The 115,343-nt window shown below is 50.4% G+C and carries 100 protein-coding genes, 3 tRNA genes, 3 rRNA genes, 2 pseudogenes and 1 other annotated feature (1 of these 109 running past the window's edge); of the genes and pseudogenes, 47 read left to right on the forward strand and 61 right to left on the reverse strand.

Features of this window, described 5'->3' with window-relative positions; translation table 11 throughout:
• The first annotated feature begins 263 nt into the window (after positions 1–263).
• On the forward strand, positions 264–1,064 hold the full coding sequence (locus AT746_RS11985; protein ID WP_335338196.1) for a YecA family protein: 801 nt from the start codon (positions 264–266) through the stop codon (positions 1,062–1,064).
• Between the two features lie 261 nt (positions 1,065–1,325).
• On the opposite strand, the gene AT746_RS11990 is transcribed toward AT746_RS11985, so the two are convergent.
• From AT746_RS11990 to apbC, 6 genes are all read right to left on the reverse strand, one after another.
• Positions 1,326–1,604, reverse strand: a complete 279-nt coding sequence (locus tag AT746_RS11990) for a helix-turn-helix domain-containing protein (protein WP_062480618.1) — start codon at positions 1,602–1,604, stop codon at positions 1,326–1,328.
• Positions 1,601–1,939 (reverse strand): type II toxin-antitoxin system RelE/ParE family toxin, encoded by a 339-nt coding sequence (locus tag AT746_RS11995; RefSeq protein ID WP_231730931.1) that lies wholly within the window; start codon positions 1,937–1,939, stop codon positions 1,601–1,603. The genes AT746_RS11990 and AT746_RS11995 overlap by 4 nt, the downstream gene beginning before the upstream one ends.
• 300 nt (positions 1,940–2,239) lie before the next feature.
• Positions 2,240–2,761 (reverse strand): PEP-CTERM sorting domain-containing protein, encoded by a 522-nt coding sequence (locus AT746_RS12000; protein WP_062480622.1) that lies wholly within the window; start codon positions 2,759–2,761, stop codon positions 2,240–2,242.
• Positions 2,762–3,283: 522 nt separating this feature from the next.
• Positions 3,284–3,360 (reverse strand) — tRNA-Pro (locus AT746_RS12005).
• A 531-nt stretch (positions 3,361–3,891) separates the two neighbouring features.
• Positions 3,892–4,485 carry a dCTP deaminase gene (gene dcd, locus AT746_RS12010; RefSeq protein ID WP_062480624.1) on the reverse strand — a complete coding sequence of 198 codons (594 nt, stop codon included), beginning with the start codon at positions 4,483–4,485 and terminating at the stop codon, positions 3,892–3,894.
• 291 nt (positions 4,486–4,776) lie between these two features.
• Positions 4,777–5,841, reverse strand: coding sequence for an iron-sulfur cluster carrier protein ApbC (gene apbC, locus AT746_RS12015; RefSeq protein ID WP_062480626.1), 1,065 nt, complete (start codon positions 5,839–5,841; stop codon positions 4,777–4,779).
• Between the two features lie 87 nt (positions 5,842–5,928).
• On the opposite strand from apbC, the gene metG reads away from it, so the two are divergent.
• Positions 5,929–7,977: a methionine--tRNA ligase gene (gene metG, locus AT746_RS12020; protein ID WP_062484180.1), complete on the forward strand. Its 2,049-nt coding sequence runs from the start codon at positions 5,929–5,931 to the stop codon at positions 7,975–7,977.
• A gap of 305 nt (positions 7,978–8,282) precedes the next feature.
• Here the strand turns inward: metG and AT746_RS12025 are convergent, their stop codons facing one another.
• Positions 8,283–9,377: a methyl-accepting chemotaxis protein gene (locus AT746_RS12025; RefSeq protein WP_082633251.1), complete on the reverse strand. Its 1,095-nt coding sequence runs from the start codon at positions 9,375–9,377 to the stop codon at positions 8,283–8,285.
• A gap of 81 nt (positions 9,378–9,458) precedes the next feature.
• On the reverse strand, positions 9,459–10,211 hold the full coding sequence (locus tag AT746_RS12030; protein WP_062480630.1) for a class I SAM-dependent methyltransferase: 753 nt from the start codon (positions 10,209–10,211) through the stop codon (positions 9,459–9,461).
• Positions 10,212–10,372: 161 nt separating this feature from the next.
• On the opposite strand from AT746_RS12030, the gene gloB reads away from it, so the two are divergent.
• From gloB to AT746_RS12045, 3 genes are all read left to right on the forward strand, one after another.
• Positions 10,373–11,143 (forward strand): hydroxyacylglutathione hydrolase, encoded by a 771-nt coding sequence (gene gloB / locus AT746_RS12035; protein WP_062480632.1) that lies wholly within the window; start codon positions 10,373–10,375, stop codon positions 11,141–11,143.
• Between the two features lie 158 nt (positions 11,144–11,301).
• Positions 11,302–12,960: a LysM peptidoglycan-binding domain-containing protein gene (locus tag AT746_RS12040; RefSeq protein ID WP_062480634.1), complete on the forward strand. Its 1,659-nt coding sequence runs from the start codon at positions 11,302–11,304 to the stop codon at positions 12,958–12,960.
• A 109-nt stretch (positions 12,961–13,069) separates the two neighbouring features.
• Positions 13,070–14,056: a hypothetical protein gene (locus tag AT746_RS12045; protein ID WP_062480636.1), complete on the forward strand. Its 987-nt coding sequence runs from the start codon at positions 13,070–13,072 to the stop codon at positions 14,054–14,056.
• A 95-nt stretch (positions 14,057–14,151) separates the two neighbouring features.
• On the opposite strand, the gene AT746_RS12050 is transcribed toward AT746_RS12045, so the two are convergent.
• Positions 14,152–15,345 (reverse strand): ABC transporter permease, encoded by a 1,194-nt coding sequence (locus tag AT746_RS12050; RefSeq protein WP_062480638.1) that lies wholly within the window; start codon positions 15,343–15,345, stop codon positions 14,152–14,154.
• 1 nt (position 15,346) lies between these two features.
• Complete coding sequence (locus AT746_RS12055; protein ID WP_062480640.1) at positions 15,347–16,132, reverse strand: ATP-binding cassette domain-containing protein; 786 nt, start codon at positions 16,130–16,132, stop codon at positions 15,347–15,349.
• 105 nt (positions 16,133–16,237) lie between these two features.
• On the opposite strand from AT746_RS12055, the gene AT746_RS12060 reads away from it, so the two are divergent.
• Complete coding sequence (locus tag AT746_RS12060; RefSeq protein ID WP_062480643.1) at positions 16,238–16,942, forward strand: YIP1 family protein; 705 nt, start codon at positions 16,238–16,240, stop codon at positions 16,940–16,942.
• On the opposite strand, the gene AT746_RS12065 is transcribed toward AT746_RS12060, so the two are convergent.
• Positions 16,943–17,794, reverse strand: coding sequence for a DUF3025 domain-containing protein (locus AT746_RS12065; protein ID WP_062480645.1), 852 nt, complete (start codon positions 17,792–17,794; stop codon positions 16,943–16,945).
• A gap of 169 nt (positions 17,795–17,963) precedes the next feature.
• Between AT746_RS12065 and AT746_RS12070 the strand changes: the two genes are divergently transcribed.
• A complete protein-coding gene (locus tag AT746_RS12070) occupies positions 17,964–19,592 on the forward strand; it encodes a M28 family metallopeptidase (RefSeq protein ID WP_082633252.1) in 1,629 nt (542 codons plus the stop codon).
• Positions 19,593–19,951: 359 nt separating this feature from the next.
• Positions 19,952–21,625 carry an asparagine synthase B gene (asnB, locus tag AT746_RS12075; protein ID WP_062480647.1) on the forward strand — a complete coding sequence of 558 codons (1,674 nt, stop codon included), beginning with the start codon at positions 19,952–19,954 and terminating at the stop codon, positions 21,623–21,625.
• A gap of 30 nt (positions 21,626–21,655) precedes the next feature.
• Here the strand turns inward: asnB and AT746_RS12080 are convergent, their stop codons facing one another.
• On the reverse strand, positions 21,656–22,996 hold the full coding sequence (locus tag AT746_RS12080) for an APC family permease (RefSeq protein ID WP_062480649.1): 1,341 nt from the start codon (positions 22,994–22,996) through the stop codon (positions 21,656–21,658).
• 141 nt (positions 22,997–23,137) lie between these two features.
• Here AT746_RS12080 and AT746_RS12085 point away from each other — a divergent pair, with 141 nt between their 5' ends.
• The 10 genes from AT746_RS12085 to AT746_RS12130 all read left to right on the forward strand — a co-directional run bounded on the left by AT746_RS12085 (position 23,138) and on the right by AT746_RS12130 (position 31,551).
• Complete coding sequence (locus AT746_RS12085) at positions 23,138–24,748, forward strand: FMN-binding glutamate synthase family protein (protein WP_062480651.1); 1,611 nt, start codon at positions 23,138–23,140, stop codon at positions 24,746–24,748.
• A gap of 147 nt (positions 24,749–24,895) precedes the next feature.
• The gene (gene ybeD, locus AT746_RS12090) at positions 24,896–25,162 is read left to right on the forward strand and encodes a DUF493 family protein YbeD (protein ID WP_197414376.1); all 267 of its coding nucleotides are present in this window, start codon (positions 24,896–24,898) and stop codon (positions 25,160–25,162) included.
• 66 nt (positions 25,163–25,228) lie between these two features.
• On the forward strand, positions 25,229–25,813 hold the full coding sequence (lipB, locus tag AT746_RS12095) for a lipoyl(octanoyl) transferase LipB (RefSeq protein ID WP_231731078.1): 585 nt from the start codon (positions 25,229–25,231) through the stop codon (positions 25,811–25,813).
• Positions 25,806–26,768 carry a lipoyl synthase gene (gene lipA / locus AT746_RS12100; protein WP_062480658.1) on the forward strand — a complete coding sequence of 321 codons (963 nt, stop codon included), beginning with the start codon at positions 25,806–25,808 and terminating at the stop codon, positions 26,766–26,768. The genes lipB and lipA overlap by 8 nt, the downstream gene beginning before the upstream one ends.
• Positions 26,769–26,992: 224 nt before the next feature.
• A complete protein-coding gene (locus AT746_RS12105; protein WP_062484182.1) occupies positions 26,993–27,652 on the forward strand; it encodes a hypothetical protein in 660 nt (219 codons plus the stop codon).
• A 32-nt stretch (positions 27,653–27,684) separates the two neighbouring features.
• Positions 27,685–28,617 carry a serine hydrolase domain-containing protein gene (locus AT746_RS12110; RefSeq protein ID WP_257721087.1) on the forward strand — a complete coding sequence of 311 codons (933 nt, stop codon included), beginning with the start codon at positions 27,685–27,687 and terminating at the stop codon, positions 28,615–28,617.
• Positions 28,618–28,620: 3 nt separating this feature from the next.
• Positions 28,621–29,655: a sensor histidine kinase gene (locus AT746_RS12115; RefSeq protein WP_062480662.1), complete on the forward strand. Its 1,035-nt coding sequence runs from the start codon at positions 28,621–28,623 to the stop codon at positions 29,653–29,655.
• Positions 29,643–30,365: a LytR/AlgR family response regulator transcription factor gene (locus AT746_RS12120; RefSeq protein ID WP_231730932.1), complete on the forward strand. Its 723-nt coding sequence runs from the start codon at positions 29,643–29,645 to the stop codon at positions 30,363–30,365. Before AT746_RS12115 ends, AT746_RS12120 begins: the two co-directional genes overlap by 13 nt.
• A 69-nt stretch (positions 30,366–30,434) precedes the next feature.
• Positions 30,435–31,052 carry a 1-acyl-sn-glycerol-3-phosphate acyltransferase gene (locus tag AT746_RS12125; protein WP_197414252.1) on the forward strand — a complete coding sequence of 206 codons (618 nt, stop codon included), beginning with the start codon at positions 30,435–30,437 and terminating at the stop codon, positions 31,050–31,052.
• Positions 31,045–31,551: a SprT family zinc-dependent metalloprotease gene (locus tag AT746_RS12130; protein ID WP_082633254.1), complete on the forward strand. Its 507-nt coding sequence runs from the start codon at positions 31,045–31,047 to the stop codon at positions 31,549–31,551. Before AT746_RS12125 ends, AT746_RS12130 begins: the two co-directional genes overlap by 8 nt.
• A 6-nt stretch (positions 31,552–31,557) precedes the next feature.
• Here AT746_RS12130 and AT746_RS12135 read toward each other — a convergent pair whose 3' ends face one another.
• Complete coding sequence (locus AT746_RS12135) at positions 31,558–32,082, reverse strand: cytochrome b (RefSeq protein ID WP_062480669.1); 525 nt, start codon at positions 32,080–32,082, stop codon at positions 31,558–31,560.
• Between the two features lie 57 nt (positions 32,083–32,139).
• Complete coding sequence (locus AT746_RS12140) at positions 32,140–33,300, reverse strand: glycosyltransferase family 4 protein (RefSeq protein ID WP_335338197.1); 1,161 nt, start codon at positions 33,298–33,300, stop codon at positions 32,140–32,142.
• Between the two features lie 151 nt (positions 33,301–33,451).
• Here AT746_RS12140 and AT746_RS12145 point away from each other — a divergent pair, with 151 nt between their 5' ends.
• Entirely contained in the window at positions 33,452–33,982 is a 531-nt protein-coding gene (locus AT746_RS12145) for a DUF5655 domain-containing protein (protein WP_062480673.1), read from the forward strand.
• Here AT746_RS12145 and AT746_RS12150 read toward each other — a convergent pair.
• The 11 genes from AT746_RS12150 to AT746_RS12200 all read right to left on the reverse strand — a co-directional run bounded on the left by AT746_RS12150 (position 33,979) and on the right by AT746_RS12200 (position 46,411).
• On the reverse strand, positions 33,979–35,460 hold the full coding sequence (locus AT746_RS12150; RefSeq protein ID WP_062480675.1) for a sel1 repeat family protein: 1,482 nt from the start codon (positions 35,458–35,460) through the stop codon (positions 33,979–33,981). The two genes, AT746_RS12145 and AT746_RS12150, sit on opposite strands and share 4 nt — an antisense overlap.
• A gap of 12 nt (positions 35,461–35,472) precedes the next feature.
• Positions 35,473–36,372, reverse strand: coding sequence for a lipoprotein NlpI (gene nlpI / locus AT746_RS12155; RefSeq protein ID WP_062480677.1), 900 nt, complete (start codon positions 36,370–36,372; stop codon positions 35,473–35,475).
• A 309-nt stretch (positions 36,373–36,681) separates the two neighbouring features.
• Complete coding sequence (gene pnp, locus AT746_RS12160; protein WP_062480679.1) at positions 36,682–38,796, reverse strand: polyribonucleotide nucleotidyltransferase; 2,115 nt, start codon at positions 38,794–38,796, stop codon at positions 36,682–36,684.
• Between the two features lie 633 nt (positions 38,797–39,429).
• A complete protein-coding gene (locus tag AT746_RS12165) occupies positions 39,430–39,819 on the reverse strand; it encodes an MmcQ/YjbR family DNA-binding protein (protein WP_062480681.1) in 390 nt (129 codons plus the stop codon).
• Positions 39,820–39,824: 5 nt separating this feature from the next.
• A complete protein-coding gene (gene ruvB / locus AT746_RS12170) occupies positions 39,825–40,832 on the reverse strand; it encodes a Holliday junction branch migration DNA helicase RuvB (RefSeq protein ID WP_062480683.1) in 1,008 nt (335 codons plus the stop codon).
• A 148-nt stretch (positions 40,833–40,980) separates the two neighbouring features.
• A complete protein-coding gene (gene ruvA, locus AT746_RS12175) occupies positions 40,981–41,598 on the reverse strand; it encodes a Holliday junction branch migration protein RuvA (protein ID WP_062480684.1) in 618 nt (205 codons plus the stop codon).
• 234 nt (positions 41,599–41,832) lie between these two features.
• Complete coding sequence (gene ruvC / locus AT746_RS12180; protein ID WP_062480686.1) at positions 41,833–42,354, reverse strand: crossover junction endodeoxyribonuclease RuvC; 522 nt, start codon at positions 42,352–42,354, stop codon at positions 41,833–41,835.
• Between the two features lie 9 nt (positions 42,355–42,363).
• Positions 42,364–43,113, reverse strand: coding sequence for a YebC/PmpR family DNA-binding transcriptional regulator (locus AT746_RS12185; protein ID WP_062480687.1), 750 nt, complete (start codon positions 43,111–43,113; stop codon positions 42,364–42,366).
• Between the two features lie 52 nt (positions 43,114–43,165).
• Positions 43,166–43,603: a dihydroneopterin triphosphate diphosphatase gene (nudB, locus tag AT746_RS12190; protein WP_062480689.1), complete on the reverse strand. Its 438-nt coding sequence runs from the start codon at positions 43,601–43,603 to the stop codon at positions 43,166–43,168.
• Positions 43,604–43,605: 2 nt separating this feature from the next.
• Positions 43,606–45,375: an aspartate--tRNA ligase gene (aspS, locus tag AT746_RS12195; RefSeq protein ID WP_062480691.1), complete on the reverse strand. Its 1,770-nt coding sequence runs from the start codon at positions 45,373–45,375 to the stop codon at positions 43,606–43,608.
• A gap of 130 nt (positions 45,376–45,505) precedes the next feature.
• Complete coding sequence (locus tag AT746_RS12200) at positions 45,506–46,411, reverse strand: alpha/beta hydrolase (RefSeq protein WP_082633255.1); 906 nt, start codon at positions 46,409–46,411, stop codon at positions 45,506–45,508.
• Positions 46,412–46,493: 82 nt separating this feature from the next.
• Between AT746_RS12200 and AT746_RS12205 the strand changes: the two genes are divergently transcribed.
• Positions 46,494–47,396, forward strand: coding sequence for a hypothetical protein (locus tag AT746_RS12205; protein WP_062480693.1), 903 nt, complete (start codon positions 46,494–46,496; stop codon positions 47,394–47,396).
• Here AT746_RS12205 and AT746_RS12210 read toward each other — a convergent pair.
• Together AT746_RS12210 and AT746_RS12215 are read right to left on the reverse strand one after the other, a co-directional pair.
• Entirely contained in the window at positions 47,372–50,209 is a 2,838-nt protein-coding gene (locus tag AT746_RS12210; protein ID WP_062480695.1) for an EAL domain-containing protein, read from the reverse strand. The two genes, AT746_RS12205 and AT746_RS12210, sit on opposite strands and share 25 nt — an antisense overlap.
• Position 50,210: 1 nt before the next feature.
• The gene (locus tag AT746_RS12215; RefSeq protein WP_062480697.1) at positions 50,211–51,791 is read right to left on the reverse strand and encodes a PAS domain-containing methyl-accepting chemotaxis protein; all 1,581 of its coding nucleotides are present in this window, start codon (positions 51,789–51,791) and stop codon (positions 50,211–50,213) included.
• A gap of 307 nt (positions 51,792–52,098) precedes the next feature.
• Here AT746_RS12215 and AT746_RS12220 point away from each other — a divergent pair, with 307 nt between their 5' ends.
• Positions 52,099–53,388, forward strand: a complete 1,290-nt coding sequence (locus AT746_RS12220; RefSeq protein ID WP_062480699.1) for an MFS transporter — start codon at positions 52,099–52,101, stop codon at positions 53,386–53,388.
• Positions 53,389–53,446: 58 nt separating this feature from the next.
• Here AT746_RS12220 and AT746_RS12225 read toward each other — a convergent pair whose 3' ends face one another.
• The 9 genes from AT746_RS12225 to AT746_RS12260 all read right to left on the reverse strand — a co-directional run bounded on the left by AT746_RS12225 (position 53,447) and on the right by AT746_RS12260 (position 60,863).
• Entirely contained in the window at positions 53,447–53,902 is a 456-nt protein-coding gene (locus tag AT746_RS12225) for a TerB family tellurite resistance protein (protein ID WP_062480700.1), read from the reverse strand.
• The gene (locus AT746_RS12230) at positions 53,892–54,644 is read right to left on the reverse strand and encodes an EAL domain-containing protein (protein ID WP_062480703.1); all 753 of its coding nucleotides are present in this window, start codon (positions 54,642–54,644) and stop codon (positions 53,892–53,894) included. Before AT746_RS12230 ends, AT746_RS12225 begins: the two co-directional genes overlap by 11 nt.
• A gap of 41 nt (positions 54,645–54,685) precedes the next feature.
• Positions 54,686–55,534, reverse strand: a complete 849-nt coding sequence (locus AT746_RS12235; protein WP_082633256.1) for an NAD(P)/FAD-dependent oxidoreductase — start codon at positions 55,532–55,534, stop codon at positions 54,686–54,688.
• The gene (locus AT746_RS19650) at positions 55,519–55,686 is read right to left on the reverse strand and encodes an FAD-dependent oxidoreductase (protein ID WP_082633257.1); all 168 of its coding nucleotides are present in this window, start codon (positions 55,684–55,686) and stop codon (positions 55,519–55,521) included. The genes AT746_RS12235 and AT746_RS19650 overlap by 16 nt, the downstream gene beginning before the upstream one ends.
• Before the next feature lie 51 nt (positions 55,687–55,737).
• On the reverse strand, positions 55,738–56,526 hold the full coding sequence (locus AT746_RS12240; protein ID WP_062480707.1) for a S1/P1 nuclease: 789 nt from the start codon (positions 56,524–56,526) through the stop codon (positions 55,738–55,740).
• Entirely contained in the window at positions 56,526–57,581 is a 1,056-nt protein-coding gene (locus AT746_RS12245; RefSeq protein WP_062480710.1) for an ABC transporter ATP-binding protein, read from the reverse strand. Before AT746_RS12245 ends, AT746_RS12240 begins: the two co-directional genes overlap by 1 nt.
• On the reverse strand, positions 57,581–59,131 hold the full coding sequence (locus AT746_RS12250) for an ABC transporter permease (RefSeq protein ID WP_082633405.1): 1,551 nt from the start codon (positions 59,129–59,131) through the stop codon (positions 57,581–57,583). Before AT746_RS12250 ends, AT746_RS12245 begins: the two co-directional genes overlap by 1 nt.
• Positions 59,132–59,263: 132 nt before the next feature.
• A complete protein-coding gene (locus AT746_RS12255; RefSeq protein WP_062480712.1) occupies positions 59,264–60,277 on the reverse strand; it encodes a Fe(3+) ABC transporter substrate-binding protein in 1,014 nt (337 codons plus the stop codon).
• A gap of 139 nt (positions 60,278–60,416) precedes the next feature.
• Complete coding sequence (locus AT746_RS12260) at positions 60,417–60,863, reverse strand: GNAT family N-acetyltransferase (protein ID WP_062484189.1); 447 nt, start codon at positions 60,861–60,863, stop codon at positions 60,417–60,419.
• 154 nt (positions 60,864–61,017) lie between these two features.
• Between AT746_RS12260 and yciH the strand changes: the two genes are divergently transcribed.
• The 4 genes and pseudogenes from yciH to pheA all read left to right on the forward strand — a co-directional run bounded on the left by yciH (position 61,018) and on the right by pheA (position 65,974).
• Positions 61,018–61,338: a stress response translation initiation inhibitor YciH gene (gene yciH / locus AT746_RS12265; protein ID WP_062480714.1), complete on the forward strand. Its 321-nt coding sequence runs from the start codon at positions 61,018–61,020 to the stop codon at positions 61,336–61,338.
• Positions 61,339–61,377: 39 nt separating this feature from the next.
• Positions 61,378–62,175: a response regulator gene (locus AT746_RS12270; RefSeq protein WP_062480716.1), complete on the forward strand. Its 798-nt coding sequence runs from the start codon at positions 61,378–61,380 to the stop codon at positions 62,173–62,175.
• Between the two features lie 34 nt (positions 62,176–62,209).
• A complete protein-coding gene (locus AT746_RS12275) occupies positions 62,210–64,621 on the forward strand; it encodes a penicillin acylase family protein (RefSeq protein WP_156413684.1) in 2,412 nt (803 codons plus the stop codon).
• A 163-nt stretch (positions 64,622–64,784) separates the two neighbouring features.
• Positions 64,785–65,974: pseudogene (gene pheA, locus AT746_RS12280) on the forward strand (prephenate dehydratase).
• A gap of 85 nt (positions 65,975–66,059) precedes the next feature.
• On the opposite strand, the gene AT746_RS12285 reads toward pheA, so the two are convergent.
• Positions 66,060–66,410 carry a Grx4 family monothiol glutaredoxin gene (locus AT746_RS12285; RefSeq protein ID WP_062480720.1) on the reverse strand — a complete coding sequence of 117 codons (351 nt, stop codon included), beginning with the start codon at positions 66,408–66,410 and terminating at the stop codon, positions 66,060–66,062.
• A 311-nt stretch (positions 66,411–66,721) separates the two neighbouring features.
• Between AT746_RS12285 and AT746_RS12290 the strand changes: the two genes are divergently transcribed.
• Entirely contained in the window at positions 66,722–67,291 is a 570-nt protein-coding gene (locus AT746_RS12290) for a superoxide dismutase (protein ID WP_062480722.1), read from the forward strand.
• A gap of 139 nt (positions 67,292–67,430) precedes the next feature.
• Here the strand turns inward: AT746_RS12290 and AT746_RS12295 are convergent, their stop codons facing one another.
• Genes AT746_RS12295 through AT746_RS12305 form a run of 3 tightly spaced genes read right to left on the reverse strand, consistent with a single transcriptional unit; the run spans position 67,431 to position 73,249 of the window.
• Positions 67,431–68,813 (reverse strand): efflux transporter outer membrane subunit, encoded by a 1,383-nt coding sequence (locus AT746_RS12295; protein WP_062480724.1) that lies wholly within the window; start codon positions 68,811–68,813, stop codon positions 67,431–67,433.
• Positions 68,806–71,994 carry an efflux RND transporter permease subunit gene (locus AT746_RS12300; protein WP_062480725.1) on the reverse strand — a complete coding sequence of 1,063 codons (3,189 nt, stop codon included), beginning with the start codon at positions 71,992–71,994 and terminating at the stop codon, positions 68,806–68,808. The genes AT746_RS12295 and AT746_RS12300 overlap by 8 nt, the downstream gene beginning before the upstream one ends.
• 10 nt (positions 71,995–72,004) lie before the next feature.
• A complete protein-coding gene (locus AT746_RS12305; protein ID WP_062480727.1) occupies positions 72,005–73,249 on the reverse strand; it encodes an efflux RND transporter periplasmic adaptor subunit in 1,245 nt (414 codons plus the stop codon).
• A 431-nt stretch (positions 73,250–73,680) separates the two neighbouring features.
• Here AT746_RS12305 and AT746_RS12310 point away from each other — a divergent pair, with 431 nt between their 5' ends.
• From AT746_RS12310 to AT746_RS12320, 3 genes are all read left to right on the forward strand, one after another.
• The gene (locus AT746_RS12310; protein ID WP_062480729.1) at positions 73,681–74,292 is read left to right on the forward strand and encodes a TetR/AcrR family transcriptional regulator; all 612 of its coding nucleotides are present in this window, start codon (positions 73,681–73,683) and stop codon (positions 74,290–74,292) included.
• A gap of 92 nt (positions 74,293–74,384) precedes the next feature.
• On the forward strand, positions 74,385–74,801 hold the full coding sequence (locus tag AT746_RS12315; protein WP_156413685.1) for an SgcJ/EcaC family oxidoreductase: 417 nt from the start codon (positions 74,385–74,387) through the stop codon (positions 74,799–74,801).
• Positions 74,802–74,907: 106 nt separating this feature from the next.
• A complete protein-coding gene (locus AT746_RS12320) occupies positions 74,908–75,807 on the forward strand; it encodes an AraC family transcriptional regulator (RefSeq protein ID WP_062480733.1) in 900 nt (299 codons plus the stop codon).
• Between the two features lie 47 nt (positions 75,808–75,854).
• On the opposite strand, the gene fadR is transcribed toward AT746_RS12320, so the two are convergent.
• Positions 75,855–76,565 (reverse strand): fatty acid metabolism transcriptional regulator FadR, encoded by a 711-nt coding sequence (gene fadR, locus AT746_RS12325; RefSeq protein WP_062480735.1) that lies wholly within the window; start codon positions 76,563–76,565, stop codon positions 75,855–75,857.
• A 160-nt stretch (positions 76,566–76,725) separates the two neighbouring features.
• Between fadR and dsbB the strand changes: the two genes are divergently transcribed.
• Positions 76,726–77,250, forward strand: a complete 525-nt coding sequence (gene dsbB, locus AT746_RS12330; RefSeq protein WP_062480736.1) for a disulfide bond formation protein DsbB — start codon at positions 76,726–76,728, stop codon at positions 77,248–77,250.
• Here dsbB and AT746_RS12335 read toward each other — a convergent pair.
• The 7 genes and pseudogenes from AT746_RS12335 to AT746_RS12365 all read right to left on the reverse strand — a co-directional run bounded on the left by AT746_RS12335 (position 77,247) and on the right by AT746_RS12365 (position 83,626).
• Positions 77,247–77,627: a Na+/H+ antiporter subunit G gene (locus tag AT746_RS12335; RefSeq protein ID WP_062480738.1), complete on the reverse strand. Its 381-nt coding sequence runs from the start codon at positions 77,625–77,627 to the stop codon at positions 77,247–77,249. The genes dsbB and AT746_RS12335 overlap by 4 nt on opposite strands.
• Before the next feature lie 8 nt (positions 77,628–77,635).
• Entirely contained in the window at positions 77,636–77,905 is a 270-nt protein-coding gene (locus tag AT746_RS12340; protein ID WP_062480740.1) for a K+/H+ antiporter subunit F, read from the reverse strand.
• Positions 77,899–78,399 (reverse strand): Na+/H+ antiporter subunit E, encoded by a 501-nt coding sequence (locus AT746_RS12345; RefSeq protein ID WP_062480742.1) that lies wholly within the window; start codon positions 78,397–78,399, stop codon positions 77,899–77,901. Before AT746_RS12345 ends, AT746_RS12340 begins: the two co-directional genes overlap by 7 nt.
• On the reverse strand, positions 78,396–79,922 hold the full coding sequence (locus AT746_RS12350) for a monovalent cation/H+ antiporter subunit D (protein ID WP_062480744.1): 1,527 nt from the start codon (positions 79,920–79,922) through the stop codon (positions 78,396–78,398). Before AT746_RS12350 ends, AT746_RS12345 begins: the two co-directional genes overlap by 4 nt.
• Positions 79,919–80,284, reverse strand: a complete 366-nt coding sequence (locus AT746_RS12355) for a Na+/H+ antiporter subunit C (RefSeq protein WP_062480746.1) — start codon at positions 80,282–80,284, stop codon at positions 79,919–79,921. Before AT746_RS12355 ends, AT746_RS12350 begins: the two co-directional genes overlap by 4 nt.
• Positions 80,284–83,072: pseudogene (locus AT746_RS12360) on the reverse strand (monovalent cation/H+ antiporter subunit A). The gene AT746_RS12355 and the pseudogene AT746_RS12360 overlap by 1 nt, the downstream one beginning before the upstream one ends.
• Positions 83,073–83,362: 290 nt before the next feature.
• Positions 83,363–83,626, reverse strand: a complete 264-nt coding sequence (locus AT746_RS12365; RefSeq protein ID WP_062480748.1) for a hypothetical protein — start codon at positions 83,624–83,626, stop codon at positions 83,363–83,365.
• Positions 83,627–83,911: 285 nt separating this feature from the next.
• Positions 83,912–84,032 (forward strand) — a sequence feature (His leader region).
• Positions 84,033–84,059: 27 nt separating this feature from the next.
• Between AT746_RS12365 and hisG the strand changes: the two genes are divergently transcribed.
• From hisG to AT746_RS12415, 10 genes are all read left to right on the forward strand, one after another.
• Positions 84,060–84,959, forward strand: a complete 900-nt coding sequence (hisG, locus tag AT746_RS12370; RefSeq protein ID WP_062480751.1) for an ATP phosphoribosyltransferase — start codon at positions 84,060–84,062, stop codon at positions 84,957–84,959.
• Between the two features lie 2 nt (positions 84,960–84,961).
• On the forward strand, positions 84,962–86,269 hold the full coding sequence (hisD, locus tag AT746_RS12375) for a histidinol dehydrogenase (RefSeq protein ID WP_062480753.1): 1,308 nt from the start codon (positions 84,962–84,964) through the stop codon (positions 86,267–86,269).
• Positions 86,266–87,354: a histidinol-phosphate transaminase gene (gene hisC / locus AT746_RS12380; protein ID WP_062480755.1), complete on the forward strand. Its 1,089-nt coding sequence runs from the start codon at positions 86,266–86,268 to the stop codon at positions 87,352–87,354. The genes hisD and hisC overlap by 4 nt, the downstream gene beginning before the upstream one ends.
• On the forward strand, positions 87,351–88,421 hold the full coding sequence (hisB, locus tag AT746_RS12385; RefSeq protein ID WP_062480757.1) for a bifunctional histidinol-phosphatase/imidazoleglycerol-phosphate dehydratase HisB: 1,071 nt from the start codon (positions 87,351–87,353) through the stop codon (positions 88,419–88,421). The genes hisC and hisB overlap by 4 nt, the downstream gene beginning before the upstream one ends.
• A complete protein-coding gene (hisH, locus tag AT746_RS12390) occupies positions 88,421–89,011 on the forward strand; it encodes an imidazole glycerol phosphate synthase subunit HisH (RefSeq protein WP_062480760.1) in 591 nt (196 codons plus the stop codon). Before hisB ends, hisH begins: the two co-directional genes overlap by 1 nt.
• A gap of 9 nt (positions 89,012–89,020) precedes the next feature.
• The gene (gene hisA, locus AT746_RS12395; protein ID WP_062480762.1) at positions 89,021–89,758 is read left to right on the forward strand and encodes a 1-(5-phosphoribosyl)-5-[(5-phosphoribosylamino)methylideneamino]imidazole-4-carboxamide isomerase; all 738 of its coding nucleotides are present in this window, start codon (positions 89,021–89,023) and stop codon (positions 89,756–89,758) included.
• Positions 89,758–90,531, forward strand: coding sequence for an imidazole glycerol phosphate synthase subunit HisF (hisF, locus tag AT746_RS12400; protein WP_062484190.1), 774 nt, complete (start codon positions 89,758–89,760; stop codon positions 90,529–90,531). The genes hisA and hisF overlap by 1 nt, the downstream gene beginning before the upstream one ends.
• A 15-nt stretch (positions 90,532–90,546) precedes the next feature.
• Entirely contained in the window at positions 90,547–91,173 is a 627-nt protein-coding gene (gene hisIE, locus AT746_RS12405; RefSeq protein ID WP_062480764.1) for a bifunctional phosphoribosyl-AMP cyclohydrolase/phosphoribosyl-ATP diphosphatase HisIE, read from the forward strand.
• A gap of 487 nt (positions 91,174–91,660) precedes the next feature.
• Positions 91,661–92,197 (forward strand): cytochrome b, encoded by a 537-nt coding sequence (locus tag AT746_RS12410; RefSeq protein ID WP_082633258.1) that lies wholly within the window; start codon positions 91,661–91,663, stop codon positions 92,195–92,197.
• A gap of 30 nt (positions 92,198–92,227) precedes the next feature.
• Complete coding sequence (locus tag AT746_RS12415) at positions 92,228–92,797, forward strand: YceI family protein (RefSeq protein WP_062480766.1); 570 nt, start codon at positions 92,228–92,230, stop codon at positions 92,795–92,797.
• Positions 92,798–92,909: 112 nt separating this feature from the next.
• Here the strand turns inward: AT746_RS12415 and yghU are convergent, their stop codons facing one another.
• The gene (gene yghU / locus AT746_RS12420; protein ID WP_062480768.1) at positions 92,910–93,782 is read right to left on the reverse strand and encodes a glutathione-dependent disulfide-bond oxidoreductase; all 873 of its coding nucleotides are present in this window, start codon (positions 93,780–93,782) and stop codon (positions 92,910–92,912) included.
• Between the two features lie 56 nt (positions 93,783–93,838).
• On the opposite strand from yghU, the gene AT746_RS20075 reads away from it, so the two are divergent.
• Entirely contained in the window at positions 93,839–94,090 is a 252-nt protein-coding gene (locus tag AT746_RS20075) for a hypothetical protein (protein WP_062480771.1), read from the forward strand.
• Positions 94,091–94,805: 715 nt separating this feature from the next.
• On the opposite strand, the gene rrf is transcribed toward AT746_RS20075, so the two are convergent.
• From rrf to AT746_RS12450, 5 genes are all read right to left on the reverse strand, one after another.
• Positions 94,806–94,920: ribosomal RNA gene (rrf, locus tag AT746_RS12430) — 5S ribosomal RNA — on the reverse strand.
• Positions 94,921–95,022: 102 nt separating this feature from the next.
• Positions 95,023–98,122: ribosomal RNA gene (locus tag AT746_RS12435) — 23S ribosomal RNA — on the reverse strand.
• A gap of 247 nt (positions 98,123–98,369) precedes the next feature.
• Positions 98,370–98,445 (reverse strand) — tRNA-Ala (locus AT746_RS12440).
• Positions 98,446–98,524: 79 nt separating this feature from the next.
• Positions 98,525–98,601, reverse strand: a tRNA-Ile gene (locus tag AT746_RS12445).
• 218 nt (positions 98,602–98,819) lie between these two features.
• A 16S ribosomal RNA gene (locus tag AT746_RS12450) occupies positions 98,820–100,358 on the reverse strand.
• Together the 16S, 23S and 5S rRNA genes with 2 tRNA genes alongside form the textbook arrangement of a ribosomal RNA operon.
• Positions 100,359–100,864: 506 nt before the next feature.
• On the opposite strand from AT746_RS12450, the gene AT746_RS12460 reads away from it, so the two are divergent.
• Positions 100,865–101,335 carry an RNA recognition motif domain-containing protein gene (locus AT746_RS12460; RefSeq protein WP_062480775.1) on the forward strand — a complete coding sequence of 157 codons (471 nt, stop codon included), beginning with the start codon at positions 100,865–100,867 and terminating at the stop codon, positions 101,333–101,335.
• A 36-nt stretch (positions 101,336–101,371) separates the two neighbouring features.
• On the opposite strand, the gene AT746_RS12465 is transcribed toward AT746_RS12460, so the two are convergent.
• The gene (locus AT746_RS12465; protein WP_062480777.1) at positions 101,372–102,655 is read right to left on the reverse strand and encodes a DUF5610 domain-containing protein; all 1,284 of its coding nucleotides are present in this window, start codon (positions 102,653–102,655) and stop codon (positions 101,372–101,374) included.
• A gap of 135 nt (positions 102,656–102,790) precedes the next feature.
• Between AT746_RS12465 and trmA the strand changes: the two genes are divergently transcribed.
• Positions 102,791–103,891 carry a tRNA (uridine(54)-C5)-methyltransferase TrmA gene (gene trmA / locus AT746_RS12470; RefSeq protein WP_062480779.1) on the forward strand — a complete coding sequence of 367 codons (1,101 nt, stop codon included), beginning with the start codon at positions 102,791–102,793 and terminating at the stop codon, positions 103,889–103,891.
• Positions 103,892–103,896: 5 nt separating this feature from the next.
• On the opposite strand, the gene fabR is transcribed toward trmA, so the two are convergent.
• A complete protein-coding gene (gene fabR / locus AT746_RS12475) occupies positions 103,897–104,514 on the reverse strand; it encodes an HTH-type transcriptional repressor FabR (protein WP_062480781.1) in 618 nt (205 codons plus the stop codon).
• A 158-nt stretch (positions 104,515–104,672) separates the two neighbouring features.
• Here fabR and AT746_RS12480 point away from each other — a divergent pair, with 158 nt between their 5' ends.
• Entirely contained in the window at positions 104,673–105,800 is a 1,128-nt protein-coding gene (locus AT746_RS12480; RefSeq protein ID WP_062480782.1) for a fatty acid desaturase, read from the forward strand.
• A 78-nt stretch (positions 105,801–105,878) separates the two neighbouring features.
• Positions 105,879–107,312: a Si-specific NAD(P)(+) transhydrogenase gene (sthA, locus tag AT746_RS12485; protein WP_062484194.1), complete on the forward strand. Its 1,434-nt coding sequence runs from the start codon at positions 105,879–105,881 to the stop codon at positions 107,310–107,312.
• A gap of 47 nt (positions 107,313–107,359) precedes the next feature.
• On the opposite strand, the gene AT746_RS12490 is transcribed toward sthA, so the two are convergent.
• Entirely contained in the window at positions 107,360–107,662 is a 303-nt protein-coding gene (locus tag AT746_RS12490) for a hypothetical protein (protein WP_062480784.1), read from the reverse strand.
• A gap of 119 nt (positions 107,663–107,781) precedes the next feature.
• Here AT746_RS12490 and AT746_RS12495 point away from each other — a divergent pair, with 119 nt between their 5' ends.
• Positions 107,782–108,360: a uracil-DNA glycosylase family protein gene (locus AT746_RS12495; protein ID WP_197414253.1), complete on the forward strand. Its 579-nt coding sequence runs from the start codon at positions 107,782–107,784 to the stop codon at positions 108,358–108,360.
• On the opposite strand, the gene AT746_RS12500 is transcribed toward AT746_RS12495, so the two are convergent.
• Positions 108,346–110,595, reverse strand: coding sequence for an EAL domain-containing protein (locus tag AT746_RS12500; protein WP_062480788.1), 2,250 nt, complete (start codon positions 110,593–110,595; stop codon positions 108,346–108,348). The two genes, AT746_RS12495 and AT746_RS12500, sit on opposite strands and share 15 nt — an antisense overlap.
• 203 nt (positions 110,596–110,798) lie before the next feature.
• Between AT746_RS12500 and AT746_RS12505 the strand changes: the two genes are divergently transcribed.
• Positions 110,799–111,698 carry a TIGR03899 family protein gene (locus tag AT746_RS12505; RefSeq protein ID WP_082633259.1) on the forward strand — a complete coding sequence of 300 codons (900 nt, stop codon included), beginning with the start codon at positions 110,799–110,801 and terminating at the stop codon, positions 111,696–111,698.
• Here the strand turns inward: AT746_RS12505 and AT746_RS12510 are convergent.
• The 3 genes in view from AT746_RS12510 to AT746_RS12520 are tightly spaced (each overlapping or abutting the next) and all read right to left on the reverse strand, a layout consistent with a single transcriptional unit that may run on beyond the window.
• On the reverse strand, positions 111,695–112,441 hold the full coding sequence (locus AT746_RS12510; protein WP_156413686.1) for a phosphoadenylyl-sulfate reductase: 747 nt from the start codon (positions 112,439–112,441) through the stop codon (positions 111,695–111,697). The genes AT746_RS12505 and AT746_RS12510 overlap by 4 nt on opposite strands.
• Positions 112,434–114,131: an assimilatory sulfite reductase (NADPH) hemoprotein subunit gene (gene cysI, locus AT746_RS12515; protein WP_062480791.1), complete on the reverse strand. Its 1,698-nt coding sequence runs from the start codon at positions 114,129–114,131 to the stop codon at positions 112,434–112,436. The genes AT746_RS12510 and cysI overlap by 8 nt, the downstream gene beginning before the upstream one ends.
• A protein-coding gene (locus AT746_RS12520; protein WP_062484198.1) for an assimilatory sulfite reductase (NADPH) flavoprotein subunit crosses the window boundary here: on the reverse strand, positions 114,131–115,343 show its 3' portion. It continues 599 nt past the right edge of the window; 1,213 of the gene's 1,812 nt are visible here — the last part of the coding sequence; the start codon falls outside the window, past its right edge — the gene reads right to left on this strand; its stop codon occupies positions 114,131–114,133. Before AT746_RS12520 ends, cysI begins: the two co-directional genes overlap by 1 nt.

The raw sequence follows: 115,343 nt of genomic DNA on the forward strand, positions 1-115,343 counted from the left end.
TGTAAATACATGGTTTATATTAGTTAGTGAGTCAGGGCAAGATCGCGAACGTTTTTTAAACAGCGATTGTATCTTTAGTGGTCAAATCTTGTGTGTTAACTAACCAAAATTGCTCAAGCACTATGAGCCTTAGTTGACGGAGTAATCACTTTGGTCAGAAATTGAGCACACGTGCGGTCGCCCTGGTTATTGAGTGACTTACTACGTAGGCATCGCAAGTCGATATTGCGGGTGACTTTTGGAATGAATAAAAGCAAGACTGAATGAAAACAGGACGCAATGATCCCTGCCCTTGTGGCAGTGGCAAAAAATACAAACGCTGCTGTATGGATACCATCTCAAAGCACCACGCTGAAGTGTTTGATGACATCGCACAGACGGTGGGAATGAACCCTGACCTGACCCTTGATGAGTTAAACCAGGTTGCTCAGCATAAAATGGCCGAACGCAATAATCGCCCTGATGAGGATTTTTGTGGCCTGACACCCACGCAAATGGAAAACTGGCTTTATGCGCCGTTTAGCGAATTGGACGGGGTGAACATCAGTGTGCCCGGTGACTTATCAACCAGCCCGGTGATGAGTTATTTAGCTGTGCTCCTTGAGCAAGCCATTTTGCAGGGCGGCTGGATAAAAGCGACAACTAAAGGCAATCTGCCGGCGAAACTTGTGAAACAAGCAGGCGAATTGTTACCTGGGTTTGCCGTCGCTCAGTTTGAAACTGAGCCCAGCATTAGCGAGTTTACCGGTAGTAATGAAGACAAATTTGACGCACTGCATTATGCCCGGGTGTTAGCTGAGCTGGCGGGGATCATTTATCTCAAAGGTGGCCGCTTTTATGTGGAAAAAGTCGCTCAGAAGCAGTATCAACTGCATGGGCTCGGCGCATTTTTTCTGCCCATGTTAGAAACAGCCGTTAAGCAGTATAACTGGGGCTACCTGGATGGCTGGTCAGATGATGTTGATCTTCGGCCATTCTGGCTGTTTATGCTCTGGCGTCTGCAAACACATGGCTCTGTGGATAAGCTCACTGACGAGGTGTGCAGAGCCTTCCCCCTTTGCTGAAGCAGGTACCTGAGGATGAATATCTTTCGCCGCGAGAACACCTGGATGCGTTGATAAGCTCACGTTTTGTGATTCGGTTTTTGCAGTTTTGGGGCTTTGTCACTATCGATCCGAAAAGGTACGCAGATGGCGTTCGGATACCGCGAAAGGTAACACTGCTGCCGTTACTCAAACAGAGCTTCACATTCACTGACTAACTCCCTACTTCAGCATGCTGCAGCTTCGTCGCAACTTAGTTCAGATGAAAATACCTGCAGCTTTTTAGGGTATTTTTTGCATTTTCAGTGACAAATCAAAACCACAAGCATGGGCATATTTGAGCAGGGTCGCCCAACTGGGGTTGGCATTGCCACGCTCCAGACGACTGATATTGCTCTTTTGCGTTTTCATTCGCTCAGCCACCTGCTCTTGCGTCAGCCCTGCAGTGGTGCGCATCGTGAGCAACTTATCAATTAAATTAAATTCAGACTCCAGGTCGTCATATTCAGCCTTAACCTCGGGATTATCGAGTGCACGCTGTTTCAGATTTTGTAAGCTCATGATTTGTTTACCTCTTTCTGGCGTTGACGGGCCAGCTCAAGTTCATGTTTAGGGGTTTTCCGTGATTTTTTCACGAAAGCATGTAATACATAAATGCGTTTGCCTGTTAAGTAGCAAAACAGGCTGCGACCAATCCCTTCCTTAGCTTTTGCTCTTATTTCGAACAGACCATGCCCCATCGATTCAGTATGAGGTGGGCCTAAATTTGCCCCGTGCTTTTCCATCAGTTCCAGTAATTTAATCATTCTTGCCTGGATCTTTGGTGGCATTCGCAAAATGATATCTTCAACGCCATCGTAAAAATCGACTTTCCAAGTCATTAGCTTCTCTTCCATTAGGAGTTATCATTAATGATAACCCTCGATGGCCGTTTTGTCCAAGATCCACTGGTAAGTCTTAATCCAACCTATCAGCAGGTTAAACTTAAGCTCAGTCTATATCCCTCGCACATACGGTGAGGATTTGAAGTGAAGAGTTTTCAGAAAGGAGAAGTGGGTCAAACTAAGAGAAATTGGTCGGCGTATAAGACTTGTCGGCGGAGAACGTTCCCGACACTCCCGGCATACCATCCCTCCCTGGATATAAAAAAAGCACTGAGTGGTGAGCTCAGTGCTTTTTATCAAAATAATTATGGATCAGGCTTTTTTGCGCAAGCGCATCGCCAGCAAACCTAATGCAAGAGTGAACAGCGTGGCTGGCTCTGGTATCGGGTTGCTGACAGCAGCCTGACCACGTACCAGAAACGTCTCAGCGGCACCACCCTGGGAAGTGGCAAGGTTTGCAGCAATTCCCACAGGCGCGCCCCATACGTACCCACTAGTCACATCTGTCGGGTCACAATGGCTGTACCCTGAGCCAAAATAGGCGGACGCACATACCGCGCTATTATAGTTATTCAAATCAAAGGCCGCGACCAGCTCAGAGACATCCGCGAAGCTTGTTGTCCAGTCAAGTTCAGAAGCGAATCTGAAACCATCAATAAGGGTAACATCGCTTCCACAGCCACCAACGCCGGCACAGGGTGAAGCATAAACCCACTCTAATCCGCTATCATCTTCATAATAGGCATAGCTTCCGGCCTGAAAAATCAGACCTGCATTCGCATAGCCACCAACTACCATCAACGCGCCAAAAAGAGCCAACTTCAATGCTTTCATAATACTTCCTACTACTTACTACCAAGACTTAAGGAAACAATGCTAAGCAATTAGTGAGCCATAGTTTTTAATCTATATTTTACAACTAGTTAAGTGTTTTTCAGGGGTTGTTCCAGAAATAGCTTGTAAAGAAAACAGACAGTACCGAACATGTATAATTAGTTGATTAGCTTAGATTTTCTGCGGTCATGCTCTGTCAAATCCACAGCAACTCTTAGCCAATGACTGTTTAGTGTCTTTTTGAATTCTGAGTGACCGCTGAACGCTTATTTCGAAGGTTCGTTTAGAATCCTGCGATTGGAAATATCAGAGATAATTTGGGGAAGAAAGAGAAATTGGTCGGCGTGAGCGTTTTACTCCGGGCATCCTGCCCTCCGCCCTTCGGGCCAGCCTTCGGCTGTTCTAAAACGCTCCCGGCGTTTTAGTGAACTCCGACTGTGACCGCTGCGCGCTCATGTCGAAGGTTCATTGGAACCTGAGTGTTTTGAAAGCGTTGAGACAATCTTTGGAGAAAAGAGAAATTGGTCGGCGTGAGAGGATTTGAACCTCCGACCCCTGACACCCCATGACAGTGCGCTACCAAGCTGCGCTACACGCCGACCGAAGAGGTTGCATAGTGTACTTATTTTACCGGGCTTTGCAATGCTGAGTTGGCATTTACCGGTCTGTTTGCCCATTCCTTAATCAACTGCAGGGAATTTGCCGGTTAATTCATCATTCTGACGGGTAATCGCAAAAGGAAATGGGCTTTGGGGAGTCTGTCTGACCAGTGATTCAGGACTGCGGAGTGCTGCGCAGTCCTGTCTCATCACCGGTTGGGGTGCTTTTATAAGGTGGTTGTACTAAGGCTTTGGGCCAATGGGGGCTCACAACGCTCTGGCGTCGTTCCTCTGGCTGCCTGGGGATGTAATGCAGGGTATTTTTTATCTGACTGGATTGTTTCAATAGATTCTCCGTTAAGGATAGGATGAAGAGGATAACACTTCCCTGGTTATGACTATATGCGTTAGCGCACGAAATAACATATAAAGCTCGGGAACAGGCATTGATAAAAACGCCCGTTACCGCGCATCAACTGGTGATTTAAACTTTGACAATGAACAGGCGTTCTCAGTATTTTTTGAGCTATCTCAGTTACGCCTGTCATCGGCACTGATACGGCTGGCAATAGCGCCATCCTGGCCTTTGTATTTAGCATCAATTCTGGCGTTGTAAGGCTTTTCGGCAAAATCCGACAGTACTTCAAAACTCAGTGCGCCGATTTTCATTTTCGGGCGCAGCGCCAGCGGCAGTTTTCCGCTGTTGAAAAATTCCAGCACAATATTACCGGACCAGCCCGGGTCGATACGATGAGCAGTAACATGCACCATCAACCCCAACCGAGCCAGTGATGAACGACCATCCAGCCAGCCCACCACATTGCCGGGCAGGGTCACCGATTCCAGCGTTACCGCCAGTGCCAGTTCGCCGGGGTGCAGGAAAAAGGCTTTGCCGTCGGGCAGCTCAATTTCGTCACTCATTACCGAATTCATCGCCGCCTGCATCTCTTCCTTGGGGCCGGAAAGATCAATATAAGGTGCGGCATGGTCTTCAAAGACACGGAATTTGTTACCCAGGCGGATATCCACGGTGACGCCGCTGATCATATCTTCCTCAGGAGCGGGGCTGATCTGAATCTTGCCGTCTTTAAGCCAGGTTTTAATATCTTTGTCACATAAACGCATGGATTGGTCCGATTGCATCGCTTTAAGGGGAAGTCCGTAAAGGGTGCTCATTATTCACGCTCAGGCCTGAGTATTCAATATATACCGGCGTAAAGTTATCAGACGTCAGTTATCAGCGTGGTGAAAAGCATTGCACCGCGGAGACGCGAAGAACGCGGAGAAAACAAAGGTTCAAATCTCTGCGACCCAGCGGTAAATAGCTTTTTCGTGTGGTTCGTGGTTAAAGGCCTCTTGCCGATTAGTGCAAAATGCCAGAGGGGAGAAACCTCCTGACTCCTCTCACCTCACTCATCACTCCTCACTCCTCACCGCAACATCAATAGCCTGGGGCTGCTTTAAAGTCGAGACATAGAGCTCTTTAGCCAAGGCTCTGGCAGCGTGGCCGTAGGCCCTGGAAATCGGGCTGTCACCCTGTTCGCTGATAAGAGACTTACCCAGGTCAGTATATTCGCGGATATGAATATCCAGCGGAATTTGCCCCAGCAAACTGACCTGATGCTGTTTGCTGATGCGCTCACCGCCACCTTGTGCAAACAGATGCTCTTTGTAACCACACTGGGAGCATTGGTGATAACTCATATTTTCAATTACGCCCAGCACCGGCACATGCACCTTATTAAACATGGCAATGGCTTTTTGCGCATCGGCCAGCGCGATATTCTGCGGTGTGGTGACCACCACTGTACCGGATACCGGCACCTGCTGGGCCAGGGTCAGCTGAATATCGCCGGTACCCGGTGGCATATCGATCAATAAATAATCCAGTTCCGGCCACAGAGTTTCATTAAGCAGTTGCTGCAGAGCCTTACTGGCCATTGGCCCGCGCCAGATGGCGGCGTCATCGGCCGGTACCAGATAACCGATGGAGTTGGCCACCAGCCCATGAGCCTCGAGTGGCTGCATGTGTTTATTATCTTCAGTGCCCGGTTGCTGATCAGGATTGCCGAGCATAATCGGAATCGAAGGCCCGTAAATATCCGCATCCAGTATCCCTACCCTGGCCCCTTCCTGCTGAAGCGCCAGCGCCAGATTGATGGTGGTGGTGGATTTACCCACTCCGCCCTTGCCCGAGGCAATGGCCACCAGATTACGGATCTGACGCAGGCCACGCCGGGCATCGCCGCTGAAGGCGGTTTTCTGGGTTAAGGTCAGCTTGATATCGGGCCGGGCTTTTAACAGTGCCTCCCGCAGTGGCTCAAGCTGACTTTCACAGGCAAACGGCAGGTTAATCAATACCCCGTCTTTTTGCGCCGCTATCCAGCGTTCAGTCTGCTCAGGTTTAAGTTTGAAAAATTCCGCCAGCACCGGGTTGATATCGGGATGAGCGGGTTTTGTTTTACTGGAACTAAAAAACACCTTGGATTCCTATTAGATATAGTGCATTCAGGCCCAGATTTGGGTACCATCTGCGCCTCTTAAATGATGATAACACTTAAGGCGGATATGGCAGACTCGCAACGCAAAATTCTGGTGACCAGCGCACTTCCCTATGCCAATGGCTCTATTCATCTTGGCCATTTGCTGGAGCATATTCAAACTGATATCTGGACCCGCTTCCAGCGCCTTCGTGGTCATCAGTGCTACAGCGTTTGTGCCGATGACGCCCATGGTACTCCGGTCATGCTCAAAGCCCGGGAACTGGGGATCAGCCCTGAGCAGATGGTGGAGCAAACCCGCCAGGAGCACCATCAGGATCTGCGTGATTTTTTTGTGGATTACGACAACTACTATATCACCCACTCACCGGAAAACCGTGAACTGTCTGAGCTTATTTACAAGCGTCTGGACGATGCCGGCTATATCAGCAAACGGGTGATCAGTCAGCTGTACGACCCGCAAAAAGAGATGTTTTTGCCGGATCGCTTTATTAAAGGCACCTGCCCCAGTTGTGGTGCAGAAGACCAGAACGGCGACAGCTGTGATGTGTGCAGCGCCACCTACAGCCCCACTGAGGTGATTAACCCGCGCTCGGTGGTTTCCGGCGCCACGCCGGTACTGAAAGACTCAGAGCATTACTTTTTCGATCTGCCGCAATTTGAAGAGATGCTCAAAGGCTGGCTCAGAAGCGGCGCCATCCAGGAAGAAATGGCCAATAAGCTTCAGGAATGGTTTGCCGAAGGCCTGCAGCAGTGGGATATCAGCCGTGATGCACCCTATTTCGGCTTTGAGATCCCCGGTGCGCCGGGCAAGTTCTTCTATGTTTGGGTGGATGCACCTGTTGGCTATATGGCCAGCTTTAAAAATTATTGCGATACCCACAATCTGGACTTTGATGAGTACTGGAAGGCCGACTCCGAGGCTGAGCTGTACCATTTTATCGGTAAAGACATCACCTATTTCCATTGCCTGTTCTGGCCCGCCATGCTTGAAGGCGCAGGTTTCAGAAAGCCTACCGGGGTCAATGTACATGGTTTTGTTACCGTCAACGGTGCCAAGATGTCCAAGTCAAAGGGTACCTTTATCAAGGGCCGCACCTATCTGGATCATCTGAATCCGGAATATCTTCGCTATTACTTCGCCAGTAAGTTGTCAGACGGAGTGATGGATATCGACCTTAACTTTGATGATTTTATCTCCAAGGTCAATTCCGATCTGGTCGGCAAGGTGGTGAATATTGCCAGCCGCTGTGCCGGTTTTATCAATAAAAAGTTCGACGGCACCCTGTCGCTGAATGTGGCCGAGCCCAAACTGGTAACTGAATTTCAGCAGGCCGCAGAGGGTATCGCTCAGGCCTTTGAAAAGCGCCAGTACAACCGGGCAATTCGTGAAATTATGGCGCTGGCGGATAAAGCCAACCAGTATATTGATACTCAGGCGCCCTGGGTCACCATCAAGGATGAGAACAAGCAGCAGCATACCCATGACGTGTGTTCATTAGGGATTAATCTGTTCCGTATTCTGATGGTATACCTCAAACCTGTGTTGCCCGAGCTGGCCCAAAAATCCGAAGCCTTCTTAAATGATGAGCTTAACTGGAACAGCAGCCAGCACCTGTTAACCAATCATAAAATCAGCCCCTTTAAAGCACTGATGCAACGGGTAGACAGCGACAAGGTCAATGCCATGATTGAAGCGTCAAAAGAAAACCTGCAGGCCACCACCGACAGCCAGCCTGCCGACAGAGAACCGGCCGCTGAAAGCCCACTGACAAGTGACCCTATCGGTGAAACCATTAGTTTTGATGATTTCGCCAAAATTGATCTGCGCATCGCCCGTATCGCCAAAGCGGAGCATGTGGAAGGTGCCGATAAACTGTTAAAATTGCAACTGGACTTAGGCGGTGAAACCCGCCAGGTGTTTGCCGGTATCAAATCGGCCTATGACCCGGCCAGCCTGGAAGGCAAACTTACGGTCATGGTGGCCAACCTGGCCCCCCGTAAGATGCGCTTCGGTTTATCTGAAGGCATGGTATTGGCTGCAGGCCCCGGTGGTAAAGATTTATGGATTATGGAGCCCCACGAAGGCGCCCAACCGGGTATGCGGGTTAAGTAGGTCGGACTTTAGTCCGACAAAAAAGATGTTCAGTACAGAGCCACGGAGGGCAAAAAGATTTTATTACCTCTGCATTCTTTGCGATCTCTGCGTCTCTGCGAGATCCCGGCTTTTCTGTATTTGATCTCGCAGAGGCGCTGAGAATTGAAGAATCAGCCTCTGTGTCGCTGTGATTATTGTTGTCTTTCTCAAAGGTCACTGGATGCCCGACAACGGCATTCGGGTGAAGTAGGTCGGACTTTAGTCCGACAAAAGCGTACATCTCTGTGAGTTTTCTTGTCGGAATAAATTCCGACCTACAACCTTTAGCCGGCGCTGTTGGCCAGCCTGTCGATCAGCATCATCACTTCTTCGCTGGCCTCTTCCATCTGCCTTAGCTTGTTTAAGGTTGTTTCGCTGACACCGTTGCGGCGCTCATCCAGTGCCGCTTTGCCCGCCTCGTGTACTTTGCGATGCACTGAGTCCAGCGCTTTAAAGTCACTGTTACTGCCATATTTTTTGGCACCCTCACCCTGATACCACTGGCCGAGGTTGCAATGATGATGATCGCTTAAATCGCTGGCATTCACATGGGCATTGCCCAACAACGCATCATAGACACGGGTTTTAAACACCAGGTGGTCAAGTTGTGTGGTCGACAAAAAGGTCTGCTCTGCGGTGCTGTTGATCACTTCGCGCATGGAATGGGACATTTCCAGTACATTGCTGACTTTTTCTCTCACCTGGCCGGTATTTTCCACCAGATTTCTGGATTGTTGAGAAACATCGTTGATATTGGCTTCGATAGTGCGGGTACCCTGTTCGATTTTCTCAACCAGGTTATTAATTTCCTTGGTGGACTCAGAGGCACGCATGGCCAGATTACGCACTTCCTCGGCGACTACTGCAAAACCGCGGCCACTCTCACCGGCACGGGCCGCTTCAATAGCTGCATTCAGGGCCAGCAGATTGGTTTGTTCGGCAATCGAATTGATCACCACCACAAAATTGCTGATGTTGCCTGCCAGGGTAGACAATTCAGTGGCGTGATTAACGCCGCGCTCAGCAATATCATCAATCTGGTTAAGACCAGAAACCGTGTCATCCAGTATTTCGGCAGAGTCGGCGAAAAGCTGTTCATGGCCCGCCAGACGCTCTTTTTCATGGGCCAAAGTATCGGCGGTGGTATGCAGGGCATCGCGGACACCCTGAACGTGGCTTTGCCCGGTAAGCCAGATATCGCTGATCTGTTTACTGCCGTTCAGGTTCTGTTGGTGTTCTGTGGTGGACTGGCGTACTTCGGCCAGTTGCTGTTCCAGTTCGGCGATACGCTGTTGCAGGTGCTGATTATCCTGCCCCAGCGACTTTATCTTTTGTAGATCCTGCTCGCTTGTTTTGTTGCCAAAGAGTCCAAACATCATCCGGTACCAGCGTTAACTTATTGATAGAGATTGCTATTTATCGGCGATTTTTATCTTTTCGGCAATGTTTTTATGCCAGTGTTACGAGTGGCGGGATGACACCCTGCTGGTTGGCAGGCCGGCACCGGCAGGATTAAAGCCAGCTTTGGGCTTCCATTTCATTTTCAGTGGCGACAGGGGTATTTCACGTTTTTTTGCCACCAGAATATATACCGAGCCCAGGCACTCGCAATATTTCGACGCCCAGCGTTGCCATTTGCTCTGAGGGTTGAGCTCGCGTTCAAACAACAATTCACTGTGTGCCAGCCCATGTTCCTGAATAATTTCAAAACCCAACAAATGCAGCCAGTCTTTAATACGCATGGCTGAGAAGCAGCGGGCATCGTGTAACAGGCTGTCTCTGCGCAGCGGCAGGTATTTGGCCAGGCCAGCCAGGCTGAAGGGATTGTAGCCGATCAACACCAGATGGCCGTCGGGCATCATTACCCGATTGGCTTCACGCAGGATCTGGTGTGGATCCTGCGCAAAATCCAGTTCAAAACTTAATATCATTGCATCGATGCTGCGCTTGAGCAGTGGTAACGCTCTTGAGTTAGCCATCACCAGACTATCCTGGGCCTGCTTCAGCGTGATCCCCACCTGATGCTTAATCGGACAGTTTGAAAACTCAAGGGTAGCACTCAATGCACCGAGTTTAACCAGATGGTAACCAAACCAGTGGCGGCTGGGCTCAGCTAAAAGCTGTTCAATCTGTTGGCGAATATGCGGCCCACAGGGAAGTGCCTGCCAGTTGGCGGGGTAGCGTGGCTGACGGGAGATGAGCGCCGGTTTCATAGGGTGAGTAACACCCGGAACTTAGTCATTGTTATCACTGGTGCTGTTGTCATCGTTGCTGCTTTGTATACTATCAGAGGCTCCAGCTTGCCGGTAATCCGTTAAAAGTACCAGTAGCTGGCAGCAAAATCTGCCTGTAGTGCATTGTTTGGGGGAAAGCCATGATTGAAGTATTGCCTGTTTCAGCCTTTAAAGATAATTATATCTGGTGTCTGATTGAAGAAAATCGTTGCACTGTGGTGGATCCGGGTGATGCGGCGCCGGTGATGGATTTTCTGAACCAGCGCAGTCTGACACTTACAGATATTCTGATCACCCATCACCACTGGGACCATACCGACGGACTGGATGGCCTGCTAAAACACCACCGGGATATCAATGTGTTCGGCCCGGTATCTGACAACATCCCGCAGATTACTCATTCTCTGCGTGAAGGCGATAGTTGCAGCCCGCAGGGTCTGGCAGAGAGCTTTGAGGTGCTCGAAGTGCCCGGTCACACCCTGGATCATATTGCATTTTATAATCAGCACGTTGGGCTGTTTTGCGGCGATACACTGTTCAGCGCAGGCTGCGGCCGTTTGTTCGAAGGTACGGCGCAGCAGATGTATGATTCATTGCAAAAACTCGCGCAACTGCCGGATGATACCGCCGTGTATTGTGCCCATGAATACACTCTGGCCAACCTTGAGTTTGCTGCAGCGGTTGAGCCTGACAACAGCGCACGGCAACAACACCAGCAATGGGCGCAGCAGCAACGACAGCAGCATCGCCCGACCCTGCCTGGCAATCTGGGCCTGGAAAAGCGCATCAATCCTTTTTTGCGATCACAGGTTGACGGGATTGCCAGAAACGTGTCACAACATAGCGATAAAACACTAAGCAATGCACAGCAGGTTTTTGCTGAAATAAGACGCTGGAAAGACAACTTCTAGCCGATACAATACTCATGAGGTTTGTCAGCGACAACAGGCATAAAGTGATAAACTGCTTAGCAAATCACCTTGTGTGGGATGCCCTGTTTGCCTCAATTGCAGTACAAGGTTTACCAACATATAACGATAAAACAAAAAGTTAAAGTAGCCGGGCGCATATGAAAAAACTGTTTTTATTCCTTCCTGTTCTGGGCCTGTCGGCCTGTATGGCAACGCAGGAAATGAGCACCACAGAACAACAACTGGACAATGAGCTGGAAGTGGCCGCCAGTGTCATTAAAGGCTGTGATGCAAAAGAGCATGATGCCGACACCTGTGCCAATGCCCAGGACGGTACGATTCCGATTACCCATCCGGTAGAAGACATTGCCACCCCCATAGAGCCTAAGCCGGAGATCAGCGAGCAGCCGGAAGAGGTGCAGGAAGTTACCAATCTGTGGATGCGCATTCGCCAGCAGTTTAATTTTGAGGTACCCGATGACAGACGCATCACCGCGCAGCAGAACTGGTATCTCAAACACCCCGAATATATGGACAGGGTCAGTAAACGGGCCGCTCCCTTTTTATATCTGATTGTGGAAGAGATCGAAAAACAGCAGATGCCTATGGAGCTGGTCTTATTGCCCATAGTGGAAAGTGCGTTTGACCCCTTTGCTTATTCACATGGCCGTGCTGCGGGCATGTGGCAGTTTATTCCGGAAACCGGCAAACGCTTTGGCCTGCGCCAGAACTGGTGGTATGACGGTCGCCGCGATGTGATGGCTTCAACCCGGGCGGCAATGGCCTACCTGCAATATCTGCACAGATTTTTTGATGGTGACTGGTTGCATGCGCTGGCCGCCTATAACAGTGGTGAGGGACGAGTACGCTCTGCCATTCGCAAGAACAAGAGGCTGAATAAACCCACCGACTTCTGGTCACTGGAGCTGCCTCGCGAAACCCGTGCCTATGTACCTAAACTGCTGGCACTGGCCAATATTCTGAAAAATGCCGAGCAGTTCAATGCCAAGTGGCTGCCAATTGAGAACCAGCCGGTTACCACACTGGTTAATGTCGGCTCACAGATCGATTTAGCGCTGGCTGCAGAGCTGGCCGGACTCAGCCTGAAAGAACTGCACGCCCTGAATCCCGGTTATAACCGCTGGGCTACCGATCCCAAAGGTGATCACGAATTGCTGTTGCCAATAGAAAAAGCAGAAGAATTTGTGCTTGCACTGAAAGAAATTGATGATTCCAAGCGCCTGAATTGGGTAAGACATAAAGTAAAATCCGGTGACAGCCTGTTAAAGCTGGCCAAGCAGTACCATACCGAAGTGGACGTAATACGTCAGGTCAATGAGCTTAGTGGCAATATGATCCGCGCGGGCGATCATCTGTTAGTGCCGGTGGCACTGAAATCCCTGGAAAGTTACAGTCTGTCTGAGGGACAACGCCTGGCACAAACTCAGTCGCAACAGCGCGCCTCTCATAAACTCAGTCATACGGTGATCTCAGGTGACAACCTGTGGGACATCAGCCGCAAATATAAGGTTAATCTGCGCAGTCTGGCCAAGTGGAATGGCATGGCGCCCACCGACCCGCTGATGCCGGGTCAGAACCTGGTAATCTGGGTGAATAAAGTCTCACCCGAGCAATCAGATTCCGCCGTGATGCGCTCATTGACCTATACCGTCCGTAACGGCGACTCCCTGGCCCGTATTGCCGGTAAATTCAATGTGCGCATCAATGATATTGAGCGCTGGAATCAGCTAAAGCGCAGTAAATACCTGCAACCCGGCCAGAAACTGAAAATCTATGTGGATGTGACAAGAATATAATAGTGTAGGTCGGTCTTCAGACCGACTGTCTGTGCTGGATTATTTTCAGTTGAGATAGGATGCGCAAAATGGATACAACAATGTCGGGCTAAAGCCCGACCTACAATACATGCTTAACTTCAGCCTTAAACATTTAAAAGACAGTCATCAGGGCCCCTGGATCGTGCTGGACTTTTTTATGCTGGGGTTGCTGGTTCTTAACCTCACATTGCTCCTGTTCGATTCATTGTATGCCACGGATCTGATTCGCCAGAATCTTAACCAGCTGTCACCGGCATTACTGGAATGGTACAAGCCCGTTCACGCCAATTTTATCCTTATCGACCTGGTGTTTGTGGCCATCTTTCTGAGCGAGTTTTTTCTGCGCTGGGCAATAGCCGTTAAGAACAAAGATTATCTGCGTTGGTACTTCTACCCTTTTATTCACTGGTACGATTTGGTCGGCTGCATTCCCGTTGGCGGCGCCCGCTTTTTGCGTTTCCTGCGCGTTTTCTCAATTATTTACCGGCTGCAGAAATATAAAATCATCGATATCAGGCAAAGCGCCCCCTATCGTTTTGTGGCCTTTTACTATGATGTGTTTGTGGAGGAGCTCAGCGACCGTATCGTGGCCAAAGTGCTCACCGATGCCCAGGAAGATCTCAGACGGGGCTCGCCGCTGCTGGAAGAAATCACCACCCAGGTACTGGCGGCACGTAAACCCGTTGTCTGCAACTGGCTGGCTTCGCTGGCGGTGCATTCCGGACACAGTATTGAAGATATGCAGGCAGGCAGTACCTTGCGCGAACATGTTAAACAAAGTGTTGGCCGGGCGGTAAGAAACAACCCACAGGTCTCGACCCTGAAAATGGTGCCGGTGGTAGGCAGTGGTATCGAGAAAATGCTCGAAAATGCCGTTACCAACATTGTCATCCAGTCTGTGATCAATCTGCTGCTGGATGTGACCCCGGAAAAAATCGATCACCTGATCAGCCACGGCATCGCCAGCACCAGTGAGGAAGATATGCTGGATCAGGAAATGCTCAATGTCGTGGATGAGTGCATTGAGTTACTCAAAAGCCATGTTTCCCACCAGAGATGGAAAACCAGGCTTTAGTTTAATGATGAGTGATGAATTATGAATGCTGAATGACAGACCTGGTCTGGGTGCATACCACTTCACAAACTCATCACTCATCATTCGTCCCCTCCTCACCGGAACAGCACTTTCTCGCGGTTAAACCAGAAAATACTGAAAGCGATAAAGGCCCCGGCGATGACCACTGTTGAGGCAAAAATGGCAATCAGGGCATAGTAGTCCATGGTGCCCTTAATCAGCTCTTTAATCGCCAGCGCCACATTGGTAATCGGCACCCAGGCCCAGCCACCATCAAGGTCCACACCGGGCAAGGTAGCCAGAATAATCGGCATAATCACCACAAACACCACCGCCCCCATATAACTTTGTGCTTCTTTAAAGCTGCGCGCATAGACCGACAGGCTCAGCAACAAAGAGGCAAAAATCGCCGCGATGGGGATCAACATCAGGAACATCAGTACAAAATCAATCGCACCAATAGACGCCATAAAGTCGCTGACAAAAGTAATGGCCATGCCCTGCCCCAGCACCAGCCCCCAGATAGCCATACTGGCAACGGTGATCAGCGCTGAGGTCACACCGGCCAGAGCAATGGTAAAGAACTTGCCCAGCACCAGATGGTGGCGCTCAATGGGTGAAATCAGTAAAGTCTCCAGCGTGCCACGCTCTTTTTCACCAGCACCCATATCAGTGGCCGGATACATGGCCCCCTGCAGGCACAGAATAAACAACAGGTAAGGCACCAGGCCACCGACTTTCTCGCCCCAGTTTTCCCTTTTATCGGCCACATCCTGTTTGTCGACCACTACAGGTTCAAGCAAGGCACTTTGTTGATCTTCACTCAGTGTAAGCTCTGAGAAGGCCTGCTTGCGTTTACGTTCTGTTTCCTGATCGATAATCTTATTCAGCCGCTGCTGAATCATATTCAGTCCGGCATCATTAAGGGTTAACTGAATCCTGGCCTGGCCACCTTCAAGCAACGGCTGGGAATAGTTGTCAGGAATATTCAGCGCAAAATCCAGGGTCTCTGCACGGATTGCCCCGGCCAGTTCATCTTCTGCGATGGAATCGACCAGAGTAAATTCATCACTCTGGCGCAAGGCGTCGGCAATTTGCGGCGCATACTGACCACCAACAATACTGTATTTCAGGACTTTGGTCTGGGCCTCATCCATGGCTTTACTGGTAAAAAATCCCACCACGCCGATAATCAGCGGGAACAGTAAAATAGGCATGGCAATCATAAAAAACAGGGTCTTACGATCCCGCAGCAACTCCATCAACTCTTTTCGAAATACCAGCCACATATCACTGCGCTCCCTGTTCTGTCAGTGTTGCCATAAAGGATTCGTGCATTGATCCGCTCGAAAGCGCTTTGAATTGCTCCAGGCTGCCATTAAAGCGGGTATGGCCTTTATCAATCACTGTCACCCTGTCACACAGCTCATCCACTTCATCCAGGTGATGAGTAGAGAAAATGACCGGTATGCCCTGTTGCTTAAGACCACGAATAAAATTCAGTACTGTCTGAGTGGCCATAATATCCAGACCTGTGGTGGGCTCATCCAGGATCACCGCTTGCGGTTGATGGATCACGGCTCTGGCGATGGAGACTTTCTGTTTCATGCCGGTGGAGTAACCTTCACATCTGCGGTCGAGGAAACTGTGCATGTCCAGCAAATTGGCCAGGTCATCGATACGCTGGCGAATGGTCTCTTCGCTGACCCCATGCAGACGACCGAAATAGCTAATATTTTCACGCCCGCTGAGACGACCATATAATCCGGTTGAGCCGGATAAGAAACCCAGTTTACGGCGAGCCTGAATGGGGTTTGCCAGTACGTCCACACCTTTGATCATCAGCGTACCCGCACTTGGCTTTATTGCCGTGGAGAGCATTCTTAAGGTAGTGGTTTTACCGGCACCATTGGGGCCCAACAAGCCCAGTACCTGACCGGCATCACAACTGAAACTCACATCTTCCACTGAGTGAAAGAAACGGCCCTTGAGTCTGGGATCCTGCTTTTCCTGCTCGCTGAGCTTTTTCGGATTCGCCACGGCAAATTTCTTCGCCAGTCCGTGTATTTCTATCATTATTATTGTTTCCCTTGGTTTCTCACGCTCAAACTACCTTCTTAATGCGGGTTTTTTCAAACAAAATTTGTAACAATGTGCCAATTACATGAACAAGGAGTTTAAATGCGCGAGATTACGAATCCATTGCAGGCTTGTCTGGACGTACTCATTCGTCCTAATCCGGTATTTGCCCGTCTGGCAACAGCCAATAACTGGTCCTGGGTACCCTTTGTGCTGCTGGTGGTCATCAGCATATTGCCCGCCTATGCGTATTTTTCCAGCGTGGATATGGATTGGTATCAGGAGCTGATTATCAACCAGACCATGGCTAATGTCAGTCCGGCAGAACAGGACGCGGCCAGAAGCGGCATGACCAGAGAAAACATGATTGCCCTGACCCTGATGTTTGCAGCGCTCGGCATGATCATCGTCAATGCCGTGCTGGCACTATACCTGAACCTGATCACCCGGATGGATCCGGAGCAGGTACACAGCTTTGGTGACTGGTACGGCATGACCTGGTGGGTCAACATGCCGAATATCATTGGCGCGGCTCTGAGTCTGTTGGTGATTTCACTGAGTTCGACCAATCAGTTGCCGCCCGAATCGCTGAATGTCACCTCACTGGCCTACTGGCTGGATGTTCCCATGAGTTCTGACTGGTTCAGTTTACTGCAAAGTGTCAGAGTCGAAAGTTTCTGGACCATTTACCTGCTGGCTGCCGGTATCAGCCAGTGGACGCAAATCAAGTCCAATACCACCTGGTTAATTGCTGCACTGCCCTATGGGATAGTATGGGGCATATGGACGCTGGCCGCGGCGATATAATTATCGCTGCCCCCGCTTTGGCATAAAATAGTCCGTATTAAGATAAAATTCAGGCTGCTGGTTTTGCTCCCACCAGCCGGGTATGCCCAGTAATGGCAATGGATGCAAATGACCTTTTTGTGCCAGGCAATCCTGATTAATCAACCTGTTGTGCAGGGCGGTATCCAGCGCCTGTAATCGTGCTGGCAATGAGGTTGTTGACTCAAAGAACGCTGCAGTCACTTCGATACCCAGCCATTTTCCGGTCAACCCGATATAAGGATGCAGTAACATCTCATAATTGGCATGACCAAAAATAAACGCCTGTATGCTTTGCCCCCAGCAATCCCGGTTGTCATACAGAGCCTGCTGCCACCGATGATTACGGAGCATTTGCGCAATATCGCTGTTGCTGTAGGCCAGTATCACACCGCATTCATCGAAATGAGTGATCCTGTCCCGCCTCGGCGTGCGACTTTTGGCGCCAAAGCGTTCAATATCCTGCATATGGAGCTGGTTCAGCGCTGTCTTTGCCTGAGGAAACTGCCTCCAGATCAGCGCATTAAACAGATCATGCCAGTTTTGTGTGCGAGTCGGGATTTGTCGGTAACGGTGAATAAATTCTTCATAACCTGTCTCCCCCATATCCAGTTCATCCTGAGCCACAAACTGATATTCCAGTCCGGAATCTCTGTTCAGCCAGTCACAATCAGGCCATTGCTGCAGCTCTGAAATTGAGAAAAGCTGATCGAGTTGCGCCAAAGGCTGATGTGCAAATACCCGGCTCTGCCATTGTTGTGGCAAATGGGCACTGAAGCGCCGCTGGGCAGAACGGTCACTGGTCTTATTGCTCGGTTTATCTGACGGTTGCATGGTCTGGCTTATCTGGTCTTTATGACTTAATTTTCCTATACTGGCCGGGAGTTTATAACAATAAAAACCGCTATAACCAAGTAACCTTGTTAAAGGGTTATATCAACAGGCGCTGATTGTTGTTGCAGTTGGTATCAACAAACAATAATCATCACAACGAGAGACAAGCATGAAAATCAAACTGCTAGGAGCAGCACTTATCCCGCTGCTGACGACGCTGGGCTGCAGTAATACCCAGGCCCCGACCAATAACTTTCAACAGGTCTATGATCAGATTAAGGCCAAAGAGCTGGCTAAGCACACCAGAGTGCTGTCCTCTGATGAATTTGAAGGCCGCCTGCCCACCACTGAAGGGGAACAGAAAACCCTGGATTATCTGGTCACGGAATTTAAACGTCTGGGTCTTGAGCCCGGCAATGGCGACAGCTTCTTTCAGCCGGTTAAACTGCTTGAAATCACCGCCGATCCCGACATGACCATGCAGCTTGGCAGCCAGAGCCTAAAGTACAAAGAGGGCATGGTCGCCGGTACCCGTCGTGAGCAGGAAAAGGTTGCCCTGAACGACTCTGATCTGGTGTTTGTAGGCTATGGTGTGAATGCCCCTGAGTATGACTGGAATGACTACGAAGGCCTGGATGTGAAAGGAAAAACCGTGGTGATACTGGTTAATGATCCCGGTTTTGAAAACCCGGACAGCGGCAAGTTTCAGGGTACAACCATGACTTACTATGGCCGCTGGTCATATAAATATGAAGAAGCCAGCCGCCAGGGCGCGGAAGGTGCCATTATCGTGCATGAAACCGCACCGGCATCTTATGGCTGGTCTGTGGTCGCCAATAGCTGGAGCGGCCCGCAGTATGGGCTGGTAACCGACAACGGCAATGCCGATCGGGTTGCCGTTGAAGGCTGGATTACGGTGGACGCGGCGCAACAACTTTTTGCCGAAGCGGGTAAAGATTTTGCGGCAATGAAGGCCAAAGCATTGCAGGGCCCGATGGCTGAACCACTGGGTCTGACTGTATCTGTTGAAGTTAACAGCAGCCTGGAACGTTCCGAAAGCCAGAACGTAATAGCGACGCTGCCAGGCAGCGAACGCCCTGATGAGCATATCATCTACACCGCTCACTGGGATCACCTGGGTAAAGACGACAGCCTGGACGGCGATCATATTTACAATGGCGCCCATGACAATGCCACCGGCACCGCCGCCCTGCTGACCATGGCCAAAGCCTTTAGCAATCTGAATCAACGCCCGGAACGTTCAATCACCTTTTTGGCGGTCACCGCAGAAGAACAGGGCCTGCTGGGTTCTGCTTTCTATGCAGAGCATCCCGTTATACCGCTGGAAAAAACCGTGGCCAACCTGAATATGGATGCCATGAATATTCTTGGTCGTACCAAAAATGTGGCCGTCGTCGGCCAGGGCAAATCTGAACTGGAAGACTATCTGCAAAAAGCCGTTAAGCGTCAGGGGCGTTTTCTGACGGGTGAAGACAGACCCGAAGCCGGTTATTACTACCGTTCGGATCACTTCAGCCTGGCCAAAAAAGGCGTACCGGCCCTGTATGCCAAAGGTGGCACTGAAGCCTGGGATGAAGACACCGCCAGATACCGTAAGCGTGCACAGGTGATTACCCGCGGCTGTTACCATCAGGTCTGTGATCAGTTCCGTGAAAACTGGGACTTCCGTGGCGTACAGCAGGATACCCGCATGTTCTTCGAGGTGGGTTACGACATCGCCAACAGCGAAGACTGGCCGGATTGGTACCCCACCAGCGAGTTTCAGCGCACCAAATAGATAGTAAGGTGTGAGGAGTAAGGAGTGAGGTGTATGGAGCCTCACTACCTTTCTCCTCACTTTTCCTCCTCTCTCCTATCCCCTCACTCCTCACTATCTTATTCCTTAATTGGTAACTTTATTACACAATCATCTTGCATTTTCTGCCAGTGCTGGCAGAGTCTGGGGAGGAAGGAATGTTTCGCAAAAACGCCTTTCGCGGAATTATTTTGCTAAGAAGCTGTTTTTTCACAATTTAGCAACTCATTCCGGGGGCTTATACACTCAGACCTAAAACAGATATCCTCCGATATCCGGCTGCGCGAAAGCGCTTATAAGCCAACACAACTATTTTAATCAGCCAGGAGAGACCCTTATTTATGTGCGGTATATTCGGTATTCTTGACATCAAAACGGATGTCACCGAGCTACGCTCCAAAGCCTTGGAGCTGTCCAAGTTATTGCGCCATCGCGGCCCGGACTGGTCAGGGATCTGGAATAATAATAATACTATTCTGTGTCACGAACGTCTGGCCATTGTGGATCTGGATAATGGTGCGCAACCGCTGATAAGTAATGATAATAATCAAATCCTGGCCGTAAACGGTGAAATTTACAATCACAAGCAGCTTGAGCAAGGCCTGCAAACACCTTACGAGTTTAAAACCCATTCAGACTGTGAAGTGATTCTGCCTTTGTATCAGCAAAAAGGCGTGAATTTTATTGATGATCTCAAGGGCATGTTTGCCTTTGTGCTTTATGATCAGGCCGAAGATGCTTACCTTATTGCCCGTGATCATATCGGTATTATCCCGTTGTACACAGGCTATGACGAACATGGCAACTTCTATGTCGCCTCTGAGCTCAAGGCCTTGTCGCCGGTATGTAAAACCATCAAGGAATTCCCTCCCGGGCATTATCTGTGGAGCAAGACCGGCGAGCTGAAGAAATACTATGAACGGGACTGGATGAGCTATGACGCCGTCAAAGACAATCCTACTAACCTCGACGATCTGAAAACCGCCTTTGAAAAAGCGGTCAAATCGCACCTGATGTCAGATGTGCCCTATGCGGTATTGCTATCTGGCGGACTGGATTCGTCGCTGGTGTCTGCCATTGCCGCCAAATACGCCGCCAAACGGGTAGAAGATGAAGATCAATCTGAAGCCTGGTGGCCGCGGCTGCACTCATTTGCAGTAGGCCTGGAAGGTGCGCCGGACCTGCTTGCGGCGCGCAAAGTAGCAGATATGATCGGCACGGTGCATCACGAGATTCACTTCACTATTCAGGAAGGCCTGGATGCCATCAAGGATGTGATCTACAACCTTGAAACCTATGATGTGACCACTATCCGTGCCGCCACGCCCATGTATCTGATGTCACGCAAGATCAAAGCCATGGGTATCAAGATGGTCCTTTCCGGTGAGGGCTCTGATGAGATTTTCGGCGGATACCTGTACTTCCATAAAGCCCCCAACGCCAGAGAACTGCACGAAGAAACCGTGCGTAAACTCGATCGGCTGCATATGTTTGATTGCCTGAGGGCGAACAAATCAACTTGTGCCTGGGGTGTGGAAGCCCGTGTACCCTTCCTCGATAAAGACTTTATGGATGTGGCCATGCGCCTTAATCCACAGGACAAAATGTGTATTGACGGGCGCATGGAAAAATGGGTGCTGCGCAAGGCCTTTGATAACGGTGAATATCTGCCGGCCGAGGTGCTGTGGCGTCAGAAAGAACAGTTTGGTGACGGCGTTGGCTATTCCTGGATTGATTCGATTAAGGATTACGCCAACGAGCAGATTAGCGACCAACAATTACAGACAGCGGGATTCCGTTTTCCGGTGAACACGCCGGATACCAAAGAAGGCTATTTGTTCCGCACCCTGTTCGAACAGCATTTTCCACAGGAAAGTGCCATCAATTGCGTGCCTGGCGGAAAGTCTATTGCCTGTAGCACTGTTGAAGCACTGGCCTGGGATGAAAGCTTTGCCAGCATGGCAGACCCTTCAGGCCGTTCAATGAAAGGCGTGCATTCCAGCAGCGCCGGATAATATTAGAAACCCCATCAGCCATAACTGTGATTATGGCTGATGCTTCCCCGTCTGCTTCGCGGCCCACCAATACAGAACTGAACCGAGCACAAAAAAGCTGGATGTCATCAGTACTGAATTAAGACTCACCTGCCAACCCAGCCACAGGCATGCCCCTATACCAAGAATCGGAAACAGGTACCCACCGGGCAATCTGAATCCCTGATTAGCCTCTGCCGAGCGCCGCAATCGGGGAATTGCCAGACAGGTGAGAATGAATACCAGCAGGCGTGACAACACTGTGGTGGCCGCCAGCCACACGAAGCTGCCACCCAATGCCAGCAACAGAGTAAATAAACCAAAAAACAATACCGAGTTAGCAGGACTTTGCCAGCGTTGACTGATCCCGGCAAACCAGACAGGCAACATGCCCTGCTGACTCAGCGCAAAGGTGATCCTTGGAGTTGAGTACATCGCCCCCATCAGGTTGCCACCCACCGAAGCCAGCACTCCTGCCATCAGCAACCCTGCCCCGGTTGTCCCCATCAGCACTTCAGCAGTATCCAGCAGCGGACTGGTGGAGTCAGCCAGATCAGGCAGGGCCATTAGTGCGACCCATTGGATCAGCATATACAGCACCGTAACCATAATCAGCCCCGTGATCAGTGCCAGCGGAATGTGACGCCCGGGCTTTTTCGATTCACCCGCTGGCACCACCGCCGACTCAAACCCCACAAAGGCGTAGATTAGCAACAAGGTAGCACCACCAAAATCCACCTGTTGTTGCGGGCCTTGCCATTGCAAACTGAACTCGCTTAGCGCCGGCCCATATTGCAGTGTACCCGCTACCACAATCAGCAATAGCACAGCGAATTTGGCCAGGGTAAAAAGCGCCAGGGAACGCATTGAGCCCAGTGTGCCAAGTAGATTGATGGCAACCAATAAAGCGCAGATCAGTATCAGCAGCAGCGAACGCCACAATCCCTCAGTGGCACCTGACCAGAAAAAACCGATACTGTCGGTTAACAGTACCGTATTGGCAGCGAATGAAATCACCCGCGCCATATAATACAACCAGCCGGCCTGAAACCCGGCAAAACGGCCAAAGGCCTGTTCTGCATAACGCGCAGGGCCGCCACTTTGCTTAAAGTAACTTGCTGCTTCAGCAAAACACAATATCACCGGTAACATCAGCAGCGCACACAAGGGATAAATAATCAGACTATAGTCACCGGCCAGCCTGGCCGCGCCGCCGGGCAACCCGAATATCCCGGCGCCAATAAAACCATTTACCGCCAGCATCCATAACCCCGCCAGACCGAGGGTGCGGGGTAAAGCACCAGAATGGCCCGATGCAGAACGCTGTGAACAGAGGTTTTCTGGTGGCGCCATATAAATTCCCGGTTAGTCAGGCAGATAGTGCAGTATACAAAGCTCTGCTGCGCCGACAAGTGCCGACTCTGGCACTCTGTTATCTGCTTGGCTCAAAACCTGATCCCTATTAAGCTGGTGAAAACTTCAGGAGTCTGATCTATGTATAGTCTTTTTTTTGCAGTTCACCTTTGCGTTTTCGCCCTACTGGGGCTGGCGGGGATGCAATGGCCCTGGGTTTGGTGGTTGCTGGTAATACCGGCACTGACCCTGGCAGTTGGCCTGCATGATATGTTTCAGACCCGGCATACTATTCTGCGTAACTTTCCCTTTATAGGCCGGGCCCGATGGATAATGGAGTCATTACGCCCGTTTATTCGTCAGTATCTGGTTGAATCTGACCTTGACGGCACACCTGTCAGCCGTATGTTTCGCTCGATCGTGTATCAGCGCGCCAAAGGTGTTATGGATTCACTGCCCTATGGCACCCGTCTGGACACTTATGCCGAAGGTTATGAATGGATCAGTCACTCCATTGCTGCACTGAATATCAATACGCTAAACCCTCATCCCCGTGTCCGGATTGGCTCTGAAGACTGCAGACAACCTTACATTTCCAGCTTACTGAATATATCAGCTATGAGCTTCGGTGCGCTCAGCAATCATGCCATCCTGGCGCTCAATAAAGGAGCAAAGTTGGGCCAGTTCAGTCACAATACCGGAGAAGGAGCAATTTCTGAATATCACCTGCACTATGGCGGCGATCTTGTCTGGCAGATAGGCACTGGCTATTTTGGCTGCAGAAACGCCGATGGCACCTTTAATGCCAACTCTTTCAGTGAAAAGGCCTCCCTTGAGCAGGTCAAAATGATAGAAGTTAAGCTCTCTCAGGGGGCCAAGCCCGGTCATGGCGGCATTTTGCCCGCAGACAAGAACTCAGAGGAAATCGCCCGCATCAGGCTAGTTGAACCCCACCAGGATGTGATTTCACCTTCGGCACACAGCGCCTTCTCCACTCCCATTGAGATGCTGGAATTTATTCAACAACTGCGGGAACTCAGCGGCGGCAAACCCATTGGCATAAAACTCTGTATTGGTCGCCAGAGTGAATTTATTGCCATCTGCAAGGCCATGATAAAAACCGGCATAAAAGCAGATTTTATTACGGTAGATGGTGGTGAAGGCGGTACCGGCGCCGCACCGCTGGAGTACAGTAATTCACTGGGCATGCCCCTGCGCGATGGAGTTGCGTTTGTGCATGATTGTCTGATTGGTTTCGGACTGCGCGAGGAAATCCGGATTATCGCCTCAGGTAAGATCTTTTCAGCCTTTCACATGATGCGCTCACTGGCACTTGGTGCCGATCTTTGTAACAGCGCACGGGGCATGATGCTGGCATTAGGTTGCGTGCATTCATTAATCTGCAATACCAACCGTTGCCCCACAGGAGTCGCCACTCAGGACAAACGCTTGACCCGGGGCTTGGATGTCAGCGACAAAGGCCAGAGGGTTGCCCGCTATCATAAAGAAACCCTGCATGCGGCCGTTGATATGGCGTCATCCTGTGGCCTTAATAATCCGGGCCAGATCACCCGCAGCCATGTGTTTCGCCGGGTCGATCACCAGAGTGCACTGCGTTTCGATCAGCTGTATCCGACTCCGGCGCCGGGCAGCTTTCTTAACAAACCCTATCCACCCTCGTTTGAGTCTTACCTGGAAGAGTCCAGCGCCGATAGTTTTATGCCCAGAAAGTATCTGTGTCACAGTTGCTAAATCTGTACAGCCAGAATAACTCCCCTGCACACAGAAGCTGGGCGTGCTTTTGAGCTTAGGGTATAATTGGGCTACTTGGCTTAACAGGCTTGAAATATCGCCGCCACAGCCCCATTTAGCCCTGGATATTGATCTGTTTTGGAGTTGTTGATGGATACCCGTTTTGATGAATTGCTGGATTTCCCTTGTTACCAGACCTTTAAGGTTCTGGGTGTTGCCCATGAGGAATTACCTGAGCATGTGGTTTCCTGTCTGCAACAACATGCACCCGATGACTACAACCCCAGTATCAGACCCAGCACCAAAGGCAATTACCATTCCGTTTCCGTTGATGTCAAAGTCACCAGCAAAGAGCATATGGAAACCATCTACATTGAGCTTGGCAAACTGGAACTGGTAAGAGTGGTGCTCTGAGTAGTGAATCCGCCTCTGATTATTCGCCAGCTTGGTCGTCAGGATTATCAGCCCATCTGGCAGGCCATGCAGAACTTTACCGACAACCGCAATGCCGATACTGCCGATGAGTTATGGCTGGTTGAGCATAACCCGGTATTTACCCAGGGCCAGGCCGGTAAAGAGGAACACTTGTTGGCACCCGGTGATATTCCGGTAGTCAAGGTAGATCGTGGCGGCCAGGTGACCTACCACGGCCCCGGTCAGCAGATGCTGTATGTGTTGCTGAATCTGAAACGCCGCAAACTTGGGGTACGGGATCTGGTTACTGCGCTGGAGCAGTCCATTGTCGAGTTACTTCAGCCCTTTGCCATCAAGGCCTACCCTAAAGCCGATGCACCCGGGGTGTATGTGGAGGGTAAAAAGATCTGTTCAGTGGGGCTGCGCATACGTAAAGGCTGCTCGTTCCATGGCCTGGCGCTGAATGTAAACATGGATCTGGCGCCATTTCAGCGTATAAATCCATGCGGCTATGCCGGCCTTGAAATGGTACACTGTGCAGCATTAGGCGGCCCTGACAATATGGCCGAAACAAGCCAGCTACTGACAACGGCTTTCTGCCGTCAATTAAGCATTGAACACACAGAATATCGGGAAGGTTTTGATGACTAAAGCACGGGTTCAGGCGGGGGTAAAACTTCGCGATGAAGACAAAGTAAAACATATTCCCATCAGCATTGTACCCACTGAACGGGAAGAAATGCTGCGCAAACCAGAGTGGATCAAGATTAAACTGCCCCGCTCTACTGAGCGTGTGGATCAGATCAAAAAAACCTTGCGTAAAAATGGCCTGTATTCGGTGTGTGAAGAAGCCAGTTGCCCGAATTTGTCGGAGTGTTTTAACCACGGCACCGCCACCTTTATGATCCTCGGTGATATCTGCACCCGGCGCTGCCCCTTCTGCGATGTGGCCCATGGTAAGCCGCTGCCACCGAGTGCCGAAGAGCCGGAAAAGCTGGCCAAAACCATCGCCGAAATGAAGCTTAAATATGTGGTGATCACTTCCGTTGACCGCGATGATCTGCGTGACGGCGGCGCTCAGCATTTTGTGGATTGCATTAACGCCATCCGCGAGCACAGCCCGGCCACCAAAATTGAAGTGCTGGTGCCGGATTTTCGCGGCCGTATGGACAAAGCGCTGGAGATCTTTAAAAACGGCGTGCCTGATGTGTTTAATCACAATCTGGAAACCATTCCCCGGCTTTACCGCGAATGCCGCCCCGGCGCCAACTACAAATGGTCACTGGAACTGCTGAAAAAGTTTAAACAACAGCACCCGGATATTCTCACCAAATCCGGCCTGATGATGGGCATGGGTGAAAACCAGCAGGAAATGGAAGTGGTGCTTAAAGATCTTCGTGATCATGACGTAGATATGCTGACCCTGGGCCAGTATCTGCAGCCCAGCCGTCACCATTTCCCGGTCAAACGTTATGTGCATCCCAGCGAATTTGATGCCCTGCGCGAGCGGGCCTATGAATTAGGCTTTACCCACGCCGCCTGTGGCCCGCTGGTACGCTCCAGCTACCATGCCGACCGCCAGGCCGCCGGTGATGAGGTGAAATAGACGGCTAAAGAAACAACTTACAGCCCGGTCCTTGCCGGGCTTTTATCCTGCAAACCGAAACTGTGCTGCGCCGATAACCGAACATTTTCAAATAATGTTGCTGCTTGCCCAAGCCATTTATCCTGATTTAATACCGCCAATAATCTGCTAAAACCACTTATCATAATTCCCTGCACCCAAGCGGCGATCAGATTAAACTGACAATGTTTTTATGGGAGATGCTTATGAAAATTCTTGTCCTGTTCGTAGTGTTATTGTTCAGTCAGTCCGCACAGTCAGAGAATGATGTCAGTGGACAGTGGCGGGGTTTATTAAAGCTAACGCCTCAAAGTGCCATTGTTTTAGGCATTGGTATCAAGAAAACCGATAGCAATGTTACCGTTGTGGTAAACAGTCCCAATCAGGGAATGCCGGATAGACCCGTCGACGAGTTTACCCTTGAAGACAACCAACTACATTTTAAGGTTGAGGAGCTTGGCGCATCATTTACCGGCACCTTCGAAGACAACACCCTGACGGGTACCTTTACACAACGAAAAGCCTTTGATATTACCCTGCACCGCTTATCCGAGAAGCAGCAAGCCCGGCTGATAAATGAACGTCAATGGTTTGGCAATTTACAGGTATCACCGAATGCAGAGCTGCCGCTGGTGCTGAATATAGCGGTTATCGGTGATCGTTATCATGTCACGCTGGACAGCCCGCAACAACAAAGCTACGGAATCCCTGTAAACGAGTTTTCACTGACTGACAAGCAGCTTACCTTTGCCTCATCCATGATCAACGCAAGTTATAAAGGAAACTGGCAGGATGATAGCTGGCAAGGCACCTTTGTGCAGGGAATGGCTATGCCATTAACCTTTAAAAAAAAGCCTCCCCATTAGTCAATCCTGATATTGCAGATTTAAGGCCATGGATAAAAGAGTATTTTAATCGCCATGGCGTTGCCATCGGCCTGATCAAAAATAACAACATCCGTTATCTGGTACATGGCTATGCCGACATTACCAACAACATAAAGGTAAGCACAGAAACCCTGTTTGAAATCGGTTCCATATCAAAGCCTTTGACTGCATTTCTGTTTGCCTCTGAGGCAGCCTCAGGCGCACTGAGGCTGAATACACCGGTTTCGTCATTACTTCCCGACGCTGCCAATGCTCTGAAGCAGATAACGCTGGCGGAGTTGATCACACATCAATCGGGTTTACCCAGGCTTCCGCCCAACCTTGCGCATATTGGCATCCTTAACCCCTATGCCAGATACGATAAAGAAGCATTACTTGAAGCTGTTCGTGATGTTGTACCGGGTCAGAAGTCGTTTCAGTATTCTAATTTTGGCTACGCTATACTGGCTGCAGCCGCTGAGGCCAGATACGCGGATAACTATGCAATGCTGATGAGAAAGGCTGTTTTCCCGGTTTTTAATATGCAAAATGCGGATGTGGCCTCTGCAGACAAAACCTTCAGCCAGCTCGCCAACGGGCATTTGATCAGCGGAGATAAAACCATTAACTGGCAATTTGACAGCATGGCCGGTGCCGGTGGTGTGATCGCGAGTATTGCTGATATGACGCAGATGATCACCACAATTTTCAGCAAATATGACAGCAGCCCGGCGCTACAAAAATGGTTAGCCCCGCTGCAAGAGGGGGAGCCCGACATGGCAATGGGGTGGATGATGAGCGATGATGGCAGCTATTTCCACGGCGGGCAGACTCTTGGCTTCTGCGCTTACGTTGGCTTTACTCCGGAAACACAGGCGGGTGTTGTGATCCTGACAAATATTGCCAAAAACGTCAGTGTCCCGGGATTTCAGATACTCCGGCAACTCAATAAACAACAAGACTAAGAAATGAAACTCGCTTCATACTGGCCACTGCAACTGATGTCATGGACAGCTGTTTATCTGCTGTTCTGTGTGATGATTCTCAATCGCCCGTTACTGATCTATACCGAGTTCCTGTACGGTGCCATTCTGATTAGCTGCACAGCGACAGGCTCTCATCTAACCAGATTGATGTACAAGAGGTATTTATTACGCAGCCCCGTCTGGTTGCAAGGCATGTGTTTAATTACCGCCAGCGTGTTAGTCGCATCTCTTGCCACCGTGGTACTGATTGTCAGCGTATTTATTGTCTCAGCAACAGATTTCGGTAACCCAATTCCAGCCAGTCAGAGACTGTTCGTCATCAGCAACGTGTTCTGGGGCAACGTCATCAACATGCTGGCCCTTATGCTACTTTGGAGCGCCTTGTACTTTGCTGTTCAAAAAGTCAGACAACTGAAACAAACGCGAGAGCTGTTACAACAGAGTCAATTGGATGTACTTATAAACCAGCTCAAGCCTCACTTTTTATTTAACAGTATTAATAATATCCGCGCATTGATTCTGGAGGATCAGGAAAAAGCCCGTGATATGCTCAGTTCACTGGCAGACATGCTGCGCTATAGTCTGAGCAGCCAGTCAGACATAAAGGTACCAGTGTGTCAGGAAATGCAGTTTGTGCAGGACTATGTCGCTCTGTGTTCTATTCAGTTTGAACAGGCTTTACAATTTTCTGCACATATTGAAGAGGACTGCCAGCAGGCGCTGATTCCAAGAATGTTACTGCAATTCTGTGTTGAAAATGCGTTCAAGCATGGTATCAGCCAGCTACCTGATGGTGGCAAGATTGATCTATTTATTAACAGAAACGGACAACAGTTAGTGATCCGATTATTTAATGACGGACAAATCCGATGCAACAGCGACACGACAGGGATTGGACTGCGCAACATTCAGCAGCGGTTGAAACTCCTTTACGGGGAACAGGCTGACCTGCAACTTTCCCTCCGAGACAAACGGGTATTGACCCATATTCAGTTACCTTTGGAATGCCTTCAGTGAGAGTCCTGATAGTTGATGACAGTCGCCTTGCTCGTTTAGAGCTAAAAGAACAGTTGAAAAAGATCGGCGGTATCGATCTTATTACTGAGGCGGCGAATACCCGCGATGCTCTGCAGATAATAACAGAGCACCAGCCAGACGTACTGCTGCTGGATATCAATATGCCCGGCGGCGACGGGTTCTCATTGCTGGAACAACTCGACAGTCTGCCCTATGTTATTTTTGTTACCGCGTACGAAGAATATGCCCTGAAGTCTTTTGATTTCAATGCCACGGATTACTTATTAAAACCCGTCACAACTGAGCGCCTGTCTCGTGCACTGAACAAAATAACCGGCTTTGAGAAGGAACAACAACTCAGCCTGCAAGCCGACTGTCAGGTCTTTGTAAAAGACGGTGAGCGCTGCTTTCTGGTTCAGGTAGCAGACATTATTGCCTGTGAGGCGATAGGCAATTACTGCAAAGTGATTATCAACGGGCATGAAAGGCACCATGCGCCGCTGATCTATAAAAACCTGTCGCAACTGGAGAAGCGACTGCCTGCAAGATACTTTTTTCGTGCCAATCGAAGCTGGATAATCAACACCAGATTTATAGCGGATATTGAACTGTCGCCCGGTAACGGCCTTATATTTCAGCTCACCAATAATTTGTCTGTTGATGTTTCCAGGCTACAATCGGTGCAGTTCAGGCAACGCTGGGGCCTGTGAATATCCTTTTTCCTGAATATAAATGCTATAGTCTGGGATATCCTGATTCAGCCATCTGATGTCTCAATTTTGACTGAACAAACCAACAACAACTCTGCTGGTTTTGGCCAGCGCACTGCCAATTATTTGCTGCACCTCGCAGGCTGGCAAGTGTCACCTTTTCCGGATCTGAAACAAGCCATAGTGGTTGGCGGCCCTCATACTTCCAACTGGGATGGGGTGCTGGGCATATTAAGTGCTGCAACCCTTGGCGTACACAGCAGAATAATGATCAAGAACAACCTGTTTAAGTGGCCATTGGCGCCGCTGTTACGAAAACTGGGAGGTATTCCCATTGATCGCAGCCGCAGTACCGGTGTGGTAGAGCAGGCCGCAGCCCTGTTTGGCCAATACCACAAGCTGGTATTGATCATGACACCCGAGGGCACAAGAACCCGCGCGCCGCGCTGGAAAACCGGCTTCTATCATATTGCAAATAAGGCCTGTGTCCCCATTGTGCTGGCCACTGCCGACTATGTAAAAAAACAGGTAACCTTTCCTCTGGTGTTGCAGCCCAGCGGTAACCTTGAGGCCGATATGCACAGAATGTATCAGTGTTTCGCCAGTGTAATCCCACGTCACCCGGACAAACTCTCTGCTCCGGTCAAAGTCCTGTGGGATAAGCAGCATGGTATCGGCCATGACTAAGCTGAGCGAAACCATCAGGCAACAGGCGCAACAATGTCTGGAACAGTCGGTTGCAAAAGCCAGCGTGGTACTGCAAAGGGATATTGCTTTGCCTGACTTAAGTTTTAAACAACGCGGACGTATTGCCGGTACTGCCCGTTTACAGGACTATGAAATCCGCCTTAACCCCGTATTGCTGGCGGAAAACCCCGATGAGTTTATGCGCGAGGTAATCCCTCACGAACTCTGCCATTTATTGGTATGGCAGTTATATGGAAGAGACAATAAAAAAGGCCGGATAAAACCCCACGGCCAGGAATGGAAAGCCCTGATGTGGGAGATTTTTGACCTTAAGGGCAGTGCCTGCCACCAGATGGATATACAAAGTGTTCAGGGCCGGCATTTCAGCTACCGCTGCAACTGCGGCCCGGTCAGTTTAAGCATTCGCCGCCACAACAAAATCAGACAGGGGGTAAAATATATTTGCCGCACCTGCAGACAACAGTTGCAGGCGGCTTAGCTGGCTCTACCACATACGTTTAAGTATTTGTTGTTTGCCACTGCGGGAGTGGCGTATGGTCATCAGAATATGGCCCAGGATCATGACAAATAACAACCAGCCCAGCCAGCCATGCAACAAACTACCTGGTGCTATCATCCATTCGATTTTATCCCCTTCAAATCCGCTCATCAGGGGTATTCCAAAGGGTTCAAACGCCCTTCCCGATCCATACTGGCGCAGCAGAGCCAGAAACGGCACCACCGCCACTAACAAATACAACGCGGTATGACCATACTTCGCAAGCAGGTTAATGGATGCCGGACGCCGGCTCAGATTCATCAACGCCCAAATGACCCTGAGTACAATCAGCACCATCAGTAAAAATCCCAGTGGTTTGTGGGTGGCCCATAAAAATTCATCCAGTGGCGAATCTTCAAGCGCCACTCTGGTCACCACAGTGGCGCATTGCCAGAGCAGCGCCAGCGCCATCAGCCAGTGAAAAAGACGACTTACTAATCCGTACCGCTCTTGTGCATCCTGAATGTGCATAAATCACCTTTTTTTAAATAGTTATATTGGTAATACCAAAAAAAACCGACTCTAAGCTCAGCAGAATCGATTTTTAGCCTCAATCCACTGCGCCATATACTGAGTGCTTTTCATACTATGATGACGCAACATGGCACCATAGAAATTATCCAGACGATGTTGCTGCAGGTTTGCTGATAACTGCTGTATCCGCCTGATCAAATTAGCACTGTGCTCAGTGCCATTGAACCGTTTTGCGATCAGTGCACTGGCATTGTGGCTAAGTGGTTGCCACATCTGCGGCTGCTGATACAGCGCTATGGCCTGATGCACAAACGTATCGGCGTTATCTGCTATCAGTAAACCAGAGTCACAATCGCCGTAGATCCCTTCCGCGCCTGTACTGCTGGTAACAGCGGGCGTGCCGGTGCTGGCGGCATCAATCAGTTTGCCCTTTAATCCGGCGCCGAATCTGAGTGGTGCCAGCATCACCCGGCTCTGGCTTATCACCTCAAGGGCATCTTCTGCCCAGCCTTTAACCACAAAGCCCTGCTTCGGGTTATGCAACTGGGTGGCCTTGGGCGGCGGATAGGCGCCATAAATATGCAGCTCCACCTGTGGCAGGGACTTTCTGATCTGCGGCCAGATATCCGATTTAAGATATTGCACCGCATCCCAGTTCGGTGCGTGGCGGAAATTACCTATGCTGATAAAGTGCTGACGCTGTGCAAAAGGTATGACGGGCTTTTGCTGCTCAGCATCGGCCATAAAAGGACAATAATGCAAAATACCGGCGGGCAACTGAAACCACTTTTCCAGCCACGCCATTTCATACTCGGAGATAATCAGACTTAAGTCACAGCGCAATATGGCGGCGATTTCACGGATCGCCAGCTCTGAATAAATCTGCTTTGCTGTTAGCTCAGTGTCGTGTTTCAGGGCCTGATGCCGGGCATGGCGCAGGCAGTGCAAATCTTCTGTATCCAGCACTCTTATAGCCTGTGGACAGTGCTTCTCTACCCGCCAGCCAAACTGCTCTTCCATCATAAAACGGTCGAAGATCACCAGTTCGGGCTGCATCTGGGCCATCAGTTCATCAAAAGAGCTGCAATTGAGGGTCAGCGTCAGCGCCTGCACATCAATACCGTTCAGATCCAGCGCATGGGGGCTGGATTGTGCCGGTGAACCATAGACAACCCGGTAATCAGCATCCTGCAAGCTTCTGATAAGCTGCAACATACGACTTCCAGCCGCTGACGACGCGGGCTCCGGCCACACATAACCGATAATAAATGCTGTTTTCATGGCCGGGGATTATATGTCATGGGGAGTTTCCTGCCAAAATAGACTATCTTTGATTTTTGCAGATTGGCTGACGAGCAAAACGAAAATGGAACAAAACCTCAAACAAAAAACCGGTAAAGACCTTCAACAGTGGAAAACCGCCCTCGGTCCAATGGGGTTTAACAAACATGGTGAAATCATGGCCTACCTCAAAGGCGAGTGTGGTTTGAGCCACGGCTATGCCAATTTTATTGCCCTGAAATTCAGGGAGGCTGACGCAGCATCCCACAATGATGCAGATCTGATAAGCGCGCAATATAAGGGCAAGGAGTCGCTGTTAATCCTGTTTGAGCATCTGAGGCAACAGATTCAGTCGCTGGGCATCGATATTGAAATGGTGCCCAAAAAAGCGGCGGTGAGCTTTCGCCGCAAACGACAGTTCGCACTGATTCAGCCTTCAACAAAAACCCGCATTGACCTGGGTCTGAAACTGGATAACACCGCCTTCGAGGGACGTCTGGAAGCATCGGGACCCTTTGGCAGCATGTGCAGTCACAGGATTCAGATCAGCGAAACCACACTGCCCGATGATGAAGTGTTTGGCTGGATAAAACAGGCCTATGATCAGGCAGGTTAATCAGGTGCAACAGCGCCGTGCTGAAGGCTACTGGCGGGGTTAACCGGATTAATAGTGTAAAAGGCGTCGCGCTTTTGCCACCAGTGCTGAGCCTGTTCATATTTACCTTGCTGCTCAAGGGCCTGAGCAATATTGATATAAGCCGGCAGCAATTGTTGCTTGTCGGCTAATTGCTGCTTCCACAATGTCAGATAAACCTCGGGGATATAGGCCTGATCGTGATACTCCATAAACGTGAGTTTATCGCTGGCTTTGTAAGCCTGCAGTGGATGATTATTGCAGGTCCGGGATTTGGCCAGACGCCAGTCAACATCGGCCTGGCGCCATTTATCGACCTTCAGCGGCAGCTCCTCTTCGGAGAGGGTAAAAATCAGATTGGGTGGTTGCAGATTTGGATGACACATCTGCCCGGCCAGCTCACTGGATAAGGGATACTCATCCACAAAGCCAGCAAAATGCGCCAGTTCATGCACAAACACCGAATAGCTGTCGGTCAGATCCAGATACATAATGCCGTTATGCACATTGGCCTTGCCCTTAGGCGCCAGCACCAGAATATGACTGAGATTGTCATCCAGTGGCAACTCAGCCAGTCTGGCCGCATCACAGCCCAGACGACGCTGGCCTTGCCAGTTGGCATCACAGTTAAGCCGGTTATCCGCAAGCCAGATAGGCTTAAGCAGGCAAATGGGCAGTTCAGACAAACGCTTGTCACGATGAAACTCATCTGCCAGAGCAATAAACTGGCGCATGTTCTCCAGCGACGTCACCACCGGCTGGATCTGCATAGCACAGTGTCGCCCGCTTGTTGCAGCCCTTTCGGGTCCCCAACCTATGGCCTGTTGCGCTGGCCAGTGGTTTTCAATCAACGCAACATATTCCTGCGCGACGTTGCTGCCCAGGCGGCTTGCCAGCTTAAAACCCTCCCGGGCTTTGCCATGCAACCCTTGTTGCCAATGTTGTCTGGCCAGGATCAGGGCGCTGGCAGCATCCTGCAATGCGGCCTGTTCCAGCCAGGGTGTGGCTTTGTCTTTTTCTCCCTGGTGCAGATACCACTGATACAGTGAAATCATTGCCGGCAGATACTGCTGATGGGCTGCCCGCTTTAACAACTGAACCCGCTTCAGGGCAGAATCGGTCAACAATGCCAGTTCATATTGAGCCCTGGAATAACCACCGTTGGCGGATTGGGTCAGCAAGGCTATATGGCGATCTTCGTCCCCTTCATTCAGCGCCAGAATATAATAGGCAGCGGCATCGCCTGCCTCTGCCACCTGCTGCAGCCAATAAGGATCCTGATTATCTCTTGCATAGCCGGATAATGCGTCAAGCGCCTGATCCGAGCCAAGCATGACGCCGAGATACAAGGCGTGGGGTGAGCTCGTCTGCTGAATCAGTAAAGGCAGATAGCGCTGGCCGCTGGAAACCAACAGCAATAGCGCCAGACCTGCAACCACCAGCAGGCGCAGTCTTTTCAATGACTTCACCTGTTACTGACGCCGACTATCGGAAAGCACGTCTTCGCGGATAAGTTCGAGTTCCAGCCTGGCATAGCGATGCTCCACAAACTCGTACACATTGGTGCTGAGTGACAACTTAAAATAGTTGGATGCCACAGCAGTTTCTCCGCGGGCCCCATGATACTTACCCAGATAGAAATAGGCTTCACAGAGTCTGTTGGCCAGTTCACGCTGGTTCTGAATGTTCATCAGCAGCCCGGACAGCAACTGTCGTTCGGTAATTTTGCCCAGATACAAATCCACCAGTTGGGTGGCCCACTCCTGTTCACGCAACTGTGTGCGACTGGCGGCCAGGTTTTTCTGTGCCTGTGCGTAGTCCACTTCTGACTCGGCAATAAAGGTCCACAATGCGCGATAGGGATCCCGTTCATCTTTTTGATAATAACGATGCAAATCCTCTACCGCCAGCTCGGGTCTGCCGCCGTAATAAAGGGCGATACCACGATTCAAAAAGGCGTAGTCATGTTCAGGGTCAATATCCAAAGTGGCATCAAAAGATTCATAGGCCTGAATAAATTCACGATTCTGGGTGTGATGAATGCCCATATAGTTATAGGCTTCGGCCAAATCAGGTTTAAGTTTTAACGCCATAGAAAAATCAAACTGCGCCAGCCCCGACAGACCCACGCTGTCATACAGGGTGCCGCGCTGATACAACAGGTCGGCACGCTGGCTGTCCTCCAGTTCTACCTGCCCCAGAATCTGATTATAGCGGGCCAGCGCCATCTGACTGCGCATATTAGCCGGCAACGGCTCTACCAGCACCAGATTACCCATCTGACCATTACCATACTGGCTGTGATTAACAGAGGTACAGGCTGCAGTTAACAGCAGAAAAAGGAGAATTAAGCCGGGTCTGAAACATTGCATAGTGTATAAATGAGCCTGTTCTGAAGATGAGATTTGAATACCAACTACCTTATACCTGTTATCGGTACCAACATAAAGGCTGTCAGTGTATCAAAATTTAGTACGCTGGCGCACCTGGCATAACGGGTTCGTGCAGCTGGTGAGTCTCTCAGGGTGAGGCGAACACCAAAACTCAGGGAGAGTTTTAGGAGAGCTTCAGCTGGCCTGCGCAGCAGGTGAGCTACAGGGAAGTAGCGAGCAAAAAAAATGGCATCCTCAGGATGCCATTTTTATTCAGTCAGGAATAACGCCGCTAAGAGGCGCGCTACCTTATTCTTCTGATTGTGGTTCCTGCTGTGCAGGTTTTTCAAGCAGTTCTTTCATGCTCAGACGAATGCGGTTCTGACGGTCGATTTCCATCACTTTCACATCCACCATCTGACCTTCAGTAAGGTAATCAGATACCTTGGCCACACGCTCATGGGCGATTTGCGAGATATGTACCAGGCCTTCTTTACCCGGCAGTACTTCAACAAAGGCACCAAAATCGACAACCCGCACCACTTTACCGTGGTAAGTCTTACCCACTTCCACATCGGCGGTAATGGCTTCAATCAGCTCAATAGCAAGCATGGCTTTAGCGCGTTCGGCGGCAAAGATCTTAATAGTGCCGTCATCTTCAATCTCGATATTGGTATCAGATTTCTCGGTAATAGAACGGATATTGGCGCCGCCCTTACCGATAACATCACGAATCTTGTCCTGCTCTACCTTGATGGTATAGATGCGCGGGGCAAATTCAGACATCTCTTCACGAGGCTGATTAATCGCCTGATCCATCACACCGAGAATGTGCAGACGGGCTTCTTTGGCCTGCTTCAGGGCAACCTGCATGATTTCCTGCGTGATACCTTCGATCTTGATATCCATCTGCAGAGCAGTGATACCTTCCTGGGTACCGGCCACTTTAAAGTCCATATCACCGAGATGATCTTCATCACCAAGGATATCGGACAGCACCACAAACTTGTCATCAGACTTAACCAGCCCCATGGCAATACCGGCCACTGAGGCTTTAATCGGTACACCGGCGTCCATCAGTGCCAGCGAGGTACCACAAACCGAGGCCATGGAAGAAGAACCGTTAGACTCGGTGATTTCTGATACCACACGAATGACATAGGGGAATTCTTCGGCGCTTGGCATAACAGCCTGAATACCGCGTTTGGCCAGACGACCATGGCCGATTTCACGGCGCTTGGGCGAGCCAATCATGCCGGTTTCACCCACGCAGTAGGGAGGGAAGTTATAATGCAGCATAAAGCGGCTGTTGGTCATGCCGCCCAGCTCATCGATCATCTGTGCATCACGTTCAGTACCCAGTGTTGCGGCAACAAGAGCCTGGGTCTCACCACGGGTAAACAGGGCTGAACCATGGGTACGGGGCAGAATACCGGTGCCAACACTCAAAGCACGGATCATCTGAGGGTCACGGCCATCGATACGCGGCTCACCGGCCAGAATGCGTGAACGCACCACATCACTTTCCAGTTCATGCAGCAGTTCTTTCACTTCTTTGCTGTCCTGCTCAGGATCCTGCTCTTCAATCTGCGCTACAACGTTGTCACTCAGCGCGGTAATGGCATCTTTACGGGCCATCTTGTCAGAGATTTGATAGGCCTCTGTCATCTGCTCTTCGGCCAGCTCTTTAATTTTGGCTTTCAGGGCAGTGTTTTCAGCAGGCGGCTGCCAGTCCCACTTAGGCGTATTCACCTCAGCGGCAAACTCATTTACTGCCTTGATCACAGTCTGAGACTGTTCATGGCCGTAGACCACCGCACCCAGCATGGTTTCTTCAGACAACATATTGGCTTCGGATTCCACCATCAGCACGGCGCTTTCGGTACCGGCCACCACCAGATCAAGCTGGCTTTCAGGTTGCTCGGAAACCAGGGTGTTGAGCATATACTGGCCATCTTTATAACCGACGCGGGCGGCGCCGATAGGGCCATTAAAAGGAATACCCGAAATCGCCAGGGCCGCAGAGGTACCGATCATGGAAATCACATCGGTAGGAATATCAGGGTTGGCAGAGACGACAGTGATCACCACCTGAACTTCGTTCATAAAGCCATCCGGGAACAACGGGCGGATCGGGCGGTCGATCAGTCGGGCAGTCAGGGTTTCGTATTCGGAAGGGCGACCTTCACGCTTGAAAAAACCACCGGGGATCTTACCCGCGGCGTAGGTTTTTTCCTGATAATTCACAGTCAGAGGGAAAAAGTTCTGGTCAGGCTTGGCTTCTTTTTTACCAACCACGGTAACCAGTACAGAGGTGTCATCCATGCTTGCCATCACAGCTGCAGTGGCCTGACGGGCGATAACGCCGGTTTCGAGAGTTACGGTATGCTGACCATATTGAAAAGTCTTAGTAATAGGTGTCACTTTTTATATCCTTTCCGGGAGCCTTCTGTTCAACAAAGTGACTGCACTTTTTCCAAGCCTGTTCATTGCTGACTTGCTTTCACGCAGCCTCTTGTCTTTTGCAGAGGCTCTTACATTGATAGTTTCTTTCGCTTTTTAATTGCGGCGCATAGTATAGCGGCTAGAGCGGGCTAAAAACAGAGAAAATTCTGTGACATAGGGGTGCAAGCCTTCAGTTGGCAGACGTCAGCCTTCAGGAACGAACGGCAGACCAATAGACAATCAGCTGCCAGTGAGATTTCTGAATTCACCACAAAGACACAGAGGACACGGAGAAGCGCATTATAATGTAGGGTCCAATTTATTGGACCCCCACGGATATTTGTCGAATAAATTCCATCTCGCAAAGGCCCAATCAGGTAGCCTGCAAGGAGCGAAGCGGATTGCAGGAACAGAACAAGGACGACCCGATGTTGCCCCGGATTCCGCTGCGCTGCATCACGGGCTACCCCTGCGTCTCTGAGATATCAAACAAATAAAAGCTTAAGATCTCGCAGAGCGCGCGGAGACTGATAAGATTAATTGTCCAAACCGCTGTGCCCTTTGTGGCTCTGTGCTGAAAAGCTTTTTGTTCTGGTAACTGAAAGCGGCAAATTATTCTACTTGTTCGCCATATTTGGCAATCAGGCCCTGGCGTTTGGCTTTGGGTAAGCCTTTTACCACCAGAGCATAAGAGTGATCGATCATTCTCTTAAGCTCACCTTGCGGTACCGAACCATCCAGTATCACCGTATTCCAGTGCTGCTTATTCATATGATAGCCGGGGATTACGGCACTGAAAATTTCTCTGAGCATCAGTGCTTGGGTAGGCTCGCATTTCAGATTCATGCGCCCTTCCGGCTTGCCATCTGCACCTTTTTCGGTACCTAAGGTGGCAAACATTTTGCCCGCAATCTTATACACTGCCACCTCAGGACCGAAGGGAAAGTCTTCAATGGCTTCGGGTTTACTCAGTAAATACTCCCTGGCCTGGATGTAATCCATACTTCTTACTCAGGTTTAATATCAAAGCCAAGGTGCAAAAAGGCGCGCTGGGTGGCGATACGGCCACGGGGAGTGCGCTGCAAAAAGCCCTGCTGAATCAGATACGGCTCTATCACATCTTCAATGGTTTCTTTTTCTTCACCTATGGCTGCGGCCAGGTTATCCAGCCCCACTGGCCCGCCGCTGAACTTATCGATAATGGCGTTGAGTAACTTGCGGTCCATATAATCAAAGCCCTGCGTATCCACATCCAGCATATCCAGCGCTTTGCCGGCCACATCCGGGGTAATGTGACCCTGGGCCTTAATTTCCGCATAATCTCTGACCCGGCGCAGCAGACGGTTGGCAATACGGGGGGTACCACGGGAGCGCCGTGCCACTTCGAGGGCCCCTTCAGGCTCCAGCTGCAGATTCAGATAATCAGCAGAACGGGTCACAATGGTGGTCAGATCGGCAATATTATAAAATTCCAGCCGCTGCACTATGCCAAAGCGATCTCTGAGCGGCGAGGTTAACGAGCCCGCCCTGGTGGTGGCACCCACCAGCGTAAAAGGTGGCAGTTCGAGCTTGATAGAGCGGGCCGCGGGCCCCTCGCCGATCATAATATCCAGTTGGTAGTCTTCCATGGCCGGATAGAGAATCTCTTCCACTACCGGGCTTAAACGGTGTATCTCATCGATAAACAGCACATCATGGGCTTCGAGGTTGGTCAGCAGCGCCGCCAGATCGCCGGCTTTTTCCAGCACCGGGCCTGAGGTGGTTTTAATGCTCACCCCCATTTCATTGGCAACGATATTGGCCAGAGTAGTTTTACCTAAACCGGGCGGACCGAAGATCAACAAATGATCGAGGGCGTCTTTACGGTTACGGGCAGCCTGAATAAAGATTTCCATCTGCTCACAGACATGATCCTGACCGGTATAGTCGGCCAGCATCCTTGGGCGTATGGCCCTGTCGATAACCTCATCTTCATTGCTGGCTGCAGGCTCTACCAGACGATCGGCTTCTATCATTTTATTTATATCCCAATTCTGCTTTGCTATGGACTATTTGTCCGGCTGGCAATGCTGCGACGCAGGCCGGACTTTAGTCCGACATCAGCGTCCATTTTTTAACCGTTGTCGGGATAAATCCCGACCTACAGGCTCTTGCATACAGTCCCTACAACATTGACCGCAAGACTTCGCGGATCAGATCTTCACTGGTCATGCCCTGACGATGCAGATTATTAACGGTTTTGCTGATCTGCGCCGGTTTATATCCCAGAGCCACCAGCGCACTGATGGCCTCTTCTTTAGGATCATCAGACACCACAAAGGTATTTTCAATGGTCTGTGGCTGCGCTGCAAGATGATTATCAGTATTCTCTCCCAGCAGGCTGCTGAGTCTGTCCTTAAGCTCCACCAGCAAGCGCTCGGCGGTTTTCTTACCCACCCCCGGCAGCTTCACCAGCGCGTTGACATCCTGTTGCTGTACGCAATGAACAAACTGTGCCGCCGACATGCCGGATAAAATGGTCAGCGCCATCTTCGGGCCCACGCCGTTAGCCTTGATCAGCTCCCGAAACAGCGCCCTTTCCGACTGATTAGCAAAACCAAACAGCAACTGGGCATCTTCACGCACCACAAAATGGGTATAAACAATCACTTCTTCACCGGCATCGGGCAACTGGTAAAAGCTGGTCATGGGCAGCTGAATCTCATAGCCCACCCCGGCCGCTTCGATCAAAATCTGTGGCGGCTGCTTCTCAACCAGTATCCCGCGAATTCTGCCTATCATATTAATCTTCCTGTTTTTTATTATTCACCACAGAGTCACAGAGAACACAGAGGTATAAGGATTGATGATCTATCCCTCTGCGCCTCTGCGAGATCAGATAAATAAAAGCTGAAGGTCACGCAGAGACGTGGAGATCGCAGAGATTTAACGCTCTGTCGTCCTTTACCTTCGCGTTCTTTGCGGCTTTGCGCTAAACCGCCTTTAAACCTCTGTGTTCTCTGTGTCTCTGTAGTTTTATTTCCTCAATCTGCCCCGCACGGTTTTACTGGCCTGGCCGGATAGCTTAATCAGGCTCTGGCGGGTATGACCATGGCATAACGCCACTGCCAGGGCATCGGCGGCATCAGCCTGGGGCTTACCCGGTAATTTCAGCAAAAAACTGACCATATGCTGCACCTGTTCTTTGGCTGCGCCGCCCTTGCCCACCACCGCCTGTTTAATCTGGCGGGCCGAGTACTCCGCCAGCAACAGACCATGATTGGTGCCGGCCACAATCGCCGCGCCCCTGGCCTGCCCCAGCTTCAGCGCCGAATCCGGATTACGGGCCATAAACACCTGTTCTACCGCCATTTCCTCGGGCTGAAACTGGGCAATAATCTCACTGACACCGTTATAAATCTGTTGCAAACGCTCAGGTAACGGGCCATCCGATAAACGAATACAACCGCTGCCTACATACTCGAACTTTTGCCCCTGCTGGCGAACAAGGCCATAGCCGGTAATTCTTGAGCCGGGATCGATGCCCAGAATAATCAAAGGCGGCCCTTACTCATCAAGATTCTCCAGAATATCATCGCTGATATGGGCATTGGTGTAGACTTCCTGTACATCATCCAGATCTTCTAAGGCATCCACCAGTTTAATCAGCGTCGGCGCGCTCTGTTCATCCAGTTCCGCTTTGGTGGCAGGCACCAACGTCACTTCGGCGTGGGCGGCTTTGAGGCCAGCCTCATCCAGGGCATCCTTCACCTTCCCGAAACGCTCAGGGCTGGTATACACCTCAAAGCTCTGATCCTCATTGGTCTGAATATCTTCAGCCCCCGCCTCCAGTGCAATCAGCATCAGCTGTTCTTCGTCCGTCTCACTGGCATAGCTGATCACGCCTTTTTTGCTGAACAGATAGGCCACCGAGCCATTGGTGCCCAGATTGCCGCCGTGTTTGGAAAAAGCATGGCGGATATCGCTGACGGTGCGGTTAATATTATCAGTCATCGCTTCTACCATCACCGCCGTGCCACCGGCGCCATAGCCCTCGTAGACCACGGTTTCCATATTGTCGCCATCGGCATTACCGGCGCCCCGGGCCACGGCATTATCCACCGTATCTTTCTTCATATTATTCGACAGGGCCTTGTCGATAGCAGCCCGCAATCTGGGGTTGGCGTCGGGATCGGCACCGCCCTCGCGGGCAGCGGTCACCAGTTCCCGAATCAGCTTGGTAAAAATCTTGCCCCGTTTGGCATCCTGCGCCGCCTTGCGATGCTTGATATTGGCCCATTTACTGTGTCCGGCCATCCGTCTCCTCCTGTGAAGCGTTGTGAGATTGACGAGAATCTGTTTTAAGAGCTTACCAATTCTGACTCAACTGCAAAATAGCCTGACGATTGGTATCGGACCAGACTTTGGCTACCGCCTGCTCGGCGGGTAACCATAGATATGCACTGTGTTCCGTCAGCCTGATGAGTTGTTCTGATGGTACTTCAAGACTGAAGACATGTTCTTTATTGTGGGTAACCTCAGGGGCATAGCGATAACGCCAGGCTGAGCGGATAGGATAGTGATTTATTTTCAGCTCATCTTTGAGGGTATAACCCTCATGCAGAATATCGATACCGGTTTCTTCTTTCACTTCGCGCAGCGCAGTCTGATACGGTGTTTCCTGCCCCTCCATGGTACCGGTTACCGACTGCCAGAAATCGGCATCATCCAGACGTTGCAACAACAGCACCCGCCGGTGGTGATCATAAATCACCACCAGCGCCGACTCTGGACGTTTAAAGCTCAAGTTCAGTCCTGTGGCTTATCAGCCTTTTTCACTTCAATGGCCAGATCCTGCAACGCCTGAGGATTGGCTGGCGATGGCGCATCGGTAAGCGGACAGGCCGCAGTGGTAGTTTTGGGAAAAGCCATCACATCACGGATAGAGGTGGCGCCTGTCATCAGCATCACCATACGATCCAGACCAAAGGCCAGGCCTGCATGAGGCGGTGCGCCGTATTTCAGCGCTTCGAGTAAAAAGCCAAATTTCAGTTCGGCTTCCTCATCACTGATCCCCAGAATGCGGAACACCTCGGCCTGCATAGTCTGATCATGAATACGCACCGAACCGCCCCCCAGCTCGACACCGTTTAACACCATATCATAGGCGTTGGACAAGGCATTAACCGGGTCCGCCGCCAGTTGCTCAGCACTGAGGTCACGGGGCGCGGTAAAGGGGTGATGCAAGGCATACAGCTCACCATCCACCTCTTCAAACATAGGGAAGTCCACAACCCAAAGCGGCTTCCAGTCACCTTCGAGCAGCTCCAGATCTTCACCGAGTTTAAGACGCAGAGCCCCCAGCGCTTCGGTCACCACAGTGGCCGAGTCGGCACCAAATAACAGAATATCACCACTCTCGGCACCAGTCCGCTCAAGTAATTTATTGGCAACCTCTTCGCCGAGGAATTTAAGAATAGGCGATTGCAGCCCGTCCAGTCCGGCAGCTTTATCATTTACCTTCAGCCAGGCCAGGCCTTTGGCGCCATAGATACCGACAAATTTGGCGTAGTCATCCAGTTGCTTGCGCGACAAACCAGCACCGCCCGGCACCCGGATCACCGCCACCCTGCCTTTGGCATCATTGGCTGGACCGGAGAAGACCTTAAATTCAACCTCTTTGAGCAGGTCGGCCACATCGGTCAGCTCCAGTGGATTGCGTAAATCCGGCTTATCAGAGCCATAGCGGCGCATGGCGTCGGCATAGGTCATACGGGGGAAATCAGCTAACTCCACATCCAGCAGTTCTTTAAAGAGACTGCGGATCATGCCCTCGGTAATGGCCATCACGCCATCGGCATCAAGGAAAGAGGTTTCCAGGTCGATCTGGGTAAACTCAGGCTGACGATCGGCACGCAAGTCTTCGTCGCGGAAACATTTGACGATCTGATAATACTTGTCCATGCCTGACATCATCAGCAATTGCTTAAACAGCTGCGGAGATTGTGGCAGAGCAAAAAACTCACCTTTGTGGGTACGGCTTGGCACCAGATAATCGCGGGCCCCTTCCGGTGTGGCTTTGGTCAGGATCGGCGTTTCGATATCCAGAAAGCCTTCACGCTCCAGATAACGGCGTACCGCCCCGGTGACTTTGGCCCGGAACATCAGACGCTGGGTCATCAGCGGGCGACGCAGATCCAGATAGCGATATTTAAGACGCTGCTCTTCAGAGTTCTCCTGATTGGAGTCCAGCGGTAAGGGTGCCGCTTTACTTAAAATTGTCAGTTCTTTACCGAGAATTTCAATTTCACCGGTAGGCATGTCTTTATTTACCTGCCCTTCGGGACGGGCGCGCACCAGGCCTTTGATCTGCACACAATACTCGTTGCGGACCTTATTGGCCTGTTCGAACACTTCGGCCAGATCCGGGTCATATACCACCTGCACGATACCCTGACGATCGCGCAGGTCGAGGAAAATCACCCCGCCGAGATCCCGGCGCCGGTTTACCCAGCCACATAGCGTTACGTCCTGTCCGGTATAAGATGCATTGATATTGCCGCAATAATCTGTGCGCATGAAACTACCTGTCTGTTGTTTTAATAACGGTCCGCCTGCAACCGTGCACCGGTCAGCGCCGTAAAAATGCTTAAAATAAGGGCCGCATAGTATACCCAAACTGGCCGATTATGCGAGGTCCAACTCCGGGCTAATTTGCATTCCTGGCAGTTACAGAATCGGCGGCAGAAACAAAATTCATCACTTCCTGCCACCATTTTGCATCCGCCTGATTAGGCCAGTTATTGTGGCTGGCGTTATCAAAGCGCCAGATTGATTTAGGCGCCGACAGCGATTCGTATAACGCCAGGCTATGGCGATTGGGAATAATAGTATCCTGCCCTGCCACCAGCATGGCCACTGGCTTGTCAAAGGCAGAAAGGCTTGTGATGCTGTCGTACTTGTCCTTAAGCAACCATTTCACCGGCAGATACCAGTAATGGTGTTGTGCCAGTACCGTTAATGAATCCCAGGGTGCCATTAATATCAGCCCGGCAACCCGAGAATCAGCAGATAGTCTGGCCGCAACAGAAGCCACCACGCCTGCACCTAAGGATTCCCCCCACAGATAAAGCGGGCCTTCAAAGTGCTGCCCGGCCAGCTTCAGGGTTTGCAGGCCATCTTCGGTCAGACTCTGTTGATTCAGTGTACCTGCACGACCCCCGTAGCCGGGATACTCCACCAGCAACACCCGATAGCCCAACCTCGTCAGCGCCCGGGTATAATAACTGCGCTGCCAGGCTGCCCCGGCATTACCGTGAAACACCAGTACCATACCTTTGGACTGCTGCGGCTCAGGGCCCAGATATCCTTTGAAATTCTGTTCAGGCCATGGGGTCAGTTGCAAAGGCTTAAGCTGAGATTCCGGCGCCTGGGAGGGTGACGGAAAATAAAGTAATCGTTGCTGCAGAAAATAGACGGCTACCAATATCAACAGATAGGCCAGTAAAATAAAAATCAGCAGACGCATTAACATCACCAGTCCTTTAAAAAATACAACCCGGTAACCATAGCTCAGAGAAAAGCCTGCAGGTATAAAATAACTACCGGCGCCCAAAGATTATCCTTCCCCTGTTCACTTCAGGTGCGTTCAGTGTCACTATAAATTAAAATCAAGAGCAGCCAGGGAAAAGGAGTCAATGACAAAGGTTTACAGACTTATCGTCATAGTCTTACTGATACTTCCCTGCGCTGGTATCAGCAAACAACTCATCCAGATTCCGGGGCCGAGGTCGGCCTATGATATTTCCCATGATTACCACGTGAAACTGCTGAAACTGGCGCTTGAGGCTGGTGCTAAGGATAAGCCGATACCTGAAATCCGGGCCAGCATGGAGATGGTTGAAGGCAGAGCATTGCGGGAATTAGTCAAAGGGCAATGGCTGGATCTCTACTGGCTGGGCACAGATAAAGAAAAAGAGCGGCAACTGCGGGCGATCCGCATTCCCACTACCCGCGGTTTAATTGGCTTTCGGAAGTTCCAGCTTCACCGTGACACTGTCCCGAGGATGGACAAGGTCACGACATTAGAAGCATTACAACAACTGGTTGCCTGTCAGGGCACCGACTGGCCGGATACTGACATACTGCGCCAGGCGGGATTGAAAGTCACCACCACACCGAATTATGAAAAGCTGTTTGACATGCTCCAGGCCAGACGCTGTGATTATTTCCCCAGAGGCTATCATGATCACAGCAAAGAGCTGATATTACGCGCGCAGCATTATCCTGATCTGGTCAGCTATGACGGCATATTGCTGCACTACCCTTTTGCGGTGTATTTCTTTACCAGCAAAACCAATGAAGAACTGGCCAGGTGGATAGAACGAGGACTGGAGAAACTGATCGATAATGGCGACTTTATACAGTTTATGCAGAGCCACCCCCTCACCAGACACATTTTTCCGTTAACGGACCAACAGAATGTGCGCTACTTTCAGATTGATAACCCTCTGCTTCCCTCTGAAACCAATTACCAGAACCCCCGTTACTGGTTTAAACCCACAGATTTTGGTATTCAGCTATCTGCAGGTGATAACTGATTTGTGTCCCTTTGGCCCGAATGGGCTGCCTGCATAGTTTGTGGATGACCGATATGGTAGCCCTGGACAAAGTCGACCCCTGAGGTTTTCACTCTGTCAAAAATTGCCTTATCACTGACAAATTCGGCAATAACCTTTGCACCGATTTTTCTGGACAGATCGATAATCCCCTGGGTAACCAGAAAACTTTGTTCGCTGGTCATAATCTTACTGATAATAGAACCGTCTATTTTGATGTAGTCCGGTTTTATCTCAACCAGATAACTGAAATTAGAATAGCCACTGCCAAAATCATCGATGGCAACCCTTGCCCCGGCCTTGCGAACCGATTCGATAAATCGCCGCACCGGGATAAAGTCGACTATCGCTTCAGATTCAGTCAACTCGAAAATGATCCTGTTGCCGTCACCGGCATCCAGCAACGCCATAATCTCTTCCATCAGCCCCTGATTTACAATGTCCTTAACTGTGAGGTTAACAGAAACGCTACACTGAAGATGTCTGCTTGCTTCAATCGCCTGCTGCACCATCAATCTGGTGATCTGTGAGTAGAGTCTGGTGCGCTTAACGAAGGGTAAGAAGGCGGCCGGGCTGACAATACTGCCATCTTTGAGTTGCAGCCTGACCAGGGTTTCATATTTACGCTGGGTATGATCTTCCGATACCGGTCGGATAAGCTGAAAATGAGCTAGCACCCGACCTTCGGAGAGTGCATTGCGCACTTCGTTGATCCAGTAAAACGCGTCAACCGAGTGATCCTCTTCCCTGCGCAAAATAAGACTGGCATCACCATCTGTTTCTTTTGCTTCGTTGAGCGCCGATTCCGCCAGGGCCAGCGGATTCTGCTCACCCAGACCAACGCCTACAGAGAGCTGAACGTCAGTATCATATTCACCGACACATAAGGGAACATTTTCAACTTCAGATTTTATCTTGTCCAGCTGTTCACACAAACGGGACTCCGGCATTACCTGCTTGGGCAACAGAGCGAAGATCGCACCACTTAATCGGTAGAGGTGAAAGTTAAATCTGTCGGCCAGGTTGATCAGGCTGCGGCTGAGTAACTGGATAAACAAATCGCCCATCTCAAAGCCCCAGAAATCATTCAGAATTTTGAAGTTTCTGACGTCCATAAGCGCAATTTGACCTATATCCCTCTCAGCGATTTCCTTCAGCAACCTGATCCGGTTAGGAAGACCGGTCAGTGCATCGTGTAGCTGAGCACGAATCTGGGTCTGCGCCTTGATGATTTTGGTGACGTCTGTGCGAATACTGACAAACTCTTTAATCTCTCCAGAGACATTCAGTACCGGCACAATAGTGGTGTTAACAAAATAATAGCTGCCATCTTTACGCCGGTTCTTAATCAACCCGCGCCAGGTGCGGCGCTCAGAAATGGTTTTCCACAAACTTTCAAAAACCTTAGGCTGCATGTCAGGGTGACGCAGAATCCGGTGATTTTTGCCCAACACTTCAGCTGCGCTGTAACCACTGATCTCTTCAAAAAGCTTATTCACATAGGTGATGTTGCCCTGGGGATCGGCAATAGAAACGATAGCGGTTTTATCCAGGGCGGCTTTGTACTGTTCCAGAAACTGCATATTGCGGTGCAACTCCTCCCCGGTAACGCCGGCCAGATGAGACAACAATGACAACTTATCTGGTACCTTGTCGCTGTCACCCGTTTCACTGAGCTGCTTTTTCAACAGCATGCTTTTCTTGCTCCGGGCATTATCAGTAATGGCAACAAACACTGTGCTGATATTAAACAACTCTGCCTGACCGTCCACGCACAAATACTCACCGTAAGTAAAACAACCATGTCCATTACTCCCTCCATCAAGGGAGCCGATTTCCTGAGTGATTTTGTCCCGCAGGAAAGATTTTCTTGCGGCGCAGGAAAAGATAAAGCACGCGCTATTCTCAGAGGAGGTAATAGCAGTACGGTAGCGATCAATTTCTCTTATATCAGCCACACTGAAAAAAACATGATCTCCGGGCAGGAAGGACCCGGCATAGGCGATGGCGTTATCCTTGCGCAGCAAGGCCACCGGGGCGCGGGCTATCTGAAAACCCTGACGTTCGATAATCAGCGGAAACTCAATAACAGTTTCCGGAAATCCATTGACAAATTCACTTCCGAAATACTTTTTGTAGACTTCAGTAACAGGGATGCCATCAAGCTCATAGAGGACATTGTCCTCGACCCTGGTTACCTGCATAGCATGGCCTATGGGTTTCCAGTTCATAAAAAAGTGGATATCCATACCCAACTTTTCACCTGACAACACTGCCCCTACGACCCCTTCTGTGGCGATCAGACGCCCATGGATCACAAAGGTATTCCTGAAAACCTTGTTATCTGCGGCATTACCACCAACCAGGCAAATATCTTCAGCCTCGCAATGAAAACCTCTGATGAACAGCTCCGGGTTGGCATGCAATGAGTTGCCGTACATAAACGCCATTTGCCGTTTATCCTTTTGCAGGCCTCTCGCCAGTTGCTGCCCCGCATCAAAACTCAGGGTGGCAGAGTAGAAGGTGTCAACACTGAGCTTTTCAGTCTGCAGAAATGTCAGAACAATAGCGCCAGAGCAGCATCGACCATGAATAATCTCACCGGCCGTAGAACAGCCGATAACCTTAAAATCCGGTAACAACTCGACCACCAGATCAAGCAAATCAAATAATGCCTGATTGGCTTCATGGCCTACATAGATCTGTACCAGACCACTCTTGTCGAACAGGGCATGCTGTTGTAAAAAGTTTACCAGAGGCGTTTCGCCCGTATATTCCGTAGCAAGCACCTGCATATTAACGTCTCTGTTGATTGATCCAGAACTGCCCGGTCAGCTCATCCAGTTTTCGGGTAATTTGCATCAGCTCAATACTGGTTTTTTCACTGTCTTCGACGCCGCTCAGGTTCTCCTGAGACATCTCCCTGATCACTGTAACACTGCGGTTAATTTCCTCAGCCACTTCACTTTGCTGTGTCACCGCTTCGGTGATCTGAGCACTCATGTCACTGATCTGGCTGATCGATATCAGCATTCTTTCCAGCGCATCGGCGGTAAGGCGGCTTTGCTGTGCACCACTTAGCGCCATTTTTTGTCCGGCTGCCATGCCATCGACGGCGCTTTTCACACCTTGCTGTAATCTGTCGATCACGTTTCGGATCTCCCCGGTAGAGTGTTGTGTGCGATTGGCAAGAGAGCGCACCTCATCGGCCACCACTGAAAAGCCCCGTCCTGACTCTCCGGCTCGGGCCGCCTCAATAGCAGCGTTGAGTGCCAGCAGGTTAGTTTGCTCGGCGATACCAATAATCACATCCAGAATACTGGCGATGTCCTCACTGCTGGCGGCCACTTCAGAAATAACATCAGATACCTCGGACAACTGAGTCTTCAGGGCCTCAATTGATTGCGCATTTTGCTCAACTACCTGCTGACTGCGACTGGCTTCGTCCAGGCTCTTTGCCGCAGAGGCGGCACTTTCAGCCGAATTGGTGGCTACGGATTCAATACTGGCCGACATTTGCTCAATGGCGGTGGCGACCTGCTCAGTTTCTTCAAACTGCCTGAGCGTGCCTTGTTTAGACTGGCTGACCGCCGAACTTAAGGTGCTGGCACCGCTGCTGAGTACACCGGACATGTTATCAATACGACCAATCAGGGCTGCCGCTTCTGACTCCAGCGCCTTAAAAGCCAGTAAAATCTGACCGGCCTCATCGCGCCGGCCGGTATAGACATAGCGGGCAAGATCATCAGATATAATGTTTTTCGCCCGCTCCACACATCCTTTCAGGGGCCGGTAAAAGTACAGTACTCCGGCCACGGCCAATACACCGGCCAGAGCCAATTTGAACAAGATGATCGCCAACGGTGCCTGTAGCAACAATGCTGCAACAGGTAACAGTAAAGGTAAACTGATGGCTAAAGCGAACCTGACTGGCAGGCTCAGCGCGTTCATACTCTCTTTTAGTCTTTTACCGGCAAAGATCTTTTTATAGAGCCCCTCAGCCCTGTGCACAAAATCAGGTGAGGCCTTGCGGCGCACCGACTGATACTCGGCAACGCTGCCATCCTTGCTGATTGGAGACGCAAAGGCATCTACCCAGTAGTGATTCCCATTTTTACAACGGTTTTTGACGATCCCCATCCATGATGAGCCATTTTTAAGGGTATTCCAGAATATTCTGAATACATCTGGCGGCATATCAGGGTGACGAACAATATGATGGTTTTGACCAAGCAACTCCTGCTCATCAAAGCCACTGATACGGATAAAATCATCGTTTACGTAGGTAATTTTTCCATCGGGTTGAGTCGTGGAAAGAATATTGGCGTGCTCCGGAAAAGGCTCTTCTATCTGAGTAACTGGTCCATTGTTTTTCATAGTGCCTCATTATTTTTTTAAATTTATTGAGAGACGAGCGAATTTTAATTCAATATCAAAGGAAAAAACCGAATAAATATTTATTAACCACATATAGCATAGGGTTATTAGCTAGGGATTTACCTCTTTGAATAAATTTTGCACTTCCTTGATCCAGATCAATCAACGATCATTTTATGATCGAATGTAAACTGGCGTTTTCTGGTTTTTAAGACCTCTTTTCTTAAATCCCAGTGAACAATAATGTCCGCACCCTCTTCACTTTGATAAGCTGTTTTTATTGCCAAGCCATCAACAGATTAAATAAATGAAACCAGCCGATATCTATCAGTTGATTGATGCCGAGCACGAGGGCCGTGCCTGCAAGGATCTCGACGATAAAGCCTGTGATCAGGTACCAGGTAATTTTCTGGTCATTACCGCCTGTTTAGTGCTGACCAAACTCGGCGATCTGCTGGCCTCCCCAAAAATTGTGCTGACCTGGTTATTGGGCAGCATAGGCGCGCCGGCCGCGATAATATCTATGCTGGTGCCGATTCGGGAGTCCGGCTCATTGATCCCGCAACTGGCCATCGGTGCCTGGGTGCGCCGACATCCTAAACGCAAGGCATTCTGGCTTATCGGCAGCCTGATTCAGGGTGTGGCAGTAACCTGCATGGCGCTGGCAATCTGGGTACTTGCCCCTGTGCAGGCCGGTATTGCGGTACTGCTATTACTGGTGATATTCAGTCTGGCCAGGGGCATGTGCTCGGTCACCATCAAGGACATTCAGGGTAAGACTATTCCTAAACAGCGCCGTGGTCGTCTTTCAGGGATCGCCACTACGGTATCAGGTTTAATTACGGTGGTGATCAGCCTGGCTTTCTTTGCCGGCAGTGAAGATCCCACTGTCACCTTTTACAACCTGCTGCTGATATTGGCGGGCCTGCTTTGGATCTTCGCCACGGTGATCTTTATGTTAGTGGAGGAACAGCCAGGAGAGACATCCGGAGGAAAAAACGCCATCAAAGAAGGATGGAAAAACCTGTCACTGATGAAGACGGATACAGATTTTCGCCACTTTGTAATATCCCGGGCTCTGCTGATGGGCTCAGCCCTGGCCTCACCCTTTATTTTGTTACTGGCACAGCAAAAAGCCAGCAGCCCGGGGCTGTTTGCCTCCTTTTTACTCGCTTCCAGCCTCGGTGCCAGCCTTTCAGCCAGTATCTGGGGCTTTATGGCCGATACCTCCAGCCGCCAGGTCATGTTCCGTGGCGGTCTGATCGCAGCGCTGTGTTGCCTTGGGCTGTTTGCCGTGGAGATATTGATTCAAGACCCGAACCTGTATCTGTATGCGGTATTTTATTTTGTTCTGAGCGTGGCCCACTCGGGAGTAAGAATTGGCCGGCAGACCTATCTGGTAGATATGGCAGGCGGAGTAAAGCGCACCGACTATGTATCGGTGAGCAACAGTTTAATCGGTGTACTATTGCTGCTGTTTGGTGCACTGACGTCTCTGATCGCCAGCTATTCACTGCCAGCGGTGGTACTGATACTGGGCATATCCGGGCTGTTGGGTGCAATCAGCACCTGGAATATGAAAGAAGTGGAGCGCTAACGCCCGTTCGTAATCAGTTTGATTCCTGACCTGGCGGCAGTTTCAGGTCAGAAATGGGTTAGCTATCCAGATTCTCCTGTACCTTGAGCTTTGCCTGAATAAACTGACTGTGGGGTAAATACAACAGATCGGCTATACGGCGAATAATATGCTCTTCATGGGGATCGAGATGATCATCGGCATAGGCCAGTTGCCAGAGGTTTTCCAGGATCAGATTTTTCTGCTGTGCGTCACAGCGCTCATTCACCAAACGGGTAAAGCTGACCAAATCCGCCGCATGTTTGGCTTCATCACCTGAGCTGTGTATCAGTTCCCGGGCCTGCTGCTCTGATATCTGAAACTGACTGACCAACATGGATTGCATTAAATCCTGCTCCTGCTTATCCAGTTCGTTGTCCGCCCTGATCACTTCACAGTAAAGCACGGCGGTGGCCAGATCCAATTCTAAGGCGTTGTCATTCTCTGGTTGCTGTTTGAGATTATCCTGCAGCCAGCTCTTTAACTTAGTGATCATAAATATTCTTCAGTACGTCTTCTATGGTAGCCAGTTGCATAAACTGGGGGCGGGCCAGAAAGTAGCCCTGCATATAACGAAGTCCCTGATCCTTGAGATAATCAAACTCCTCCCGGGTCTCAACTCCTTCGCCAAGCACAGTTATCTCCAGCAGTTCCGAGGTTAACAATATTCCTTTGAGAATAGCCTGCTTGGCTTTGTCATTGTGAATATTGCGAATCAGTTGCATATCGAGTTTGATAATATCCGGCTGAAACTGGGCCAGCAGGTTCAGACCGGCAAAGCCTTCCCCAAAGTCATCAATCGCAGTAAGAAAGCCCTTATTCTGATAGGTTCTGAAAATATCGACGATCTTTTCGCTGTCCACCCGCTCATGTTCAGTGACTTCGAAGATAATCTTTTCACGGGGAAAGTTATACTTTTTCGCTGCTTTGAGAGTAAATTGCAGGCAGGCTTCCGGTTCATAAACCGCGTTGGGCAGAAAATTGATACTCAGGCGTTGCTGGCACCCTAACTCACTGGCTATTCTGATTGCAGTCGTGCGACAGGTTTGATCAAAGCTGTACCTGTTGTTTTCGTTAACTCTGGATAGAATTTCCCAGGCGCCTTCACCATTTTCGCCACGGACCAGTGCTTCATGGGCAAAAATTGTTTCATTTTCCACGTCTACAATGGGCTGAAAGGCCATGGCGATGGAAAACTCGAGCGGCGCATCACAATCACAACTGTCACAAGGTCGCATAAACAATTCCTGTTTCTGACATATTCTCAGAATCTAGAATATCAGAGAATTTGTGCCAATTGCGAATGCAGTCCGGTGGCGGCTTTGATCGCAGAGGGTATTGACCCACCAAAGCTCCAGTCTCCGGCAGCAGCCAGTTTTAATGCAGGATCGGACAGCATACCGGGCAGCGTCCCCTGATGTGATAAACGTGCATAACGCCAATAATGCTGATAACTGTGTTGTGGCTTTAAGTTCACTTGCCCAAAAACTGCGGCCATCTGCGCGCAGGCGGATTCAGACCAGGAATTATCATCACTGTTTTGATGCTCAGTTGACGCAGCGTGACTGAAATGCGCAACCCAGGTTTGCCCTGACTGTTGTTGCCGGCCTGGTTTAGCACTGTCACAAACCAGCAACTGCAGTGGTGAGTTATGCAAGTACACCAGCTCCGTATCATGACTGACAGGCTGCGCAAATTGCATTGCCACAGCCCGACAGGCCAGCCAGTGCGACTCTGCCTGAGGCGGCAAACCGGCGTAATGCTCAGCCAGCAAAAGCTGGGCCTGTGGCCAGGGTGCGGTAACTATCACCCAGTCAAAAGTACCATATTGGCCCTGCTGCTGATCCCAGAGCAACCAGCCTGCTGTTGTCTGCTGCAAATGGGAAATTCTGGCCGATGTGATTAACTTACTGCCCTGCAGCCAATATCGGCAGGCGGCATTCATCCCCGGAGTGAAGACATAGAAGCTGTCATCTGTGGATTGCACCTGAACATTCGGTGTTGTGCTGTGCGGCTGATAACAATCAGCAGCTGTTACATGCCAGCGCCTTGCGACACCGGCAATATCCAGCTCATCAAGCAAATTGATTGTCTGCTCGTCCTGGGTTCTGATTAAGGGCGCGCCCATATCAAACTGTCCCAATGGGTACGTTTAGTAGTGCAGCGCCCGCCCCGGCCACGGGATTTTTCCAGTACCGTGACGGTGTGGCCGTCCTGGCTCAACTTATGCGCCAGCAGACTACCGGTCACTCCGGCACCGATTACAGCGATTTTTGCCATAGAAATTGGATTCAGATAAAAGGATTGGTTACGCCCGTATTGAACAGAAGATCAAAGTTGATTGTTCAACAGATACGCCAACCGGGCGGCAGCCAGAGTCAGTTGCTCCAGAGCCTGCTTCTGATCCTGCTGATATTGTGACTCTGAGATGGTTTTCGGCTTACGGGCATAGATGCGCCGGGTAATAGCGTGTGATTCATAAAGCCATTGGGATACCGCTGCCACCTGTTGCCGTTTGATCTGAGGCTGAGTAAGCCGGGAGCTTAGATGTCTGGCCAGTTGGCGGGCATTACCGGTGTTTTTGAGCACATACACATCCCAGTAATAATGCAGACTGAAGTCTTCCTTGCCCACTCTGAGTGAATAATCATTACCACCGCGATCATAGCCATAGCCTACATGCAGTGGCTGATGCAAGTCGGCCACAATATGCACGATAAACGCCAGTGCCTCGACGCGCTGTTGCCGGTCGGAACCTTTTAATTGTGCCTGCATCTGTTCTAATGCGCTGACCGCGCAGTTATCAGGACAATCTCTGGAGCGCTCAAAGGTGCTGGCAGACAGGGATAAGTTAACGTAATGCCAGGGTCCCGTATGACTGAATTCAGGCTGCTTGGTATCTCTGACCAAATCGGGCCAGACCGCTGCATCGGCCAGAGAATCAAAGCCTTTTATCGCCAATAAGCTGCCAACCTGCTCTTTAGCTTGTGGCTGCAGCTTTTCATAGGCGGCCAGGGCGACAGCCCTATGGCCTTTCTCGCCCCAGGCACTGACATGGCCGGCCCAGACAATGACGAATAGCTGTATCAGTAAAATGCACTTGTGTAATCCGGGATTCATCAGGCCAGCTCCCCGTTCTGCTGAACCGGAAATAATACAGGCCGGGTCAGGCAGAGCTCAATCCCCACCCATTGCCCCTGTGGATAATTGATCTCTACTGGCGCCGCGCAAAAAAGCTGCTCACCATTTTCCAGTTGCAACTGATAGAGAAAGTCAGCGCCCCTGAACACCCTGTCACAAATCTGTGCCTTGACACCGCTTTGTCCGTTGAAACGGAGCTGGTGTGGACGAATCATCAATTCTGCCAGGGTATCGATCTCTGCCTGCAGCGGATATCCGCAATCCAGTGTTCCCAGTGCCGACTCTACGGTTCGCTCACCGGTCACTCTGGCCGATAAAAAGGTACATTTGCCGATAAAATCCGCCACCACTTTATTATCCGGCAGATGATAAAGCTGATCCGGCGTGCCCCACTGCAACATCCGCCCCTGTGACATCACGCCAAGTTTGTCGGCCATGGCGAAGGCTTCGGCACGATCATGGGTGACCATCAGTGCGGTAATTTTTTCATGTTTGAGTATGGCTCTGACCTGGCTTGCGAGGCTCTCCCGCAGCTCTGAATCGAGACTGGAGAAAGGTTCGTCCAGTAGTAAAATGTCAGGCCTTGGTGCCATAGCCCGGGCCAGCGCCACCCGCTGCTGCTGGCCGCCGGACAGAGCATGGCTGTATCTGTCGGCATAACCGGTCAGTTCCACCAGCTCCAATAGCTCCGTTATCCGCTGCTTGCGCTCAGTGCCTGGCCATTTACCCAGTCCAAAGGCAATATTTTGCTCTACGGTCAGATGGGGAAATAACGCAAAGTCCTGAAACACCATGCCAACCCGGCGTTTCTCAGGAGCCAGACTCTTATTTGGCTTACTGACCATACGCTCATGCAGCAGAATCGCGCCTTCTTTAACCGGTTCAAACCCGGCAATGGCTCTGAGCACCGAGGTTTTACCGCAGCCTGAAGGACCTAACAGGCAGCCTATTTCTCCGGCTTCGAGTTCCAGGTCAAAGGCCTTTACAACCTGTTGTTGCTGGTAGGCTATGGCGATCTTTTGCAGTTCTAACATCAACGGGGGTCCCGGTTCATGGCTCGGGCCAGAATAATAACAGGCAGAATCCCGGCGACAAGTATTGATAACGCAGGCAGCGCGGCGTCACTGAGCCGTTCATCGGAAGCCAGTTCATAAGTACGCACAGCCAGGGTATCGAAATTAAACGGCCTTAAAATCAGGGTTGCCGGCAGTTCTTTTAATACATCCACAAACACCAGCAAGATGGCGCTGAGCAGACTGGCTTTCATCATCGGCAAATGGATCCGTTGCAATGATTTCAATGGCCCGACCCCCAGGCTCAGACCGGCCTGATCCATACTCGGCTTGATCCGCTCCAGTCCCGTTTCAACCTGATGTAAAGACACCGCCAGAAAGCGCACCGCATAAGCTAAAAGCAGTGCAAACACAGTACCGGAAAACAGCAAGCCGGTGCTGACACCAAACCAGGTCTGCATCAGTGCATCCAGACTTTTATCAAACCAGGCCAGCGGTAACATCACGCCCACCGCGATAACCGTACCTGGTATAGCATACCCCATAGAAGCCAGCGTCACCGGCACTTTAACCAGGGCATCAGGGCGTAACCGGCGGCCATAGGCAAACAACAGCGCGAGAATCAGAACCAGACAGGCCGCTGCCAGGGCAAGACCAAAACTGTTCCACATCAGGGTCATAAAGTGTCCGTCGAACTGCCCTGCCCCTGTCATCCAGACCCAGTTAATCAGCATAAACAGCGGGATCAAAAAGCCAGCGGCCAGAACAACCAGACAAAAAAGCAGCAGTAACGCCGATAACAAGGGCGTGGTTGCCAGTCGTTTCTGCGGGTGATGTTTCTGGCCCTGATAGTAATACTTTATTTTGCTGCGCGACCCTCTTTCGAGCAGTAACAGCAACAGCACAAAAGTGGTCAGCAAGGCGGAGAGCTGTGCGGCAGCCTGTGCATTGCCAAGCCCGAACCATGTGCGGAAAATTCCGGTGGTAAAGGTACTGACACCGAAATACTCCACTGTACCAAAGTCGGCGAAGGCTTCCATCATTGCCAGCGCCACCCCGGTAAGAATGGCAGGCCGGGCCATAGGCACGGCCACTTTTATAAAATATCCGGTCGGGCCCAGCCCGGCGGCCCGGCTCACTTCCAGCAGGCTTTGAGCCTGATCACGAAAGGCGTTACGGGCCAGCATAAACACGTAAGGATAGAGCACCAGGGTCAGCATCAACACCGCGCCGCCTAAGGATCTCACCTCAGGGAACCAATACTCACCGTAAGCCCAGCCGAACTGCTCACGCAACGCGCTTTGCAGTGGCCCGGCAAAATCCAGTAACCCGGTATAACAATAAGCGATAATATAGGCGGGCATGGCCATAGGCAGTAACAACAACCATTCAAATGCACTGCGACCGGCAAACTCATAATGATGACAGACCCAGGCCAGGGACGTGCCCAGTATCAGTGTGCCGATCCCCACGCCAAATGCCAGCAACAGGCTGTTACTGATATAATCCCAGAGTACGGTTTCAGAAAGGTGCTGCCAGATAGCCCATTGTGGCTGCAGCAAACTCAGCATCACCACAATAACAGGCAGGGCCAGCAACAAGGCTGGCCCTAAAGACGCCAGACGCCAGAGACTGGCCGATCCGGCATTAAAATTTGATGCTGACTGCAAAAGTAATCCTGTTTAACACATCACGGGATGAAATTATTTCCAACCGGCCTTATCCATGAGCACCAGCGCCTCGCTGTTTAACTCACCCACACGCTGCAGTGGGATGTTCTCGGCTTTAAAATCACCAAACTGTTTCAGCACGGCACTTTGCTCCACGCCGTCTAAGATCGGATATTCACCATTATGCTCCGCATACCAGGCTTGGGCTTCTTCGGTCAGCATAAATTCCAGCAGGGCTTTGGCCTCTTGTTTATTCGGAGCATGACGGGCAACGCCTGCACCGGAGATATTCACATGGGCGCCCCGGTTATCCTGATTAGGCCAGAACACTGCCACTTTTTGTGCCGCTTCCACCTGAGAGTTGTCGCTGTCGGTCAGCATGCCTGCCAGATAGTAGGTGTTGGCAATGGCGATGTCGCATTGGCCTGCTGCAACCGCCTTAATCTGGTCTCTGTCTCCACCTTTAGGCGGGCGGGCAAAATTTTTCACCAGACCCTTTGCCCATTCCAGGGTTTGCTCTTCACCCATCTGCTCGATCAATGCCGCAACCATCGACTGGTTGTAAATGTTGCTGGAAGAGCGGATGCAGATGCGTCCTTTCCACTTGTCCGCGGTCAGGTCTTCTATATCACTGAGTTCATCGGCGCTGACACGGTCTTTCGAGTACATCACAGGTCTGGCCCGCATGGTCAGGGCGAACCATTGGTTATCAGCATCTCTTAACCTTGCAGGCACTTTTTCACCCAGTACATGCGAATCGACGCTTTGCAACAACTGTTGCGACTTGGCCCGTTGCAAACGGCCAACATCGGTAGTGACCAGTACGTCTGCGGGACTGAATTTGCCCTCTGAGTCCATACGGGAAATCAGCGCATCGGCGTTACCGGTGATCAGATTGACCTCAATTCCGGTCTGCGCACTGAATTTATCCAAAACTGGTTTTATCAGGGCCTCTTTGCGGGCTGAATAGACATTCACCTCTGCACTTTGTGCAGGTAAAGCGAGTACAACCAAAGACAAAAGTACGAAACTGGTCACTTTATACATAACATTCCTTACCGACGGTATGCTGTCTGAAGACGCATTTTAATGTTTAAGAGGGTAACAATGCTAACCTACTTGAGAACAATTCTCAATAACAACTAATGGGTAGTTTAAATGTTGACAGTGCCCCTGTTAATCAGATTCAGCGCTTACTCTCATACATATAGTACTGACATTCCTGCATACCCAGCTTCTCATAGGTTTGCTGGGCCGCCTGATTGTCTTTTTCCACATACAGACGGAATCCACAGACATTGCCCTGTTCTTTAGCCATTTGCTGTACGCGGCTGTACAGGCCGGCATAAATTCCCTGACGCCGAGCCGAGGGGCTCACATAGACGCTTTGAATCCACCAGAACAAAGCGTTGCGCCAGTCGCTCCACTCAAAGGTCACTGCCAGACTGCCGAGTATTTGACCGCCCTGCTCTGCCACCAGATAAAAACCGTATTCAGGGTGCATCAATAACCCCTTCACCCCTTGTGTCAGTGTGTCTGCATCCAGCATTTTGCCTTCGGTTTCTTGTGCCATGGCCTGGTTAAAGGACACCAGTGCAGCTAAATCCTCTATTTTTGCCTGACGCAGTGTCATCTCAGTCATTCCGCTTTCCTTCCTCGCCTTTGCCGGGCTCTGAACCACATAAAGACCGGATTCTATCCCATTGAAAGGCTATAAAAAACAGCCTCTGTCGTTTAATATGCAAAGCATGTATTCCATTTGAATCGAGACCAGCAAGGCCAGCTAAATGAAAGATGCCAGATTGGTATATTCCACCGACAGAGGTCGGATCAATGAATCAGAACCCAAACCGCAACCCCCAAAAGGCGACGGCATTGTCCGCCTGCGCAGGGAAACCAAGGGGCGAAAAGGTAAGGGTGTGACCACCATCAGCGGTATGCTGATGGATGACCAACAGATAAAGCAATTGTGCAGTGAACTGAAAAAGATTTGTGGCACCGGCGGTACGGTTAAAGACCAGATAATTGAGATCCAGGGCGATAACCGGGATAAGATCAAAGCGGCGCTGGAGAAAAAAGGGCTGCAGGTTAAACTGGCCGGTGGTTAAAGCGCATCAATTAGCTTATTTCCAACATCAGGAGTTCCAATGGAACATATTTCCCGCTCTGAGCTGAACATATTACTGGTCGAGCCTTCAGACACCCAACGTAAAATTATCAGTGCCATGCTGGCCAAAGAAGAGATCGGTCAGGTGGAAACGGCCGGCACCGTTGCCGCAGCATTGAAAGCCATCAAGGCGCACGGCACCGACCTGGTGGTCAGTGCCATGTATTTTGAAGATGGCACCGGGCTGGATCTGCTTAAACAACTGAAAAATGACCCTCAGACTCAGGCCATTCCCTTTATGCTGGTTTCCAGCGAGTTTCGCCCGGCCAAACTGGAAGAATTCAAACAAGCCGGTGTTGTCGCCATCCTGCCCAAGCCTTTCGAACCCATTCACCTGTCCCGGGCGTTAAACGCCAGTCTGGATATTATTAATACCGAAGAGCTCGAGCTGGAGTTATTCGACGTGCATGAGGTCAGGGTACTGTTGGTTGATGACAGTCGAATGGCCCGCAATCATATTCGCCGGGTACTCGAAGGCATGGGCCTGAAAAAGATTACTGAGGCCGAAAACGGTGCCATGGCACTGACCCTGTTAAAAGATCAGGCCTATGACTTGCTGGTTACCGATTACAATATGCCGGAAATGGATGGCAGGGAGCTATCTGAATTTGTACGCTTTAACCCCGATACGGCCCATATCCCCATTATTATGGTGACCTCAGAAGCCAATAATGCCCATATGAGCAATATCCAGCAAACCGGCGTCAATGCTCTGTGTGACAAGCCGTTCGAATCGGCCGAAGTACGCAAAATGCTGATGTCGCTGTTGGGGCATTAACCTCTCAGCCACTTCAGTTAGCTGAAGTGGGATTGTGCGGACAGGTTTAATCAGTTCAGAGGAAATTCACTATGCCCTCTCCCGGCGTATGTCAGCTATCAGGCTGATTGTTGTAATACTGGCGATATTGATTGGCGCGTCCGCGCTGAGTCTGTATTTGCTGTTACGGGCCAGCTTACCTCAGCTTGAAGGCGAGTATGCCTTAAAGGGACTGCGTCAGGCTGTCAGTCTGGAGCGTGACGACAATGGCATGGCGGTTATCCACGCACAGGATCGCATTGATGTGGCGATGGCAACCGGCTTTGTACATGCTCAGGAGCGGTTCTTCCAGATGGACCTGCTGCGGCGCAACGCCGCCGGCGAATTATCCTATCTGTTTGGCCCTGTGGCCCTCGACAGAGACCGGGAGATTGGCCTGCACCGATTCCGGCAACGGGCCAGACAACGCTTAAATGACGTCCCCGCGAAACACAGGGCTTTGCTTGAAGCCTATACACAGGGAGTTAACCAGGGGATCGAGGGCCTTTCTGTCAGGCCTTTTGAGTATCATCTGCTTCAGGCCGGATTACAGCCATGGCAGGCAGAAGATACTCTGCTGGTGCTCTATAGCATGTATCTGGATCTGCAATATCACGACGGCCGTCGTGATCTGAGCCTGGATATGATGAAACGCCACCTGCCGGGACCCTTATATGATTTTCTGCACCCTGCAGGCAGTCACTGGGATGCCCCAATAGACAACAGCATCCAAAATGCTACGCCGGTTCCGCAAACCCCCTGGCCCAAACCGCAACAACAACCTGAAGTCAGCACAGATGGTGAAGCTGCTGACCTGATGCCCGGCAGCAATAACTGGGCGGTTAGCGGTGAACTGACCCCCTATAACGCGGCAATGCTGGCCAATGATATGCACCTGGGTATTCGTGTACCTAATATCTGGTACCGGTTACAGCTTAACTGGCGCGAGCAGGACAAGCGTCATCAGCTTACCGGCCTGTCGTTACCCGGCACACCACTGGTGGTGGTAGGAACTAATACCAGGCTGGCCTGGGGCTTTACCAACAGCTATGGGGACTGGAGCGACCTGATCAGGCTCAGACTGGATAAAAGCGGTGAGCAGTATCTTACGCCGCAGGGCTACCTGCCGTTCAGCTACCCTGTCCGCTCCATTGAAATTAAAGGCCAGCAGAGCGAGCAACAACAGATAAAAGAAACCATCTGGGGGCCGGTAGTCGGTGAAGATGAAGATGGCACACCGCTGGTGTATCGCTGGGTCGCCCATGATCCACAAGGTGCCAATCTGAATATGCTGGCGCTGGAAACAGCAGACACTGTCGACAAAGGTGTCTCCATCGCTACTACAGCAGGCATGCCGGCACAAAACATCATGCTGGCAGACAGTGATGGCAATATTGCCTGGACCATAGCAGGCCCTATGCCAATTCGTTTTGGCTTTGATGGTCGTTATATCAGCGACTGGAGCGATGGCACACAAGGCTGGGCTGGTTACCGTCAGGCTGGGGATTACCCTGCTGTGATCAATCCGGACAATCAACGTCTGTGGAGTGCCAATGCCAGAGTGATTGGTGGCAAAGAGTATCAAAAAATCGGTGACGGTGGTTATGCGTTAGGCGCCCGCAACCAACAAATCAGGGATCGATTACTGGCAAAAAACACCTTCAGTGAACAGGACTTTCTGGACATACAAATGGATGACAGGGCGCTGTTTCTTAGCCCCTGGCGGGATCTGATGCTGGTGCAGGTGCTGCCGGAGTCTGCCCATCCACAGGCAACTAAGATAACGGAATATCTCCAGAGCTGGTCGGCCAGAGCCGATATCGACAGCCTGGCCTATTTACTGGTGCGTCAGTTCAGGCTGACAGTACGGGATCTTGTCTATCAGGATCTGCTCAGACTGATGCAGGACAAACACCCGGATTTCAGTTTCCGTGCAATCCGTAACCAACTGGAAATCCCGCTGTGGCAGCTTGTCAATGAACAACCCGTGCATCTGCTGCCACAGGGCATTGATAGCTGGGATGCGCTATTTGCTCTGGCACTGGATAAAACCCTGATGGATCTCAATGCAGAATATGGTGACTGGCAGCAACTGAGCTGGGGGCAGTTTAATCAGGTACAGATCAGGCATCCTCTGAGTAATTTTGTGCCCTTGCTTGGGATGCTGACCGATATGCCAGAGCAGCCCCTGGCTGGTGACAGCTTTATGCCGAACGTCTCTCGTAATGCCTTTGGTGCCTCACAGCGAATGGTGGTCGCACCAGGACAGGAGCAACACGCCATATTGCATATGCCATCCAGTCAGAGTGGTCACCCCCTGGCTCCGTATTTTAACAACGGCCATGAAGCGTGGCGCATTGGCGAACCAACACCCTTGTTACCCGGCAAAATCAACTATAAACTGAAATTAACCCCGGATAGTAATTGACAAAAACACAGACAACCAATAAATTCATCAACATGAAAAGATTTATCCTATTTTTTGTGCACTTTTTTAGCTCGTCCACTACGGGAGGCTGATTTTTGCGCAAAATGCGAACAAAACCTCCCGATTGGGAGGTTTTTTTTTATGAACTGAGACCACACAGGCCATGACAGACTATCAACAACAACTGGAACAAATACGACGGGATATCAGCGCCCTCGATGCACAGCTACTCGAATTGCTGGCCAAACGTCAGCACTTTACCAATCAGGTAGCGCGCACCAAAATCGATGCCCACATGCAGGTCAGAGATACCAGCCGCGAAGAGCAACTGTTAATCAAACTGATTAAACAGGGGCAGAATCTGGGCCTCACCCCGCAGTATGTGACACAGCTGTTCCATGTGATTATCGAAGACTCAGTACTGAACCAGCAGATGTTACTGGCGCAAAAAGCCAACCCGGACAACGCCCTGCCCCTTAATCGTGTCGCCTTTTTAGGGGATAAAGGGTCGTATAGTTACCTGGCCACCCAAAAGTATTTTTCCCGTCGCCCCGGTGAACTGGCGGAAATGGGCTGTCAGAGCTTTGACGAGATCATTCATGCGGTAGAAACCAATGAGGCCGATTATGGCGTACTGCCAATTGAAAATACCTCTTCCGGCAGTATTAACGAGGTCTATGACCTGCTTCAGCATACCCACCTGTCAATTATCGGTGAACTGACCCACCCCGTTGAGCATGCGCTTTTAGTGGCAGCAGATACCGAGATAGGCCAGCTTAAAACCCTGTACGCGCATCCGCAGGTATTTTCTCAGTGCAGCCATTTTCTCGCCGAACTGGGCAATATTGAGGTTAAGCCTACCGACAGTACCTCAGCTGCGATGCTGAAGGTCAGTGAACTGGCCGACCCACAAGTTGCCGCCATAGGCAGTGCTGCCGGAGGGGCACTGTATGGACTGAATCCGATAAAATCTAATCTTGCAAATCAGAAAGAGAACCATAGCCGTTTTATCGTGATCGCCAGAAAAGCCGTTAAAGTGCCGCTGCAGATCCCGGCCAAAACTACGCTGGTGATGAGCACCGTACAAAACCCGGCGCTTTGGTAGAAGCGCTTACCGTGCTCAAAGACAATGATATCAACATGACCAAGCTTGAATCCCGGCCGATCAACGGCAATCCCTGGGAAGAGATGTTTTATATCGACGTGGAAGGAAACCTGCAGGACGGTCCGATGCAAAAAGCCATGGAGGCCTTACGTGGTATGACCCGTTATCTTAAAGTGTTGGGATGTTATCCGACCGAAGAAGTCAGTCCGACCCGGGTGGCAGCAGCCAATGCATTAAGGGAAGAGTAATTATCTATGCGGATTAGTATGCCTGAACACCAGAAAAATAGCCGGTATTCAGGCACTAAGCTGTCAATTTTAGCTTTTGATTTCGTTACTCTGCATCAGATTGTTCAGACGCGGGCTTGTGTTTTGCCGCAACCTCTTTAATCAGGGGTTGCAGTTCACCCTGCTGGAACATTTCCAGAATAATGTCGCATCCCCCTACCAGCTCACCTTCAACCCAAAGTTGCGGAAAGGTAGGCCAGTCGGCATAGGCCGGTAATTCAGCGCGAATATCCGGATTCTGCAGAATATCCACATAGGCAAATTGCTCGCCACAGGACATCAGCGCCTGAGTGGCCTGGGCCGAGAAACCACAACTGGGTAACTTCGGTGACCCTTTCATGTAAATCAGAATAGGGTTTTCTGCGATTTGCTGTTTGATCTTTTCCAGTGTTTCCATGGTATTTGCCTCTTGTCAGTCAAAAATCGGATCTGGCGGCTATTGTACCTGTTTTCAATATCTGACCCCAGCATTATGCTCTGTGAAGCATAAAATCGAATACTTTAAAGCGGATGGTTATATTAAGTGCTTAAAAAGTCGGTTGTTTTTAATCTGTTCGCACCCATATAAGGGTGACAGACAAGGACTGGTACACTAGTATCAACAAAAATCGAAAAACGACACCGATATCGCCCCTGTCACAGGACAAGAAGTCAAAGGGTGGTATCACTTTTATCTTAGAAAACATGGAGAATGACTATGGCTTTTGAATTACCCCCCTCCCCTATGAAAAAAATGCCCTTGAGCCGCATATTTCTGCCGAGACCCTTGAGTATCACCACGGCAAACATCACGCCACTTATGTCACCAAGCTCAATGGCCTGATTGAAGGTAAAGACCTGGAAAACAAAAGCCTGGAAGAGATCATCAAATCTTCTGAAGGCGGTGTTTTCAATAACGCAGCACAAATCTGGAACCATACCTTCTACTGGAACAGCCTGAGCCCGAATGGTGGTGGCGAGCCTTCTGGTGCACTGGCCGATGCGATCAATGCCAAATGGGGTTCTTTTGCAGCCTTTAAAGATGCGTTTAATGACAAGGCTGTGAATAATTTTGGTTCAAGCTGGACCTGGCTGGTGAAAAAAGCGGATGGCAGCCTGGATATCGTCAATACCAGCAATGCCGGCACGCCGATTACTGAAGAAGGGGTTACGCCGCTAATCACTGTTGATTTGTGGGAGCATGCCTACTACATCGATTACCGTAACCTGCGTCCGAAGTACCTGGAAGGTTTCTGGGCTCTGGTGAACTGGGATTTTGCCGCCAAAAACTTTGGCTGATTATTTGATAATCAATGTTCAGAAACGACTATAATCCCAATGGGATTTTAGCTGACCCGCCAGGCGGTCAGACCTCATGGATGGGATAAATAAAAAAGCGCCTCATGGCGCTTTTTATTTTTGTGTTTAACAACGGCAATCAAATCAGTTGAATGCCCCCTCCAAAACTACGATAGATATTCACCAGGCGGATAAAACTTTGCTGCTGCGACAAGACTAATTGTTCACGACTGCGCAGAAGCTCGCGCTCGGCGTCGAGCAGATCAAGGAATTCTCCTTTACCGGCGTTATAACGCTGGCGGGCAATCTTGACGGCGTTATGACTGGCCTGCCACTGCTGTTCAACGCTGAGCCGTTGTTCACGGCTGAGGTTATAGCTGCTAAGCGCCAGCTGCATATCGTTGATGGCATTAAACACCTGCTGCTCAAACTGTGCCAGTGCCATTTCAGAGCTGGCCTCGGCTGCACGGATACGTGCTCTTACCGATCCCAGATCAGCACCCTGCCAGCTTAAACTGGGTGCAACCGCCCAACTCTTTGTATCACTGCCGAGGGTCAGACCCGGGCCGGATAAAAAGCCTAAAAAGCCACTTACGGACAGATTTGGATACAAATCTGCCGTGGCAACACCTATTTCAGCAGTGCGCGCGGCCAAAAAGCGTTCAGCACTTGCCACATCGGCGCGGTAACGCAGGTAGTTTTCACCCTCAAGCACTGCAACCGGGTGTTTCAGCTCTGGTAAATCTGACACCGGATCGAGCTTCAGCTGTCCGGGCTTTTTTGCCACCAATGCTGATAAAGTAGCCTCTGCGGTTAACAGAGCTACCCGATGTACCGGAACAGAAGCCTGCACCCGATGCAGCTGTACCTCTATTTGTGCCAGTTCCAGCTCGGACGCCATACCGGCCTCAAGCCTCGCCAGCACTATAGCCCTGCTTTGTCGAAGGTTCTCCAGGTTTTGCTCCGCAACCTTCAAACGCATCTGAGCACCGCGGTATTCGCCGTAGCTGGTGGCAACCTGGCTAATCAACTGTAGCTGCGCATCGTGCCACAGGATATCGGCCTGTTGCGCCTGCGCCTGAGCTGCCTCACTGGCGCGGTGTAGTTTGCCAAACAAGTCCGGGTCCCAGCTTAAACTGGCACCGGTACGGTATCCACGAATAATCACACCATCATCCGCCGGCGCCAGTGTCGCATTTTCACTGGCCTGATAGCCGGCATCCAGAGTGCCATTGGGGAAACGATCATTATCGGCATCCTGAAACAACGCATAGGCACGCTCAACATTGGCCCGCGCTTGCACCAATGTGCGATTTTCCGCCAGTGCAGTGCTGATCAAATGGTTGAGTGTTTCGTCGTCAAAGGCCTGCCACCAGCTTTGTAGTTGCGCAGCCTGCTGATAGGGACGTTCAAGCTTGATATCAGCCACTGTGGCCGGAGTCTGATAATCCGGCCCGACTGCGCAGGCCGTCAGTGACGCTGTCAGTGCAGCAATAACCGATAATTTTAATCTGTTACGCATGCCCGGCCTCCATAGGTTGAGCTGGTGGGAGAGTTTCCGCTGTCTTTTGCAATACTTTCTGCTCGCCGCGTTTAGCCAGCATATAGTAAAACAGCGGCGTCAAAATAAGACCGAAAAGCGTTACACCTATCATTCCGGAGAATACCGCCACCCCCATGGCCTGGCGCATTTCGGCACCGGCACCGCTTGAAAACACCATCGGCACCACGCCCATAATAAAGGCGATAGAGGTCATCAGTATCGGTCGCAAGCGCAGGCGGCCGGCTTCCAGAATGGCATCCAGCGGGCTCATGCCGTGATCCTGTAACTCTTTGGCAAACTCAACGATAAGGATGGCATTCTTGGTCGCCAGCCCCACCAGCACAATTAAACCAATCTGAGTAAAGATATTGTTGTCACCGCCATAGATCAGCACACCACTGAGTGCCGATAGCAGGGTCATCGGAATGATCAGAATAATCGCCAGGGGCAAACGTAAACTCTCGTATTGCGCCGCCAGCACCATAAACACCAGCAGAATCACCAGCGGGTAGATAACCATCCCCGCATTTCCGGCCAGAATTTGCTGGTAGGTCAGCTCAGTCCACTCATACGTCATGCCGTTGGGCAGGGTTTCAGCCAGAATTTTCTCTATCGCAGCCTGCGCCTCACCGGTACTGTAGCCCGCAGCCGGACCACCGTTAATCTCTGCCGTGGTAAAACCGTTGTAGTGCATGACGCGATCCGGCCCGGCCGTATTAGTGACATTAATAAAAGAGCCCAGGGGCACCATATCACCGGCGCTGTTACGCACTTTTAGCTGGCTAATCTGCTCCGGCGTCTGACGAAACTGCTCATCTGCCTGCATATTTACCTGATATGTACGGCCAAACTGGTTGAAGTCATTCACATACACCGACCCCATATAAGCCTGCAGGGTCTGAAAGACTTCATCCAGTGCAACCCCCTGCTGTTTCGCTTTGGTGCGATCGATATCCAGATCCAGCTGCGGCACATTGACCTGATAGCTGGAGAACACTCCGGTCAGTTCCGGTGTCGTCCAGGCTTTTTGCATTACCTGCATAGTGATCCTGTACAGCTCTTCGTAGCCATGGTTAGCACGATCCTGTATTTGCAGACGGAAACCACCAATAGTTCCCAGGCCCTGTACCGGTGGTGGCGGGAAAATGGCAATATAGGCATCTTCAATACCGGCAAACTTCTGGTTCAGCGCAGCAGCGATGGCGCCGGCCGACATTGACGGGTCAGTACGTTCGCTGAAGTCAGTCAGTGGCGTAAACACGATGCCGGAGTTGGGGCTGTTGGTGAAACCGTTAATACTTAAGCCAGGAAAGGCAACAGAGTTAGCCACCCCCGGTTGTTCAAGCGCAATACGGGACATTTCTTTCATCACCGCTTCGGTGCGATCTAACGAGGCTGCATCAGGCAGTTGTGCAAAAGCCACCAGATACTGTTTGTCCTGCCCTGGTACATAGCCGGTAGGCGTCGTGGCAAACTGCAAACCTGTTACGCCCAGCATCGCCACATACAACAGGCCGACAATGGCACCAAAACGAATCACCTTCTGAACCAGATAGCCATAGCCCCGGGATAAACGGGCAAAGAAGCGGTTAAAGGGACCAAATAACCAGCCGCCTAACAGCTTGTCCATACCCCGGGTCAGTGCATCTTTTTTCTCGCCATGGCCTTTCAGCAGCAGTGCCGACAGCGCCGGGCTGAGTGTCAATGAGTTGATGGCCGAGATAAAGGTAGAGATAGTAATGGTTAGCGCAAATTGCTTATAGAACTGCCCGGTTAAGCCGGACATAAAGGCCGTAGGAATAAACACCGCCGCCAGCACCAAAGTGGTCGCAACAATGGGGCCGGTCACTTCTGTCATCGCTTTTTGCGTGGCCGCAATCGGTGACAGACCTTCGCTGATATTACGTTCGACGTTTTCCACTACGACGATAGCGTCATCCACCACGATACCAATGGCCAGCACCAGGCCAAACAGCGACAAGGCGTTGAGTGAGAAGCCCAGCAGTTGCATAAAGGCAAAGGTGCCGACTAATGACACCGGTACTGCAACCAGCGGAATGATAGAGGCGCGCCAGGTTTGTAGAAATAACACCACCACCAGCACGACTAACAGTACGGCTTCGAGCAGGGTTTTTACCACCGCCTCAATTGACCCGCGCACAAAAACCGTTGGGTCATAGACGATATCGTAAGTTAAACCTTCAGGAAAACCCTTTGCCAGTTCAGCCATTTTTGTCCGCACATCGTCGGATATCTGAATCGCGTTAGAGCCTGATGCCTGAAAAATCGGGATGGCGACCGCGTCTTTATTATCCAGCAAAGAGCGCAGCGCATAGGTAGACGCGCCCAGTTCAATCCGGGCCACGTCTTTCAGGCGACTGATTTCACCATTGGCGCCCACCTTAATAATAATATCCTCAAACTCCTCCACCGCTGCCAGGCGGCCCTTAACATTAATCAGTAACTGGAAATCGGCGTCACCGCTCGGCTGGGCACCAAGGCTGCCGGCCGCCGCCTGCTGATTTTGCTCGCGAATCGCAGCGCTGATTTGTGCCGGAGACAGCCCCAGTGCCGAGACTTTATTCGGGTCCAGCCAGACACGCATACTGTAGTCACCGGCCCCAAAAAGCTGGACACTGCCCACACCGTCAATGCGCGCCAGCTCGTCTTTGACATTCAGCGCGGCATAGTTCGACAGGTACAGCATGTCATAGCGCTGATCCGGCGAGGTTAAATGCACCACCATGGTCAGATCCGGTGAGGATTTCTCGGTCACCACGCCCAAACGCTGTACTTCCTGGGGCAGCCGCGGTTTAGCGCGCTCTACCCGGCTTTGCACCTGAGTCTGGGCTAAATCAACATCAGTACCGATAGCAAAGGTAACAGTTAAGGTCATCCGGCCATCAGAGGTGGCCTGGGACGACATATACAACATATCTTCCACACCGTTAATTTCCTGTTCCAGTGGCGAGGCCACCGTTTCAGCGATAACCTTGGGATTGGCCCCCGGGTAATTAGCCGTTACCACTACCGTAGGTGGTACCACCTCAGGATATTCAGTGATAGGTAACTGCCACACTGCTATGGCGCCGGTAACAAAAAACAGCAGTGAGATCACGGCGGCAAAAATCGGTCGCCGGATAAAAAATTGCGACAACATAGAGGTCCCCTTAACCACGATTCGGTGTTAAATCTGCCTTCGCAGCCAGCGTATTGCTGTTTTGATCCAACAACTGTTGTTCACTGCGCAGACTGGCCAGTTGCTCGGCACTGGCCATATCCACCAGCTTCGGTGTGATCTGCATATTCGGCATAACCCGCTGCAGCCCCTTTACTACGATGCGATCATTCGCTGCCAGTCCGGCGGTAATAATGCGCAGATCATTAATCTTCTCGCCCAACTGAACTGCCCGATATTCCAGCTGATTGTTACTGTTTACCAGCAGCACAAACTTGTTGTTGAGGTCGGTACCTATGGCTTTTTCATCAATTAACACCCCCTCATAGGCATCACTGCCGGCCAGTTTGACCCGGGCAAAAAGACCTGGCAGCAAGTTGTTTTCAGAGTTGTCGAAGCTGGCCCGGATGCGGATAGTACCGGTGTGCTCATCAATGCGATTGTCAACAAAGTCGATGGCACCGATATACTGATAACTATTGTCGTCGGCCAGCGCCATATACACGGGATTGGCAGACGCATCGCGGGTATCGGCACGTTTTCCGGCCTCACTCAGACGGGCGTATTTCAGATAACTTTGCTCATCCACATTAAAGTAAGCATACATTTTGTCGGTCGAAACCAGGCTGGTCAGTTGGCTCTGCCCCGCAGTGACATAGTTACCCGCTGTCACCTGCGCATAAGACACCCGTCCGCTGATGGGGGCGGTAATACGGGTGTAGCTCAGGTCCAGTTCCGCGCGTTCCAGAGCAGCAACAACTGAGGCTACGGTAGCGGCCGATTGCTGTTTGCGTGCCAATCGGCTATCCAGTACTTCGGCGGATATTGCTCGCTGGTCACTAAGTTTTTTTGCCCTTTGATATTCGCTGTCAGCCAGTGTTGCAGCACTCTGTGCGCTTTTCAGTTCGGCCTGAAGTCTTGCCACTTCAGCAGCAAAAGGGCGCGGATCTATCTGTACCAGCAAATCGCCTTTTTCAACCAGTGCGCCTTCGTTAAAGTGCACCTGTTCAATATAACCGGATACACGAGGCACCAGATTAACGGTTTGTGGCGCCTGCAAACGACCAGTAAACTGATCCCACTCGGTAATACGCTCGGACACCACTTTTGCCACACTCACCTCCGGAGGTGTAGGCGCTGAATCCGATTCTGTCGCTTCCGGTTGCGAGCAGGCTGCTAATATCAGAGCCGAAACGCCTGCTAATATGAAAGTTTTAACCGTATTTTCTTTGCTCATGACGCTGTTCTCCATGCGGTCGCTGAAAAAGTTACTGTAAATGACTGGTTATTTATGTACCGTTCGGTAAATATATAGAACAACAAGATGCAGTCAATTAATTTTGTACTGATCGGTATAATATTTTTCTTCTACATCAGATGGATTGGTTCTAAGACCTGACAGCACCCTTGTGCGGCCAGAAAGTAACGGAAGCTGATGTCCGCCAGTGATGAAAGTGTAAGGCACAATGCGGACTCACTTAATGCCGGATGCCACCGTATTCTTGCCTGAAACTCCGCTATTCAGGCTAGAAAGCGGGCTACTGAACGATACCGGGTCTGTGACAGTCTTACTCGTATGAGCAAGAGCTTGTCCGTATAGTCCCCTTGCTGGACAGGGGGTATTTTGCTAATTACTATGTAACAGACTTTTAATGCAGGAGTTGAACAATGTCAGTGGTAGGTTGCACTCCGAACGTAGGAAGACCCCGTGCTTTTGATATGGAAACGGCGCTTGAAAAGGCGCTGGAAGTGTTCTGGAAAAAAGGCTATGACGGAACCTCACTAGTAGATTTGACTGAGACCATGGGCATTAACAAACCCAGTCTTTACGCCGCCTTCGGCAACAAAGAGCAATTATTTTTAAAGGCCATCGAGTTATACGAAAGTCGCCCATGTTCATTCTTTTTGCCGGCACTGGAACAACCCACAGCCTACCAGGTGGCCGAACATATGCTGTATGGAGCGGCAATGAATATGGCCGACACCAGCCACCCGCAGGGTTGTGTGGTGGTGCAAGGTGCCCTGTCCTGCAGTGAAGCAGCCGCCTCAGTAAAAGCGGCACTGACCAACCGGCGGGTTGAGGGGGAACAGAAATTGTGTGCACGCTTTGAGCGGGCCAAACAGGAAGGTGATTTACCTGCTACTGCGGATGCTCAGACTCTGGCGCGCTTTTTAGGAACCGTATTGCAGGGTATGGCAATACAGGCCAATAATGGTGCTACCTCTGAGCAATTGCGCCAGGTAGCGGAAATGACCCTGCAAGCATTTCCACGGGTGTAAACGAACTGATAGCTGCTGCATTTTCAGCTTGACCTTAACTTAACCTGAGGTTTTAACCTGACACCAGTTTTGGTAAATCACAGGATACGTTTATGTCTGCTTCAGCTACATCGGCCATCATAACCGCACCAGCGTCTTTCCCCATGAGAGATCACGCAATGCAGTTGCTTTATGACGTAGAGAAGGCAATTAACCAGAGGAGCCTGAGCGCCTTGGCTGATTGCTTCGCAGAGCAGGCCATGCTGGTAAATATTCTGGGTCAGCGACTTTATGGTCGCGAACAGATCTGTGACTACCTGGCCAGCAACTTTTTGCTCCTGCATGACAAATGTTTAAACTACAGGCTGGTACATGGCTTCGGGCTGAATGACGACAATGCGATTCTGAATGTGCAAAAAATGTGCACTGATCGCTCCGATAACACGCAGACCGGCATTACCACTGCGCCACTTTGGGTGATCACACGCACTAAAGAGCGCTGGCGGATTATTGCCTCCAACACAATGTAATTAAACTCCAGAATATTTGCCTGATCCTCCATAGCTGCACAACCGGGATAGGCAAAGCGCAGACTGCTGCCTATACTGGCTTTCTTACAACAATGGAGAGCAGGTAATGACCGATGAACGCGAACAACTGCGCCAGCAAATGCTACAGCCACTACTGACATCGCTGCATAGCACCGGTGTCAGTGAGACAGCAATCCCCGGAGTGCGGTTGTTTCGCAGCGATGCCCCCACCTCGGCCACTCCGACCATTTACGAACCCACACTTTGCCTGTTGCTGCAGGGCAGTAAACAACTGTTACTGGGTGATGAGTTACTGCACTATAAACAACTGCAATATCTGTTGGTTCCGGTGATGCTGCCGGTTAGCGGCAAAATAGTCAAAGCGAGCAGTACAACCCCCTATGTTGGCCTGAGTATCGGTCTGGATCAGCAGGATTTGACCGATTTAGTCATAGATCTGGGTGACAGAGTACCGCACCAATCGACGACGCCACGGGGCATAAGTGTCGGTGATGCTGAACCGGCCCTGCTGTCTGTATTTCAGCGTATTTTACAGTTATTGCAGCAACCACAGGATATCAGTGTCCTGCTCCCCTTGCTCAGACGTGAATTGTTGTATCGGTTATTACTCGGCCCGGTAGGCAGCCATCTTCGCGAATTTACTCTGCTCGACAGCCAGGCTAACCGCATCAGCAAAGTAATAGAATTGCTGCGAGAGCGTTATACCCAGCCTCTGCGCATTAAAGAACTCGCCGACGCCGCGCATATGAGTGAATCAGCATTATTTCAGAGCTTTAAGGCCGTTACATCGATGTCGCCCCTGCAGTTTCAGAAACAACTGCGGCTGAATGAAGCCCGGCGCATCATGCTGTATGAAGGCTTAGAGGCATCCACGGCCAGCTATAGGGTGGGTTATGAGAGTCCGTCACAATTTAGCCGTGAGTACAACCGACTATTTGGCGCACCGCCAAAAGCAGATGTGAGCCGCTTCCGACAGGCGCTATAGACATATCCGATCAACCCGTCTGGTGTTATCCGACCTGTCGCAAGTAATCAGTCAACCAGTCCTGTGGGCATATCGCCGCGAATTTCATTCCAGATTTCGCCACTGTCTACACCGTATTTACGGATCAGCATTGGCACTTTTTCATGGTCGCCATTACGCGCTAACTGCAATAATTGCGCATAATGATCCCGGGCCAGTTGACGGGACTTGGGATTGGAGAAATAGTAACTACCAATACGCGCATACAATCCCCGGAACCCGTTCATCATCAATACAAACACGCGGTTGCCTGATGCCATGGCCAGATCGTGATTAATACGGTAATCAAAGTCGGCATAGGTCTGTCCATCCTCTGCCAGGTTCACGTAACCCTCAAGTAGCTTTGCCGACTCGTCCGGTGCCGTTTTAAACGCTCTGCGGATAAATACGGCGCTGACGCTTGTACGTGCTGCGAGTAGATGATCAACAAGCTCCGGAATGCCGTCCTCATCCAGCCGTGCCAAGGTTTCGAGAATATTCAGGCCACATGTTTCCCAAAAATTATTAACTTTGGTAGGTTTGCCATGCTGTATTGTCAGCCATCCATCCCGTGCCAGTCTCTGCAGCACTTCCCTCAACGTGGTTCGGGTAACGCCTATCAACTCTGACAGCTCACGTTCAGCAGGGAGTATTGTGCCTGGAGGAAATCTGCCACTCCAGATAGATTCGACAATATATTCTTCCGCAAAGCCGGCAGGACTCTGAGCCTTATAGATCATACAAAAACTCACTTAAGGTTATTATTGTTATGGCTGCTGATACCAAGTCAAACAGGTTGGTATCTGTTAACTGATTGTACCAGATGTTGTCACCAATTAAAGTTACTCTTTTACTGTCAATAAATGGCAGAATCAGGCCTAAAACGGAGAACCTAAAATAATGCAAATTCTATCCTCACTGGCACGAGCTTCGCGTTCACGTCGCGCCTGGACCTTATTATTGTTATCAGCACTGATATTGGAGGGCATTGCCCTGTATTTTCAGTATGGGATGGGTCTTGAACCCTGCATCATGTGTATCTATCAGCGTAATGCGGTATTCGGGATCGCCATGGCAGCATTGATTGGCATGAGCGCGCCCGGAAAAATGCCGATAAGACTGCTGGCCATTGCAGGCTGGGGTGTTTCCGCTATTTGGGGTCTATTGATCGCCATAGAACATGTGGATATTCAGACTGCTGCGAATCCCTTTTTCGCACCCTGTGAGATTGTGCCCAACTTCCCGGGCTGGCTTCCCTTGCACGAATGGATTCCTGGCATCTTTGCCGCCACTGGCGACTGTGGAAATATCGACTGGTCCCTGGCAGGGATGAGCATGCCACAGTGGATGATAGTAATTTTCGCCTGTTACAGCCTGGTTTGGCTTCTGGTACTGTTATCCCAGTTAAAAAGAACCAGCTTTTAATCCTTATCCCGGCTTTGCTCTTGTGGAGGGAGCTGGCTGCGTGCGGTATCAACATGATGTTGATTACGGGTGCGCTTCATCATTGCCACTTCATGATGCAGCGCCACCTTGGCAAGAATATGGGCCGTAACAGGGGCCGTGATGACCAGAAATAAGGTGATCAGCAGTTCGTGGATACTAAGGTAACCATGTTGGTGTGACATATACACCATTGACCCCAGGAGTATCCCGCCAAGCCCCAGTGTTGTGGCTTTGGTGGGCGCATGCAAACGAACATAGAGATCTTTGAGCCGGATAAGTCCGATAGACCCCACTAATACAAACACCCCGCCAAGAAGCAGTAAAACGGAAATTAATAGCTCTACCCAGAAATTCATTCTGACTCCTATTCGATAATATCGCCACGCAGCAGATACTTGCCAAAGGCCACACTGCTGACAAACCCCAACATAGCGATTAGCAGCGCTGCTTCAAAATACAGTTGTGTGCCATTATACATTCCATATAGCAGTATCAATGCGATACTATTGATATACATGGTGTCCAGCGCCAGAATTCTGTCTACTACATGGGGGCCAATCAACAGCCGCCACAGATTCAGGACAAGCGCAATACACAGCATGACGCCAACAGCAATCATACTCCAATCTAACATGCGAATATCTCCTTAATGGCCGCTTCATAACGCTGCTTAATATGCTTAACCACCTCTTGCTCATCCCCGGGCATGTCCAGCACATGTACGTACAGCCACTTTCTGTCTTCAGTCACCTCACAGCTCACCGTACCAGGTGTCATGGTCACCGTGCTGGCCAATACGGTAATCGGCAGCGTATCCTGTAAATCCAGTGGCACCGCAACAAAGCCCGGATTAATACGGCGCATGGGTCCCACCACCAGCAGCGCCACCTGGATATTGGCCACCACGATATCGCCGAGCACCATCAATATATAGCGTATAGCCCTGTATGGTCGTGCAATTTTAGGCTGAGGCACCTGTAATGGCGCGCAAATCAGAGGGATGCAGATAGCGAGAATCGAACCGAGAATCAGATGTCCCGGACTCAAGCTGCCATTTAGCATCAACCACACCACCAGCAACAATAAGCTGTGGATTGGCATAGGCAACCAGCGTGAATTCATACTCATTTGGCAGCCTCCTGTAAATTCATAACCTCGAACAATCCCTGCAACTGATGCAATTGCGCGGCAGCGGCGTCTGTATACTGAGTCACTGCTGCACCAAAGATAACCAACAGAGGAGAAGCAACTAACAACAAAACTGCACCGGATACCTGCCAGCGAGACAGCGTTTGTAGCTGGGATTTGTCGCCATCGCCGGTATAACGCCAGAATAATGTGGTGCCCGCCCGCGACAAAGCAATGATAGAGATCAGACCGGCAATCAGAATAACCGGCCAGATCCAAAGCATTTCGGCGGCACTGTGGGCCGATTGCAATATGATCAGTTTACCGATAAAGCCGGAAAAAGGTGGTAATCCGGCCACTGTCATCGCCGCAACAAAGAACAGTATCCCTAAAAGAGCTGGCTGACTGACCTTACGGGCCATCACAAACCAGTCCAGCGCTTTGCCCCGCTGCTGGCCAATCATATCGGCAATCAAGAACAGCGCACCGGTCACCAGGGTACTGTGCACCAGATAATATAACCCGGCTGCAGTCGCCTCTGGCGTTCTCAGCGCAAAGGCGATAAGCAGGGTACCCACCGAAATCACCACCAGATTAGCCGCCAGATGACGCAGATTGGGGCTGGCCAGAGCACCGATAGCTCCGACAATAATGGTTAAAAATGCCAGTGGCCAGATCCACGGCTGCACCATGTCTGCCAGTTCACCGGCCTGCTCGCCGAAGATCACCGTATAGACCCTGAAAATACCGTAAATTCCCACTTTCGTCATAATCGCAAACAGGGCCGCCACCGGCGCACTGGCTGCCGCATAGGTTCTGGGCAACCAAAAGTGTAAAGGCAACATGGCTGCTTTAAGACCAAAAACAATTAATAATAATAAACCACCGGCCTTGGCAATCACTTGTTCACCGGCGGACAGTTGTGAAATCCGCAACGCCATATCGGCGATATTCAGGGTGCCAGTGGTGCCGTAAAGTGTCCCTAAGGCAAACAAAAACAAACTCGAGCCAATCAGGTTCAGGATCACATAATGCACATTGGCCAGTGTTTTCTGCTTACCGCCACCATGGATCAACAGGGCATAGGATGCGATTAACAGGATCTCGAAAAACACGAACAGGTTAAACAAATCCCCGGTAAGGAAGGCACCATTTATACCCATTAACTGGAATTGCAGCAGAGGATGAAAGTACTTGCCCTCCCGGTCAATTCCGGCAAAGGCATAGAGCGTTGCCCCGAGACCAAGAACACCATTGAGCACGACCAATAAAACCGCCAGTCTGTCAGCGAATAACACAATACCAAAAGGTGCCTGCCAGTTGCCCAAAGCGTAGAAAGTCGCGCCCTGTTGAATAACCTCTAGCATTAACGAGACTGAGCAACTAATCTGCAATAACATCAGTACCAATGTGGCAAAACGACGCCACTGGTACTTCTCTGGCCCTGCGAATGGTGGCAACAACATAAACAATGCCCCGAAGAGGGGGATCAGTATGGGTAATACAGGCAAATGGCTGGTCATATTTTACCCCGCGTTGGCTTGATCGCCTGGTCGGCATCAGGTGGTTCTCTGCCATCCACAAAATCATTGCCCAAATCAGCCCGCGCCCGCATGGCCAGAATGACCACGAAAGCAATCATCGCAAAGCCTATAACTATGGCCGTTAAAACAAGGGCCTGCGGCAAAGGGTCGGTGTAAGACTCCGATGTACCCAGAATTGCCGCGCCATCAAGACGAAGACGCCCACTGGAAAACAAAAACAGGTTTACCGCATAAGAAAGCAGGGTCAAACCCAGCACCACAGGAAAGGTGCGTCCCCGAAGACAAAGAAAAATGCCACTAAAGGTCAGCACGCCGACACAAAATACATACAAGGCTTCCATTATTCCTCCACCGTTGGACGATGACGGGTAGTCAGCTTACCCAGATTAGCCAGAATCAGCAGGGTTGCACCCACTACTGTAAGATACACACCCAAATCAAATACTATGGCACTGGCCAGTTCGATCTCACCTATCCAGGGGATATCAAAATAATCGAACCAGGAAGTTAAAAACGGTTTGCCGAAAAACCAGCTGCCTGCACCGGTAAGCGCTGCAATAAGCACACCACTGGCAATCAGGGTTTGATAATCCACCTTGATTCGTGGCTTTATCCAGTCAACACCATGGGCAATATATTGCTGGATCAGGGCCACCGAGGTGATCAGCCCGGCAATAAATCCTCCTCCGGGCATATTGTGACCACGCAGGAAAATATAGGCCGAAACCAGCAGTGCCAGAGGTAACAGGCTTTGGGAGATCATTGCCAGAATCAGCGGGTGACGATCTTCCGACCAGGGTCTGCCTTTCTCATCAGCGGACGGCATCGCCAGACGCATTCTGGCAATCAGTTTAAAGATACCGAGTGCGGCTATACCCAGCACAGTAATCTCACCAAAGGTATCAAAGCCTCTGAAATCCACCAGAATCACATTGACGACATTGGTGCCTCCGCCACCAGTTTTACTGTTGGCCAGGAAAAACTCTGAAATACTGTCAAAAGGCCGGGTAATAATGGCGTAATTAATAGTAGCAATAACACCACCGCAGACCGCAGCAATACCCAGATCTCTTACCACCCGCCTTGGCGAGGATTCATTCTTGGTTTTCTGAGGCAGGAAAAACAGCGCCAGCATCAGCAGAATGACGGTGACCACTTCCACTGCCAACTGAGTCAGGGCCAGATCCGGTGCCGAGAAGCGGGCAAAGGTGATTGATACAATCAGCCCCACCACTGATAACGTGATCAGTGCCACCATTCGCTGGCGATGCAAGATCACGGTGGCCAGTGCACTGATACAAAGCAAAATCGCTGCGGTAATCTCGATACCATTGAGTGCCTGATGCGGCAAATGCCCCGCAGCACTGTTCAGTTCCATCAACGGGCTGGCGGTCATCACCAGAGTCAGCAACAGCAGCAATGCAACATATCGTTGCAATGAGCCATTGGCCATCCATTCATGTATGGCTGTAGCCTGACGCACAAGGGCCTGCACCGCTCCTTCAAACACCAACTTAGCGTCAGTTTCCTTAAATTGTGACTGAAAGCGGTACAAGCGGCTACGATAAGCATACACAAGCAACCCACCGGCCATCGCAATACCACTCATCAGCAGCGGCAGATTAAAGCCATGCCAGATAGACAGGCTGTATTGCGGGAGCTGACCATCCAATACAGCGGAAGAGGCTGACTGCAATAATCCGCCAATCATAAAGCTTGGGAAGATCCCACTAACAGACACAGGGTCACCAGAATTTCAATGGGGATCTTCATATACCGGGGGGGTTCATGGGGCGTTTTAGGAATATCTACCGGCTCGCCATTAAAAAATACGTCATGAATAAAACGTAATGAGTAGGCTACCGAGAAGATACCGCCGAGGGTCGCCAGTACAGGAATCATCCAGGACAAAGAGCCAAGCGCCACCTGATGCAAGGTCTCAGCAAAGAACATTTCCTTGGATAAAAAGCCGTTCAGCAAGGGCACTCCGGCCATGGATGCCGCTGCCACCATCGCCAGCGTGGCGGTGTAGGGCATATAGCGCCACAGCCCATTGAGTTTGCGCATATCTCTTGAGCCGGACTCATGATCGATGATCCCTGCCGCCATAAACAGTGAGGCTTTGAAGATGGCGTGGTTCATTATATGAAACACCGCCGCCACAGCCGCTAATTTGGTATCCATTCCCAACAGCAGCGTAATCAGCCCCAGGTGACTGATGGTTGAATAGGCCAGTAAGCCTTTTAAGTCATGTTTAAACAGCGCCACATAGGCACCCAGCAGCAGGGTTGCCAGCCCGGTCAGACTGACCGTTAAAAACCATAATTCGGTGCCGGACAACACCGGGTACATACGTGCCAGCAAGAAGATTCCGGCCTTCACCATAGTGGCCGAGTGCAAATAGGCACTGACCGGTGTGGGTGCCGCCATCGCATGGGGCAGCCAGAAATGAAACGGAAACTGAGCGGATTTTGTGAACGCCCCCAGAAGTACCAGAATCAGCGCTACCGGGTACATGGCATGTTCGCGTATGACATCGCCGCTGGCCAATACTGTACCTAAGTCATAGCTGCCGACGATATCGGCAATAATCAACAAGCCGGCCAATAGCGCCAGACCACCGGCCCCGGTCACCGTCAGCGCCATTCTTGCCCCTTTACGGGAATCGGTTTTTGACGACCAGTAGCCGATCAACAAAAACGAACTGATACTGGTGACTTCCCAGGCCATCCATAGCTGTAACAGATTGTTCGACAACACGATGGACAACATAGCTGTCATAAACAGGATCAGATAGGCGTAGAAGCGCCCCATCGCATCTTTTTCGGAGAGGTAATAGCGGGCATACAGGATAATAAGCAGGCCAATGCCGAGGATCAGAATGGCAAACATCATCGCCAGGCCATCCAGGCGCATGGACAGTGTCAAACCTGCGGCGGGGATCCAGGCCAGACTTTCGGTGATCACTTCACCGGATAATACCCTTGGAAGTAATCCGGCAATCTGAGTCAATGCCAGTGCCGGAGCCAGCATGGTAAAAAATGCACAGGCAGTGCGCCCAAGCCGCTCGGTTATCAGCGGCACAAACACCCCAATCAATAATAAAACGGGTATCCAGAATAAGCTCATTATGTCGCCGTGCTCCATTTTGTTATTGTATGAACAGCGCCGCTAAGAAAAAGTGATTTATACCCACAGGCCAGACCAAAGTCCAATAAACCCGCCCGTAAGGCTATTGCGGCACTTAAGTCTGGTGTTAAGTTGAAAAAACCACCAAACCAACAACTTAGCTATATTAAGGCTAATCGAAGCGCCTGATGCGGGCAAGAAAAACCGCGCTAAACATGCAAAGGAGTATGCTGAGCAGAGATTAAGTGAATGCTATATGAGCAACGTGGGTGAAGGGATGGCAGGCAAAACTATACGTAAATATCCAGATGCCCGTCTTCATCAGGCCCCTGATTTTCGTCAGTATTCTTCTTTTTGGCTTTTTTCTCAGCCGGCTTTTTTTTCTTTTTTTTCTGTTGCTGCGCATCCCGCTCTTCGGCGGTCATATTCTTTTCATCCTCTTCGAGGGCGCGCAGACGGGCCTCCCTGTCGACTTCCTCGACACGGTGCTTGTCTTCCAGCGGATTAACCTTGCCTTCCTTGGGCAATATGGGGAAAAGCAGATCACTTACCATATCTCAACCTGATTTCAGTACATTTTTTAAACAATATTTCATCATACAGTATCGGAAAAATTTATCACCTCTTGAGACTTTGACTGTTTTTTTTAAAAAATTACTCAAAAGTTCCTGTTTGTTATTCCATTAGGTTGTAATTAATAGCATCTGTATCGATAAATCCCTCTTGCACTGGAGGCCGCTTATCAGTAACTTAGGCGCTGAGTTTTTCCGAGCGTTAAAATACACTTTATCCAGAGTACTGAGATACCGAATTATGATTAACCAGAACCTGAAGACGATTCATCACCATCATCACCCGGCATAACCTTTCAGGTTCGTGCTGGAAGGTCGTGTAAATCGCCTTCCAGTGGAATCCCAGATTAAGAGACCCCCGGAAGGCAACTTCCGGGGGTTTTTCGTTTTCAGACACCAAATTTAAGGTAGCAGCATGATAGACAACAACAGACTCAGAATTGCAGTACAGAAATCCGGCAGGCTTTGTGAAGGCAGCATGGAGCTGCTCAAAGCCATTGGCGTTAAACTCTCCATCCGTGACCGTCTGCTGATTGCCCATTCCACTAACCTGCCTGTGGATCTGTTGCGGGTGCGGGATGATGATATTCCGGGGCTGGTAATGGACGGCGTGGTGGATCTGGGCTTTATCGGTGAAAACGAGCTGGAAGAAAAAATGCTCGAACGCAAAGCCGCAGACAAACAACATCAGTACGATGTGCTGGAAAGGCTGGATTTCGGTGGCTGTCGCCTGTCTATTGCCGTTCCTAATGAGATGCAATACCAGGGCATGGCATCCCTCAATGGCAAGAAAATCGCCACCACTTACCCCTATCTGCTGGAGCGCTATTTCCGCGAACAGAAAATCGACGCCAAAGCAGTAATGCTCAATGGTTCCGTTGAAGTGGCTCCCCGTGCCGGGCTGGCCGATGCCATCTGCGATCTGGTTAGCACCGGAGCAACGCTGGAAGCCAACGGGCTGGAAGAAAAAGAAGTGATCTTTCGCTCCAAAGCGGTATTAATTCAGCGTCGCGGTGAGATGCCACAACCTAAGCAACAACTTATCGACAAGCTGCTTACCCGTATTAATGGCGTGATGCAGGCCAAAGAAAGCAAGTACATCATGCTGCATGCCCCTAAAGATAAACTCGACGAGGTCAAAGCCCTGCTACCCGGGGCCGAAAACCCGACCCTGTTGCCCCTGGCCGGTAACGATAACAGTGTCGCTGTGCATGTAGTGAGCACCGAAACCATGTTCTGGGAGACCATGGAGAAGCTCAAAGCCCTGGGCTGTCGCAGCATTCTGGTGCTGCCGATTGAGAAAATGCTGGGGTAAGTATGCAAAACTGGAATCAATTAGAAAACAACGATCGCCAGGCGTTGCTGCAACGACCGGCGATGGGCGACAGCCAAAACCTTTCGGATACCGTTGCCGGGATCATCGCGGCGGTCCGGCGCGATGGCGATAGGGCCCTTGTGCAACTGACAGAAAAATATGACGGTGTCGCCTTGTCCGGCCTCCGACTGGAAAAAGAGAAAATAGAAAAAGCTGTCGCCGCGCTGAATCCACAAACAAAATCCGCGCTGGAACTGGCCTATGCCAATATCAGGTCTTTTCATCAGGCCCAGTGGCCGCAGGACATTCGGGTTCAGACCAGCCCAGGTGTGATTTGCGAGCTGAAACATCAGCCCATCGCCTCGGTGGGATTATATATTCCCGGCGGTACTGCACCGCTACCTTCGACTGTACTGATGCTTGGCGCTACAGCACAGGTGGCGGGCTGCCCCAGAAAAGTATTAGTCAGTCCGCCAAATAAAGATGGCTCTCTGGCTGCGGAAATTCTTTATGCAGCCCGGCTTTGTGGGATTGACGAAGTTTATCTGTGCGGCGGTGCCCAGGCCATTGCTGCACTGGCTATAGGCACAGAGTCCATTGCCAGGGTGGATAAAATCTTCGGCCCAGGTAACAGCTTTGTCACCGAAGCCAAGCAACAGGTCAGCCGTATTGCCGGTGGCCCGGCCATTGATATGCCGGCAGGACCCTCCGAGGTATTGGTGATTGCCGATAAAGAAGCCAACCCGGTATTTGTGGCTTCGGATTTACTCTCTCAGGCTGAACATGGCGCCGACTCACAGGCGGTGCTGGTCAGTGACAGTGAGGCACTGATCAAGGCGGTGAAACAGCAGGTAGAAGAGCAGTTAGACACCCTGAGCCGCAAAGATATCGCTATCCGGAGTATCGCTCACAGTCGCTATATTCTGGCTGACTCCATGACACAGGCCGTTGAGATCAGTAACGCCTATGGCCCCGAGCACCTGATACTTCAAATGGACAGTCCCCGCCAGTGGATGGAACAGATCAGTAACGCCGGTTCGATATTTGTTGGCCCCTGGTCGCCCGAATCAGCGGGCGATTATGCCAGTGGCACCAACCATGTGCTGCCCACTTATGGCTATGCCCGCAATACCTCGAGCCTGGGGCTGATGGACTTTCTGCGTCGTTACACAGTGCAGGAATTAACTACAGAGGGCTTACAACAAATTGGCCCGGCCATTATGCAACTGGCTGATGCTGAAGGGCTGGATGCCCATCGTCAGGCTGTGGCGCTAAGGTTACAGGCATTAGATGGGGAGAACGTGAAATGAACGATGCCACGCAGTTAGCTGACAAGCTTCAGTGCGCGCACTTAAAAGACCTGCAGCCATACCAGTCGGCCAGACGGCTTTTTTCCGGTGGCCAGGACTGGTTGAATGCCAATGAGTCCCCTTTTAGCAACGATTATGAATTGGACTGTGACAAACTTAACCGTTATCCCGATTGCCAGCCCAAATCGGTGATTTCAGCCTATGCGGACTATGCCGGAGTCAGCAAAGATCAGGTACTGGTAAGCCGCGGCGCCGATGAGGGCATAGAATTGCTGATCCGCGCCTTTTGTGAGCCGGGAAAAGATCGCATTCTGATTTGCCCCCCAACTTATGGCATGTATGCCATCAGTGCCGAAACCTTTCAGGTTGGCGTTGAAAAAGCCCCCCTTAAGGAAGACTTCAGTCTGGATATGGACAGGGTGCTGAGTGTCGAAAAGCAGGTAAAACTGGTGTTTATCTGCTCGCCCAATAACCCCACCGGCACCGAAATCAACGAGCAGCAGCTTAGAACTGTACTACAAGCCTACAAAGACAGTGCCCTGGTGGTGGTGGATGAGGCCTATATCGAGTTTTCAAGCGCTCAGGGCTGTGCCGGTTGGCTGGCGGATCATCCTAATCTGGTGATTCTGCGTACCCTGTCCAAGGCCTTTGCGCTGGCGGGGATCCGCTGCGGCTTTACCCTGGCCGCGCCTGAAATTGTTCAGGTATTGCTCAAAGCTATAGCGCCCTACCCTGTACCCGAACCGGTAGCTCAGATTGCAGCACAGGCAATGTCTGCAGGGGGGCTGAAAAAGCTTAACCAACAGGTCAGTCTGTTAAACCAGTGGCGGCAAAACCTGCTTGAGGAGCTCCGCGCTATCCCTGAGCTTACCCCGATTGGCGATATTCAGGCTAACTTTATTCTGGTGCGGGCCAGGCAGAAGCAAGGGTTGATGGACAACCTGGTGGCCCGGGGGATCCTGATCCGGGATCAGTCCAAACAATTTCATCTTAAGCATTGCCTGCGTATCAGCATCGGCAATAACGAACAAAACCAGCGGCTGCTTGCCGCCATTAAAACCTTTTATCAGCAGGAGGGGCAATGAGCCAACAGGCGATTTTATTTATCGACAGAGACGGTACCCTGGTAGAAGAGCCGCCGGTGGACAAACAACTGGACAGCCTCGAAAAGCTGGTATTTGAGCCTATGGTAGTGCCGGTACTGATACGGCTGCAACAGGCAGGTTTTAAACTGGTGATGGTATCCAATCAGGACGGTCTTGGTACCAACAGCTTCCCTCAGGCCGACTTTGATGCACCTCATAACAAGATGATGGCGCTGTTTTCCTCCCAGGGTGTCCGGTTTGACGACGTTTTAATCTGCCCCCACTTTGAGCAGGACAATTGCAGTTGCCGTAAACCAAAACTCGGCCTGGTCAAAGACTATCTGCAACAGGGAAAAGTGGATTTCAGCCGCTCTTTTGTTATTGGTGACCGCCAAACCGATATGCAACTGGCCGATAACATGGGCATTCGCGGGCTGTTATATGACCGAAAGCAGAATAACTGGCTGGCCATAGAAAAGCATCTTACCAGCAAAGGTCGTCTGGCAGAGGTTATCCGTACCACCTCTGAGACGGATATTCGTGTGAATGTGGATCTGGATCATCAGCGTAAATCAAAAATCAGCACCGGCATCGGCTTTTTCGATCATATGCTCGATCAGATTGCCACCCATGGCGGCATTACGCTGGATGTTGAGGTTAAAGGCGATTTGCATATCGATGATCATCATTCAGTGGAAGATACGGCTCTGGCTATCGGTGAGGCGCTGCGTAAGGCCTTAGGAGACAAACGGGGCATTGGACGCTTCGGCTTTGCCCTGCCAATGGATGAGTGCCGGGCTGAATGTGTGCTGGATATCTCTGCCCGTCCATATCTTAAATTTGATGCCAGCTTCACTCAGGAAAATGTAGGCGAGATGTCCACTCAGATGGTGTCACACTTTTTCCGCTCATTAAGTGACAGCATGGGGATCTCATTACACCTCTCCACTACCGAAGGTAATGCCCACCATCAGGTGGAAAGCCTGTTTAAGGTATTTGGCAGAGCGCTGCGCCAGGCGGTGACCAAGCAGGGTGATGTGTTACCCAGTAGCAAAGGAGCCCTGTAGTGAAACTGGTTATTGTCGATACCGGCTGCGCCAATATCTCTTCAGTCCGCTTCGCTATTGAGCGCCTTGGCTATCAGGTGGAGGTGTCCGATAAGCCACAGCAGATTCAGGCCGCAGATAAGGTGTTTTTACCCGGAGTGGGAGCCGCCGCGGCTGCGATGGAACAGATTCACGACAAAGGTCTGGCAGAGCTGCTGCCCCAACTTACCCAACCGGTGCTGGGAATTTGTCTGGGTATGCAACTGATGACCCGCTGGTCCGAAGAAGGTCCGGCACAATGCCTTGGCATGATCGACACCGATGTCAGGCGCATGCAGGTGGGTGATTTGCGCCTGCCTCATATGGGCTGGAATCAAATCCGTTCACAGCAGAGCTCCGCGCTTTTTAAAGGCATTGAAGATGGCAGCTACTTTTACTTTGTACACAGCTACGCCGTTGCCCTTGGCGCTCATACCCTGAGCAGTTGTGATTATGGCGGGAGCTTCTCCGCCAGCATTGCTCAGGGCAACTTTTACGGGGTGCAATTTCACCCTGAGCGCTCAGGCCCTGTGGGCGCTAAGCTGTTGCGTAACTTTATCGAATTTTGTTAAGAGAAGATTATGATTATTCCGGCAATTGATTTAATCGACGGTCAGGTGGTGCGCCTTTATCAGGGTGATTATCAGCAAAAAACCCAGTACGCTTTATCACCTGTTGATGTGGTGCATCGCTATGCTGATGCCGGTGCTACCTGGCTACATATTGTCGATCTCAGCGGTGCCAAAGATCCCGAAAAACGCCAGCTAACACTTATCTCAGAAATGGTGGCGACAAAACGCATGCAATTTCAGGCCGGTGGCGGCATACGCAGTGAAGCGGATCTAATGCAGTTACTGGATGCCGGTGTAGATCGGGTCGTGATTGGCTCGCTGGCAGTAAAACAACCTGACCTGGTAAAAAGCTGGCTAAAAAAATACGGCGCAGAAAAAATCGTTTTAGCGCTGGATGTGAACATCGATGCCAGTGGGCGTAAGTGCATTGCCACCCATGGCTGGCAACAGGACAGCGGCACAGAACTCGCTCCCCTGTTAAATGAGATGACTGAAGCCGGGGCCAGGCATGTGCTGTGCACCGATATCGCCTGTGACGGCACCTTGCAGGGGCCCAATACCAGCCTCTATCAACAGATGAAGCAGCAATTTCCCGATGTGATCTGGCAGGCCTCTGGTGGTATAGGCGGTTTAGAACACCTTCGCGAGCTAAAACCAAGTGGCGTGAATAGCGTTATCCTTGGCAGAGCACTGCTGGAGGGCAAGTTTGAACTTAGCGAAGCCATAGCAGTATGGGAGAAGAGCTGATGCTGGCAAAGCGGATTATCCCCTGTCTCGATGTCAAAGACGGCAAAGTCGTAAAAGGTGTACAGTTTCGCAATCATGAAATTGTCGGTGATATCGAGCCGCTGGCGGAGGCCTATGCCAAAGCCGGGGCCGATGAGCTGGTGTTTTACGATATCACCGCCTCCAGCGATGCCAGAGTGGTAGATAAAAGCTGGGTCAGCCGGGTCGCCAGGGTCATTGATATTCCCTTTTGTGTGGCGGGCGGTATTAAATCCGTAGCAGATGCCGGGCGCATACTGGAAATGGGGGCAGACAAAATCTCGGTCAATTCCCCGGCCCTGGCTGATCCTGAGTTGATCACCCGGTTACATGACCGTTTTGGCCAGCAATGTGTGGTGATCGGCATTGACAGTTTTTATGATGAGCAAAGCGGCGTATATCAGGTTAAACAGTTTACCGGCGATGAAAAACGCACTCAGACCACCGCCTGGCAAACAGCCGACTGGGTCAATGAAGTACAGGCCAGAGGCGCTGGTGAAATTGTACTTAACTGCATGAATCAGGACGGTGTGCGTCAGGGCTATGACATTAAGCAACTTAAAAGCATTCGTCAGCACTGCAAGGTGCCGCTGATTGCGTCCGGCGGAGCCGGTGAAATGCAGCATTTCAGTGATGTATTCCTGCAGGCCGATGTGGACGGTGCTCTGGCGGCATCGGTATTTCACAAAGGGATTATTGCGCTCCGGGAACTAAAAGATTTTCTGCGTAACCAGCACATTCCTATCAGAACCTGAAAAAGAGACGTATCAATGTTAGTGACTCAAGACAACCTCAACGCCCTGGCCTGGGACAAAATGGATGACCTGATCCCGGTGGTGGTTCAGCACGCAGTATCCGGCAAGATCCTGATGCAGGGTTATATGAACCCGCAGGCGGCAATAAAGACACTGGAAACCTCAACGGTCACCTTTTACAGCCGATCCAAACAGCGACTCTGGACTAAAGGGGAAAGCTCCGGTCACACTCTGGATTTGGTGGAGCTATCCGCTGATTGCGATCAGGATTGCCTGATAGCCCTCGCCCATCCTAACGGCCCCACCTGCCACCTTGGCACACCAAGTTGCTGGCAGCAAGGTGCGACACCCGGGATGACCTTTATCGGGGAACTGGAGCAGGTGCTGGCCGGCCGTAAACAGGCCAGTCCGGACAGCAGCTATACCGCCAGCCTGTATGCCAAAGGCATCAAGCGCATCGCTCAGAAAGTCGGCGAAGAGGGTGTAGAAACTGCACTGGCCGCCACGGTAGCTGATCTGGAAGAACTGAAAAATGAAAGTGCCGATCTGCTCTACCACCTGATTGTGTTACTGCAGGCCAGCGGTTTGCAGTTAGCCGATGTTATTGAGTTGCTAAAACAGCGCCATCAGGGCAAAACCTGACCCTTGACTAAAAGCCTGTTCACCACAGGAACTCAGAGAACACGGAGAACGTCAGGGTTTATGCCTTAAAATCTCGGTGATCTCTGCGCCCCCAACTTGGCGAGTTCCCAAAAGTCGGCAGCAGTTTTCTTCGTGATCTTCGTGCGCTTCGTGGTGCAAAATACTCAATCACGAAGGGCGCGAAGAGGGTAACAACGTACTGCTTTAAAACCTCTGCGTCCCCGCGCCTTTGCGAGATTACCCGCTTTTCTTTGTTTGATCTCGCAGAGACACTGAGAGCGCAGAGACTTAAATCATGCCAACCCGGTCTTCTCCGCTTACTCTGCGACTCCACGGTGAGTGCAAGCTTTTTGTCAACTGAAAAAGGTTTCGCTCACCTTGAGAACATTCTATTAAATCGAACCTTTAAACGGATTTTTCGCCATTTAATTTTTTCTGATAGCCCTATATGCTGTTAACCGTAAATAAATAGCAGCAGTAAAGGACGATGATGAAAAGCAACGGTGATAACTGGGATCTGCCTATAATTATTCTGCACTGGCTCAGTGCTATTACCGTTATTGGCCTGTTTGCACTGGGTTGGTGGATGGTGGATCTGACCTATTACAGCGACTGGTACAAAACCGCCCCTCATACTCATAAAAGCGTCGGTATTTTACTCGCTCTGCTTACCCTGTTCAGATTATATTGGATAGCAACCCACAAACGCCCTGCTCCCCTTGGCAGCAAAGCTGAGCGGCGACTATCCGCTCTGGCCCATAAACTGATCTATCTGCTGCTCATATTGCTATTTACCAGTGGTTACCTTATATCCACTGCCGATGGCCGCGGTATTGAAGTTTTCAACTGGTTCACAGTACCGGGTTTAGGGTCATTGATAGAAAATCAGGAAGATCTGGCCGGTGATATTCATGAGTGGCTGGCCTACATCCTTATTGGGCTGGCAATATTGCATGCTGTAGCAGCATTGAAACACCATCTTATCGACAAAGATAAGACGCTGATCCGTATGCTTAAACCTTAAGCAAGAAACGTTACCAATGGAGAGAAAACGATGAAAAAGATCACTTTAAGTCTGGCCGCACTGGCCTTAACCAGCACCCCTTTACTGGCGGCTGACTATGTAATTGACAGTAAAGGCGCTCATGCGTCCATTAACTTTAAGATTCAACACCTGGGTTACTCCTGGCTGACAGGTCGTTTCAATAACTTTGATGGTGAGTTCAGCTATGACGCCGACAAACCTGAAGCCTCAAGTATCACTGTCAATATCGATCCGGCCAGCATCGATTCCAATCATGCCGAGCGTGATAAGCACCTGCGTAGCGATGACTTCCTGCATGTAGATAAGTTTAAAAGCGCGAAGTTTGTCAGCACCAAAGTACAGGCCGATGATGACGGCAGTCTGAACCTGCATGGCGACCTCACCTTACATGGAGTGACCAAGCCTGTGGTGATTGAAGTGGAAAAAGTCGGTGAAGGTCAGGACCCCTGGGGCGGATACCGTGTCGGCTTTGAAGGTGAAACCACCATTGCACTGAAGGATTTTGGTATCGATTACGATCTTGGCCCCGCCTCAACCCATGTTGAGCTTGAACTGCATATTGAAGGCGTGCGTCAATAGCCGATAGTAATATTCACCACAGAGGCACAGAGGGCACAAAGGTATTAATGGTTTAGCCCTTTTACTTTTCTTTGCCCGCCGTGCTCTGTGGTTGAATGCTTTTTGACACCGGTTAATCGCCAGAAGTGATTTTATCCTGAGTTTTATGGATAAAATCGCTGGCGTCGTGACGTTCATGTAACTGCTCAGATTCCTCACCCCATCGTTTGTTCACCATTTGGCCTCGTTTCACTGCCGGGCGTTGAGCAATACGCTCGGCCCAGTCAAGCACATGGGGATAGCTATGGGCCTCAAGGAACTCCGCCGCCTCATATACCTTATTTCTTACCAGTGCCCCATACCACGGCCAGATAGCCATATCAGCAATGCTGTATTCCTCACCGGCGATATAGGGGTGTTGTGATAACTGTCGATTAAGCACATCAAGCTGGCGCTTCACCTCCATAGTATAACGGTCGATAGGATACTGATATTTCTCTGGCGCGTAGGCATAAAAATGACCAAAGCCACCACCCAATATGGGCCCACTGCTCATTTGCCAGAATAACCAGTTCAGGCACTCAGTACGTTGTCCGGGTTGCTCAGGAATAAAAGCCGAGAACTTCTCTGCCAGGTAGAGCAGAATCGAACCCGACTCGAACACCCTGACAGGCTGACCTGCACTGTAATCCAACAGTGCCGGGATCTTGGAGTTAGGGTTCACAGAGACAAAACCTGAACCAAATTGCTCCCCCTCCATAATGTCGACCAACCAGGCATCATATCCGGCCTCGCTGATGCCTTTTTCTAACAGTTCTTCTAATAACACCGTTACCTTGACACCATTTGGTGTGGCCAGAGAGTAAAGCTGTAAATCATGTTTACCCCTGGGCAATTGTTTATCATGGGTAGGGCCTGCCACAGGACGATTGATATTGGTAAACTTACCACCACTTTGTTTCTCCCACTTCCATACTCTTGGGGGCGTATAGGCTTTATCAGACATCAGGGATCCTTAATATGTTAGGGTTGGTATAAAACACTACACTAGCACAACAGTTAATGGCAAAACCCAGGAAAAAACTCCCCTCAAGAACAGTAGATGTGAATTGCGCAGCTTGTCGTACAGCACTTTACAAGTACAAAAAAGGCGGCAAGGGTAGTCTGGTTAAGTGTTTTGTAGAGCGTATCAGCCAGGACTATACTCACACACCCTGCACCTGCCCTGGTTGTGGGCAGGTTTTCGCCCGTGAAACTATGATCAGAGGCACACCCGCATATAAGATCATCGGAGGGAAAGTGCAGGTTAAGTAGCCTGGAAGCGGGTCGGGCCGACCATTTCCAGCACCTTTAAATTTTGCAAAGTACCATCCGTTAATATCAAGCGCTCAGAGGTGCCGGGCTTGCCCCGGTACCTTTATGGGTCTCGCTGCAAGGGGATAATCAACAGCACGGCCGTTGGTAAGAGGTCCTGATTTTTATCAGGATGACGGTGTAATGTCTATGTTCTCTCCCAAAAGCACTGTGTATTTTGATTCTATTCATATCTCAGCGTCTCTGCGTCTCTGCGAGATCAAAAACAAAAAGCCAGATGATCTCGCAAAGGCGCAGGGACACAGAGGTTTTAAGTGTCTGAAACGAATCAGGGCCACCTGATAACAGGTGGCCTTGATTCTGAATAGGAGCCTGGCGGTGTGAACAGCGTCGGACTGAAGCCCGACCTACTGGGTGCTCTCACATGGGGGTGAGCGAAGACCGTTATGCCTGTGGCATAACGCAGCTGAGTGAACGACGAGCAGGGAGGCGAGGCTGGAGGCTGCCCCAGGGACGGGTGACAGATGACTCCCTCCTGCAATACGCTTATCCCCTAGACAGTCCGATGGGTTGGGTTTGCCTATGAAGTAGGCACGCTAGCCTGATTCAGGAGCAGGCCACCTGTAACATTTGAGGTAAGGGGATACTCAATCTTTTCGCTGCGCACAACGAAAAAAGGCCACCTGATAACAGGTGGCCTTGATTCTGAATAGGAGCCTGGCGGTGTGCTACTCTCACATGGGGAAACCCCACACTACCATCGCCGCTGTTACGTTTCACTGCTGAGTTCGGAATGGATCAGGTGGTTCCGTAACGCTATGGCCGCCAGGCAAAACTGGTTTTAATAATTTGGTACAAGCTTTAAAGAAATCAATTGTAGCGTCATGGTTGAATCAGTTGTGGCTACACATACATCGTAATTTGGGCGTTGTATGGTTAAGCCTCACGGGCAATTAGTACAGGTTAGCTTAACGCCTTACAACGCTTCCACACCCTGCCTATCAACGTCTTAGTCTCAGACAACCCTTCAGGACAGTAAACTGTCAGGGATGACTCATCTTGGGGCTCGCTTCCCGCTTAGATGCTTTCAGCGGTTATCGATTCCGAACGTAGCTACCGGGCAGTGCCATTGGCATGACAACCCGAACACCAGCGGTTCGTCCACTCCGGTCCTCTCGTACTAGGAGCAGCTCCCCTCAATCATCCAGCGCCCACGGCAGATAGGGACCGAACTGTCTCACGACGTTCTAAACCCAGCTCGCGTACCACTTTAAATGGCGAACAGCCATACCCTTGGGACCGACTTCAGCCCCAGGATGTGATGAGCCGACATCGAGGTGCCAAACACCGCCGTCGATATGAACTCTTGGGCGGTATCAGCCTGTTATCCCCGGAGTACCTTTTATCCGTTGAGCGATGGCCCTTCCATTCAGAACCACCGGATCACTATGACCTACTTTCGTACCTGCTCGACGTGTCTGTCTCGCAGTTAAGCTGGCTTATGCCATTACACTAACCTCCTGATGTCCGACCAGGATTAGCCAACCTTCGTGCTCCTCCGTTACGCTTTGGGAGGAGACCGCCCCAGTCAAACTACCCACCAGACACTGTCCGCAATCCCGATAAGGGACCAACGTTAGAACATCAAACATACAAGGGTGGTATTTCAAGGGCAGCTCCACATCATCTGGCGACAATGCTTCATAGCCTCCCACCTATCCTACACATGTAGGGTCAATGTTCAGTGCCAAGCTGTAGTAAAGGTTCACGGGGTCTTTCCGTCTAGCCGCGGGTACACCGCATCTTCACGGCAATTTCAATTTCACTGAGTCTCGGGTGGAGACAGCGTGGCCATGGTTACACCATTCGTGCAGGTCGGAACTTACCCGACAAGGAATTTCGCTACCTTAGGACCGTTATAGTTACGGCCGCCGTTTACCGGGGCTTCGATCAAGAGCTTCGCCTAAGCTAACCCCATCAATTAACCTTCCGGCACCGGGCAGGTGTCACACCGTATACGTCATCTTTCGATTTAGCACAGTGCTGTGTTTTTAATAAACAGTCCCAGCCACCTGGTCACTGCGGCCCCCATTCGCTTACGGCGTAAAGCCTTCACAAACAGGGGCGTACCTTCTCCCGAAGTTACGGTACTATTTTGCCGAGTTCCTTCACCCGAGTTCTCTCAAGCGCCTTGGTATTCTCTACCTGACCACCTGTGTCGGTTTGGGGTACGGTCAGTATTATCATAAGCTTAGAGGCTTTTCCTGGAAGCAGGGCATCTGCAACTTCATCACCGTAGTGACTCGTCTCGTGTCTCAGAATTAATGAACCGGATTTACCTAATTCATCTCCCTACGCACTTTCACATGGACTACCAACGCCATGCCTGCATAGCCTTCTCCGTCCCCCTTCACTGATAATACCGGTACGGGAATATTAACCCGTTTCCCATCGACTACGCCTTTCGGCCTCGCCTTAGGGGCCGACTTACCCTGCCCTGATTAGCATGGGACAGGAAACCTTGGTCTTCCGGCGAGGGGGTTTTTCACCCCCTTTATCGTTACTCATGTCAGCATTCGCACTTGTGATATGTCCAGCAACCCTCTCGAGTCACCTTCAGCCACTTACACAACGCTCCCCTACCCAGCGTGCATCCCACAAACTACTGCATCTCGCTTTCCCATACAGCCTCGACTGTGTTGAGAACGCTTTACCGTCGGGCGCTTCGCGCGTCGACGTTAATCCAATAGCTTCTGGTGATGCACGCTGCCGCAGCTTCGGTATATTGCTTAGCCCCGTTACATCTTCCGCGCAGACCGACTCGACTAGTGAGCTATTACGCTTTCTTTAAAGGGTGGCTGCTTCTAAGCCAACCTCCTAGCTGTCTGGGCCTTTCCACATCGTTTCCCACTTAGCAATATTTTGGGACCTTAGCTGGCGGTCTGGGTTGTTTCCCTCTTCACGACGGACGTTAGCACCCGCCGTGTGTCTCCCGGATAGCACTCTACGGTATTCGGAGTTTGCATGGGGTTGGTAAGTCGGGATGACCCCCTAGCCCAAACAGTGCTCTACCCCCGTAGGTGTTCGTCCGAGGCGCTACCTAAATAGCTTTCGGGGAGAACCAGCTATCTCCCGGTTTGATTGGCCTTTCACCCCCAGCCACAAGTCATCTCCTAATTTTTCAACATTAGTGAGTTCGGTCCTCCAGTTGATGTTACTCAACCTTCAACCTGCCCATGGCTAGATCACCGGGTTTCGGGTCTATACCTAGCAACTGTACGCGCAGTTAACACTCGCTTTCGCTACGGCTCCCCTAATCGGTTAACCTCGCTACTAAATATAAGTCGCTGACCCATTATACAAAAGGTACGCCGTCACCCCATCACTAAGCACCCTATTGCTTGATTGGCGCGGTTGACCAACGGCTGCTTCGCAGGTCGTTGTTAACCACTCAAGCTTGAGCTGTTCAGTGAGTCTCAACACTAAAGGCACTTAGTGATGGGGCTCCGACTGCTTGTACGTATACGGTTTCAGGTTCTATTTCACTCCCCTCACAGGGGTTCTTTTCGCCTTTCCCTCACGGTACTGGTTCACTATCGGTCAGTTAGGAGTATTTAGCCTTGGAGGATGGTCCCCCCATGTTCAGTCAAGATAACACGTGTCCCGACCTACTCGATTTCACTATCAGTGTTCCTTTGTGTACGGGGCTATCACCCACTATGGCGGCACTTTCCAGAGCCTTCCACTAAAACACTGATAACTTAAGGGCTACTCCCCGTTCGCTCGCCGCTACTAGGGGAATCTCGGTTGATTTCTTTTCCTCGGGGTACTTAGATGTTTCAGTTCTCCCGGTTCGCCTCGTTACACTATGTATTCATGTAACGATAATGCATAAATGCACTGGGTTTCCCCATTCGGACATCTGTGGCTCAAATGCGTTTTGTCAGCTCACCACAGCTTTTCGCAGACTTACACGTCCTTCATCGCCTCTAACTGCCTAGGCATCCACCGTATACGCTTTGTTACTTAACCATACAACCCCAAATTACGTCGTAATTCAGTGCTCTACAGCCAAACAACTTCATCAACATTCTCTAATCAAGAATACCAATGACGCTACTTCTAGCTAAATCAATTGCTTAATTTAGCTGGATGATTTCTTTATCAGCTTGTCCAAATTGTTAAAGAACAGGTTTAAGGCTTAAAAAACCTTAATCAATACACACTGCTAAAGTGCTTATTCATTAAGGTTATTCTTCTCGTCTTTCACCACACGAAGTGGTGGAGCTAAGCGGGATCGAACCGCTGACCTCCTGCGTGCAAGGCAGGCGCTCTCCCAGCTGAGCTATAGCCCCTTGATAATGCTGAATGATGAGTGATTAGGACTGAATGCGTTCACTCAGCATTCATAACTTATCACTTAGCATTCATGATTGGTGGGTCTGAGTAGACTTGAACTACCGACCTCACCCTTATCAGGGGTGCGCTCTAACCAGCTGAGCTACAGACCCGTTTCTTGCTTTAAGCCTTTTGCCCCATGCTGCGCCTTGATTCGTCGCTCGGTCAGTTATTTAGTGGACTAAACGCCTTTCCTCGCTCCTCAGTCGGCTTGCCTGGAACAAAATTCATCGCAATAAACCACACTCAACTCATGAGCATGGCTTGCTCGTTCTTTTTTCACAACAAAACAATCTGTGTGGACACTACACTAAAAAAGCGCAGCCTTACGTAAGGAGGTGATCCAACCCCAGGTTCCCCTAGGGTTACCTTGTTACGACTTCACCCCAGTCATGAAACACAAAGTGGTGATCGCCCTCCCGAAGGTTAAGCTAACCACTTCTTTTGCATCCCACTCCCATGGTGTGACGGGCGGTGTGTACAAGGCCCGGGAACGTATTCACCGCAGTATGCTGACCTGCGATTACTAGCGATTCCGACTTCACGGAGTCGAGTTGCAGACTCCGATCCGGACTACGATTGGCTTTAAGGGATCCGCTCCACCTCGCGGTCTCGCTTCCCTCTGTACCAACCATTGTAGCACGTGTGTAGCCCTACTCGTAAGGGCCATGATGACTTGACGTCGTCCCCACCTTCCTCCGGTTTGTCACCGGCAGTCTCCTTAGAGTGCCCAACTTAATGCTGGCAACTAAGGACAAGGGTTGCGCTCGTTGCGGGACTTAACCCAACATCTCACGACACGAGCTGACGACAGCCATGCAGCACCTGTATCTGGATTCCCGAAGGCACTAAAGCATCTCTGCTAAATTCCCAGTATGTCAAGAGTAGGTAAGGTTCTTCGCGTTGCATCGAATTAAACCACATGCTCCACCGCTTGTGCGGGCCCCCGTCAATTCATTTGAGTTTTAACCTTGCGGCCGTACTCCCCAGGCGGTCTACTTAGCGCGTTAGCTTCGCTACGCACAAATTAAATTCGCACACAGCTAGTAGACAGCGTTTACGGTGTGGACTACCAGGGTATCTAATCCTGTTCGCTACCCACACTTTCGCACATGAGCGTCAGTCTTTGGCCAGGGAGCCGCCTTCGCCACTGATGTTCCTCCAGATCTCTACGCATTTCACCGCTACACCTGGAATTCCACTCCCCTCTCCAAGACTCTAGCTTGCCAGTTCCAAATGACCCTCCCAGGTTGAGCCCGGGGCTTTCACATCTGGCTTAACAAGCCGCCTGCGTGCGCTTTACGCCCAGTAATTCCGATTAACGCTCGCACCCTCCGTATTACCGCGGCTGCTGGCACGGAGTTAGCCGGTGCTTCTTCTGTGGCTAACGTCAATGAAGTACGCTATTAACGTACTCCCCTTCCTCACCACTGAAAGTGCTTTACAACCCGAAGGCCTTCTTCACACACGCGGCATGGCTGGATCAGGGTTGCCCCCATTGTCCAATATTCCCCACTGCTGCCTCCCGTAGGAGTCTGGGCCGTGTCTCAGTCCCAGTGTGGCTGATCTTCCTCTCAGAACAGCTAGAGATCGTCGCCTAGGTGAGCCTTTACCTCACCTACTAGCTAATCTCGCTTGGGTTCCTCTGATGGTGTATGGCCCGAAGGTCCCATACTTTGGTCCGAAGACATTATGCGGTATTAGCCACCGTTTCCAGTGGTTGTCCCCCGCCATCAGGCAGATCCCCAAGTATTACTCACCCGTCCGCCGCTCGTCATCTTCTAGCAAGCTAGAAATGTTACCGCTCGACTTGCATGTGTTAGGCCTGCCGCCAGCGTTCAATCTGAGCCATGATCAAACTCTTCAATTAAATAAATCATGAATATAACTTTTTGGCTGACACTCTTTTAATGAGTGCCCACACAGATTGTCTTGTTGCTAATTGTTAAAGAACAGTTCGCTCAAAAGCACCTTCAAGGCCTCTCTCAAGCGGGACGCGCATTTTACGCTATCCGGGGTCACTGTCAAGGTGTTTTGCGCCAATTAGTAACACTAATCGTCAACGCTAACCCCTTCACGTTCCTTATGATGATAGCAGCCAAACTGCCATCCCCTTCGGTCGTCATCCTGACCCGGCGTAAGCATCTTACCCCGTCGAAGTGGCGCGCATTTTACAGAGAACAGAACCCGGTGCAAGGGAAAAATGACGCTTTTGTGTCAACTGCTCACATTTGCGACAATTTGGTTGATTTTTCTGTCCCGAATGAAAATAAGGCTACTGGTCATTGTTTAAATCTGCGCAATAGTTGGCCTCGGGTGAATTAATGAGTACCATATCGGTGCTATTAACTTTTCAATTACATTTTAGGTAGTTACATGAATCCATCTTTTCTTCTTTATATACTTGTTGCTGGCATTCTTGCCATATTGGCCTTCTTTTTATTTCCTGCTGAGTTGCTCCTGTCAAATCAGGCTTTAGCTTTAGGCCTGCTCGTTGGCGGTATTGTATCGCCACAACTGGCAAAACTCTTTGTACGCACTGCTGTCCAGCCTTCGGATAAAAGTTCAACGCCGCCTTCCTCTTTTACCGGTGAGCGTAAAACACTTTACGTCGGCAATCTCCCGTATCGCGCAAGCGAACAGGAAGTATCAGACCATTTTGCCTCTCATGGTGAAGTTGTGTCGGTGAGGCTGATGAAGGATCGCCGTACCGGCAAGAGAAAGGGCTACGGTTTCGTTGAAATGGCAGAAAAGGATGCCGAAAGTGCAGTTTCTGCATTAAATGATACTGAATTTCAGGAACGCACATTAAAAGTGCGCATGGCCAAGGACAAGCAAGACCATTAATTCAGAATAAAAAAGCCTGCAAATGCAGGCTTTTTCTTAAACTTCAGTGGTACTTTGTGGTTGAGACAGCACTGACTGAGGTAAATTACTCATCAATTTATTGTTGAATGAGTGAAAACGATTAATCGCTTCCAGCAAATCCGGTGTTTGTACATCCGGCATTTTATTCACCAATCCATTAATCAGATTCTCGTAGCTTTCTCTGTCTGGCAGGTTTTGCTGCGCCTTATCTGCCATATTCAGCATCCGCTCAAGGTAATGAGACACCGTTTTTATCGGCCCCAGCCCCTCCTGACCGCGGCTCATATCATCATTATGAGAGACAGATTCATAGGTCTGGATCACTTTGGTTTGCTCATTTCTGCTCAATTGTAATGCATAGCTGGTAAGCTCCGAATCATCAAAGCCCAGCTTAAGAGCCTGATTAAAAGCCTCTTCAACATTGCCATTGTAAAACTCATCAGCCACATCAGCGGCATCGCCCACCAGTTCACCGATGGCACTTAGCTCCGACTCGTCAAGCTCACCTCGTACCGAGAAACTAAAGGCATTGGCCTGATAAAACTGATAACTCTGGCTGGCAGTAAAGCTGAAATTGTTGTCCGTGCTTTGCTGTTCACCTTCGGCCCCGGCCTGATTCTCAGAAGATTGGCCGGAAGTCATCAGGCTTTGATGAAAAGCAAACTGAGTACTATCCTCAAAACGAATAGTCACTTCGTCCCCATCTTTTGTGGTGATACTCAATTCACTGTTATCTTCTCTCGTATAACTGAAAGATTCAGTGACTGACTGACTTTGCAGAGACTGGCCGAAGATTTTCTGCTCCAGGGATTGCAACCCATCTTCAATCAAGTCCTGACTTTTCTTTATTCCTGTTGAAATTTCTTCATTCATCATGCCACCAAGATCCTTTTCAGCCATTTTAACGCCCTTGAGAACACCCTGGCGTGCCTGATCAAACATGCTTGTCAACTTGTCTTCATCGGCGCCTTTTGCCTGAGCATTTTTTATGGCCCCGCCAACAAAGTTCAGTACATTCTTGGCAATCTCTTCAAAGTCAAATAACGGCTTTTCCTCTTCCTTGGGGCGCTCAAACTTCGGACGCTTTCCCTCTAAGACTAAATTCTCATTCAGCGCTGTACTGAATACGGCCATGCCGACAAATTTACCCGATGCCATACTTTGAGACAGTGTCACGGCACTGGCTGGTTGACTGGCAGCCTGACGTAACCCGGCCTCACGTAACTGATTTTGCACGTCGGAGCGCCCGGACTGCTGAGCCCTGTCACTCATAAATGCCTTAATTTCACCTAAGTTCATGATAGATTCCTCCCACCTCGGTAACTATATCGGCCCCTGCAGTACAAATATTAGTCTTTTTGAATAAAAAGCAGTGATGGCAATCTGCCCGGGCCTTTTGCTAGAATCTGCCGCCCATTTTACGAGGACTTCGGCATGCGACCTACAGAGATTGACAGTAGCGACTATCAAAACCTGCTAACTGAAAAGGCGGGGCAATTAAAAGTGCGCTTTAGCGGGTTTGACTGCCCGGAACTGGAAGTCTTTCCCTCTGCACCTGTTAATTATCGCATGCGTGCCGAATTCAGGGTCTGGCATCAGGATGATGATCTTTTCCATATTATGTTTGACCCAAACACTAAGGAAAAATATCGTGTCGATACTTTCCCGCCCGCCAGCACATTAATCAATGCTGTGATGCAGGATCTTATACCACTGCTGAAGTCTGACGATTGCGCACGACGTAAGCTCTACCAGATCGATTATCTCAGTACGCTAAGCGACCAGATTCTGGTCAGCCTGATTTATCATCGCCCTCTTGATGAACAGTGGCAGCAAAGTATCGCGCCAATTCTGGCCGAATTGAGGAAAAAGTATCACATTGATATTGTCGGCAGAGCCAGAAAACAGCAGTGGCACCTGGATCGAAACTTCGTTATTGAAACCCTCAACATAAAGGGTAAAGAGCTACATTTTAAGCAGATCGAAAACAGCTTCACCCAACCTAACGCCGATGTGAATCAGAAAATGATTGAGTGGGCACTGGATGTTACGAAGGGATGCAACGGGGATCTGCTTGAACTTTATTGTGGTCTGGGCAATTTCACGCTGCCACTGGCGCAAAACTTCAACCGGGTGTTAGCCACAGAAATATCAAAGACATCAGTAACAGCCGCCAACGATAATCTGACACTGAATCAGATTGATAATGTTACTGTAATTCGCATGTCCAGCGAAGAGTTTACTCAGGCTTTAAACGGCGAGAGAACTTTCAGGCGGTTGCAAGATGTGGATATTCATTCTTTTAACTGTACGACAGTGCTGGTTGATCCACCCAGGGCCGGCCTGGATCCCGATACCTGTAATTTAGTCAGTCAGTACGACAATATTGTCTATATTTCCTGTAATCCAGAAACACTGATTGATAATCTACAATCTTTGACTCAAACCCACTCGATTAAACGATTTGCCCTGTTCGACCAGTTTCCTTATACCCACCATACAGAATGTGGGGTTTTTCTGCAGGGCAAGAAATAGTTTCTTTACTCCGGGGCATGCTGACTTTTGCCAGCATAAAATGACGCTCCTTTGGCAATAATGCGCAATTGCTGAATTAGCCGCTGAGCCTGGACGTCCCTCTGCGCAGAGCTGGCATCAATGACCTCTGCTCCGGCGCTGAACACCAGTTTCACCATTGCCTCAGCCTGCAGACTGGCCAGATTCCTACTGAGACCGGTATGATTTGCAGTATAGTCGCTGAGCTCTTCAATAAAATGCTGAATTTCTCTTAATACCGCGGCTCTGAACGCCGGCGATGTGCCTGAGTGTTCCCTTAGCAACAATCTGAATTCATTGCTGTTGGCTACCACAAACTCCATAAAGGTGTTTACAGAGGTGGTGATGACACCGCCCCCCGCATCGATTCTGGACCTGGCCTGTCGCATGAGTTGGCGCAGCGCCAAACCCGCTTCGTCCACTAATGTCAGACCTAACTCATCTATGTCTTTGAAATGACGATAAAATGAAGTAGGTGCTATGCCTGCCGCCCGTGCAATTTCCCGCAGACTCACGCTGGAGAGGCTCCGTTGCTCATCGAGCAAGTTAAACGCCGCATCGATTATTGCCCTGCGGGTTTTCAGTTTCTGTTGCTGACGTCTCATTCTGAGTAAACTTTTTGTCTAAGGAATTCAAAAGTGTGTGTCAGTGTATCACCAAATAGTATGATCTTTGCTTGCCTCAGCCACACAAACTGGATAAATTAGCGCACACTTGTTCGCTAGCGCACAGTTGTACGCTCAAATTAAGTTATACTCAATACATGCAAAAACCTGCCCTGATTCTGACCAATGTTGTACTGTTTTCTGTCACCTCGCTGATTTGTCTGCTGTTAGTTCCTTTGGAAGCCATTACAAAAGGATTCGATAGTACAGAAATTATTGCCTGTATCATCCTGATCTGGTTTTCGGGCCTGTCGATCACGGCTGGATATCATCGGCTGTGGGCCCACAAAGCGTATGATGCCCACCCTCTGATTAAAGTGCTGTTTGCCCTCGGTGGCGCTCTGGCACTGCAAAACAGCATACTGCACTGGGCATCCGATCATCGTGTTCACCATAAACATGTAGACGACAATGACAGGGATCCCTATTCCGCAGGAAGAGGGTTCTGGTTTTCTCATATCGGCTGGATGCTGAGGGAGTATCAGGCAAATCGTTATCAGGACTACAATAACTGCCGTGACCTGCAAAAAGATAAAGTTGTTATGTGGCAACACCGGCACTACCTGGTGCTGACATTAGCTACCAACATTGGCCTGCCTGTCATGCTGGGATGGTTAAATGGAGATGTCTGGGGGATGCTGTTACTGGCGGGAGTATTAAGGCTGGCGGTAGTACACCATGTTACTTTCTTTATAAACTCCCTTGCCCATATGTGGGGTAAGCAGTCCTATACAGATAAAAACAGCGCCAGAGATAACGGCTTGCTGGCACTGTTTACCTTTGGTGAGGGCTATCACAACTTTCACCATATTTTTGAATATGACTATCGCAACGGCATCCGCTGGTGGCATTTCGATCCTACAAAATGGTTAATTCGCGGTCTGTCCTTTATCGGGTTATCCTCAAACCTGCGAAAGGTTCCCGAACAACGCATCGAAAAAGCCAGAGTGGAAATGCAGCTCAAAAATGTACAGCGTAAAGTGGCCCATTTACCCAATGCCAGCGTTCTTAGTCAAAGGGTCCAAAAAGAATATGAACTTCTGGTAGAAAAAATGACGGCCTACTATGACATCAAAAAACGTCTGCTGGAGATAAAGAAACGCCAGGTTGCCGAGCAATATGAGAAACTGGATCTGGATTATAAATATCGTGAGCTCAGACAGGCCTTCGTGCTGGCTAAAAGCCGTTGGATAGAAATGCACAAACTACAGACAAATTATTCGTAAGCCAGCTCAGATCCCTCTTGCCTTTGCCACAAAACTCAGCAAGGCTATCATCTGCAAAGATGTTTAATGAGGGATAATATGCCAGGCAAAGCGAAAGGTAACGGCTCAGGCCAGAAACAATCATTTCAATATGACGCGGTAATCATTGGTACCGGCCCTGGCGGTGAAGGTGCCGCGATGCAGTTGGCCAAAGCAGGCAAAAGAGTCGCAGTCATTGAGCGGCATGACTCAGTTGGCGGCGGATGTACTCATTGGGGCACGATTCCATCAAAGGCGCTTCGCCACTCTGTCAGCCGTCTGATTGAATATAATACTAATCCACTGTTTAATGCTGGCGATCAGGCCATACACCTGACGTTTCAGGACATTCTCAGGCATGCCGGCGCCGTTATTCGCAAACAGAGTCGTTTGCGGGGCAGCTTCTATGCCCGTAATGATGTGCAGGTGATCCAGGGAGAAGCGTCTTTTATCGATAATCATCACATCAGCATCACCAGAAAAGATGGCTCTGTTGATCAGCTCAACACGGCACAGGTCATGATTGCCACAGGCTCGCGACCTTATACACCCTCAGATATCGATTTCAGCCATCCCAGAATCTATAACAGTGACTCCATTCTGTCACTGAAAAAGGATCCCAAGTCCATCATTATCTATGGAGCCGGTGTCATAGGTTCTGAGTATGCCTCTATTTTCCGTGGTATGGGCGTTAAAGTGGACCTGGTCAATATGCGGGACAGGCTGTTGTCTTTTCTGGACACGGAAATTTCTGATGCACTGAGCTACCACTTGTGGAACAACGGTGTGGTTATCCGCCACAACGAAGAATACGACTCCGTCGAAGGGCGGGATGACGCGGTAGTGCTTAACCTCAAATCCGGCAAAAAAATGCGCGCCGATTGTTTGCTATTTGCCAATGGTCGCACAGGCAACACAGATATGCTGAATCTGAGCGCTGTCGGACTTAAATCAGACTCAAGAGGTCAACTCAAGGTCGACGAGAACTACAAAACAGAGGCTGACAATATTTATGCTGTGGGTGATGTAATAGGTTATCCCAGTCTGGCCTCCGCAGCCTATAACCAGGGGCGTTTTGCTGCCCAGGCCATGCTCAGTGGCCATTGTCCTGCGAGCTTGGTAGAAGATATCCCGGCCGGAATCTACACCATACCGGAAATCAGTTCGGTTGGAAAAAATGAGCAAGAGTTAACAGCACAGAAGATACCTTATGAAGTTGGCAGGGCCCAGTTTATGCACCTGGCGAGAGCCCAAATAGCCAACACTCAGGTAGGCAGTCTGAAAATCCTGTTTCACAGGGAAACCAAGAAGATTCTCGGCATTCACTGTTTCGGAGAGCGGGCTTCGGAGATCGTGCACATCGGCCAGGCTATTATGCAGCAGGAGGGTAACGCCAACACCATAGAGTATTTCGTTAATACGACCTTTAACTACCCTACTATGGCTGAAGCCTACAGGGTGGCCGCTATTAACGGATTAAACAGGATTTTTTAGCAGGAAATCACCAGGGCGATGTTCGCCCTGGTAAATGGGGATAATTTTTACTGGTTACGATTAGCTGCCATCAGGGCATCACGATGAGTGACCACTTCGATAAGATAGCGTTCAGGATAAAACCTGATTGTGGCAACAGCATTCTCACCCTGTTGCATTTGTGATTGACGGGAGATTGACTGCACCATGTCACGATACTGAATGTTCTGGTTGATTTTATCTTCAACACAGCCTGCATTAACAGCCAGTGTATCTTTGGCGACACAGTCTGTCAGTTTGTCCGTCTTATCAGCAGCTTGTGCCAGTCCGGCAAAACCGATCAGTGCGGCTGATATAATCAAATTACGCATGGTGAACTCCTACAACAACTCTTATGAGTGTATATACATTTTAACACCAGCTTGACCTCAAAGGCAATATTTCCTCGATCATAGATTTATGACAACAATATGACATCCGGATGAATTTAATGGACTCAACACAAAATTTGTTGCAAACAATCCGCCAGTGCCGCCATTGTCAAAGGCATTTGCCTCTGGGAGCGAGGCCTGTTGTGAAGGCCTCTGGTACAGCAAAGTTACTTATCGTTGGCCAGGCTCCGGGAACCCGGGTACACAACAGCGGCATTCCATGGAATGATGCGTCTGGCGAGAGACTGAGAGAATGGTTGGGAATCAGTGAACATACCTTTTACGACCAAAGCAAAATCGCCATTGTACCTATGGGGTTTTGCTATCCGGGCAAGGGCAAAAGCGGGGATCTCCCTCCACGACCGGAATGCGCGCCGATGTGGCATCCGTCCTTGTTAAAGGCGATGCCCGAAGTTGAACTGACGCTACTTATTGGTCAATATGCGCAAAATTACTATCTTGCAGATAAACAGAAGCTGACGGAGAGGGTCAGATCCTTCCATCAATATCTGCCTGGGTATTTTGTTCTGCCTCATCCATCACCGAGAAATAACCTGTGGCTGGCTAAAAACCCCTGGTTTGAAACAGAGGTAATAGAGGAGCTGAGAACCCGGATCAGACATTTACTCGCCAGCTAGAGGCTTGTAGTTATCCAGGAAATCAATTAACTCATCAAAGGGCATCGGTTTAGCGTACAAAAAGCCCTGCGCTTCATCACAGCCCAAGCGCAGCATATAACTGGCCTGCTCGCGCTTCTCAATACCTTCGGCGATGGTATGCAAACCCAGCTTATTGCCCAGCGTCACTATTGTTTCGGCGATAAATGCGCTCTTGCCCGGCGTCACTTCGTTGACAAAAGAACGATCCACTTTAAGTCTGTCCAGAGGTAATTTCTGCAGATAACTCATAGAAGAGAATCCGGTACCAAAGTCATCAATGGCAATGGTCACACCAAAAGCTTTAAGCTCTTTAAGGGAATCCACCACAATCTGAGGTTCATCCATAACCACACTTTCAGTGATTTCAAGCTCCAGCAGATTAGGTTTAATATCGTGCTCAATCAAAGCACTCTTGACCAGACTGACAAATTGCGAATCCCGAAACTGCGGCATGGAAATATTTACCGCAACACGAAGATCTGGAAAGCCTTTTTGGTGCAGGAGCTTTAATTTCCGGCAGGCTTCTTCCAGTACCCAGGCGCCGATGTCGATAATCAGGCCACTATACTCGGCCAGAGGAACAAACACCGCCGGTGAAATATAGCCCCCCTCTTTGGCAGGCCAGCGTAACAAAGCTTCCATTCCGACAATGGTTTCATTGACCAGATCAACCTGAGGCTGATACCAGAGCTCAAGTTTGCGCTCGGCAAAATCAGAGCGAAGCTGTCGAATCATGCCCAACCGCCAGGTGGTCTTCTCTTCCATTTCCGGCGCATAGTATTCGTAGTTAGCCGTCATGCTACGTTTGGCACGATTCAGCGCGATGTTGGATTGTTTAAGTACATTCAACCCATTAGTAGATTCTCCGTCCAGCAAACGACATAATCCGAGTGTGACATTAATCGGCAGGGTATGATCTCCTGCCTTAAACGGGGTTGAAAAGATCTTACTGATACTCTGTGGATTGACCTTGTCGTCTTTACCAATTAATCCGAATACATCTGCCCCAATGCGTCCCATCTGCACCACATCACCCATCGCACTCTGCAGACGTTCGGCTACCGCGATCAATAATAGATTACCGGCATCCTGGCCCAGGCCGTCATTAATATCGGAAAAGTGGTTAACATCCACCAAAGCGACGACATGCTCATTCAGATCTACGCCTGTTCGCTCAAGCTCATCCAGCATATTGATAAACTCGTTGCGGTTCGGCAATTTAGTAAGCATATCTTTGAAAGCGGCATTGCGAAGCTGATGGAACAGATTGACGTTTTCATAGCCCACGGAAATGCTGGACATAAACACTTCGATAAGCTGTTTATAGATAATATTAATCGCACAGCCGACCTGTACATATACGGCCGCCTCATAACCGCTGCTGTTCATATACAAGACGGTAAAGTCCTTGCCGTAAATATGATCTTTCTCCTGCAGGCACCTGGCGACCTCGGTTATGATTCTCTTGTCATGCAGATTATCCAGCTTTTCATTAATATAATTGGCAAAGGGACCCGCTGCACCCAACACGTAAACGCCATCGTCGTCTCTGTCCAGTACAGATCCGGCCCGGGCACAGACTACACCGCCGGCATCCAGCCCCAACAAAGAGCTGATTTGGGTGACAACTCCCTCGCAAAAACCTTTTACTGAGTGCTCTTCGAGCAGATTAGACGCAGATGCAATGATCTTCTCCAGCCCCTGACGGCTTTGATTAATAGTCAGGATCTGCTGGTATGAACGCAGGGAGGCAATAATGGTGGTAACCAGCTTCGAACGGGTCAGCTCAGTTTTGGTTTTATAGTCATTAATGTCATATTCTTTGATGACACTCTCTTCCGGCGCATAGCCCGGCTGCCCGGTACGCAGAATAATTCTCGGTTCAAGCAGGTTTAGCTCTTCGCGCATACGCCGGGCAACCTGAAGGCCCGCATCGTCGGTCTCCATTACCACATCCAGCAGTACGATGGCGATATCCCGTCCATTCTCGGACATGATTTTTAATGCTTCTTCACCTGAATAAGCATCAAGAAATGCCAGTTTTCTGCCGTTCAGCACCAAATCAGATAGTGCCAGGCGGGTAACAGAGTGAATTTCTTCATCATCATCCACCACCAGCACTTTCCAGGCATCGGCTTCATCATATTCCTCAATAGCGGAATCATCTTCATCGAGGAAAAGCATTTCATCATTTTCGTAATCTGTTGGACTCATCTAACGACCTGTTTGTAAACCAACATCCTGAACTATCAAGCATTACTGGAATAACAATATCCTAATATTTGATAAAGCGAAACCTAATCCATAGCGATTACCTATTTGCCCGGCTCCGGAAAAGTTACTCCGGGATGATTTTACCTTGCAGTATAAGGTCAGTAACAGGCAGTATGGAGGGTGTCTAATCCAGATAAATAGCCATGACCAAGATTAACAGTTTAAGCTCTACTTCACCGGTTCAACGGCCGGAAAACAGACCAGTGAAGACGCCGGTTGCGGCAGAGAAACCGCAAACCCGCGAAACCTTAGATACAGGCCAGATCCGCAACAGGATCATCCACTGGTTTGCTCAGGCCGGACTGAAGCCCGCACGTATTACAGGCCTGGAAGAAAGTCTGGAAAAGAAAACCCAACGTCATCGGAAGGTATTGCAGCAAAGGAAACTGCAAAACCTTGAGCGAATCCTGGATCTGGCGATGGAGTACAGTCCCAATAAAGAGGTTGGCGAAGAAGCACTGGATCCCGACTGGTTTTTTAATTATATCCGCATGGCGGAGGATATTTACTCGCCCGCCATGCAGGAGCTTTGGGCCAAGATACTGGCAGTAGAAGTTGGCCAGCCGGGAACCTTTTCTATGCGCAGCCTCAGTACGCTGACCCAACTGACCCAGAAGGATGCTAAGGTATTTCGCACAGCGGTGAGTCTCGCCAGCCGCAGACGCGGTGATTTCAGTCCAAGAATTCTGTATGGCTATACGATCAAACCCAGCCTGCTCTCTGTTTTGTCCCTGAAACGGGGACAACAACTGAATCTTGCACAGTTTGGGCTGGCTTACCCCGACTTATTATCATTGATGGATTTGGGGCTGATTTATTCTACGGAGATAGAATCCGGCGAGCTGGATAATAAAAAGCGCAGTGAATGGCGCATCTGCGGCGAAACCCTTCAGCTCAGTGCCAGGCGAAGCGGTACCGTACTGACCTATTATAAATTCACCTCTACCGGCGCAGAACTCTTTCGATTAGTTTCAGGTAAGCCTCACGACACTTACCTGCAGGCCCTGAGGAACATGCTGCAGGGGGCCTTTGACATCTATTAAATTCCATCGCCGAATTCATGCAGGCCACATTCACGTTTGAGCCCGAAAAAGCGCGTTTCTTCTTCAGTCATACCCGCTTCCAGAGGACGGGATGTGTGCCAGTCACCAACCGACACATAACCCTGCTCCCATAACGGATGGTAAGGCAGGCCATGTTCCTGCAGATAGTAATGCACCTGTTTGTTGGACCAGTCCAGAATCGGGAAAACCTTGAACCGGCCATCCACCAATTGCAGATAAGGCAGTTTTTCACGGCTGCTTGACTGACTGCGACGCAGGCCGGAGAACCAGGTACCTACCTGCAATTCACTCAGAGCCCGCTGCATCGGCTCGACCTTGTTCATTTTATTGTAGGCTTCGATTCCCGGCAGTCCCTGCTCCCACAGCTGGCCATATTTGTGCTCCTGCCATGCCGGTGTCATATTCGCACTGTACACCTGAAGGTTCAGGTCCAGAGTCTGTGCCAGCTCATCAATAAAGGCATAGGTTTCCGGGAACAGATAGCCGGTGTCAGTCAGCACCACAGGAATATCCGCCTTCTGGCGGGTCACCAGGTGCAACATCACCGCTGCCTGAATGCCAAAGCTCGATGACATCATCGGTTGCTGTGGCAAGTTATTCAGCGCCCATTCCACCCTTTGCGCAGCACTCAGTGTCGCCAGATAAGTGTTTATTTCAGCTAATTCGCCGGCGCTGATATCTTCATTAATAGGCGTGTTCAGATTTAACGCTGCATTAGTCATAGAAATCCTTCGCAGAGTTCACTACTGGCTTTACCACACCACTGCGGATAACGAAGTCTCCGAAGCTCTCCTGTTGATGTCGCTGTTCAGCCCAACGACCGATCAGTGTATCCAGCTCCGCCATAATCTCCTGCTCACTGATATTCTCCCGATACATTCTCGGGATCCTGGTACCGTTACGATCACCGCCCAGATGCAGGTTATACTTACCCGGACCTTTACCTACCAGGCCAACCTCAGCAAGCATGGCGCGACCACAACCATTGGGGCAACCTGTTACACGGAAGATAATGTGTTCCTCTGCCAGGCCATGTTTATCGAGCAACTGTTCCAGCTCGGTCACTGCGTCCGGCAGATAGCGTTCTGCCTCTGCCATCGCCAGCGGGCAGGTGGGTAAAGAAACACAGGCCATGGAATTAACGCGCTGGGAAGAAACATTATCCTGCAGCAATCCGTGCTCACGGGCCAGGCGCTCAATACCAGCCTTATCTTCGCTCGCCACTCCGGCAATAATCAGATTTTGATTCGCGGTCAGACGGAAATCACCTTTATGGACCCGGGCAATTTCAGCACAGCCGGTTTTCAGCGGTTTGCCGGGGTAATCCAGAATCCGGCCATTTTCAATAAACAGCGTCAGGTGGTGTTTGCCATCCACCCCTTCGACCCAGCCGAAACGATCACCACGACCAGTAAATTCATATGCCCGGCTGGCGGCAAACTGAATTCCGGCACGCTTTTCAACCTCGGCTTTAAAGGTCTCCACACCCACCCGCTCCAGGGTGTACTTGGTCTTGGCATTTTTACGATTACTGCGATTTCCCCAGTCACGTTGGGTCGTCACCACGGCTTCGGCAACGGCCAGAGTGTGCTCCAGAGGAATAAAACCAAAATCATCGGCCTTACGGGGATAGGTGGATTTATCACCATGGGTCATCGCCAGGCCACCACCGACCAACACATTAAAACCAACCAGTTGTCCGTCTTCGGCGATGGCAACAAAGTTCAGATCATTGGCGTGCACATCCACATCATTTTGCGGCGGAATAACTACTGTCGTCTTGAACTTACGGGGCAGATAGTTACTGCCAAGAACAGGTTCAACATCAGTACTTTCAACTTTCTCACCATCAAGCCAGATTTCTGCATAAGCGCGGGTCTTAGGCAGCAGATGCTCACTGATTTTCACCGCCCAGTCATAGGCCTGTTGATGGACCTGCGATTCCACCGGATTGGAGGTGCAAAGCACATTACGGTTAACGTCACCGGCGGTGGCAATAGAGTCGAGCCCAACCTTATTCAGCATCTGGTGCATCATTTTGATTTTTGGCTTGAGCACGCCGTGAAACTGGAAGGTCTGTCTGGTGGTCAGGCGGATACTGCCATACAGGCTGTGCTCAGCGGCAAAGGCATCAATAGCCAGCCACTGTTCAGGATTGATAATGCCGCCGGGCAAACGACAGCGCAGCATCACGTTATGCAAAGGTTCAAGTTTTTGCTTTGCCCGCTCGGCACGAATATCGCGATCATCCTGCTGATACATGCCGTGAAACCGTATCAGCTGAAAATTATCACCGTTAAAACCGCCGGTCAGATCATCTTTCAGATCTTCGGCAATAGTGCCGCGCAGAAAGTTGCTTTGCCCTTTTATGCGCTCGTTGTCGGACAGTTTTTGCTCTGGTTTATCGCTCATTAGTAAACATCTCTTTGATAACGTTTGGCTTTACGCAACTGACTGATATATTCCTCGGCCTGCTCCTGAGTTTTATCACCGTGCTCAGCCACAATACTGACCAGTGCCTGGTGCACATCTTTGGCCATTCGGTTAGCATCACCACAAACATACAGGTGTGCGCCCTGCTCCAGCCACTCAAAGACCTCAGCGCCCTGCTCCAGCAGACGATGCTGCACGTAGATTTTTTCCTGCTGATCACGGGAGAAGGCCAGACTGACCCTATCCAGCAATCCCATCTTCACCCAGCGTTGCCACTCCACCTGATAGAGAAAGTCCTGAGTAAAATTGGGATTCCCGAAAAACAGCCAGTTTTTACCCTCAGCCTCTTCGGCTTCCCGTTGCTGCATAAACGCCCTGAAGGGTGCGATACCTGTACCTGGGCCTATCATAATGACCGGCGTATCAGGATTCTGTGGCAGGCGGAAATTATCATTACTCTCCACAAACACCCGTATTTCACCGCCTTCCTCAAGACCATGACTTAAATAGCCGGAGGCCCCGCCACGATGAGTAAAACCAAAGGCTTCATATTCCACCAGCGCTACCGTCAGGTGCACTTCATCTTCAACTTCAGCCTGGCTGGACGCGATGGAATAAAGTCTTGGGGTCATGGGTCTTAGCATCGCAATTAATTGCTGCGCCCCGACTTTACCTGGGTATTCGCTGACGATATCGACAATTTGCCGTTCACTCAAATACTGACGCAGGCCAGCTTTATCTTCCAGTAACTGCACCAGCTTGCTGCTTTGTGTAGCCTCGGCATACGCTTTTGCGAAACTCGGGTAGCTCTGTGTCAGTTCCATTTTCTCAGTCAGAGCCTGACGCAATAGCAAGCTATCATCACCGGCCTGCACTTGTTCATCGCCACTCAGGCCTAGTGTCTCCAATAACCGGTTTACCATCTCAGCATCATTGCTAAACCAGACACCCAGGGCATCTCCGGGCTGATACTGTATTCCGGAATCTTCCAGAGAAATCTCAAAGTGGCGGATATCTTTAACCGAATCCCTGCCGGTAATTTTCTGCCCATCAACTAAGGTAGCAACAAAGGGGTTTTTCTTGCTGTACTGGCTGGCGGCCGGGGCAATGCTCACACCGGGCATTGGCACCACGCGGGATTCTGTGCCTGATTTCAGTTCCTGTTTAAACAGTTCAGTGACTTTCTCACGC

This window comes from Lacimicrobium alkaliphilum, assembly GCF_001466725.1.
In the GTDB taxonomy this organism is placed as follows: domain Bacteria; phylum Pseudomonadota; class Gammaproteobacteria; order Enterobacterales; family Alteromonadaceae; genus Lacimicrobium; species Lacimicrobium alkaliphilum_B.

Bases quoted from the DNA above. Each gene is read 5' to 3' on its own strand.
- AT746_RS12305 (WP_062480727.1), bottom strand. From the start codon at position 73,249: ATGAGCAAAGAAAATACGGTTAAAACTTTCATATTAGCAGGCGTTTCG.
- AT746_RS12140 (WP_335338197.1), bottom strand. From the start codon at position 33,300: ATGTTGCAGCTTATCAGAAGCTTGCAGGATGCTGATTACCGGGTTGTC.
- AT746_RS12255 (WP_062480712.1), bottom strand. From the start codon at position 60,277: ATGTATAAAGTGACCAGTTTCGTACTTTTGTCTTTGGTTGTACTCGCT.
- AT746_RS12040 (WP_062480634.1), top strand. From the start codon at position 11,302: ATGAAAAAACTGTTTTTATTCCTTCCTGTTCTGGGCCTGTCGGCCTGT.
- AT746_RS12000 (WP_062480622.1), bottom strand. From the start codon at position 2,761: ATGAAAGCATTGAAGTTGGCTCTTTTTGGCGCGTTGATGGTAGTTGGT.
- AT746_RS12490 (WP_062480784.1), bottom strand. From the start codon at position 107,662: ATGCGTAATTTGATTATATCAGCCGCACTGATCGGTTTTGCCGGACTG.
- AT746_RS12230 (WP_062480703.1), bottom strand. From the start codon at position 54,644: ATGCGACCTTGTGACAGTTGTGATTGTGATGCGCCGCTCGAGTTTTCC.
- AT746_RS12135 (WP_062480669.1), bottom strand. From the start codon at position 32,082: ATGCACATTCAGGATGCACAAGAGCGGTACGGATTAGTAAGTCGTCTT.
- AT746_RS12030 (WP_062480630.1), bottom strand. From the start codon at position 10,211: ATGAAACCGGCGCTCATCTCCCGTCAGCCACGCTACCCCGCCAACTGG.
- dsbB (WP_062480736.1), top strand. From the start codon at position 76,726: ATGCAAATTCTATCCTCACTGGCACGAGCTTCGCGTTCACGTCGCGCC.
- AT746_RS19650 (WP_082633257.1), bottom strand. From the start codon at position 55,686: ATGGCAAAAATCGCTGTAATCGGTGCCGGAGTGACCGGTAGTCTGCTG.
- AT746_RS12165 (WP_062480681.1), bottom strand. From the start codon at position 39,819: ATGGATTACATCCAGGCCAGGGAGTATTTACTGAGTAAACCCGAAGCC.
- AT746_RS12070 (WP_082633252.1), top strand. From the start codon at position 17,964: ATGAAAATCAAACTGCTAGGAGCAGCACTTATCCCGCTGCTGACGACG.
- nlpI (WP_062480677.1), bottom strand. From the start codon at position 36,372: ATGCAATGTTTCAGACCCGGCTTAATTCTCCTTTTTCTGCTGTTAACT.
- AT746_RS12350 (WP_062480744.1), bottom strand. From the start codon at position 79,922: ATGACCAGCCATTTGCCTGTATTACCCATACTGATCCCCCTCTTCGGG.
- AT746_RS12240 (WP_062480707.1), bottom strand. From the start codon at position 56,526: ATGAATCCCGGATTACACAAGTGCATTTTACTGATACAGCTATTCGTC.
- dcd (WP_062480624.1), bottom strand. From the start codon at position 4,485: ATGCGTTTATGTGACAAAGATATTAAAACCTGGCTTAAAGACGGCAAG.
- AT746_RS12335 (WP_062480738.1), bottom strand. From the start codon at position 77,627: ATGAATTTCTGGGTAGAGCTATTAATTTCCGTTTTACTGCTTCTTGGC.
- hisF (WP_062484190.1), top strand. From the start codon at position 89,758: ATGCTGGCAAAGCGGATTATCCCCTGTCTCGATGTCAAAGACGGCAAA.
- AT746_RS12260 (WP_062484189.1), bottom strand. From the start codon at position 60,863: ATGACACTGCGTCAGGCAAAAATAGAGGATTTAGCTGCACTGGTGTCC.
- AT746_RS12310 (WP_062480729.1), top strand. From the start codon at position 73,681: ATGTCAGTGGTAGGTTGCACTCCGAACGTAGGAAGACCCCGTGCTTTT.
- AT746_RS12480 (WP_062480782.1), top strand. From the start codon at position 104,673: ATGCAAAAACCTGCCCTGATTCTGACCAATGTTGTACTGTTTTCTGTC.
- AT746_RS12415 (WP_062480766.1), top strand. From the start codon at position 92,228: ATGAAAAAGATCACTTTAAGTCTGGCCGCACTGGCCTTAACCAGCACC.
- AT746_RS12145 (WP_062480673.1), top strand. From the start codon at position 33,452: ATGGAACAAAACCTCAAACAAAAAACCGGTAAAGACCTTCAACAGTGG.
- AT746_RS12215 (WP_062480697.1), bottom strand. From the start codon at position 51,791: ATGAAAAACAATGGACCAGTTACTCAGATAGAAGAGCCTTTTCCGGAG.
- lipB (WP_231731078.1), top strand. From the start codon at position 25,229: ATGCAGAACTTTACCGACAACCGCAATGCCGATACTGCCGATGAGTTA.
- AT746_RS12050 (WP_062480638.1), bottom strand. From the start codon at position 15,345: ATGTGGCTGGTATTTCGAAAAGAGTTGATGGAGTTGCTGCGGGATCGT.
- AT746_RS12220 (WP_062480699.1), top strand. From the start codon at position 52,099: ATGAAACCAGCCGATATCTATCAGTTGATTGATGCCGAGCACGAGGGC.
- hisG (WP_062480751.1), top strand. From the start codon at position 84,060: ATGATAGACAACAACAGACTCAGAATTGCAGTACAGAAATCCGGCAGG.
- AT746_RS12270 (WP_062480716.1), top strand. From the start codon at position 61,378: ATGGAACATATTTCCCGCTCTGAGCTGAACATATTACTGGTCGAGCCT.
- hisC (WP_062480755.1), top strand. From the start codon at position 86,266: ATGAACGATGCCACGCAGTTAGCTGACAAGCTTCAGTGCGCGCACTTA.
- gloB (WP_062480632.1), top strand. From the start codon at position 10,373: ATGATTGAAGTATTGCCTGTTTCAGCCTTTAAAGATAATTATATCTGG.
- AT746_RS12460 (WP_062480775.1), top strand. From the start codon at position 100,865: ATGAATCCATCTTTTCTTCTTTATATACTTGTTGCTGGCATTCTTGCC.
- AT746_RS12225 (WP_062480700.1), bottom strand. From the start codon at position 53,902: ATGATCACTAAGTTAAAGAGCTGGCTGCAGGATAATCTCAAACAGCAA.
- asnB (WP_062480647.1), top strand. From the start codon at position 19,952: ATGTGCGGTATATTCGGTATTCTTGACATCAAAACGGATGTCACCGAG.
- AT746_RS12355 (WP_062480746.1), bottom strand. From the start codon at position 80,284: ATGGAAGCCTTGTATGTATTTTGTGTCGGCGTGCTGACCTTTAGTGGC.
- AT746_RS12080 (WP_062480649.1), bottom strand. From the start codon at position 22,996: ATGGCGCCACCAGAAAACCTCTGTTCACAGCGTTCTGCATCGGGCCAT.
- AT746_RS12205 (WP_062480693.1), top strand. From the start codon at position 46,494: ATGACAAAGGTTTACAGACTTATCGTCATAGTCTTACTGATACTTCCC.
- hisB (WP_062480757.1), top strand. From the start codon at position 87,351: ATGAGCCAACAGGCGATTTTATTTATCGACAGAGACGGTACCCTGGTA.
- fadR (WP_062480735.1), bottom strand. From the start codon at position 76,565: ATGATCTATAAGGCTCAGAGTCCTGCCGGCTTTGCGGAAGAATATATT.
- AT746_RS12115 (WP_062480662.1), top strand. From the start codon at position 28,621: ATGAAACTCGCTTCATACTGGCCACTGCAACTGATGTCATGGACAGCT.
- AT746_RS12060 (WP_062480643.1), top strand. From the start codon at position 16,238: ATGCGCGAGATTACGAATCCATTGCAGGCTTGTCTGGACGTACTCATT.
- AT746_RS12025 (WP_082633251.1), bottom strand. From the start codon at position 9,377: ATGATGTTTGGACTCTTTGGCAACAAAACAAGCGAGCAGGATCTACAA.
- AT746_RS12130 (WP_082633254.1), top strand. From the start codon at position 31,045: ATGACTAAGCTGAGCGAAACCATCAGGCAACAGGCGCAACAATGTCTG.
- AT746_RS12505 (WP_082633259.1), top strand. From the start codon at position 110,799: ATGACCAAGATTAACAGTTTAAGCTCTACTTCACCGGTTCAACGGCCG.
- AT746_RS11985 (WP_335338196.1), top strand. From the start codon at position 264: ATGAAAACAGGACGCAATGATCCCTGCCCTTGTGGCAGTGGCAAAAAA.
- AT746_RS12055 (WP_062480640.1), bottom strand. From the start codon at position 16,132: ATGATAGAAATACACGGACTGGCGAAGAAATTTGCCGTGGCGAATCCG.
- AT746_RS11995 (WP_231730931.1), bottom strand. From the start codon at position 1,939: ATGGAAGAGAAGCTAATGACTTGGAAAGTCGATTTTTACGATGGCGTT.
- AT746_RS12315 (WP_156413685.1), top strand. From the start codon at position 74,385: ATGTCTGCTTCAGCTACATCGGCCATCATAACCGCACCAGCGTCTTTC.
- AT746_RS12285 (WP_062480720.1), bottom strand. From the start codon at position 66,410: ATGGAAACACTGGAAAAGATCAAACAGCAAATCGCAGAAAACCCTATT.
- ruvA (WP_062480684.1), bottom strand. From the start codon at position 41,598: ATGATAGGCAGAATTCGCGGGATACTGGTTGAGAAGCAGCCGCCACAG.
- AT746_RS12345 (WP_062480742.1), bottom strand. From the start codon at position 78,399: ATGAGTATGAATTCACGCTGGTTGCCTATGCCAATCCACAGCTTATTG.
- AT746_RS12300 (WP_062480725.1), bottom strand. From the start codon at position 71,994: ATGTTGTCGCAATTTTTTATCCGGCGACCGATTTTTGCCGCCGTGATC.
- AT746_RS12185 (WP_062480687.1), bottom strand. From the start codon at position 43,113: ATGGCCGGACACAGTAAATGGGCCAATATCAAGCATCGCAAGGCGGCG.
- AT746_RS12295 (WP_062480724.1), bottom strand. From the start codon at position 68,813: ATGCGTAACAGATTAAAATTATCGGTTATTGCTGCACTGACAGCGTCA.
- AT746_RS12210 (WP_062480695.1), bottom strand. From the start codon at position 50,209: ATGCAGGTGCTTGCTACGGAATATACGGGCGAAACGCCTCTGGTAAAC.
- cysI (WP_062480791.1), bottom strand. From the start codon at position 114,131: ATGAGCGATAAACCAGAGCAAAAACTGTCCGACAACGAGCGCATAAAA.
- fabR (WP_062480781.1), bottom strand. From the start codon at position 104,514: ATGAGACGTCAGCAACAGAAACTGAAAACCCGCAGGGCAATAATCGAT.
- AT746_RS12105 (WP_062484182.1), top strand. From the start codon at position 26,993: ATGAAAATTCTTGTCCTGTTCGTAGTGTTATTGTTCAGTCAGTCCGCA.
- AT746_RS11990 (WP_062480618.1), bottom strand. From the start codon at position 1,604: ATGAGCTTACAAAATCTGAAACAGCGTGCACTCGATAATCCCGAGGTT.
- trmA (WP_062480779.1), top strand. From the start codon at position 102,791: ATGCGACCTACAGAGATTGACAGTAGCGACTATCAAAACCTGCTAACT.
- AT746_RS12235 (WP_082633256.1), bottom strand. From the start codon at position 55,534: ATGGGCGCGCCCTTAATCAGAACCCAGGACGAGCAGACAATCAATTTG.
- AT746_RS12250 (WP_082633405.1), bottom strand. From the start codon at position 59,131: ATGCTGAGTTTGCTGCAGCCACAATGGGCTATCTGGCAGCACCTTTCT.
- hisIE (WP_062480764.1), top strand. From the start codon at position 90,547: ATGTTAGTGACTCAAGACAACCTCAACGCCCTGGCCTGGGACAAAATG.
- aspS (WP_062480691.1), bottom strand. From the start codon at position 45,375: ATGCGCACAGATTATTGCGGCAATATCAATGCATCTTATACCGGACAG.
- AT746_RS12320 (WP_062480733.1), top strand. From the start codon at position 74,908: ATGACCGATGAACGCGAACAACTGCGCCAGCAAATGCTACAGCCACTA.
- hisD (WP_062480753.1), top strand. From the start codon at position 84,962: ATGCAAAACTGGAATCAATTAGAAAACAACGATCGCCAGGCGTTGCTG.
- AT746_RS12410 (WP_082633258.1), top strand. From the start codon at position 91,661: ATGATGAAAAGCAACGGTGATAACTGGGATCTGCCTATAATTATTCTG.
- AT746_RS12085 (WP_062480651.1), top strand. From the start codon at position 23,138: ATGTATAGTCTTTTTTTTGCAGTTCACCTTTGCGTTTTCGCCCTACTG.
- sthA (WP_062484194.1), top strand. From the start codon at position 105,879: ATGCCAGGCAAAGCGAAAGGTAACGGCTCAGGCCAGAAACAATCATTT.
- AT746_RS12045 (WP_062480636.1), top strand. From the start codon at position 13,070: ATGCTTAACTTCAGCCTTAAACATTTAAAAGACAGTCATCAGGGCCCC.
- AT746_RS12365 (WP_062480748.1), bottom strand. From the start codon at position 83,626: ATGGTAAGTGATCTGCTTTTCCCCATATTGCCCAAGGAAGGCAAGGTT.
- AT746_RS12500 (WP_062480788.1), bottom strand. From the start codon at position 110,595: ATGAGTCCAACAGATTACGAAAATGATGAAATGCTTTTCCTCGATGAA.
- AT746_RS12065 (WP_062480645.1), bottom strand. From the start codon at position 17,794: ATGCAACCGTCAGATAAACCGAGCAATAAGACCAGTGACCGTTCTGCC.
- hisA (WP_062480762.1), top strand. From the start codon at position 89,021: ATGATTATTCCGGCAATTGATTTAATCGACGGTCAGGTGGTGCGCCTT.
- AT746_RS12245 (WP_062480710.1), bottom strand. From the start codon at position 57,581: ATGTTAGAACTGCAAAAGATCGCCATAGCCTACCAGCAACAACAGGTT.
- yghU (WP_062480768.1), bottom strand. From the start codon at position 93,782: ATGTCTGATAAAGCCTATACGCCCCCAAGAGTATGGAAGTGGGAGAAA.
- AT746_RS12340 (WP_062480740.1), bottom strand. From the start codon at position 77,905: ATGTTAGATTGGAGTATGATTGCTGTTGGCGTCATGCTGTGTATTGCG.
- yciH (WP_062480714.1), top strand. From the start codon at position 61,018: ATGAAAGATGCCAGATTGGTATATTCCACCGACAGAGGTCGGATCAAT.
- ruvB (WP_062480683.1), bottom strand. From the start codon at position 40,832: ATGATAGAAGCCGATCGTCTGGTAGAGCCTGCAGCCAGCAATGAAGAT.
- AT746_RS12510 (WP_156413686.1), bottom strand. From the start codon at position 112,441: ATGACTAATGCAGCGTTAAATCTGAACACGCCTATTAATGAAGATATC.
- AT746_RS20075 (WP_062480771.1), top strand. From the start codon at position 93,839: ATGGCAAAACCCAGGAAAAAACTCCCCTCAAGAACAGTAGATGTGAAT.
- metG (WP_062484180.1), top strand. From the start codon at position 5,929: ATGGCAGACTCGCAACGCAAAATTCTGGTGACCAGCGCACTTCCCTAT.
- lipA (WP_062480658.1), top strand. From the start codon at position 25,806: ATGACTAAAGCACGGGTTCAGGCGGGGGTAAAACTTCGCGATGAAGAC.
- AT746_RS12465 (WP_062480777.1), bottom strand. From the start codon at position 102,655: ATGAACTTAGGTGAAATTAAGGCATTTATGAGTGACAGGGCTCAGCAG.
- AT746_RS12120 (WP_231730932.1), top strand. From the start codon at position 29,643: ATGCCTTCAGTGAGAGTCCTGATAGTTGATGACAGTCGCCTTGCTCGT.
- AT746_RS12495 (WP_197414253.1), top strand. From the start codon at position 107,782: ATGGACTCAACACAAAATTTGTTGCAAACAATCCGCCAGTGCCGCCAT.